The organism is Colwellia asteriadis (assembly GCF_039523295.1).
GTDB classification, from domain to species: domain Bacteria; phylum Pseudomonadota; class Gammaproteobacteria; order Enterobacterales; family Alteromonadaceae; genus Colwellia; species Colwellia asteriadis.
The window spans coordinates 115,344-230,686 of the sequence record NZ_BAAAFA010000005.1 but is presented as its reverse complement, the minus strand read 5'-3'; the positions used below and the strand labels follow the sequence as shown (position 1 = coordinate 230,686).

General features: G+C 37.9%; 99 protein-coding genes, 5 tRNA genes, 2 other RNA genes and 5 pseudogenes (1 of these 111 only partly in view). 75 read left to right on the top strand and 36 right to left on the bottom strand.

Going from position 1 to position 115,343, the window contains the following annotated elements; translation table 11 throughout:
- Positions 1 to 201, top strand: partial view of a sensor histidine kinase gene (locus tag ABD005_RS09005; RefSeq protein ID WP_343817064.1) — the 3' end only. It extends 1,107 nt beyond the left edge of the window; 201 of the gene's 1,308 nt are visible here — the last part of the coding sequence; its start codon lies off the left edge, out of view; the stop codon is at positions 199 to 201.
- 297 nt (positions 202 to 498) lie between these two features.
- Entirely contained in the window at positions 499 to 2,037 is a 1,539-nt protein-coding gene (locus ABD005_RS09000; protein WP_343817062.1) for a methyl-accepting chemotaxis protein, read from the top strand.
- Between the two features lie 217 nt (positions 2,038 to 2,254).
- On the opposite strand, the gene ABD005_RS08995 is transcribed toward ABD005_RS09000, so the two are convergent.
- The 4 genes from ABD005_RS08995 to ABD005_RS08980 form a co-directional block, all read right to left on the bottom strand.
- Positions 2,255 to 2,677: a hypothetical protein gene (locus tag ABD005_RS08995; protein ID WP_215978965.1), complete on the bottom strand. Its 423-nt coding sequence runs from the start codon at positions 2,675 to 2,677 to the stop codon at positions 2,255 to 2,257.
- 433 nt (positions 2,678 to 3,110) lie between these two features.
- The gene (locus tag ABD005_RS08990) at positions 3,111 to 3,599 is read right to left on the bottom strand and encodes a CreA family protein (RefSeq protein ID WP_343817060.1); all 489 of its coding nucleotides are present in this window, start codon (positions 3,597 to 3,599) and stop codon (positions 3,111 to 3,113) included.
- 128 nt (positions 3,600 to 3,727) lie between these two features.
- Positions 3,728 to 4,180, bottom strand: a complete 453-nt coding sequence (locus tag ABD005_RS08985) for a hypothetical protein (RefSeq protein ID WP_343817058.1) — start codon at positions 4,178 to 4,180, stop codon at positions 3,728 to 3,730.
- Positions 4,181 to 4,298: 118 nt separating this feature from the next.
- Positions 4,299 to 5,138: a LysR family transcriptional regulator gene (locus ABD005_RS08980; RefSeq protein ID WP_343817056.1), complete on the bottom strand. Its 840-nt coding sequence runs from the start codon at positions 5,136 to 5,138 to the stop codon at positions 4,299 to 4,301.
- A 181-nt stretch (positions 5,139 to 5,319) separates the two neighbouring features.
- On the opposite strand from ABD005_RS08980, the gene maoP reads away from it, so the two are divergent.
- The 3 genes from maoP to ABD005_RS08965 all read left to right on the top strand — a co-directional run bounded on the left by maoP (position 5,320) and on the right by ABD005_RS08965 (position 8,921).
- Entirely contained in the window at positions 5,320 to 5,682 is a 363-nt protein-coding gene (gene maoP / locus ABD005_RS08975) for a DUF413 domain-containing protein (protein ID WP_215978969.1), read from the top strand.
- A gap of 217 nt (positions 5,683 to 5,899) precedes the next feature.
- On the top strand, positions 5,900 to 6,946 hold the full coding sequence (gene gshB, locus ABD005_RS08970) for a glutathione synthase (protein WP_215978970.1): 1,047 nt from the start codon (positions 5,900 to 5,902) through the stop codon (positions 6,944 to 6,946).
- Complete coding sequence (locus tag ABD005_RS08965) at positions 6,930 to 8,921, top strand: flavohemoglobin expression-modulating QEGLA motif protein (protein WP_215978971.1); 1,992 nt, start codon at positions 6,930 to 6,932, stop codon at positions 8,919 to 8,921. Before gshB ends, ABD005_RS08965 begins: the two co-directional genes overlap by 17 nt.
- 126 nt (positions 8,922 to 9,047) lie before the next feature.
- Here ABD005_RS08965 and ABD005_RS08960 read toward each other — a convergent pair whose 3' ends face one another.
- Positions 9,048 to 10,454, bottom strand: coding sequence for a YdgA family protein (locus ABD005_RS08960; protein WP_343817052.1), 1,407 nt, complete (start codon positions 10,452 to 10,454; stop codon positions 9,048 to 9,050).
- Positions 10,455 to 10,727: 273 nt separating this feature from the next.
- Here ABD005_RS08960 and adhP point away from each other — a divergent pair, with 273 nt between their 5' ends.
- The 3 genes from adhP to ABD005_RS08945 all read left to right on the top strand — a co-directional run bounded on the left by adhP (position 10,728) and on the right by ABD005_RS08945 (position 12,775).
- Positions 10,728 to 11,738: an alcohol dehydrogenase AdhP gene (gene adhP / locus ABD005_RS08955; protein WP_343817188.1), complete on the top strand. Its 1,011-nt coding sequence runs from the start codon at positions 10,728 to 10,730 to the stop codon at positions 11,736 to 11,738.
- Positions 11,739 to 11,876: 138 nt separating this feature from the next.
- On the top strand, positions 11,877 to 12,116 hold the full coding sequence (locus ABD005_RS08950) for an RNA recognition motif domain-containing protein (protein ID WP_215978973.1): 240 nt from the start codon (positions 11,877 to 11,879) through the stop codon (positions 12,114 to 12,116).
- A gap of 167 nt (positions 12,117 to 12,283) precedes the next feature.
- On the top strand, positions 12,284 to 12,775 hold the full coding sequence (locus tag ABD005_RS08945) for a GNAT family N-acetyltransferase (protein WP_343817050.1): 492 nt from the start codon (positions 12,284 to 12,286) through the stop codon (positions 12,773 to 12,775).
- 191 nt (positions 12,776 to 12,966) lie between these two features.
- Here ABD005_RS08945 and ABD005_RS08940 read toward each other — a convergent pair whose 3' ends face one another.
- The 4 genes from ABD005_RS08940 to smpB all read right to left on the bottom strand — a co-directional run bounded on the left by ABD005_RS08940 (position 12,967) and on the right by smpB (position 15,676).
- Positions 12,967 to 13,662, bottom strand: a complete 696-nt coding sequence (locus ABD005_RS08940; RefSeq protein WP_343817048.1) for a cysteine hydrolase family protein — start codon at positions 13,660 to 13,662, stop codon at positions 12,967 to 12,969.
- 49 nt (positions 13,663 to 13,711) lie between these two features.
- Positions 13,712 to 14,305, bottom strand: coding sequence for a Crp/Fnr family transcriptional regulator (locus ABD005_RS08935; protein ID WP_215978976.1), 594 nt, complete (start codon positions 14,303 to 14,305; stop codon positions 13,712 to 13,714).
- A gap of 408 nt (positions 14,306 to 14,713) precedes the next feature.
- Positions 14,714 to 15,063, bottom strand: a transfer-messenger RNA (tmRNA) gene (gene ssrA, locus ABD005_RS08930).
- A gap of 130 nt (positions 15,064 to 15,193) precedes the next feature.
- Positions 15,194 to 15,676, bottom strand: coding sequence for an SsrA-binding protein SmpB (smpB, locus tag ABD005_RS08925; protein ID WP_215978977.1), 483 nt, complete (start codon positions 15,674 to 15,676; stop codon positions 15,194 to 15,196).
- A gap of 186 nt (positions 15,677 to 15,862) precedes the next feature.
- Between smpB and ABD005_RS08920 the strand changes: the two genes are divergently transcribed.
- On the top strand, positions 15,863 to 16,300 hold the full coding sequence (locus ABD005_RS08920; protein WP_215978978.1) for a type II toxin-antitoxin system RatA family toxin: 438 nt from the start codon (positions 15,863 to 15,865) through the stop codon (positions 16,298 to 16,300).
- Positions 16,301 to 16,371: 71 nt separating this feature from the next.
- Complete coding sequence (locus tag ABD005_RS08915) at positions 16,372 to 16,761, top strand: RnfH family protein (RefSeq protein WP_425544893.1); 390 nt, start codon at positions 16,372 to 16,374, stop codon at positions 16,759 to 16,761.
- Between the two features lie 81 nt (positions 16,762 to 16,842).
- Here the strand turns inward: ABD005_RS08915 and ABD005_RS08910 are convergent, their stop codons facing one another.
- The 3 genes from ABD005_RS08910 to nadK form a co-directional block, all read right to left on the bottom strand.
- Entirely contained in the window at positions 16,843 to 17,223 is a 381-nt protein-coding gene (locus ABD005_RS08910) for an outer membrane protein assembly factor BamE (RefSeq protein WP_343817043.1), read from the bottom strand.
- 194 nt (positions 17,224 to 17,417) lie between these two features.
- Entirely contained in the window at positions 17,418 to 19,106 is a 1,689-nt protein-coding gene (recN, locus tag ABD005_RS08905; RefSeq protein ID WP_343817041.1) for a DNA repair protein RecN, read from the bottom strand.
- Between the two features lie 170 nt (positions 19,107 to 19,276).
- Positions 19,277 to 20,158, bottom strand: a complete 882-nt coding sequence (nadK, locus tag ABD005_RS08900) for an NAD(+) kinase (protein ID WP_343817039.1) — start codon at positions 20,156 to 20,158, stop codon at positions 19,277 to 19,279.
- Positions 20,159 to 20,324: 166 nt separating this feature from the next.
- Here nadK and grpE point away from each other — a divergent pair, with 166 nt between their 5' ends.
- The 3 genes from grpE (at position 20,325) to dnaJ (ending at position 24,501) form a co-directional block, all read left to right on the top strand.
- Entirely contained in the window at positions 20,325 to 20,960 is a 636-nt protein-coding gene (gene grpE, locus ABD005_RS08895) for a nucleotide exchange factor GrpE (protein WP_215978983.1), read from the top strand.
- A 269-nt stretch (positions 20,961 to 21,229) separates the two neighbouring features.
- Complete coding sequence (gene dnaK / locus ABD005_RS08890) at positions 21,230 to 23,149, top strand: molecular chaperone DnaK (RefSeq protein WP_215978984.1); 1,920 nt, start codon at positions 21,230 to 21,232, stop codon at positions 23,147 to 23,149.
- A 215-nt stretch (positions 23,150 to 23,364) separates the two neighbouring features.
- The gene (dnaJ, locus tag ABD005_RS08885; protein WP_215978985.1) at positions 23,365 to 24,501 is read left to right on the top strand and encodes a molecular chaperone DnaJ; all 1,137 of its coding nucleotides are present in this window, start codon (positions 23,365 to 23,367) and stop codon (positions 24,499 to 24,501) included.
- Between the two features lie 140 nt (positions 24,502 to 24,641).
- On the opposite strand, the gene ABD005_RS08880 is transcribed toward dnaJ, so the two are convergent.
- The gene (locus ABD005_RS08880; RefSeq protein WP_343817036.1) at positions 24,642 to 25,109 is read right to left on the bottom strand and encodes an Lrp/AsnC family transcriptional regulator; all 468 of its coding nucleotides are present in this window, start codon (positions 25,107 to 25,109) and stop codon (positions 24,642 to 24,644) included.
- 430 nt (positions 25,110 to 25,539) lie between these two features.
- Here ABD005_RS08880 and ABD005_RS08875 point away from each other — a divergent pair, with 430 nt between their 5' ends.
- The 9 genes from ABD005_RS08875 to ABD005_RS08835 all read left to right on the top strand — a co-directional run bounded on the left by ABD005_RS08875 (position 25,540) and on the right by ABD005_RS08835 (position 33,629).
- Entirely contained in the window at positions 25,540 to 28,332 is a 2,793-nt protein-coding gene (locus ABD005_RS08875) for a monovalent cation/H+ antiporter subunit A (protein ID WP_215978987.1), read from the top strand.
- Positions 28,332 to 28,679, top strand: coding sequence for a Na+/H+ antiporter subunit C (locus ABD005_RS08870; RefSeq protein WP_215978988.1), 348 nt, complete (start codon positions 28,332 to 28,334; stop codon positions 28,677 to 28,679). The genes ABD005_RS08875 and ABD005_RS08870 overlap by 1 nt, the downstream gene beginning before the upstream one ends.
- Positions 28,676 to 30,193 carry a monovalent cation/H+ antiporter subunit D gene (locus tag ABD005_RS08865; RefSeq protein WP_343817032.1) on the top strand — a complete coding sequence of 506 codons (1,518 nt, stop codon included), beginning with the start codon at positions 28,676 to 28,678 and terminating at the stop codon, positions 30,191 to 30,193. Before ABD005_RS08870 ends, ABD005_RS08865 begins: the two co-directional genes overlap by 4 nt.
- Positions 30,193 to 30,729 carry a Na+/H+ antiporter subunit E gene (locus ABD005_RS08860; RefSeq protein WP_343817030.1) on the top strand — a complete coding sequence of 179 codons (537 nt, stop codon included), beginning with the start codon at positions 30,193 to 30,195 and terminating at the stop codon, positions 30,727 to 30,729. Before ABD005_RS08865 ends, ABD005_RS08860 begins: the two co-directional genes overlap by 1 nt.
- Entirely contained in the window at positions 30,723 to 30,992 is a 270-nt protein-coding gene (locus tag ABD005_RS08855) for a K+/H+ antiporter subunit F (protein ID WP_215978991.1), read from the top strand. Before ABD005_RS08860 ends, ABD005_RS08855 begins: the two co-directional genes overlap by 7 nt.
- A 10-nt stretch (positions 30,993 to 31,002) precedes the next feature.
- A complete protein-coding gene (locus ABD005_RS08850) occupies positions 31,003 to 31,335 on the top strand; it encodes a Na+/H+ antiporter subunit G (protein WP_215978992.1) in 333 nt (110 codons plus the stop codon).
- A gap of 94 nt (positions 31,336 to 31,429) precedes the next feature.
- Entirely contained in the window at positions 31,430 to 31,987 is a 558-nt protein-coding gene (locus tag ABD005_RS08845) for an elongation factor P hydroxylase (RefSeq protein ID WP_343817027.1), read from the top strand.
- Positions 31,988 to 32,081: 94 nt separating this feature from the next.
- The gene (locus ABD005_RS08840) at positions 32,082 to 33,242 is read left to right on the top strand and encodes an ATP-NAD kinase family protein (RefSeq protein WP_343817025.1); all 1,161 of its coding nucleotides are present in this window, start codon (positions 32,082 to 32,084) and stop codon (positions 33,240 to 33,242) included.
- A 63-nt stretch (positions 33,243 to 33,305) separates the two neighbouring features.
- Complete coding sequence (locus ABD005_RS08835; protein ID WP_343817023.1) at positions 33,306 to 33,629, top strand: YfcL family protein; 324 nt, start codon at positions 33,306 to 33,308, stop codon at positions 33,627 to 33,629.
- A gap of 3 nt (positions 33,630 to 33,632) precedes the next feature.
- On the opposite strand, the gene ABD005_RS08830 is transcribed toward ABD005_RS08835, so the two are convergent.
- On the bottom strand, positions 33,633 to 34,784 hold the full coding sequence (locus ABD005_RS08830) for an ABC transporter substrate-binding protein (protein ID WP_343817021.1): 1,152 nt from the start codon (positions 34,782 to 34,784) through the stop codon (positions 33,633 to 33,635).
- A 132-nt stretch (positions 34,785 to 34,916) separates the two neighbouring features.
- Complete coding sequence (gene mnmC, locus ABD005_RS08825; protein ID WP_343817019.1) at positions 34,917 to 37,025, bottom strand: bifunctional tRNA (5-methylaminomethyl-2-thiouridine)(34)-methyltransferase MnmC2/FAD-dependent 5-carboxymethylaminomethyl-2-thiouridine(34) oxidoreductase MnmC1; 2,109 nt, start codon at positions 37,023 to 37,025, stop codon at positions 34,917 to 34,919.
- Positions 37,026 to 37,286: 261 nt separating this feature from the next.
- Between mnmC and fabB the strand changes: the two genes are divergently transcribed.
- The 10 genes from fabB to purF all read left to right on the top strand — a co-directional run bounded on the left by fabB (position 37,287) and on the right by purF (position 51,984).
- Positions 37,287 to 38,501, top strand: coding sequence for a beta-ketoacyl-ACP synthase I (fabB, locus tag ABD005_RS08820; protein ID WP_215978998.1), 1,215 nt, complete (start codon positions 37,287 to 37,289; stop codon positions 38,499 to 38,501).
- Positions 38,502 to 38,676: 175 nt separating this feature from the next.
- The gene (locus ABD005_RS08815) at positions 38,677 to 39,804 is read left to right on the top strand and encodes a 4-phosphoerythronate dehydrogenase (protein ID WP_343817017.1); all 1,128 of its coding nucleotides are present in this window, start codon (positions 38,677 to 38,679) and stop codon (positions 39,802 to 39,804) included.
- Between the two features lie 13 nt (positions 39,805 to 39,817).
- Positions 39,818 to 40,837: an aspartate-semialdehyde dehydrogenase gene (locus tag ABD005_RS08810; RefSeq protein WP_215979000.1), complete on the top strand. Its 1,020-nt coding sequence runs from the start codon at positions 39,818 to 39,820 to the stop codon at positions 40,835 to 40,837.
- Positions 40,838 to 41,289: 452 nt separating this feature from the next.
- On the top strand, positions 41,290 to 45,567 hold the full coding sequence (locus ABD005_RS08805) for a FimV/HubP family polar landmark protein (RefSeq protein WP_343817013.1): 4,278 nt from the start codon (positions 41,290 to 41,292) through the stop codon (positions 45,565 to 45,567).
- 121 nt (positions 45,568 to 45,688) lie between these two features.
- Positions 45,689 to 46,468: a tRNA pseudouridine(38-40) synthase TruA gene (truA, locus tag ABD005_RS08800; protein ID WP_343817186.1), complete on the top strand. Its 780-nt coding sequence runs from the start codon at positions 45,689 to 45,691 to the stop codon at positions 46,466 to 46,468.
- A 251-nt stretch (positions 46,469 to 46,719) separates the two neighbouring features.
- Positions 46,720 to 47,580, top strand: a complete 861-nt coding sequence (accD, locus tag ABD005_RS08795; RefSeq protein WP_215980528.1) for an acetyl-CoA carboxylase, carboxyltransferase subunit beta — start codon at positions 46,720 to 46,722, stop codon at positions 47,578 to 47,580.
- Positions 47,581 to 47,821: 241 nt separating this feature from the next.
- Positions 47,822 to 49,150 (top strand): bifunctional tetrahydrofolate synthase/dihydrofolate synthase, encoded by a 1,329-nt coding sequence (folC, locus tag ABD005_RS08790; protein ID WP_343817010.1) that lies wholly within the window; start codon positions 47,822 to 47,824, stop codon positions 49,148 to 49,150.
- A 27-nt stretch (positions 49,151 to 49,177) separates the two neighbouring features.
- Positions 49,178 to 49,834, top strand: a complete 657-nt coding sequence (locus ABD005_RS08785) for an SPOR domain-containing protein (protein WP_343817008.1) — start codon at positions 49,178 to 49,180, stop codon at positions 49,832 to 49,834.
- A 91-nt stretch (positions 49,835 to 49,925) separates the two neighbouring features.
- Entirely contained in the window at positions 49,926 to 50,408 is a 483-nt protein-coding gene (locus ABD005_RS08780; RefSeq protein ID WP_215980525.1) for a CvpA family protein, read from the top strand.
- A 58-nt stretch (positions 50,409 to 50,466) separates the two neighbouring features.
- Positions 50,467 to 51,984 (top strand): amidophosphoribosyltransferase, encoded by a 1,518-nt coding sequence (gene purF / locus ABD005_RS08775; RefSeq protein WP_215980524.1) that lies wholly within the window; start codon positions 50,467 to 50,469, stop codon positions 51,982 to 51,984.
- A 127-nt stretch (positions 51,985 to 52,111) separates the two neighbouring features.
- On the opposite strand, the gene ABD005_RS08770 is transcribed toward purF, so the two are convergent.
- Both ABD005_RS08770 and ABD005_RS08765 read right to left on the bottom strand, forming a co-directional pair.
- The gene (locus ABD005_RS08770; RefSeq protein ID WP_215980523.1) at positions 52,112 to 52,711 is read right to left on the bottom strand and encodes a Yip1 family protein; all 600 of its coding nucleotides are present in this window, start codon (positions 52,709 to 52,711) and stop codon (positions 52,112 to 52,114) included.
- Positions 52,712 to 52,893: 182 nt separating this feature from the next.
- Positions 52,894 to 53,199, bottom strand: coding sequence for a hypothetical protein (locus ABD005_RS08765; RefSeq protein WP_252738922.1), 306 nt, complete (start codon positions 53,197 to 53,199; stop codon positions 52,894 to 52,896).
- Between the two features lie 129 nt (positions 53,200 to 53,328).
- Between ABD005_RS08765 and miaE the strand changes: the two genes are divergently transcribed.
- On the top strand, positions 53,329 to 54,090 hold the full coding sequence (miaE, locus tag ABD005_RS08760) for a tRNA isopentenyl-2-thiomethyl-A-37 hydroxylase MiaE (protein ID WP_343817004.1): 762 nt from the start codon (positions 53,329 to 53,331) through the stop codon (positions 54,088 to 54,090).
- A 186-nt stretch (positions 54,091 to 54,276) separates the two neighbouring features.
- On the opposite strand, the gene ABD005_RS08755 is transcribed toward miaE, so the two are convergent.
- Together ABD005_RS08755 and ABD005_RS08750 are read right to left on the bottom strand one after the other, a co-directional pair.
- The gene (locus tag ABD005_RS08755) at positions 54,277 to 55,023 is read right to left on the bottom strand and encodes a UDP-2,3-diacylglucosamine diphosphatase (RefSeq protein ID WP_343817002.1); all 747 of its coding nucleotides are present in this window, start codon (positions 55,021 to 55,023) and stop codon (positions 54,277 to 54,279) included.
- A 14-nt stretch (positions 55,024 to 55,037) separates the two neighbouring features.
- Positions 55,038 to 55,529 (bottom strand): peptidylprolyl isomerase, encoded by a 492-nt coding sequence (locus tag ABD005_RS08750; RefSeq protein WP_343817001.1) that lies wholly within the window; start codon positions 55,527 to 55,529, stop codon positions 55,038 to 55,040.
- A gap of 161 nt (positions 55,530 to 55,690) precedes the next feature.
- Between ABD005_RS08750 and cysS the strand changes: the two genes are divergently transcribed.
- Positions 55,691 to 57,094 carry a cysteine--tRNA ligase gene (gene cysS / locus ABD005_RS08745; protein ID WP_215980519.1) on the top strand — a complete coding sequence of 468 codons (1,404 nt, stop codon included), beginning with the start codon at positions 55,691 to 55,693 and terminating at the stop codon, positions 57,092 to 57,094.
- An 81-nt stretch (positions 57,095 to 57,175) separates the two neighbouring features.
- Here cysS and folD read toward each other — a convergent pair whose 3' ends face one another.
- Entirely contained in the window at positions 57,176 to 58,030 is an 855-nt protein-coding gene (gene folD / locus ABD005_RS08740) for a bifunctional methylenetetrahydrofolate dehydrogenase/methenyltetrahydrofolate cyclohydrolase FolD (RefSeq protein WP_215980518.1), read from the bottom strand.
- A 322-nt stretch (positions 58,031 to 58,352) separates the two neighbouring features.
- Between folD and ABD005_RS08735 the strand changes: the two genes are divergently transcribed.
- The 11 genes from ABD005_RS08735 to ABD005_RS08685 all read left to right on the top strand — a co-directional run bounded on the left by ABD005_RS08735 (position 58,353) and on the right by ABD005_RS08685 (position 67,764).
- Positions 58,353 to 58,429 (top strand) — tRNA-Pro (locus tag ABD005_RS08735).
- Positions 58,430 to 58,475: 46 nt separating this feature from the next.
- Positions 58,476 to 58,552: transfer RNA gene (locus ABD005_RS08730), tRNA-Arg, on the top strand.
- Positions 58,553 to 58,586: 34 nt separating this feature from the next.
- Positions 58,587 to 58,662 (top strand) — tRNA-His (locus ABD005_RS08725).
- 30 nt (positions 58,663 to 58,692) lie between these two features.
- Positions 58,693 to 58,769, top strand: a tRNA-Pro gene (locus ABD005_RS08720).
- A gap of 35 nt (positions 58,770 to 58,804) precedes the next feature.
- A tRNA-Pro gene (locus ABD005_RS08715) sits at positions 58,805 to 58,881 on the top strand.
- Between the two features lie 267 nt (positions 58,882 to 59,148).
- Complete coding sequence (tig, locus tag ABD005_RS08710) at positions 59,149 to 60,456, top strand: trigger factor (RefSeq protein WP_215980517.1); 1,308 nt, start codon at positions 59,149 to 59,151, stop codon at positions 60,454 to 60,456.
- Positions 60,457 to 60,567: 111 nt separating this feature from the next.
- Positions 60,568 to 61,218, top strand: coding sequence for an ATP-dependent Clp endopeptidase proteolytic subunit ClpP (gene clpP / locus ABD005_RS08705; protein WP_289847621.1), 651 nt, complete (start codon positions 60,568 to 60,570; stop codon positions 61,216 to 61,218).
- 70 nt (positions 61,219 to 61,288) lie between these two features.
- Positions 61,289 to 62,563: an ATP-dependent protease ATP-binding subunit ClpX gene (gene clpX, locus ABD005_RS08700; protein WP_215980516.1), complete on the top strand. Its 1,275-nt coding sequence runs from the start codon at positions 61,289 to 61,291 to the stop codon at positions 62,561 to 62,563.
- Between the two features lie 175 nt (positions 62,564 to 62,738).
- Positions 62,739 to 65,087, top strand: coding sequence for an endopeptidase La (gene lon / locus ABD005_RS08695; RefSeq protein WP_215980515.1), 2,349 nt, complete (start codon positions 62,739 to 62,741; stop codon positions 65,085 to 65,087).
- A gap of 301 nt (positions 65,088 to 65,388) precedes the next feature.
- Positions 65,389 to 65,661 (top strand): nucleoid-associated protein HU-beta, encoded by a 273-nt coding sequence (hupB, locus tag ABD005_RS08690; protein WP_215980514.1) that lies wholly within the window; start codon positions 65,389 to 65,391, stop codon positions 65,659 to 65,661.
- 195 nt (positions 65,662 to 65,856) lie between these two features.
- On the top strand, positions 65,857 to 67,764 hold the full coding sequence (locus ABD005_RS08685; protein WP_343816996.1) for a SurA N-terminal domain-containing protein: 1,908 nt from the start codon (positions 65,857 to 65,859) through the stop codon (positions 67,762 to 67,764).
- Between the two features lie 121 nt (positions 67,765 to 67,885).
- Here the strand turns inward: ABD005_RS08685 and ABD005_RS08680 are convergent, their stop codons facing one another.
- From ABD005_RS08680 to pspF, 6 genes are read right to left on the bottom strand one after another with little or no spacing between them, the layout of a single operon-like run.
- Complete coding sequence (locus tag ABD005_RS08680) at positions 67,886 to 68,668, bottom strand: peptide ABC transporter ATP-binding protein (protein ID WP_215980512.1); 783 nt, start codon at positions 68,666 to 68,668, stop codon at positions 67,886 to 67,888.
- Between the two features lies 1 nt (position 68,669).
- Complete coding sequence (locus ABD005_RS08675) at positions 68,670 to 69,674, bottom strand: peptide ABC transporter ATP-binding protein (protein WP_343816994.1); 1,005 nt, start codon at positions 69,672 to 69,674, stop codon at positions 68,670 to 68,672.
- The gene (locus ABD005_RS08670; protein ID WP_215980510.1) at positions 69,674 to 70,567 is read right to left on the bottom strand and encodes an ABC transporter permease subunit; all 894 of its coding nucleotides are present in this window, start codon (positions 70,565 to 70,567) and stop codon (positions 69,674 to 69,676) included. The genes ABD005_RS08675 and ABD005_RS08670 overlap by 1 nt, the downstream gene beginning before the upstream one ends.
- Entirely contained in the window at positions 70,557 to 71,585 is a 1,029-nt protein-coding gene (locus ABD005_RS08665; RefSeq protein WP_343816991.1) for an ABC transporter permease, read from the bottom strand. The genes ABD005_RS08670 and ABD005_RS08665 overlap by 11 nt, the downstream gene beginning before the upstream one ends.
- Before the next feature lies 1 nt (position 71,586).
- Entirely contained in the window at positions 71,587 to 73,263 is a 1,677-nt protein-coding gene (locus ABD005_RS08660) for an ABC transporter substrate-binding protein (RefSeq protein ID WP_343816989.1), read from the bottom strand.
- The gene (pspF, locus tag ABD005_RS08655; protein ID WP_343816987.1) at positions 73,253 to 74,365 is read right to left on the bottom strand and encodes a phage shock protein operon transcriptional activator; all 1,113 of its coding nucleotides are present in this window, start codon (positions 74,363 to 74,365) and stop codon (positions 73,253 to 73,255) included. Before pspF ends, ABD005_RS08660 begins: the two co-directional genes overlap by 11 nt.
- Positions 74,366 to 74,648: 283 nt before the next feature.
- Between pspF and pspA the strand changes: the two genes are divergently transcribed.
- The 10 genes and pseudogenes from pspA (at position 74,649) to maiA (ending at position 84,341) form a co-directional block, all read left to right on the top strand.
- Positions 74,649 to 75,311: a phage shock protein PspA gene (pspA, locus tag ABD005_RS08650; protein WP_215980506.1), complete on the top strand. Its 663-nt coding sequence runs from the start codon at positions 74,649 to 74,651 to the stop codon at positions 75,309 to 75,311.
- A gap of 113 nt (positions 75,312 to 75,424) precedes the next feature.
- Positions 75,425 to 75,652: an envelope stress response membrane protein PspB gene (pspB, locus tag ABD005_RS08645; protein WP_215980505.1), complete on the top strand. Its 228-nt coding sequence runs from the start codon at positions 75,425 to 75,427 to the stop codon at positions 75,650 to 75,652.
- A complete protein-coding gene (gene pspC, locus ABD005_RS08640; protein ID WP_343816984.1) occupies positions 75,649 to 76,092 on the top strand; it encodes an envelope stress response membrane protein PspC in 444 nt (147 codons plus the stop codon). Before pspB ends, pspC begins: the two co-directional genes overlap by 4 nt.
- A 327-nt stretch (positions 76,093 to 76,419) precedes the next feature.
- A complete protein-coding gene (locus ABD005_RS08635) occupies positions 76,420 to 77,916 on the top strand; it encodes a YcjX family GTP-binding protein (protein ID WP_343816982.1) in 1,497 nt (498 codons plus the stop codon).
- A 38-nt stretch (positions 77,917 to 77,954) separates the two neighbouring features.
- A complete protein-coding gene (locus tag ABD005_RS08630) occupies positions 77,955 to 79,043 on the top strand; it encodes a YcjF family protein (protein ID WP_343816980.1) in 1,089 nt (362 codons plus the stop codon).
- Between the two features lie 439 nt (positions 79,044 to 79,482).
- Positions 79,483 to 80,292: pseudogene (gene phhA / locus ABD005_RS08625) on the top strand (phenylalanine 4-monooxygenase); the annotation flags it as partial.
- Between the two features lie 82 nt (positions 80,293 to 80,374).
- On the top strand, positions 80,375 to 80,722 hold the full coding sequence (locus tag ABD005_RS08620; RefSeq protein WP_215980500.1) for a 4a-hydroxytetrahydrobiopterin dehydratase: 348 nt from the start codon (positions 80,375 to 80,377) through the stop codon (positions 80,720 to 80,722).
- Between the two features lie 144 nt (positions 80,723 to 80,866).
- A complete protein-coding gene (gene tyrR, locus ABD005_RS08615) occupies positions 80,867 to 82,417 on the top strand; it encodes a transcriptional regulator TyrR (protein WP_215980499.1) in 1,551 nt (516 codons plus the stop codon).
- A 148-nt stretch (positions 82,418 to 82,565) separates the two neighbouring features.
- Positions 82,566 to 83,555: a fumarylacetoacetate hydrolase family protein gene (locus ABD005_RS08610; RefSeq protein ID WP_343816977.1), complete on the top strand. Its 990-nt coding sequence runs from the start codon at positions 82,566 to 82,568 to the stop codon at positions 83,553 to 83,555.
- A 147-nt stretch (positions 83,556 to 83,702) separates the two neighbouring features.
- Positions 83,703 to 84,341, top strand: a complete 639-nt coding sequence (gene maiA / locus ABD005_RS08605; RefSeq protein ID WP_343816976.1) for a maleylacetoacetate isomerase — start codon at positions 83,703 to 83,705, stop codon at positions 84,339 to 84,341.
- A 5-nt stretch (positions 84,342 to 84,346) separates the two neighbouring features.
- Here maiA and ABD005_RS08600 read toward each other — a convergent pair.
- Positions 84,347 to 84,610, bottom strand: a pseudogene (locus ABD005_RS08600) (hypothetical protein).
- A gap of 264 nt (positions 84,611 to 84,874) precedes the next feature.
- Between ABD005_RS08600 and ABD005_RS08595 the strand changes: the two are divergent.
- The 4 genes and pseudogenes from ABD005_RS08595 to ABD005_RS18190 all read left to right on the top strand — a co-directional run bounded on the left by ABD005_RS08595 (position 84,875) and on the right by ABD005_RS18190 (position 87,210).
- The gene (locus tag ABD005_RS08595; RefSeq protein WP_343816974.1) at positions 84,875 to 85,828 is read left to right on the top strand and encodes a DUF3014 domain-containing protein; all 954 of its coding nucleotides are present in this window, start codon (positions 84,875 to 84,877) and stop codon (positions 85,826 to 85,828) included.
- Between the two features lie 230 nt (positions 85,829 to 86,058).
- An RNA gene (gene ffs, locus ABD005_RS08590) (signal recognition particle sRNA small type) lies at positions 86,059 to 86,155 on the top strand.
- A 191-nt stretch (positions 86,156 to 86,346) separates the two neighbouring features.
- Positions 86,347 to 86,855, top strand: a pseudogene (locus tag ABD005_RS08585) (IS3 family transposase); the annotation flags it as partial.
- Between the two features lie 187 nt (positions 86,856 to 87,042).
- A complete protein-coding gene (locus ABD005_RS18190; RefSeq protein WP_425544890.1) occupies positions 87,043 to 87,210 on the top strand; it encodes an IS3 family transposase in 168 nt (55 codons plus the stop codon).
- A gap of 122 nt (positions 87,211 to 87,332) precedes the next feature.
- Here the strand turns inward: ABD005_RS18190 and ABD005_RS08580 are convergent, their stop codons facing one another.
- Both ABD005_RS08580 and priC read right to left on the bottom strand, forming a co-directional pair.
- The gene (locus ABD005_RS08580; RefSeq protein ID WP_215980741.1) at positions 87,333 to 87,605 is read right to left on the bottom strand and encodes a late competence development ComFB family protein; all 273 of its coding nucleotides are present in this window, start codon (positions 87,603 to 87,605) and stop codon (positions 87,333 to 87,335) included.
- A gap of 121 nt (positions 87,606 to 87,726) precedes the next feature.
- Positions 87,727 to 88,395 carry a primosomal replication protein PriC gene (gene priC, locus ABD005_RS08575; protein WP_343816972.1) on the bottom strand — a complete coding sequence of 223 codons (669 nt, stop codon included), beginning with the start codon at positions 88,393 to 88,395 and terminating at the stop codon, positions 87,727 to 87,729.
- Positions 88,396 to 88,935: 540 nt separating this feature from the next.
- Between priC and ABD005_RS08570 the strand changes: the two genes are divergently transcribed.
- The 10 genes and pseudogenes from ABD005_RS08570 (at position 88,936) to ABD005_RS08525 (ending at position 102,323) form a co-directional block, all read left to right on the top strand.
- Positions 88,936 to 91,806 carry a TonB-dependent receptor domain-containing protein gene (locus ABD005_RS08570; RefSeq protein ID WP_343816970.1) on the top strand — a complete coding sequence of 957 codons (2,871 nt, stop codon included), beginning with the start codon at positions 88,936 to 88,938 and terminating at the stop codon, positions 91,804 to 91,806.
- Positions 91,807 to 91,945: 139 nt separating this feature from the next.
- Positions 91,946 to 92,790, top strand: a pseudogene (locus ABD005_RS08565) (transposase domain-containing protein); the annotation flags it as partial.
- Positions 92,791 to 93,354: 564 nt separating this feature from the next.
- Complete coding sequence (locus ABD005_RS08560; RefSeq protein WP_343816968.1) at positions 93,355 to 96,171, top strand: TonB-dependent receptor plug domain-containing protein; 2,817 nt, start codon at positions 93,355 to 93,357, stop codon at positions 96,169 to 96,171.
- 459 nt (positions 96,172 to 96,630) lie between these two features.
- On the top strand, positions 96,631 to 97,410 hold the full coding sequence (locus ABD005_RS08555; protein WP_343816966.1) for a DUF3450 domain-containing protein: 780 nt from the start codon (positions 96,631 to 96,633) through the stop codon (positions 97,408 to 97,410).
- On the top strand, positions 97,410 to 98,759 hold the full coding sequence (locus ABD005_RS08550; RefSeq protein ID WP_343816964.1) for a MotA/TolQ/ExbB proton channel family protein: 1,350 nt from the start codon (positions 97,410 to 97,412) through the stop codon (positions 98,757 to 98,759). The genes ABD005_RS08555 and ABD005_RS08550 overlap by 1 nt, the downstream gene beginning before the upstream one ends.
- A complete protein-coding gene (locus tag ABD005_RS08545) occupies positions 98,759 to 99,283 on the top strand; it encodes a MotA/TolQ/ExbB proton channel family protein (protein WP_215980649.1) in 525 nt (174 codons plus the stop codon). The genes ABD005_RS08550 and ABD005_RS08545 overlap by 1 nt, the downstream gene beginning before the upstream one ends.
- Before the next feature lie 12 nt (positions 99,284 to 99,295).
- Complete coding sequence (locus ABD005_RS08540; RefSeq protein WP_215980648.1) at positions 99,296 to 99,697, top strand: ExbD/TolR family protein; 402 nt, start codon at positions 99,296 to 99,298, stop codon at positions 99,695 to 99,697.
- A 4-nt stretch (positions 99,698 to 99,701) separates the two neighbouring features.
- Positions 99,702 to 100,316, top strand: coding sequence for an energy transducer TonB (locus ABD005_RS08535; protein WP_215980647.1), 615 nt, complete (start codon positions 99,702 to 99,704; stop codon positions 100,314 to 100,316).
- The gene (locus ABD005_RS08530; RefSeq protein WP_215980646.1) at positions 100,316 to 101,599 is read left to right on the top strand and encodes a tetratricopeptide repeat protein; all 1,284 of its coding nucleotides are present in this window, start codon (positions 100,316 to 100,318) and stop codon (positions 101,597 to 101,599) included. Before ABD005_RS08535 ends, ABD005_RS08530 begins: the two co-directional genes overlap by 1 nt.
- 235 nt (positions 101,600 to 101,834) lie before the next feature.
- Entirely contained in the window at positions 101,835 to 102,323 is a 489-nt protein-coding gene (locus tag ABD005_RS08525) for an HvfA family oxazolone/thioamide-modified RiPP metallophore (protein ID WP_343816960.1), read from the top strand.
- A 93-nt stretch (positions 102,324 to 102,416) separates the two neighbouring features.
- Here the strand turns inward: ABD005_RS08525 and ABD005_RS08520 are convergent, their stop codons facing one another.
- Entirely contained in the window at positions 102,417 to 102,959 is a 543-nt protein-coding gene (locus tag ABD005_RS08520; RefSeq protein ID WP_343816958.1) for a hypothetical protein, read from the bottom strand.
- Between the two features lie 251 nt (positions 102,960 to 103,210).
- Here ABD005_RS08520 and ABD005_RS08515 point away from each other — a divergent pair.
- The 5 genes and pseudogenes from ABD005_RS08515 to recR all read left to right on the top strand — a co-directional run.
- A pseudogene (locus ABD005_RS08515) lies at positions 103,211 to 103,660 on the top strand (YehS family protein); the annotation flags it as partial.
- A 378-nt stretch (positions 103,661 to 104,038) separates the two neighbouring features.
- Positions 104,039 to 104,584 carry an adenine phosphoribosyltransferase gene (gene apt, locus ABD005_RS08510; protein WP_343816956.1) on the top strand — a complete coding sequence of 182 codons (546 nt, stop codon included), beginning with the start codon at positions 104,039 to 104,041 and terminating at the stop codon, positions 104,582 to 104,584.
- Between the two features lie 64 nt (positions 104,585 to 104,648).
- Positions 104,649 to 107,012 carry a DNA polymerase III subunit gamma/tau gene (gene dnaX / locus ABD005_RS08505; protein ID WP_343816954.1) on the top strand — a complete coding sequence of 788 codons (2,364 nt, stop codon included), beginning with the start codon at positions 104,649 to 104,651 and terminating at the stop codon, positions 107,010 to 107,012.
- 97 nt (positions 107,013 to 107,109) lie between these two features.
- Positions 107,110 to 107,433, top strand: coding sequence for a YbaB/EbfC family nucleoid-associated protein (locus tag ABD005_RS08500; protein WP_215980640.1), 324 nt, complete (start codon positions 107,110 to 107,112; stop codon positions 107,431 to 107,433).
- A gap of 97 nt (positions 107,434 to 107,530) precedes the next feature.
- Positions 107,531 to 108,136 (top strand): recombination mediator RecR, encoded by a 606-nt coding sequence (gene recR / locus ABD005_RS08495; protein WP_215980639.1) that lies wholly within the window; start codon positions 107,531 to 107,533, stop codon positions 108,134 to 108,136.
- A gap of 53 nt (positions 108,137 to 108,189) precedes the next feature.
- Here the strand turns inward: recR and ABD005_RS08490 are convergent, their stop codons facing one another.
- The 3 genes from ABD005_RS08490 to ABD005_RS08480 form a co-directional block, all read right to left on the bottom strand.
- Entirely contained in the window at positions 108,190 to 108,492 is a 303-nt protein-coding gene (locus tag ABD005_RS08490) for a translation initiation factor (RefSeq protein ID WP_252738932.1), read from the bottom strand.
- A gap of 250 nt (positions 108,493 to 108,742) precedes the next feature.
- Positions 108,743 to 109,669 carry an electron transfer flavoprotein subunit alpha/FixB family protein gene (locus ABD005_RS08485; protein WP_343816949.1) on the bottom strand — a complete coding sequence of 309 codons (927 nt, stop codon included), beginning with the start codon at positions 109,667 to 109,669 and terminating at the stop codon, positions 108,743 to 108,745.
- On the bottom strand, positions 109,666 to 110,418 hold the full coding sequence (locus ABD005_RS08480; protein WP_343816947.1) for an electron transfer flavoprotein subunit beta/FixA family protein: 753 nt from the start codon (positions 110,416 to 110,418) through the stop codon (positions 109,666 to 109,668). The genes ABD005_RS08485 and ABD005_RS08480 overlap by 4 nt, the downstream gene beginning before the upstream one ends.
- Positions 110,419 to 110,678: 260 nt before the next feature.
- Between ABD005_RS08480 and ABD005_RS08475 the strand changes: the two genes are divergently transcribed.
- Positions 110,679 to 112,340, top strand: coding sequence for an electron transfer flavoprotein-ubiquinone oxidoreductase (locus ABD005_RS08475; protein ID WP_343816945.1), 1,662 nt, complete (start codon positions 110,679 to 110,681; stop codon positions 112,338 to 112,340).
- 81 nt (positions 112,341 to 112,421) lie between these two features.
- Here ABD005_RS08475 and ABD005_RS08470 read toward each other — a convergent pair whose 3' ends face one another.
- The 3 genes from ABD005_RS08470 to ABD005_RS08460 all read right to left on the bottom strand — a co-directional run bounded on the left by ABD005_RS08470 (position 112,422) and on the right by ABD005_RS08460 (position 115,334).
- A complete protein-coding gene (locus ABD005_RS08470) occupies positions 112,422 to 113,210 on the bottom strand; it encodes a DUF2884 family protein (RefSeq protein WP_343816944.1) in 789 nt (262 codons plus the stop codon).
- Between the two features lie 13 nt (positions 113,211 to 113,223).
- Complete coding sequence (locus ABD005_RS08465) at positions 113,224 to 114,921, bottom strand: flagellar assembly protein A (protein WP_343816942.1); 1,698 nt, start codon at positions 114,919 to 114,921, stop codon at positions 113,224 to 113,226.
- An 86-nt stretch (positions 114,922 to 115,007) separates the two neighbouring features.
- Positions 115,008 to 115,334, bottom strand: coding sequence for a hypothetical protein (locus tag ABD005_RS08460; protein WP_343816940.1), 327 nt, complete (start codon positions 115,332 to 115,334; stop codon positions 115,008 to 115,010).
- Between the last annotated feature and the right edge of the window lie 9 nt (positions 115,335 to 115,343).

Below are 115,343 nucleotides of genomic sequence, written 5' to 3'. Positions count from 1 at the left end.
TCAGGTATCGCACCAGAGCAACGTGAGCAAATACTTAAACCTTTTATTCGTGGTGAAAATAGTAAAAAGGTTAAAGGTTATGGCATGGGCTTAGCTATTGTTAAGCGTATTGTGCAGTGGCATCAAGGACATATTTATATCGATAACTCTGAGTTACTTCGCGGCGCACAATTTACAATTACTTTACCAAAGTATAAATAACCCGAATTCAAGTTAAATCGTATATCATCAAGCGTTCTCAAGAATGTAGTTTAACTTTTTATTTATTATACCGAAGATTCACCGTCAATAATGGCAATACTTAATGTAGATAAAGCTTAATAAATATTCACCAACATATTGATTTGAATGCTTTTTAACCATAAATCCCTCACCCTACGTTTGGTTACATAAATGGCATTGATTTATTATGACTTATCATGCTTAATTCGGACATATTCTTATAGCTAATACTTATCAAGTATTGAGCATGATATACCGCACTAAAGGCAATTATTTATGCACCCTACCTTAGAAAATGAAAAAACGTTTTCAGCTGAAGAACAACTTGTTTCAACGACCGACTTACAAGGTCGCCTTACGTATGCTAATCAGGAATTTTGTGATGTTTCGGGGTTCTCATTGGAAGAGCTTGTAGGGCAGCACCATAATATTGTACGTCACCCTAGTATGCCAAAAGCCGCATTTGCTGACTTATGGGATAAATTAAATCGGGGTGAGTCGTGGCGTGGTATGGTGAAAAATCGTTGTAAAGATGGTGGTTACTACTGGGTCGATGCCTATGTAACCCCGCTATATGAAAATAATCAAGTTATCGGTTTTCAATCGGTTAGAAGTAAACCGACTCAAGATCAAAAAAATAAAGCTCAGGAACTTTATGACGCACTAAACCAAGGTAAAGCAGTAAGCGATTTAAAATCTAATACTGCGTTAAAGCGTGTTGCTGCATTGCTTATTGTATTGTTATCCTTGCTTGTAAGTGCTTATTTTACAACTTTTATAGCATCGGTATTTATTTTATCAGTAACGTTATTTATGTTATTCATATTGTTTTTTGAAGAGCTGATTGTGTTTCCTGCAGCTGTGCATAAAACTCAGCAACAGTTTGACAGCCCTTCTCGTTTTATTTATTCGGGTAAAGGGCTAACCAATATTTTCAATTATCCATTAGCGCTATATCAAGCGAGAATTAATACCATTTTAGGGCGAAGCCAAGACTCAGGTCGAGGGTTAGTTGAACTAGCAGTCGAGTTAGAGCAGCTATCAAGCGATATGCTTAGTGGTATTCAAGAAGAGAATGCTCACTTAGCACAATTTGCTACAGCAATAACCCAAATGAGTGCAACAATTAACGAAGTGAGTGAGAATACCACGCGCACTCATGAGCAGGTTGTTAATATTCAAGAAGAATGCGAACAAAACATTGGGGTGATTGATAGCAGTCAGAATAAAATTTCGCGTTTAGCAAGTGATGTTGAAAATGCGGCCAATAATGCTATTGATTTAGTTAAAGATGTATCAAAAATTTCAACTATTATGTCAGAAATTCAAGGGATTGCCGATCAAACTAACTTACTAGCACTTAATGCTGCCATAGAGGCCGCTAGGGCTGGAAGTCAAGGCCGAGGTTTTGCTGTTGTCGCAGATGAAGTGAGAACACTAGCAAGTAGAACACAGGGCGCAGCGGTTCATATACAAAGCTCAGTTTCAACATTGCAGGCTACACTCAATAACTGGAGTGAAGTTATGATGTTAAGTAAGGCTAATGCAGAGGAATGCACAGAAGACACTAAAAAAATCAAGCAAGTTATGACAAATATTATTACTAATGTTACTTTAGTTGGGGATATGACCGCACAAATCGCTACCGCAACAGAAGAGCAAAGCGTCGTAGCTGAGCAGATAAATCAAAGTATTGTCACTATCGATCATATCTCTAATGATAATGCTCGCTTAGCAGAACAAGTTAATACCAAGGGGATTGAAGTTAATACAAATGCCGCTTTAATAGATGCTTTGAGTACAACGTTCAAATAAAAAAGTGCAATACCAATGGCACTAACTAATCTGAAGTTCAACGTAATAAAACATCTACAGTAGCTGTTTTATTACGTGTAAGTTAGTTTCACTTGTAGCAGTGAGGTTACCTTTACTGTAATAAAACTAGGTTAAGAGCCCATAAATAAAAAAAGCCGCATTATGAAGAATGCGGCCAAAGCAATGTAAGGGAATTACAAATTGCGCTTAAAACCTTTTACAATGTTGAATACTGTTTTACGAACTGGCTGATAGTTTGACCGTTACAACGCATTTGTTTAACGTCAAAGTTTGTTGTGTTTGCTACTGAATCAATACCTGTTGCTACTGCTTGAGCACACACTTTTGAAGCACTGTTTGCGTTAGCTGGCACAACTACAATTTTTGTTGCTGCTTTTGGTGCTTGGTAAGCCTTTGAAAATTGTTGAATGCTCTTACCGTTACACTTCATTGCTACCATGTTTTTTTGACCAGATTGGCTTGCATAGCTTACTGCAGCGTTATAACCACTTTTTGCCGCTACCACACAAATTTGGCTTTCAATTGAGTTATCAACAGAAACAAACTTAACACTTGACGTTGACGCTTGTGCTGCGCCAGTGAATAAAACTACGCTTAAAGCTGCTACTAAATTCTTCATATAAACCTCTATATTATGTCATCAACAAGTTAAAAAATGTTCCTGCTCAAGGAATAGAGTAATTATACTAATTTATTTTTACGTGTAAAGTTATTTTTGTAATTAAATTACATTTATGTTCTTTTTTTACTTTTTTATTGGTTTTGTTTTGTTTTTAATGCGTAAAAATCGCATAAAAACCTGTTTTAATCACTTTTTTTAATAAATATAAGAATAAAAAGGTTTTTTATGCAATATTATTACAATGATAATAATTACTATTTGTGTTTTTTAGTGTTGTAAAGAATTTACTTAAACACAGGGAGATAAGTATAAAGCCAAGAGAGGGGTTGCTTGAACTGAAGTATAGTAGGCAAAATATTGCCTTAAAAGCACAGTGTAATGGAAGAGCCGTTCAAGCTTAGATTATAGATACTTAGGGTTAATTAAAAAACTAAGTATCAGTACTTGGTAAGGCTGCTTTTGGTTTATAAGCCTTTGTTCCCCATAGCGGCACTGTTGATAAGCTATGTTTAAAGCTGCCTGAGGTTTCTTTTGTTGAATAAGATAAATACATCAGCGTTTGGTTATCAGCATCAAAGATACGACGTACTTTCATACTTTTGAAAAATATACTTTTTGATTTTTTAAAAACAACTTCGCCAGATTTGCTTTTGTCTATTGCTGCAATCATTTGTGGCGTGATTTCGCCCGTTTGACGACAAGAAATAGAACTGTCGCTAGGATCGGCTAAGCTTAAATTTGCTTCTACGCTGGCTACATGGCAAGTAACGCCGGTAACGGTCGGGTCAACTAAAGTATTTAATTTAATATCTTTCATGGTAAACATACCTAAAGAAACATCACCTACTTCATTATCAGAGCAGGCCGTTAAAGCACTAGTTGTGGCGAGTGCAAATAATAGTTGTCGTGTTTTTTTCATATTGTTGTCTCGTTAAGTTAACGTAAGTATATATAAAGATAGCTAAGATCGTCGTTTCTAAAGTGGCTGGTTGTGGCTGATTGTGGTTAGTTGTAGCTAGTTATAACCTAGCAATAACCTATGCTACGTTAATCCATAACCGCGCGAATAACAAAATAGCTCGGCCATAAGTCGTGTACCTCGCTTTTCCATTGTGGCTCTATTTCACCATTAGGACCTTGTAAAAGCCAGTATTTTGCCCATTTTCGTACCAGCTTACCTGACTTACTTAACTTCAGAGGAGAAAAGCTACGCTGATAATAGTTACCTTGATACTCAACCACATCACGGTTTTTAACTTTTGGGTATAACGCATCTAATGCCGCGGTGATTATTTCTACTTGAGATAGCGCTAACAGTCCTTCTTTTTTTAATTGGCTGACTATTGCAGCTTTTTTTAGGCAGGCTTCCATATATAAATCCCTATGCGGGGTATATACCATACCGGTTAAGCCATAAATAGATGCTAACTCTCGCTCTGCAGTTTTTTTTAATAGGGGTAATTGTGCTGTAATATTATCTAAATCAGCTTGTGTGTACATTCATGATCCTTTATTGGCGTAATAAAGTAAGAAGATCGAACAGCTATAGTAACACTATTGTGACTTATTCAAGTGACTTATCTGAGTAAGTGCTAGGGCAAAGTAATACTTAGTTAATCTAAGCATTACTTTTAAGAAAGCTTCCATAGTTGTTAAGTAACTCATTTTGCGGGCTTGTTGATGATTGATTTTTAGTCACCATATAAATCGGGCGCTTGGTTAGCAGTGGCGTTTCGACTTTATATAAGGTTTTATTAGTAATTAAAGTACTAACAAGCGCTAAGGGTAAATAAGCAAAACCACCGCGCGAGAGTAAAACCTCTAAAGCGATCATTGCCGCTGAAGTTCGTAAAGATGGCTGCAATTTATGATGCAATGCATGCTCTTTTAAAAAGGTAAGCCCCCAATCTACTAAAATATAATGGTCTATAACATCCAGATGGTTTTCACTGGTGCTTACTAACGCTAATTCAAAGTGCCCAATTAAAGTATTGGTAAAGTCTTCATCTTTTATCGGGTCAGTTAAAAGCCCTACGTCTAAAGTTTTTTCACCAAGTTTACGTTGAATAACTTCGCGTACAGATATTTCAGTACCTAATGAAACTTCACTGAAAAAATCAATCGTTTCTTGTATGCGCGAACTAAAAAAAGCATCCCAAACATTGGGTGTCGCAGCAATAGTAAATTGTGTTTTTTGTTTTTTGGCGGTGGTGATGGCTTGCTTTGACTGTTCAAGCTGCTCAATCATTAAATGGGCATGAGCAAGTAGCGTTTCACCTGACGGAGTTAAGCGTAAATTATTTTTATCACGGATAAAAAGCTGAGTACCATAGAATTCTTCAAGCTGTTTTATTCGAGCACTTACCGCCGCTTGAGTAATATATAAGTTTTCAGCAGCGTGACCAAAGTGCTTTGTTTTAGCAACCTGTATAAAGGTTTTAAATACGCGAATATCCATAAAATACTATCTAATAAATACATTAATTATTACAGCCCTTAATGTATGAAAATATTGTCGTTACGACAATTTTTTTTTGTTTTATTCGGTAATTTAATTGGTATACATTCTAGCGAATTGAAAAACCTTAACGCGATGAATCAATCAATACGCTTATTTACGTTAAATTGGAGTACATCTTATGCAAACAAAGATAAGAAAAGGTCAACGTGCTTTTTATGGCGATAGTGTTTTCCCTCACGGCATAGCACGCAGTGGTTACTTTAATAAACGAGAAGCTGAAGAGCTTGAGCTCTACGGTGATACCTTTGAAGGTTTATTAAGTGGTCGTTTGCTTAGTGAAAACAGAGAAGAAAAACGCTTTATTGCTAATATAGGTGTAGAACATACTGACTTATATCCTGTGCGCTTATGGCAAAAATATTTAAATGCTCTCGCTCATATTAAACGCCGCCATGGCTTTATGATCAGCGAGGCAAGAAGTCGCGGTAGTGTTGTTACACCTGATGTTGAGGTGGAGCCTGATATCGTAATGAACGACTAATAGAATTGCTACACTTAAAGTAAACGAGAGACAAGTTAGCTGTTATACAGCTAACTTGTCTCTGATTGATTTTTTTTGTTGTTACGATAAAAATTTATTAAGAGCTTTTTGCGTTTATTGTCGGTACTCTCGCCAAAAATTACCCTCAGCGTGTAAAACTCACACTTTTCGTGAGTTGCTACAACAAACGCTAAATAGCATTTAATAGAGTTTACTTATGAAAATTTGTTTTATCATGTATCCGTGGGATAGAGTTGAGCCCGAAACCGACTCAACATTACGCCTAATACACGAGTGTGTTAAACGTGGTCACACTGTTGCTTTATCTACCGTGAATAACTTAACCATTCGCGATAGTGTTGCGAGTGCGTTTTGTGATGTATTCAAACGCAATGAAAAAGTTTCTGATAACATTCCAAATTTTTATAAAAAAGCAGAGTTTCGCCGCTCACAATTACCACTCGCGGGCTTTGATGCCATTATTATGCGCGCTAACCCACCGCTAGATACCTTAGCGTTAAACTTTTTAGACTCTATTCGTGGTGATACTTTCATTATGAATGACTTAGATGGCTTACGTATCGCCAATAACAAAGTATATACCGCATCATTTCAAGATACCGAAAGCGAGTTTATTCCCGCAACGCATGTCTCAAAAAACCGTGAATATTTAGAGCGAATTTTTGAAGAGTCAACCAGCGATCGTATGATTTTAAAACCGCTTGATGGCTATGGCGGTCGCGGCGTTATTGTGCTTGAGAAAAACGCTCGTCAAAGCTTTAGCTCATTACTTGATTTTTATATTGGCGGTGATGAAAGCGGCAAAGGGACTAACTACGTCATTCTTCAAGACTTTTTACAAGGAGCAGAAGAGGGCGATGTGCGCATTTTAATGTTAAATGGCGAGCCTATTGGTGCGATGAAACGTATTCCTGCCGATAATGATATTCGCTCTAACGTACATGCTGGCGGACGCGTTGTTAAGCATAAATTAACAGAGCAAGAAAAAAGGCTGTGTAAATACATTGGCCCTAAATTAGTGCGCGATGGTTTATATTTTACCGGTATTGATGTCATTGGCGGTAAATTGTTAGAAGTGAATGTATTAAGCCCAGGAGGGATTATGCGTATAAATAAGCTTAACCGTGTGCGCTTGCAAGAAAAGGTTATCGACTTTGTAGAGAGCGTTGTTCATGCAAAAGAGTTATCACGCAGCCGTAAAAATGAATTTAGACAGGTGATTGAAAATGCTAACGCTGTCTGAGCAAGAGTGTATAGCGCTGATTGAACAACAACAGTGTTTTCAAGCTGAAGTTGAGGGTGGCGCTTTTATTATCAAAATAGATGAATATTCGCCAGTTATTTGTGCGGCTGTTCATAATGGTCATCGCTTACGTGCTGAATTAAAGCAAAGCTTTTTATTGACCAAAGCCGAGTCGTTATATGAAGAAGACCCATATACCGATGAGCTTATTTCGTCGTTTCCTGTGGTATTAATGGGTAATGACTCTCGTTTTGAGTATGACTTAAGCCGCGCTAAAGCCCTGTCAACTAACCATAAAATTGCAAGCAAAAAGCCAGTATGGAAAAAAGCACTCACAGCAAAGCAACGCGCAAAAAGTCAGGCGAAGCACCAAGCCTTTTACAATGTACTTGAAGCGCTAGTTGCTAGTATTGAAAAGCAGTTTAAAAATGCAATAGTGTTTGATGTGCATGCTTACAACTACAAACAGTTAGCAACTACAGCACCAACGTTTGATATTGGCTCAGCACAAATAGATATGGAGCGTTGGGGCGGCATTGTTAAACACTTTCAAAAGCAATTAGCAAAAATTGAGTTACCTAATATTGCTTGTTCGGCCACAGTTGATGAAGTCAATCAAGGACATGGCTACTTAATTACCCATATTAATGCGCACTTTGATAATACGTTGGTATTACCTATTGAAGTGAAAAAAGTGTTTATGGATGAAGATACTGGTGAGTTGTACTCGCTGGTATTAGAAGAGTTACGAGCGAGCTTTAAAAATGCCTTAAGTGAAACAACCGCCTTTTTTATGCGCCGTTACGGTAAACGTAAGTCAGTTGGCAAGGCTGATATATTGTCATCATCGTTATCGCCAGCGCTTATTTCCCTTGATAAAAGCTTATATAACTTATCGCAAAATGTTGATACGTTAAGTTTTATTAACCCCGTTAATATTGCTAGTGAGCGTAAAAAGTTTTTTAATCAAAACGCACAATATACGCCAGAGTTTACTTATAAACAGCTAAATATTAATCCTTATGAATTTAGGGAAAAACTTTATAAGTTACCAATAAATCAGATTGCGGATGCTGATATTCAGCAACTCTACCGACATGTTATTGACAATTTAGCGGCAAAAATTGACTTGTTAACGACAATTGGCACGGAAGACTTTCTTTATAACTCATTAAAGTATTATGGTAAGCCTGACCAGCAAGATATTGCTAATGCTAAGTTTATTCTACACGCGCCTGATATTTCAACAGAAGTGCCTGAAAAATTTGATGCTGATTATGCGGTTGATTACTTCACTGAAATAGCACAAGAATGGCAGTTAAAATGTCGAGTAGAAAAGTCGAGTCGCCTTGTGGCTAAAGCCATGGTAAATAACAAGCGTAGTTTGTTATCAATTAACAAAGAGGCAACGTTTACTAAGGCCGAGCTACATGCTTATGCGTACCATGAATTAGGTATTCATATGCATACCACCATTAATGCTAAAAAACAGCCATTAAAGGTGTTTTCACTAGGGCTGGTGGGTAATACTCACACGCAAGAAGGCTTAGCTATTTTTAGTGAATATTGCTCAGGCAGTTTAACGTTGTCACGGTTAAAAATGTTAGCTTTGCGAGTAATGGCCGTTAATTATATGGTAACGCAGGGAGATTTCACCAAAACTTACCTGACACTTATTAATGAGCACGGCATGGCAAAAGAAGCGGCATTCACTTTAACTACACGTGTATATCGTGGTGGTGGATTTACCAAAGACCATTTATACCTAAAAGGGTTTCGCGATATATTTTTATTGAGTAAAACGGCCAAGCTTGAAGACTTACTTGTAGGTAAAACAGGTTTGTTAGACTTTGCTATTATCAGTGAAATGATTGAACGAGGTTTAATTATCAAACCAATCCCACTGTTTGAGTTTAAGGTGAAAGAAACAGAAGAAAGTCGTATTTTAGATTATTTAGTGCGCTCTATTTTATAAAGATTTCTTGTTAGTAGATGTAATTTATATATAAAAATTAGCGATAAAAAAAGCCGAGTTAAGTAGCACTTAACTCGGCTTTTATATTTTAGGTTAAACACGCTAGCCTAATTTAACGTTAGTACCTTAAAAAGGTAATGGAATAGGCTTATCGTTAAGGATTAGTGCTTTGTCTTTTAACGTTAACGTTGAGTTGTAGTTTGTTTCAGTAGCGGTTAAAAAACCCTGTTGAGCAAACATTGACAGCATTGCCGGTACTTGTTGATTAGCAAGATCTGTAATTTCAGCTTCTGTCATACCTGCAGTGCCAGGATCTTTAGCAAGTTGCATTTGCATCATGTTTGTTGCTATCCACTCAATTGCTGCTTTATCACCATTAATATTAGCGTCAACTAACGCATGGGTTAACCAAAAACTAGGATCAGCTAATTGTGCAGGTAAGCTGGTAATATTAACTAAGCTGGTATTAAAGTGACTGCTAAACTTACCTTGTGGTAAGGTGCCACGCAAACTCGTAATATTTACTTCAGGGTTGGCTTTAACCAGTAGCAATAAATTGTTGTTTAAAAACTCAATCAGTTTTGTTGGGTCTGCTACGCCATTAGCGCTAGCAATAGCCTTACTTTCGGCCTGGTAAGCTTGAATAAACTCTCCGCTAAGGTTGTTCATTTCAAACTCTAATGCAATATCTTGTGCAGCAAAATCATCAACAGCCAAGTTATTAACGCCGTAAGCTAACTTCATGTCCATTAATTGTTCTTTTGGCTCTAGTACCGTAGCTACAGTCATGTAAAGATCAGATAAAGTGACTTTTTTTGCTTCATCTTTAATATTGACATCAATGTTAGCAAAATTCATTTTAGTGCTTGAGTCATAAATACCATTAGCTAAAACTTCTTCAATTGATGTTTCAAGTAACATATCTAAGGTTAAATCATTCAAGGTAACATCAACCTCACCAGAGGCTAAGGTAAAGTCACGCATAATCGCAGAGTACTCTAAGCCTTGCCCGTCATAGCTACCTTCACCTTGATAACCACTAAATGTTACTGATATATCTTCATCAGATTTTTTGGCACTAAAAGCAGTTATAGTATCAGCGTATGTATGACCGCCGAATAAACCCATACTCGACTCGATTTGATAAAAGGCTTGCTCTAATGGCCACTCAAGCGCTTCTCTTAATGCTTCACCGTCAACCTTTGCAGACCAGCCAACCCAACCTAAACCACTATGCTCACCAAAACGAAATGGGCCGTGAGTCGCACTGTATTCTGTTTCAAGCGTAAGTTCTTCCATCTCAACATAAGAGCCCTGGGTAAAGGTTCCTGGGGTTATTCCTACAACTAATACCGCACTGGTAGAGAACCAGTTTGACTCAATATCTTTAATACTCATGGTATAACCGGGTACATCGTTTACCGTTTTTACAATTTCATGAAGTGAATCATTTAATTGACCACCGACAAACTTAGGAGCAATAAGCCCACCTAGTACCAGTGCAGACAAAGATATTGTTACTATTTTATTCATGTTTTAAAAGTCCATATAATTGACAATAATTAACAGCAGTACGTGATAGTACGGCTACTGTAATCCCTAGTTCGAGTAATTGTTACATATTCATATAGAAAAGTATATTGGCTAACATCTTGATGATAAGTCGTTTTATATTAAACATTAGTGGTAACTCTACCTTTGTTGATCTACCTCATAGCAATGAAGACTAAAAGTTCTTAAACTCATAAAAGTAGTTAAATTCTCTAATTTGCGTTTAATACAATGACTAATATAAGGAAGTTAATGATGAAGGCAGCGGTAAATAACCAGTTTAAAGGTAAGTTAACCATTCAAGATATTGAAAAGCCCATTATTGGCGTTAAAGATATTTTGGTGAAAATTCATGCTTGTGGTGTTTGTCATACTGATTTACATGCTTGTCATGGTGATTGGCCCGTTAAACCTAAAATGCCGTTAGTGCCTGGACATGAAGGCGTTGGTGAAATTGTTGAAGTAGGGGAGCAAATCAAACATTTGAACATAGGTGACCGTGTTGGTATTCCATGGCTTTATAGTAGCTGTGGGCACTGTGATTACTGTTTAACCGGTGATGAAAACTTATGTTTATCGCAGCAAAATGCAGGCTACTCGGTTGATGGTAGTTATGCTGAATACTGTAGAGCCGATGGTGAATATGCGGTGAAAATTCCTGACAATATTAGCTACGTCGATGCAGCGCCGCTTTTCTGTGCTGGAGTTACCACCTATAAAGCGCTTAAAGTCTCTAGCGCAAAACCGGGTGATTGGGTTGCTATTTTTGGAATAGGTGGCTTAGGGCACTTAGCTGTTCAATATGCTGTGGCAATGGGGCTTAACGTCGTTGCGGTTGATACCGGTGAAGATAAACTTAACTTAGCGAAAAAATTAGGTGCTGAGGTTTGTTTAGATTTTAAAACAACAGATGTTGTTACTGAGGTACTGTCGGCTACAGGTGGCGTACATGCAAGTATTTGTACCGCGGTAAGTAAGAGTGGCTTTGAACAAAGCTATAAAGTTGTTCGTCGTGGCGGAAAATGTGTATTGGTAGGGTTACCACCTGAAGAAATGCCATTGCCTATTTTTGATACCGTATTAAATGGCGTTAGCGTTGTTGGCTCTATTGTAGGTACCCGAAAAGATCTTATTGAATGTTTAGACTTTGCTGCTCGTGGAAAAATTAAAGCAATAACCATCGAGAAAAAACTCGAAGATATTAATGAGATTTTTGACGATATGATCAACGGAGACATTACTGGCCGTGTTGTAATGAAAATATAAGCCTCGCTTAAGTTAAACTATCGTTAGCAGGTAGCTAAGCTTTAGCTACCTGCTTTTAATAAATAACGCGGAATAGCTTGGTTAAATAGACTTTAGTTGCGATAATTGACGCAATTATTGACAACTTACTGGTTAACTATGAAACTTTTAGTTCGTAACTTATCTCGCTCAACAACAGAGCAAGAAATTCGTATCCTTTTTTCAGCGCATGGACGTGTTACTGAATGTACTTTAGTGCTTGATAAAGAAACAGGATTATCTAAAGGTTTTGCTTTTGTTGAAATGCCTAATGATAAAGAGGCAAATGTTGCATTAACAGCAATACACCACTTACGTGTTGCTAAAAATAGAGTACGTGTGAAAATTGCCGACAGTTAACAAGTTCGTTGTAAAAAGCTCAAACACCTCAATAAGCCAAACCTCGTGTTTGGCTTTTTATTACCTAAATGAAAATAAACTTTATTCTGGTTTATCGAGTTAAATCATTATATGTTCACTATTTGTTATTTTCCCCCTGTGTCAGGATAATTGATTAGAGAAGAGTAATGATCCGAACCGTATGTGAACACGATACCCAAGCAATCACCAATATTTATAACCACTATATTCTTAACTCTGTTGCAACCTTTGAAACCAATGTCATTACATCGGCAGATATGGCTCAACGTATTGAACAGGTACAAAACGCAGGGTTTCCATGGTTTGTTGCCCACAATGCACAAGGCGACGTTATAGGCTATGCCTATGCCAATACTTGGAAAGCACGATTAGCTTATCGGTTTACCGTTGAGATCACTGTTTATGTAGATCAGAGTTGCGCTCAGAAAGGTACTGGCAGTAAGCTATATTCAGCTTTATTTGCTCAATTACGAGAAAGTGATATTCGCACAGTTATTGGCTGCATTACGCTTCCTAATATTGCCAGTGAACGTTTACATGAAAAGTTTGCGATGGAAAAAGTAGGGCACTTTAAAGACGTTGGCTTTAAGTTTGATCAATGGCTTGATGTTGGCTTTTGGCAGGGCACGTTGAAATAAGGGGTTACTTTCAGTATTCAGCTAAGAGTTATATTGGCTAGCACTGTAGACCTATAACGCCGGGTTAAGCGGACAAAAACAGTTGGCTATACTTCGTGGAGCACGAAGTATAGCCAACTGTTTTTTTATCCTTACTTATTTTCTGATTAGATATTTGTTAACCTAACCTAATTTTTGCTGGCTAGCATGGTTTACTCTACAGCCTTTCCTAAGCTACTATCAAAGGTTTTTATAAATTGAGTGCTTTTCACGCCATGACCAAAATGATGAAGTATTTCATTTTCAAAGTAGCTTTGCTGTGATTGAGTAAAAGCACCTGTAGCATCTGTGACTACAAAAGTACGATAGCCTTTGTCATGGGCATCCCTTAGTGTTGACTCTACGCATACATGAGTTGCAAACCCTGCCAGAAAGATGGTATCTATACCATTATTACGTAAGAAACTGTCTAAGTTACTACCAGCAAATCCTGAAACGCCCGTTCTTTCAGTAATAACGTGTTCATTTGCCGTAGGCATAAAGTCGCGATGAATAGACTGCATATCACCCTTCCATGTTTTAGCATTAGGTATAGCCGCTCTAATACCAAATTCCGCATCACCAAAAACTCTATACTGAGTATCTGGTTTTAGCGTTACATGAATTACGGTTATTCCTTCTTTTCTGGCAGTAGCCAAAAGAGTTTTCGAGTGTTCGATGGCGGACTTAAAAGAGGTTTCATCTTTAACAAGGAGGTGACGCAGAGTTCCATCATCAGCAACCCACTCATTTTGATACTCAATCATTACTAATGCCGACTTTGATTTTTCAACAGCTGCTGCATATAAATTCGATGATAGAATAACTAATGTAACAACTAATATTTTACTAAAAAATTTATTTCTCATAAGTATAACTCCTCACTTTTGTAAATGGAGGAGTATTATAGGTAGTGAGCTAAATTAGCTCCTTAACATTTGATAAGTCAGTTTTTCTTCGAATACGCGATAAAGTTACATCCGTCATCCCGAGGTAAGAGGCTAAATGGTGGAGTGGAACTCGCTCGTGTAGGTCAGGAAAATCTGTGAAGAACCGCTCATAACGGCCTTTTGCATCTAACTGAAGAAACATGATCTCGCGTCGAATTTTATCTTCAAGAAGGTTCTCAGCCAGGCGGTTGTAAAAGTTTCTCCCACTAGGAGATTTGTTCAGAATCGTAGCTAGCTGTTCATAATTACAGCTATAGACTTCAACATTAGTCAGCGCTTCAACGAAAAATAATGAAGGCTCTTGGATAGCAGAACGAGCTATTGGGGCAAGAATTTGGTTTTCGCTAAAAAAACCTTTATTGGATTCTTTACCACTGGAATCCAAGTAGTACAGCCTGAAAATTCCCTGGCGAATCGCCATCAGCTCATTCCAATGCTGTCCTGGAGATAACACTACAGTACCTGAGCAAATGTAAGCTTGCCGAAATAACGGAGTTACTTTAGGGATGGAAGCAGGTATTACCCCATTCTCAAGCAGGATCCTAGAAAGACTTTCAGTCATAATTGGCGTAATCCTTCTGTTTTCGCATACGGAGTAGCTCCCGATACATGTTTAATCTCTTAGCGCTTGAACACAGTCGGCTAACATTTAACAGCATATTATGGTGACTTCTCTGTAATGCCCGTCCCATAGATTCAATTTGTAAAGGCTTAATATTCCATATTTTCAATAATTTAGAAAGTTTAAAATATTATGAAATAATTAGGGGAGGGTATTACTGAGGATTATTAGTAAGTTCTATATAAAACAAAAAGGTATAAGTTGTTACTTTTCAGAGGGTAATTGTTTTCAAAGTTACTTAAAATATGAATACTGAAAATTATTATTAACGCTACAGGTCTTAAAACTTTTAATTGCTTTATTTTAGGCGAAAAAAAAGACGCTAAAAAGCGTCTTTAATTTATAGTTTGGTGGAGCTGGCGGGATTTGAACCCGCGTCCAAAAAACCTACATCCTCGGTACTACATGCTTAGTCGATTATTTATTTAACCAATTAGACGCCAATCGACAGGCTTCGTCATGGTGAGCTCGATACTATTTCGCGGTTCAGCCTCAAGCAAGCTTCCCTCGCTAACCTATTTGGGGTGACCATCAATCCTCTAACCAATAGGTGAGATTTCAAGGTGATGGCTAGCCTAAGCGGCTAGTGCGAACGTTTCGTCGTTTGCAATTATAGTTTTGCGGCTTTTTACCAGGCCAACCGCCCCTGGGCATGCACCTTGGGTTTCGTGAATCTTGTCGAATCCTGAATCAGCCCCAAAGTTTTACAATATTGATATTTTTTACTCTAGTGGTTGTGAGTACACATCTACTAAGTAATCATCAGTTATCAATACGTTGATTATACTGCTATTAGGTTATAAACGCCAAGCTAAATAATAAGTTTATTTAATCTTGTTTGTTTTTCATCATTCGACCTTGTTCAACTTTCCATTCACGGTCTTTAATGTCAGCACGTTTATCGTGGTCTTTTTTACCTTTACCAAGATAAAACTCAAGCTTAACCCAGCACTTTTTCCAATACATTGCAGTGGCAATAAGTGAGTAACCATTACGCTCTACTGCGCCAATAAGTTTATCAAGCTCGCGGCGGTTAAGTAATAATTTACGGGGTCTTACTGGATCACAAACAACGTGTGTTGAAGATGAAATAAGTGGGCTAATTTCCGCACCCACTAAAAATGCTTCACGACCTTGAATGTGAACATAACAGTCTGAGATGTTAACCTTGCCAGAGCGAATACTTTTAATTTCCCAGCCCTGCAGACTCATACCGCCTTCAAATTTATCTGATAAGGTGTAGTTATGTCTCGCTTTTTTATTTAAAGCGATAGTATTACTGTTTGATGATTTCGATTTCTTTTTTGCCATTATATTTTTGCCATTAGAGTTTCTATATTTTTGCCAAAATGACTAGCAAACGGCGGTGATTATACGCATAAACAACAGTTTTTACATGACAAATTATCATTTATCATAAAAATGATGAGATTAATGCGCTTATCGCTGACTTTTGGTATTATGCGTGGGTTGCGAGGGGCTAAATTCGGAGATGTAATGCCAACCATAAGTCGTAGTGCGTTAGTGATGCACAATGTTGATCAGATGTATGAACTAATTAATGATATTCATGCTTACCCTTCGTTTCTTCCTGACTGTGATGATAGTAAGGTTATTGCACAAGATAGTAACACAGTTACTGCGGCACTTTTGGTGTCTAAAGGTGGGTTGAGTAAGTGGTTTACAACAAAAAACACACTAATATCTAATGAAAAAATAAAGCTGTCGTTAGTTGATGGTCCTTTTAAAAAATTGGAAGGTTACTGGCTTTTAACACCACTTTCAGATGAAGCGTGTAAAATAAGCTTAGAGTTAGAATATGAGTTCTCGAATAAATTAGTGTCGTTAGCTTTTGGTAAAGTATTTAGTCACTTTAGTAACAGCTTAGTGCAGGTTTTTATTCAGCGAGCAAAACAAATTTACGGGGCGCAATAGCTATTATGACAGCTAATGAAGAAACCACTGAGGTGGCACAAGGATCTGAGGTTAATCAATCAGAAAGTCAAATATCAGAAGACAACACATTAAACAATACATCAGACAATAATACATCAGAAATACAAGTTGAATTAGTTTATGGTTTAGCACATAAGCAAAAATTGATGGCGATTAATGTTGCTGTTGGTACGACCGTTGAAGAAGCGATTCTAGCGTCAGGTATGTTAGCACTTTTTAAGGACATTGACTTATCAGTTAATAAAGTTGGTATTTGGAATAGGGCAGTTAAATTGTCAGATGAGGTGCAAGACTTAGATCGTATTGAAATTTATCGCCCACTTATTGCTGATCCTAAAGAAGTGAGAAAGCGCAGAGCTGAAAAAGCAGTGTTAGAAGGACGGGCTGATAAAACCACCGGTGGGCGAGTCAATCCGTTACGAGCAGAAAATAAAGACTAACGCTTGGTTTTCTCTCTAAATCAATAATAAAAAAACGGCTACTAAAGCCGTTTTTTTATGTAATGAATAGTTATAAGTTTATTACTGTTCAGTTACGGTTGCTGCATCATTTACTGGGGCATTAAAAGGAACGTAAAAGTTTTCCGACAACTCAAAGTCACCACTAGCGGCCGTTAGTTTGTCGTCAACAAAGTTGAGAATAAATTTCTTCTGAATATCAAAGTCTCTATCACGACCTGACTTTAGCTTATAAACATAATGCCATGTGTCGTTATTAAAAGCGTCGACTACAACAGGGCTGCCTAAAATAAATTTAACTTGTTCTTTAGTCATACCTACTTGTAGTTTTTCAATAGTCTTTTGTTCAAGGTAGTTTCCTTGCGGGATATCATAGCGAAAAACCCAGCTAGAACACGCAGAAAGAGATAATGCAGCAATAAGAACGGTAATACGGAACAACATGAAATTTAATTATCCTAGTAAGTGTGAGCAGGCATGATAACCAAGCACAGCGTTAGATTCAAAGCTATTTTCTTACGAATACGAAAAAACTGAGAAAAAAGTCGTAAAGCAACACATTTTTTTTACTTAAAGTGAGCGCTAAGTTATTAACTCGTAATAACTTTATTTGCTCTTTAATGTGCTGCTTACGTTTGTTAGCCCGCTAATAGTTCTTTGGCATTTGCTAAGCTGTGTTGAGATATTTTATCACCAGCAAGCAAGCGAGCAATTTCTTGGACACGGCTTTGCTTACTAAGTTCCGTTACACTTGTTTCTGTATGTTCACCATCAGTTAATTTACTTACAAATAATTGTTGGTGGCCCTTACAAGCAACTTGAGGTAAGTGGGTTACACAAATAACCTGAGTGTTTTTTGCTAGTTGTTGTAATTTTTTGCCAACCATTGCTGCGGTTGGACCACTAATACCAACATCAACCTCATCAAAAATAAGGGTAGGAGTTACTACTTTGTCAGCCAAAATAACTTGCATAGCTAAGCTAATACGCGAGAGCTCTCCGCCAGAAGCAACTTTATGCATAGCTTCAAGTGCTTGGCCAGGGTTAATACTAACTTGAAAGTTAATTTCATCAACTCCGTTAATACTGATTAATTCTTTGTTCGCGCCTTTAGTCGTTTTTTGGTTGCTAACTGCAATATTAAATTGTCCGTGGGGCATATTTAATTCTTGCATACTATGACTAATGAGTTCACTTAAGCTCGTTGCGGCTTGTTGTCTTGAATGGGAAAGCGCAGATGCAGCATCAAAGTAAAAGCCTTTAACCTTTTCTAATTCTTCAATAACGGTGTCTATACGCGACTCATCGTTTGAAATATTAGTGAGCTCTTGTTTTAATTCTTGATGAAAACCTACAAGCGCATCAGGTGATAATTGGTGTTTTTTAGCTAGTTGTAAAGCGCTAGAGTAACGCTCTTCAATCATATTGTAACTTTCAGGGTCTAGCTCAACTTGTTGATAATAATGTTTTAACTCATCATTAGCTTCATCTAGTTGTATTAATGATTCATTGAGTAAAGCGGCAACACTCTCGAGTTGGTTATCAACACGAGCGAGTGCGCTTATATTGTCATTACAATGTCTTAAGGTATCAATAATATTAAAGTTTTCATTTTCAGACAGGCTTTGTAAAGTGCTTAGCGTAGTATCAAGTAAGTCTTGTGCATTGCTATGTCTTTTATAGTCGGCCTCAAGGGTAGTAAATTCATTTTCTTGTAGGTTAAATTCATCAAGCTCAGTTACTTGGTATTGTAATAGCTGCTGTTTAGCCTCTCGTTGTTGCTTGTTTTGTTGCAACAATTCTAGCTCTTTCGTTAACTTTTTATATTGCTGAGCATAATGTTTTACATCATCAAGTAATACTTGGTGTTTGGCATAACCATCAAGTAATTGACATTGATGGCTGGCTTTGACAATAAGTTGGTGATCATGCTGACCGTGTATATTAATTAATAATTGACCAACTTCTTTAAGTTGCGCTAATGGTACTTGGCTGCCATTAATATAGGCTTTAGAGCGACCTTCTGCTGAAATAACGCGTCTTAATATGCAGTGGCTTTCTCCCTCTAAATCAAGATCGTGAGTTTGTAACCATTGCTGTGCAATAGTATTGTCTTTAGTGTCGAAGTTAGCGGTTAATTCGGCTTTTTTACAATGGGGTCTAACTACATTAGTCGTGGCTCTATCACCTAAACATAAGCCTAATGCATCAATGGCAATAGACTTACCCGCGCCAGTTTCCCCAGTAATTGTTGTCATGCCTGCTTGCCAGTCAATCTCAAGAGAGCGGACAATCGCAAAATTTTGTATATTAAGTTGCAGTAACATAGCTTGCCTCAGGCTTTAGCCCAAAAGTAAAAAAACAGTTACTGTTAATTTATACAGTAACTGTTTTTTGTTCAAGTAATATTTGCAATTATTTGATGATATTTTGAACGTGCTTTATTAACACATTGAATTTATTTCTATTTAATAAAAGTAAGCGTTATTGTTGAGGTTTAGTAAAGTTTATTACCCCAGCTTAATTTACTACGCAATACATTGAAGTAATCATGACTTAATGGGTGAATAAGCCGAATACTACATTCACTCTTTTTGATAATAACTTCATCGCCAGGCATTACCGCTAAAATAACATGACCATCGCAACTTACTTGTAAATTGTCATGGTTATCGTTTGAGAGTAATAACTTAATTTCACTGTTACCATCAACCACAATAGGGCGACTTGTTAAGGTATGCGGAAACATTGGCACTAGTGAAAGTGCATTTAAGTTAGGCGTTAAAATAGGGCCGCCAGCTGACATAGAGTAAGCGGTTGAACCAGTAGGGGTTGATACAATTAGCCCGTCAGAGCGCTGACTAAACATAAATGAGCCATCAATATGCACTTCAAATTCAATCATGCTTGCTACTTTACCCGCATGAAGTACTGCTTCATTAACCGCGCTATTTGAGCTTTTTAACTTACCGTGACGATATACTTCTGCTTCTATAATAAAGCGTTGCTCAGAGCGTGATTTTCCTGCCAGTATTTCTTCTAATGGTGCAATAATATCGCTAGGGGAAAGATCGGTTAAAAACCCTAAATTACCGCGGTTAACACCAATAACACCAATGTCAAAACAAGAAAGTACGCGTGCGGCACCTAGCATATAACCATCACCACCAACAACAATGGCAAGATTTGCTTGCTCGCCAATATCGGTTAAGGTGCCTGTTTTTGCCTCGTGAAGGTCAAGGTGTTGGGCAACTGATTGCTCAATAATAACGTGATAATTTTTTTCGGTTAAATAGTGGTATAGCTTGACTATAGTCGCGCTGGCACCATCATGTTTTGGTTTACCAATAAGGCCAATTGTTTTATAAAGTTGAGCCATTGTTAGGTCTGCTTTTTATATCCATAATAGTGGCAGTTTCGCTGGATTTTATCTCATTGTAAAGTTCACATTTTTATAATTTGTTGATAATTGATGCTTGAAAGATTTTTCATAGTCCCCATAATGACAGCAATAGTTAAAAATGACGCTTAAAATTGAGGTTTTCATGACAACTGAGTCAACGACAAATAAAAACGAACAAACGCTTAGCCCTGAGCAATTAGCTGATGAAATAGTACAGCAGGCAGAAGAGCAAGTTGAAGAGCAACACGAGCATGCACATGAAGTACTTAGTGCAGAGCAAGAAAAAATTAATGAATTAGAATTAGCATTAGTGGCAGCGCAATCTACCGTTTCTGATCAAAAAGACTCTGTGATTCGTGCTAAAGCTGAAGTCGATAACGTACGTCGCCGCGCAGCTCAAGATGTAGAAAAAGCGCGCAAGTTTGCATTAGAGAAATTTGCCGGTGAAATGTTAGTTACGGTTGATAACCTTGAACGTGCTTTACAAAATATTGATAAAGAAGACGATAGTAAAGCAGCCGTGATTGAAGGTGTTGAGCTAACGCTACAAGGTTTAACATCATCTTTAGAGAAGTTTGGTGTTAAAGCGGTTGATCCACAAGACCAACCATTCAATCCTGAATTTCATCAAGCAATGTCTATGCAAGAAGTACCTGGTGTTGCGCCAAACACAGTTATTGCCGTGATGCAAAAAGGTTACGAGCTAAATGGTCGATTAATTCGCCCAGCAATGGTAATGGTATCTAAAGCTGCACCGAGTGTTGATGAGTCAGCATAAGTTATTACTACCGCCTTATTAGGTATTAAAAACCAGACGTTCAGTCTGGTTTTTTTGTTTATGGCGGGTGTAAATGATAATGCTTACCAGTGCAAGGTTAACAAATAATAGAGGCAAGGTAAGTCGTAAAAATTATTTTTAAAATAAAATGAAATTTTTATAAATTTTCTATTGAAAAGCATTTTCCCACCCCCATTAACTATTTCAACAATTGATTAATTAATATTATTCTCTTTTGAGAGTAAACGTAATAGATAGGAGCTTCCCTCATGGGTAAAATCATTGGTATTGACTTAGGTACAACTAACTCTTGTGTTGCTGTATTAGACGGCGACAAAGTTCGTGTTATTGAAAATGCAGAAGGTGACCGTACCACTCCTTCAATTATTGCTTACACTGAAGATGGCGAAACATTAGTAGGTCAACCTGCTAAGCGTCAATCTGTAACTAACCCAAAAAATACATTATTCGCAATTAAACGTTTAATTGGTCGTCGTTTTGATGACGAAGAAGTACAACGTGATATTAAAATTATGCCATTTGGTATTGTTAAAGCAGACAACGGTGATGCATGGGTTACTGCACGTGACAAAAACGTAGCGCCACCACAAGTATCTGCTGAAGTTTTAGCGAAAATGAAAAAAACAGCTGAAGACTACTTAGGTGAAACGGTATCAGAAGCGGTAATTACTGTTCCTGCTTACTTTAACGATTCACAACGTCAAGCAACTAAAGATGCTGGTCGTATTGCTGGTCTTGATGTTAAACGTATTATCAACGAGCCTACAGCCGCAGCACTTGCTTACGGTATGGACAAAAAAGAAGGCGATAAAGTTGTTGCCGTATACGATTTAGGTGGTGGTACTTTCGATATTTCAATCATTGAGATTGATGAAGTTGAAGGCGAGCATACCTTTGAAGTATTAGCGACTAACGGTGACACTCACTTAGGTGGTGAAGATTTCGATAACCGTTTAATCAACTATTTAGTAGCTGAATTCAAAAAAGACCAAGGCATGGATTTAACAACTGATCCATTAGCGATGCAACGTTTGAAAGAAGCGGCAGAAAAAGCAAAATGTGAACTTTCTTCTGCACAACAAACTGATGTTAACTTACCTTACATCACTGCAGATGCTTCTGGTCCTAAGCATATGAACATTAAAGTAACTCGCGCTAAGTTAGAGTCTTTAGTAGAAGATATGGTTAAAGCAACGTTAGAGCCACTTAAGCAAGCGCTTAAAGATGCAGACTTATCAGTAAGTGACGTAAACGACGTTATTTTAGTTGGTGGTCAGTCACGTATGCCTATGGTACAAAAAGCGGTTACTGAGTTTTTTGGTAAAGAGCCACGTAAAGATGTTAACCCTGATGAAGCCGTAGCCGCAGGTGCCGCGATTCAAGCAGGTGTACTTTCTGGTGATGTTACAGACGTACTTCTTTTAGATGTAACGCCATTATCATTAGGTATTGAAACTATGGGTGGTGTGATGACTAAAGTTATCGATAAAAACACAACTATCCCAACTAAACAGTCTCAAACGTTCTCAACGGCAGATGATAACCAATCAGCAGTTACTGTACACGTAGTACAAGGTGAGCGTAAGCAAGCATCAGCTAACAAATCTCTTGGTCAGTTTAACCTTGAAGGTATTGATCCAGCACCACGTGGTACACCACAAATTGAAGTAACATTCGATATTGATGCTGATGGTATTCTTCACGTTACTGCGAAAGATAAAAATACGGGTAAAGAGCAAAAAATTACCATTAAAGCGTCTTCTGGTTTATCAGATGATGAAGTAGAACAAATGGTACGTGATGCTGAAGCGAATGCTGATGAAGATGCTAAGTTTGAAGAGTTAGTACAAGCTCGTAACCAAGCTGACGGTATGGTTCATGCTACTCGTAAGCAAGTTGAAGAAGCTGGAGATGAGTTACCAAGTGAAGATAAAGAAAAAATTGAAGCTGCACTAACAGAGCTTGAAACAGCAATCAAAGGTGACGATAAAGAAGCTATTGATGCAAAATCTCAAGCATTAATGGAAGCGTCAGCTAAATTAATGGAAATTGCTCAAGCAAAACAACAAGCACAAGGTGCTCCTGAAGGTGCAGCTCAAGAAAGCGATGCCGCTCCAGCTGATGATGTTGTTGACGCTGAGTTTGAAGAAGTTAAAGACGACAAGTAGTTATTACTACTTTGGCGGACAAGCGCAATGCATGGGTGTACACACTTATGCTTTGCGTTATAGTTAACCCGCTGAAAACGTTAAACTAACGTTGTCAAAATTTAAAGCGTCGATATTTTCGGCGCTTCTTACGTTATAACGTAGCGTAAATGTTAAGTTGTAACGTAAATAAATAATTAATTCGCGCGAGCGTAGAACAAAGAAAAGAAGTCATTATGTCAAAACGTGATTATTATGAAGTATTAGGGGTTAGCAAAGACGCCTCGGAAAGAGATATTAAAAAAGCCTATAAGCGCTTAGCGATGCAATTTCATCCTGATCGTACTAAAGGTGATAAATCTAAAGAAGAGCAGTTTAAAGAAGTTAAAGAAGCTTACGAAATTCTGAATGACGATCAAAAACGTGCGGCCTATGATCAATATGGTCATGCTGCTTTCGAGCAAGGTGGTCATGGTGGTGGCGGCGGAGGTTTTGGCGGCGGTGGCTTTGGTCAAGACTTCGGTGATATCTTTGGCGATATTTTTGGTGGCGGCGGTGGTCGTGGACGCCAACGTCAGCAACGAGGCTCAGACTTACGTTATAACGTAGAACTTAGCCTAGAAGATGCAGTTAAAGGCAAAAGCCTTGAGATTAAAGTACCTACGTATGTTGCTTGTGAGCCTTGTGATGGCTCAGGCGCTAAGCCAGGCACATCAGCAAAAACTTGTTCAACTTGTCATGGACATGGTCAAGTACAAATGCGCCAAGGGTTATTTGCGGTTCAACAAACGTGTCCTACGTGTAATGGTCAAGGCAAGGTAATTTCTGATCCTTGTACTTCATGTCGTGGTCAAGGGCGTGTTGAGAAAACGAAAACCTTATCTGTTAAAATTCCTGCGGGCGTTGATACCGGTGATAGAATTCGTTTATCAGGTGAAGGTGAAGCAGGTGAGCATGGCGCACCAGCAGGCGACTTATATGTACAAGTGAATGTACGCGATCATGAAATATTTGTTCGTGATGAAAACCATTTGTATTGTGAGGTTCCTATTAGTTTTACTACCGCAGCATTAGGTGGCGAAATTGAAGTGCCGACCTTAGGCGGTAAAGTTAAGCTTAAAGTGCCTAAAGAAACACAAACTAGTAAGATGTTCCGTTTACGTGGTAAAGGTGTTAAATCAGTACGTAGTTCATCTACTGGTGATTTAATGTGTAAGGTTGTAATTGAAACACCAGTGAATTTATCGGGTGATCAATCTGACTTACTACGTCAACTAGAAGAAAAAATGGGTAAAAGTAGTAAAAAACACAGCCCTAAAGAAACCGGTTTTTTTGACGGTGTGAAGAAGTTTTTTGACGACTTAAAAAGCTAATTCAACTTAAGTTATTATTGGTGACTTTATTCGTTACCCATTAAAAAATCCCGTATGAATAATGCGGGATTTTTTTTTGACTAAAACTTAGGGAGTATAAAAGTAGTTAAAGATAACGCTGTTGTATATTACCCATCATATTACTCGTCAAAGTTAGGTAAAATACCACTGCGACTATGTTCGAATACTAATGATGTTTCAACAGTAGTGACTTCATCTCGGGAGGTAATGTTTTTGAAAACAAATTGACGTAAATGCTCACTATCTTTCACTGACATATGAATATAGTAGTCGTAACCACCACCCATATGATAAAGACTTAATATTTCAGGGTACTGTAAAAGGTCGTCTCTAAACTGGTTTACAATTTCTTCGGAGTAGGGCTGTAGCCTAATAGCTGCAATGGCTTCTATATTTCCGCCAATGTTGTTTAAGTTAACATCAATAAATGCGCCTTTAATTACATTACTTTGCTTTAAGCGTTTTACACGCTCTAGGCAGGTTGAGGGGGCAATACCTATTTGTGCCGCAAGTTCTTTATTGGTGATATCTGCGTCGTTATATAAAATAGTTAATACTTGCAAGTCGATATTATCTAGCTTCTTCATTGGTCACCTGTAAATGAATACTTCTTAATTAAGCTAAATACTACACTTTATATAGGTAGTACGACTAGTGTTATAAGGGTATTATTTGAATTTTTAACATAAAAGCTCGGTAAATCCGAATTATGTGAGATTTTTTAAGATAAATGTACAACTAAATAGTGCTTTAATTTTACTTTGTTTAATTGGTATTCAATAATAATTAAAAGAGTATTTTCCTACTAGCATAATTAAAATTTTGTGGAAAAAATCGTCTATTGTTAAGTGTGTACAAAATCGAACAAACTAGAATTACAAACTATAGACAACTTAAAGACTAATACAGTAAAATCGTTGCCAATATTGCGTGTCTTACGCTATTAAATATATGAATCATCACATTAAATATGGTGTACAGTCGTAATTATACGACATTATAAAAAAGGTTTACTCTATGACTTTGCTTTGGATACCCTTGCTATCCTTACTTGGCAGTATTATTTCTTCAATGACGGGTAAATTAACGCGTAATCAATCTACTGCGCTGTCGATGTTAATGCCAATCATCGCATTATGCTTTACGATTAGCTTAGCTCCTGCAGTATTTTCAGGCGATGTTATTCGTGAAACTATATCGTGGATCCCTTTACTTGGGGTTGATATAGCCTTTCGGTTAGATGGCTTAGCGCTACTCTTTGTCTTTATGATTTTAGGGATTGGTATTCTCGTTATTTTTTATACGCGTTATTACCTAAGTAGCAAAGATTCTATGCCTAAACTGTATAGCTACCTCATGTTATTTATGACAGCGATGCTAGGCATTGTAATGTCAAATAATGTTATTCAGCTCTGGTTCTTCTGGGAGTTGACCAGTATTAGTTCGTTCTTGTTAATTAGCTATTGGTGGCATAAGTCAGAAGCGCGCAAAGGAGCTTTAATGGCGTTAACGATCACTGGTGGCGGTGGTTTAGCATTGCTGGCAGGTTTGCTGTTATTAGGAAACATTGTTGGTAGCTATAATTTAGACGTTATTTTAGCAAGTCGAGAGATTATTCAAGCCCATGACTGGTACGAAGTAGCGTTAATTTTGGTATTACTTGGTGCGTTTACTAAGTCAGCACAATTCCCTTTCCATTTTTGGTTACCACATGCCATGGCCGCACCAACACCTGTTAGTGCTTACTTACATTCAGCTACAATGGTTAAAGCGGGGATATTTTTACTTGCGCGTTTCTATCCCGCATTAGCGGGTACTGATATTTGGTTTATTCTGGTGAGTATTACCGGTTTAACAACTTTATTAGTTGGTGCTTATGTGGCTTTATTTAAGCATGATTTAAAAGGGTTGCTGGCCTATTCAACGATCAGCCACTTAGGCCTCATTACGTTATTATTCGGCTTGAATACTGAGCTTGCAACAGTGGCGGCTATTTTTCATATTATTAATCACGCGACCTTTAAAGCCTCCTTATTTATGGCAACAGGTATTATTGACCATGAAACAGGTACGCGTGATATGCGAAAACTTAACGGTATGTGGCGATTTATGCCTTATACCGCAACCTTGGCGATGGTTGCTGCGGCTGCCATGGCAGGGGTACCGTTGTTAAATGGCTTTTTATCTAAAGAAATGTTTTTTGCAGAAACATTACATCAACAATTATTAGGCTCTATGTCATGGCTTATCCCTGTGCTTGCTACTGTTGCAGGGGCATTGGCGGTGGCTTATTCAGCGCGCTTTATTCATGATGTTTTCTTCAATGGTGACCCCATTGGCCTACCAAGGCAGCCAAGCGAGCCACCTCGTTATATGCGAGTACCTATCGAAATATTAGTTGCGTTATGTTTATTAGTAGGAATATTCCCTAATTTTGTCGTTGATGATATTTTAACGGCGGCTTCTTTTGCGGTACTAGGCGGCTATGTGCCAGAGTTTAAGGTCGCGTTATGGCATGGCTTTAATTTACCATTGCTCATGAGTGGTATAGCGGTTACAGGTGGTTTACTAATATATACACAACGTCGTTACCTTTATCAATTTCAGGCTTCATTACCGCCATTGAATGCTAAAAAAGCTTTCGATAATAGTATTTACGTTATGATTAAATGGTGTCAGCGTAAAATTAGTACCATTGAGAATGGCTCTTTACAGCGCTATTTAATGTTGATGTTTTTAGTGGTACTACTCGCTGCTGGTTGGCCATTATTTGAAATGAGTCAATTAGCTGGCAAAAAACAACTAACGCCTATTGATGTTCATAATGCTGTTGGTGCAGCGCTATTAATTATTGGTGCCGTTTGTACGGTAATTTGGTCTAGAAAGCGTGTAGTGTCACTATTAATGCTTTCTGTTGTTGGCCTAATGGTATCGGTCGCCTTTACTCGATTTTCTGCGCCAGATTTAGCGTTAACACAATTAACAGTTGAAGTTGTAACTATTATTCTTCTGATGTTGGCACTATTTTTCTTACCACAACACTCACCAAGAGAGTCAAGCTCAATGCGTGTATTACGCGACTTAGGGATCTCATCCGCTTTAGGTGTGGTAGTTGCGAGTGCTTGTTATGCATTAATTACTCGCCCATTAGAGTCTATTTCAGATTTTTTCTTGGACAATGCTAAAACAGGTGGTGGTGGTACTAACGTTGTTAACGTTATTTTAGTCGACTTCCGTGGCTTTGATACCTTAGGTGAAATTTGTGTACTGGGTATTGCCGCTTTAGGTATTGCTAAGTTATTAGTGAACTTACCTTTATTTATGCCTGGTAGTGACAGTGAAGGCAGACCTTGGGCAAAAGAGCGTTACCCCATTTTGTTAGCAAGTATCTCTCAATCATTACTACCGCTGGCATTATTAGTATCGTTTTATATATTTTTACGCGGGCACAACCTTCCAGGTGGTGGCTTTATTGCTGGTTTAGTGACCGCTATTGCGTTTATTTTGCAATATATCGCGCACGGCTCAAACTGGATTGCTGAGCGCTTAACCATTAATTACCGAAAAATTATAGCATCGGGTATTGCTATAGCTCTATTTACAGGGGTTGGTAGTTGGTTCTTTGGACGATCTTTTATGACCACGTGGTTTGACTATTTTGATATTCCATTTATTGGTGAAATTGAGCTTGCGAGTGCATTGGTATTTGACTTAGGTGTTTATATTACGGTTGTTGGTGCAACATTAATGATTTTAGCAAGTTTAGGTAAGTTAACGGCTAACGCGCCTAAAGAAGAGGTAAATATTTAATGGAATTACTCTACGCAGCTTGTGTTGGGGTTTTAGTTTCTTGTGGTGTATTTTTAATTTTACGCTCTAGAACTTTCCCTGTGGTTTTAGGTTTAACGATGCTTTCGTATGCGGTTAACTTATTTTTATTTTCTTCAGGGCGCTTAAGTCTTAATAGTGCTGCGGTATTGGGATATAGCAAAGATTATGCTGATCCATTACCGCAAGCTTTTGTACTAACAGCAATAGTTATTGGCTTTGCAATGACCGCTTTTGTCGTAATTCTAGCAATTAGAGGGCGCGCTGATTTAGGTAACGACCATGTTAATGGTCAAGTTCCAGATAACAAGGTTAAGGGTAAAGTATGATTGAGCATTTAACATCCTTACCTGTTTTATTACCTATGTTAGCGGGTGTGCTTTTATTAATGCCACCTTGTGGAAAAAATAAAAGTATCAGAAGAATTGCTTCTGTTGTTTTCAGTGCTATTACTTTTTTGTTTTCAGTCGCACTTTTATTAAAAGTTCAAGCTGATGGTACACAAGTTTATGCTATTGGTGATTGGAGCGCCCCGTTTGGTATTGTATTAGTTGCAGACCCTTTATCTACGTTGCTAGTTTGTTTAACAACCTTACTGAGTGTGGTTTGTGTTTTATATGCCAGCGCTGGAGATGACGAAAAAGGCAGCTTCTTTCATCCATTAGTACACTTTTTAATTTTAGGTGTGAACGGCGCATTTTTAACGGGTGATGCCTTTAACCTTTTTGTGTTTTTTGAGGTATTACTTATTGCTTCATATGCACTGTTAATGCATGGCGGTGATAAGAAAAACACACGGGCAGCACTACAATACGTTATTATGAACCTTGTTGGCTCTGCCGTTTTCTTAATTGCCTTGGGTGTGCTTTATGGCGTACTAGGCACATTAAATATGGCGGATATGGCCCAAAAAGTAACATTATTACAAGGTGATGATGTTTACCTTGCTAAAATTGGTGGCTTATTATTATTGGTAGTTTTTGCCTTGAAAGGGGCTTTATTACCGTTACATTTGTGGTTACCTAACACCTACGCTACAGCCATGCCTATTGTGGCAGCACTCTTTGCTATTATGACCAAGGTAGGTGTTTACTCAATGATGCGTGTTTACACCTTGATTTTTGGTGATGAAGCCGGTGAATTATCACACATGGCGCAAAACTGGTTATGGTGGTTAGCATTAGCAACCATTGCGATGGGAGCTATTGGGGTTTTAGCGAGCCAAGATTTAAGAAAGTTAGTTGCTAATTTAGTGATTGTGTCTGTAGGTACTTTAGTCGCCTTAGTAGCGGTACAAACAGTAGAAGCTAGCTCTGCAGCTATTTATTATTTAGTTCATTCAACTTTAGTTACCGCAGCACTCTTTATATTGGCTGACTTAATTGCACGCCAACGAGGTAAAGTTGCCGATCGCATTACCGCGGGGACTCCGGTCTCTCAACCGATGTTATTAGGAGCTTGTTTTATTATTGCCAGTGTTGCTGTCATTGGTATGCCGCCATTGTCAGGTTTTATAGCTAAAGTATGGTTATTAAAAGAAACCTTAGATGCAGAATATGCCATGGTGTTTTGGCCACTTTATTTACTGGCAAGTTTAGCGGTATTAGTTGGGGTGTCTAAAGCGGGTAGTACGGTTTTTTGGAACCACCAAGGTAAAGCGACTGAAAGTGCTCGACAAGAGCGGGTTCATCCTGCGCAATTAGTTGCTTTATTGATTCTGATTTCAGGTGCGCCGCTGATGAGTGTTTTTGCTGGGCCATTGAGTGAATACGCGATTGATGCTGCGACTCAATTACACGACTTTGAAGGCAATATTAATGTTATTCTTGTAGGAGAGCAGTAATGCGACTAGATACTCGATTTAAATGGCTCCCAACTCCTATATTAAGTCTCTTATTATTTTTTGTATGGTTGTTGTTAAATAACAGCGTGTCGGCAGGGCATCTTGTATTGGCAACAATTTTAGCGTTAGTTATTCCTTGGATTACAAGCCCATTTCGTACCAAGCAACCTTTAGTAATAAAGCCTTGGTTGGCGTTTCGTCATTTACTGTTGGTTCTATATGATATTATTACCGCGAATGTTCAGGTGGCTATTTTAATTTTAGGGCCTAATAAAAAGCTAACTCCAGGCTTTGTCAAAGTGCCATTAGATTTAACACACAGTATGCCTATTACCATTTTAGCGAGTACAGTGTCATTAACTCCAGGTACAGTAAGCGCTGAAGTTTACCCTTGGCGAGAATGTTTTACGGAAGGAAAAAAACCAGAGCAAAGGTTCTTACTAATACATGTCTTAAACCTTAAAGATGAACAAGCGCTAATTGATACAATTAAGCAGCGCTACGAAGCGCCTCTTAAGGAGATATTCCAATGCTAGATACCGTCATTTTAATCGTTTTTGCCATGATCGGCTTATCGTTATTATTAAACTTGTGGCGATTATTAATTGGTCCTTCGGTACCCGATAGAATACTTGCACTTGATACTATGTACATTAATAGTATCGCATTAATTATTTTATATGGAATGAGCATGGGCACAGGGCTTTATTTTGAAGCGGCATTGCTTATTGCTATGTTAGGTTTTGTTAGCACGGTTGCAGTATGTAAATACTTGCTACGTGGCGATATTATAGAATAGGGCAAAAATCATGACAGAATGGATAATTTCGATATTATTATTAATAGGTGGCTCTTTTGTACTGGTTGGCTCTATTGGTTTAGTAAAAATGCCTGATTTTTTTATGCGCCTTCATGGTCCTACTAAAGCAACTACCTTAGGCATGGCTTCATTATTAACCGCAGCCATGGTTTTTTTTAGTACCGCTCAATCAGGGCTTAGCGTAAAAGAAATACTGATTTCGATATTTCTTTTATTAACGGCTCCAATTAGTGGTTATATGCTAATTAAGTCGGCAATTCATCACAAACTTGACAGTATAGAGCGTACTCAAGGCAAAGATAATATTGAAGATGACGTTTAAGTTAAGTGACGAGAAGTAACTTTTATAATAATGGCGCTGTATCAAGCGCCATTTTTAGTTACAATAGTACGATAATTTTTATGTTTCTAGCGTTATGGCACATCACTACCAAGATTTAATTCAGCTTTTCGATAAAACCTTCAGTAATACACACAATACGCGCTTAATTAAGGGCGCAGATGAGCCTATTTACTTACCAGCAAGTAAAGAGTGTAGCTACCATCAAATTGTGTTTGCTCGAGGCTATTATGCAAGTGCTTTTCATGAAATAGCGCATTGGTGCCATGCCGGTGCTAAAAGGCGCTTATTAGAAGATTACGGTTATTGGTATGTGCCTGATGGCAGAAATGAGCAACAACAGGCAAAGTTTGAGCAAGCCGAGGTTATTCCACAAGCGATAGAGTGGGCGTTTAATGTTGCGGCTAAGCGAAAGTTTCATGTCTCGGCTGACAACTTGAGTGGCTTTCAAGCTGATACCGAGCGCTTTAAACTACGAGTGCACCAACAAGTATGTCACTTTGTTGAACACGGCTTTCCAAAGCGGGCTCAGCAATTTATTGAAGTTTTATCAACATTCTATCATAGCACTTTGCCATTAACGGTTGAGCTATTTCAAGTTGATAGCACTTGCCATGAAATTGAGTATGAATAGCTTTAGACTAATTAGCGTTACGCAAATCGCGTAACAAATAAATTGCGTTTGAAAGCTACCTTAACTAACACAGAACACTAAACGGAAAATAACTATGTCATCATTTAAGCTTGGTTTTATTATTAATCCTATTGCAGGTATTGGTGGTAGTGTTGCCTTAAAGGGAAGTGATGGTATGGCGATGCATGCATTAGCGTTAGGTGCTAAACCAAAGGCCAATGAGCGTGCAGCACTGGCACTTGAAGTGTTACAGCCTTACAAAGAGCAGTTATCTATTTATACAGCATCAGGCGAAATGGGCGAGCATTGTGCGCAACAACTTGGTTTTAACGTTAATGTTGTTTACCAAACTCAACAAGTACAAACCCACAGTGATGATACCGAGCTTGCTGTACGTGCACTCATCAGTGAAAAAGTTGACGTTATTTTATTCGCAGGGGGCGACGGTACCGCCCGTAATATTGCTAATGTGGTTGCAAGTGAAGAGCACTTTCAAGTACCAGTACTCGGTATTCCAGCAGGTTGTAAAATACATTCGGGGGTGTATGCAATAACCCCAAAAGCTGCAGGGCGAGTAATTGAATTGATGGTAACTAAAGAGTTGGTAACGCTAACTACTGGCGATGTTATGGATATAGATGAAAGTTTATTTCGTGACGGTATTGTTAAAGCAAAACGCTATAGTGAAATGCAAATTCCTAGTGAGTTACGTTATGTGCAAGCCGTTAAGTCAGGCGGTAAAGAAAGTGACGAGTTAGTGCTGCAAGATATTGCTGCGAATGTGATTGAGGAAATGGCTGAATATGATGAAACTCAATTTATTATTGGCTCAGGCTCAACAACCGCATTTTTAATGGCAGAGCTAGGCTTAGAGAATACTTTGCTTGGGGTTGATATTGTTTATCAACAAGCGCTGCTATGTAGTGATGCGACGGAAACTGAAATAATAGAGAGTATTGAGCAACACTCAGGGGTAACTAAATTAGTTATTACTTTAATTGGTGGACAAGGGCATATATTTGGTCGCGGTAACCAACAGCTAAGTCCTCGCGTACTTCGTGCTATTATCGCTCAAGAGGGCGGTAAAAATAATATAGTTATTATTGCCACTAAAACTAAATTAGCCGAGCTTGCCAATAGGCCGCTTATTAGTGATACCGGTGATAATGGCTTAGATCAAATATTATCAGGGTTTATGCCAGTTACCACAGGCTATAAAGACCAAGTGCTTTATCAGGTTGCTACGCCACAATAAGTATTTTAAAGACATAACTAAAAATTATTTAAAGATAACTCATTTAATGGAAACTGTGAAAAGATGACAACAACCATAAGTTCTGACTTAACCAATGCACCAGTAAGCTCAAAAGAGATAGCAACTGTTGCAGATATTTACGCCTATTTTGATGGGTTATTTGATCAGGATGTCGATGCTGACATACTCTTTGCCAGTGGTTATTTACGTGGTTTTATTGCTTTAGTTGCCACAAGTTTTGGCGATGAGCAGCAAGTAATTACCACGGATTTGGTTGGTGAAGTTACACTAAAATTAAAAGCAGCTAAGTCAGAATTAAGCCCGCAAGATGGTGTGATAGTGAATAACTTTTGGCTAGCATTACAGGGCTTTTTTGTTAAGCTTTAAGCCTTATTTACTTTTCTTTTTAAGGGAGCCTTGGATATTAATTGTTGAGGAAGCTTCTAACATTTCTAATAAATTAAAAGTATTAACGGCTCCCTCTCTTGAGTAAAGGCTTGCTAGCTTTTTAAAATCGATATGTTTTAAATCATCCAGAACAAGTAAATCATAATACTTATTTACGTTACCGCTATTTATTAATGCAAGGTTAAAACTGTTATGAGTAGAATTGGCTAAGGGGTGGTGTGGTATACCATTTTTTACATCGTAAATCGCAATAATCGCAATAGCGCCCATTAAAAAGTGTCCACCAACACTTGCCGATAATTTTTTTTGATTAATACTCTCAATGGCGTTACTCATCCAGTCAAAACCGCCAATTAAAATATCTTTACCTGCTTCTAAACCTAACTCTTCTATGGCTTTTATTACACCTAAAGCCATATGATCTGAAGCAGACCAAATAACATTGATATTAGGGTAACGCTGTAATAGTTTAAGTGTTTTATGGTAAGCATCTTCTGCGGACCATCCTGCATGCACAATTTGAGTTAATTCAGCATTGTGCTCTTTAATCGCAGCAAGAAGTCCATTATTGCGTAGTGTTGATTCAGAGCCAAAGTGACCGCTAATGCCTGCAACAAGAGGTTTTTTTTTCGCGACTTTAGCTTGTTCAAGTAAGTTTGACGCGAGTATGTAGCCGGCATTTTCATTATCAAAGTAAATCTCTCCTAGCCAACCCTTATAAAGCTCACCAGGTGAACCAATCTGCGCTTGTTCTTCGGGTGATAAGGTTTGCTCTAAGGTTATAATTTTAACGTTTTGTTGCTTAAGAAAGTCCATGGTTTGTTTAGCATTACCCGGATAATTAATCAGAATAATATAATCGGGGCTATGTTCTATATTTTTGAAGTAGCTTTTAAGAGCTTCAAATTGAAAGAACCTTGTGCCATCACCATAAATAATATCAAGATTAATGTTTAGAGCTTTAGCTGCTTGCTGTGTAATGATTTCGGTTTTATGCCAGAAAGGATCGGCTTTAATTGATGGGTTTACCATAACTACATTGACGCTCTTTTGTATTCCATCTTGAGCCATTACATAGTGAGTCATGATTAGTGACACTAATGTCATTAATACAAATACTCGTAACGTTTTCAAGAGATGCTCTATAAAAGAATGTGTTGAGTTGGTAATCACCATAAAGCTCGTAAACCTCAAATTAACGATAATTATTATTGCTTTGTACATACTATATAAAATATTCACTCAATAAAGCATAGTACACTTGAGCTAGATTTTTCGCTTAATCATATCCCTAATAATAAAACGGTTCGGGCTTAAGTTAAATAGCATTTCAGTGTTGACAGGAAAGGGGGTATTACAAATATCTGCGGTTAAGATTTCGGCTGCCAATGGGGCAGAGCATAAACCACGCGCTCCAAAACCTGTCATTAGATAAAGGTTATCAATACAGGGAGCTGGCGCTTGGTAAGGCCAGTTCTTGTCTTTAGCTAAGTGCGGATACTGAGTTATATGCTCACTGATGTTAGGCATGGCACCAACTAAAGGTAGGTGATCTTGTGACATGCAGCGCAAACGCGCTTTACTCATACTAATATCTTCACTTTGCCAATTAATGGCTTGGGTTAGCTCAGGTAAACATTTTTTAAGCATTGTTATATTGTATCGGTCATCTTCGCTTGTTGGGGTATCTGATGTGTTGTTTTTTTGAAACGTTGCGCCAATACAGTGCTGATTATTATGTGCGGGTGTTAGGTAGCCCTTATGACAAATAACCGTTTTTAATGGGCCAATAACCGAGTTGGTTTTCATGCTAGTAACTTGACCACGCGTTGCACTTAACGGTAAAGAGCTCAGCTGCTCTATATTAATATTTTCAGCACCACCACAAAGAACCACTACGCTGGCGTCAAAGTTCTCTTTATCGCTAATTAAACGCCAACTTTTATTATGAGAATTTTGAACTAATTTATTGATTTTTGTTTGGCACTTAATGCGTAAACGGTTGGTTTTTTCGGCAGCATTAAAAAGTTGTTTCACAAGCTCTGGTGGTGAAATCCAGCCAGCATGTGGCATAAATAAACCACCATGATCTAATTTTATGCCAGCATGCTCACTTGCTTGATGCGCATTAACACCATGAATAAGAGAGGCTGGCCAGGCATTAATTTCTTCGAAGGCTTGTTGGCGTTTAACTAGGCTGTCTTTATAAGACACTTCTAAAATACCGCACCAGTCGTGAGCAAAATGAAAACCTTGCTTTAATAAGTCTTGATAAAGGTTTTTTGCGTGTAAAAAAGCATGCTGATAAAATAAACTAATGTCGTCACTTTGTTGATGAAACAGTGGATAAAGAGCGCCAATGGCGTTACTTGAAGCGCCTTGAGCAACACTCATATCTTTACAGTAAAGTGTAACCTTAACGCCTTGTTTGGTTAAGGCGTAACTTAAACATGCTGACGCAATACCCCCACCAATAATACTGACATGTTGAGGCTTGGTGATGGTCGGTCTGAGCTGATAACCTTTGCGAGTTATTGGGTTTTGTTGAAATATAGCCCGCTGTGCATCAGCCTTTTTGCCATTTAATATTAATTTTTCAGTGCGGTAGCCAATACGTTGTAGCTCTCGTTTAACAAAGCCTGCTACGGTAAAAGTGGTTAGGCTTGCTTGCGCTTTTGATAAACGAGCAATTTGATTAAATAGTTCACTGCCCCACATCTCAGGATTTTTTGCTGGCGAAAAGCCATCTAAATACCAAATATCAATCAAACCTTTTTGTTTACCGCGGCTATGGTTTATATGTGGTTCGAATGCCGTCAATGCTGCAGTGGCATCATCAAATAGTAAGGTTAGCTTGATATTATTATCGAGAAAACTCTCAGGTAACGCTATTGATAAATTGTTGGGGAAGTTATCGGGATCACCTTGAGGATATAATGCTATTAGTAGATCGCTATAATTGGCTAGTTGCGGCAGTATTGCTAAAGACTTTACTAGTTGTGCTTTTGATAACGGGTATTTTTCAACACTAATAAAGTGTAGTGGAGGGAGTTTTTTTTCGGTTGATTTTTGTGCTCTCTCATAAGCTTGCAGGGTTAAAATAAAGTTCAATCCTGTCCCAAAACCTGTTTCAGCTATAGTGACGGTGTCACTTGCTTGTAATAATCGCTCGGTAATATTATTACCATCAATAAAAATTTCTTTACTTTGTTGATAGCCACTTTGGGTATCAAAATAAATGTCATTAAAACGTTGTGAATAAGGACTACCATCTGGGCGATAATGTAAATGATCATCACTATTGTTAATAGGCTCTTTATCCAAAGAGGTTGCTTTGGCTGGTTTTTTATTTGGATGCTGATTAGGTGATGACATTTTCGATACAAATTTCCGTAATACAACTAGTTATCTGAATGACATTTTACGTGAAAACTTGATAAGGATCAGTGTTATTTTACTTCTGCTTGCTGGCATTAACTAAAATAGCGTAGCTATCTAGAGCATAATGACATATTATAGTGTACAAGTGTACGCTGGTTCTGGAGTTGAAATAGATTAGCTTTGATAGGTAATACCAGTTTGGCCGCTATTATCAGTATAATGGCGAAGATTTTATAATTAAAGATGGTTAATTAAATGAAACGTGTCGTAATTACAGGTTTAGGTATTGTATCAAGTATTGGTAACAATGCAGAAGAAGTGCTAGCTTCATTAAAAGCGGGTAAGTCAGGTATTACTCATTCAGAAAGCTTTGCTGAACAAGGGCTAAAAAGCCATGTTTGGGGCAAGCCTGCACTTGAAACAAAAGATCATATTGACCGTAAAGCTATTCGCTTTATGGGAGATGCTGCAGGTTATGCGTATATCGCGATGGACCAGGCAATCAAAGACGCTAAATTAACTGAAGAGCAAGTATCTAATGTTCGCACCGGTATTGTTGCTGGTAGTGGCGGTGCTTCATCTGCAAATATTGTTGAGTCTACCGATACTTTACGTAATCGTGGTATTCGCCGTGTTGGCCCTTATGCTGTACCTAAAACGATGGGTAGTACCGTATCAGCTTGTTTAGCGACCCCGTTTAAAATTAAAGGTGTTAACTATTCTATTAGCTCAGCTTGTGCAACCAGTGCTCACTGTATTGGTAATGCAATGGAGCTTATTCAACTAGGTAAGCAAGATGTTGTTTTTGCTGGCGGTGGTGAAGAAGTTCATTGGTCATTAGCGATGATGTTTGACGGTATGGGCGCACTATCAGCGGGTCGTAATGATACACCAGAGTTAGCTTCACGTACTTATGATGCAGACCGTGACGGTTTTGTTATTTCTGGCGGTGGCGGTATGGTTGTGGTTGAAGAGCTAGAGCATGCATTAGCTCGTGGCGCACATATTTATGCTGAATTAGTAGGTTACGGTGCTACGTCTGACGGCTATGATATGGTTGCTCCAAGTGGTGAAGGTGCAGTACGTTGTATGCAACAAGCAATGCAAGGCGTTGAAGGTAAAGTAGACTACTTAAATACCCATGGTACCTCGACACCAGTAGGTGATGTGAAAGAGCTTGGTGCTATTCAAGAGTTATTTGGTGCCGACTCTCCAGCCATTAGTGCAACTAAAGCCATGACAGGTCATGCATTAGGTGCTGCGGGTGTTCATGAAGCAATTTACTCTTTATTAATGATGGAAAACAACTTTGTTGCGCCATCAATTAATGTTGATAACTTAGATGAACAAGCGCAAGGCTTAGATATTGTTACTGAAAAACGTGACGCAGAGCTTAACTTGATCATGTCAAATAGCTTTGGCTTTGGTGGCACTAACGCTACTTTAGTAATGAAAAAATTTAACGGTTAATTATTATAATTAAGCCGCAGTTAAAAGCCCGATAGAAACACTTTCTATCGGGCTTTTTTGTGCAAAAAATTACGACTTGTTTTGTTAAAGATAAAGCTAGCCTACTAGTTGTTATAAAGCTATCACCGTATAATAGAAATACATTTCCTGATTTCCTTGGTAAGCGTTATTTATAATGAAAATCTATTTTGATGAAAATATGCCTTTTGCTCACGAGTTTTTTTCTGGTTTTGGTGAGTTAGTCCCTTTTTCTGGCAGAGAAATTACAGCAGAGCAGGTGGCAGATGCTGATGTATTATTAGTACGCTCTATCACTCAAGTTAATGCGCAATTACTAGCGAACAACAACAAGTTATCGTTTGTTGGTAGTGCTACTATTGGTACCGACCACATTGATTTACCCTATTTAGCAGGTCGTGATATTAACTTTCATTCAGCGCCTGGTTGTAATGCGGTTTCAGTAGCTGAGTATGTATTAAGTAGCTTGGTTGTACTTAGTGAGCGTTATTTACTGGATTTAAGCTCATTAACGGTTGGGATTGTTGGTGGCGGCAATACTGGAACACGTTTAAGTGAAAAGTTAGCGGCTTTAGGTATTCGTTATAAAATTTGCGATCCGTTACTTGAGCAAAAACCTCAAGACTTACGTGAATTCTCTTCGTTAACAGAAGTATTAGACTGCGATGTTATTTCACTGCACGTGCCGAAAGTTACTACGGGTGATCACCCAACGTATCATTTACTCAATAGTGAAAACTTAGCTAATTTACGTGATGAGCAAATATTAATTAGTGCATGTCGTGGTGATGTTATTGATAATCAAGCGTTACTGGCTTTAAAGCAATTAGGGCATGGGTTAAAACTGGTGCTTGATGTTTGGGAGGGGGAGCCAAAGGTGCTTGAGCCTTTAATTCCTTATACCGAATTAGCAACGGCACACATTGCTGGTTATAGCTTAGAAGGAAAAGCTCGTGGCAGTGAAATGCTCTATCAGGCATTATGTCAGCACCTTAATTTAAAAGTGACACATAAGCTAACGGACTTTTTACCGAGCGCAAGTATTACTTTTGTTGAATTAAAGCAAGATTTTAGTCAAATATTACTAAACCAGCTGGTAAAAATGGTTTACGATGTAAGGCGAGACGATGCAATATTTCGTCAACAATTATCCGTTGAAGGTTTTGATAGTATCAGAAAGAGCTACCCCGTTCGTCGAGAATTTTCCGCAGTAACGGTATCTTCATCACCTAATGCTTATAGTGATGTGCCACATCATTTAGGCTTTAATAAAATGTCCAACTAAAAGAGAGAGGATCATGGCACAAAAATTTGATGTATGCATACTTGGCGCAACAGGGCTAGTTGGCAAAACTATTATGGAAATTTTAGAGCAACGCGACTTTCCTATTAATAAACTGTACCCATTAGCAAGCGCTCGCTCAGCCGGTGAATTTATTGAATTTAATGGTGAAAGTATTGAAGTGCTAGATGCAGATCATTTTGATTTTAGTTTAGCGCAAATTGGCTTTTTCTCTGCTGGCGGCTCAACGTCTGCTAAGTTTGCACCTATTGCTGGCGAAGCGGGTTGTATTGTTATTGATAATACCTCTGAATTTCGCTACGAAGCTGATATTCCATTAGTTGTGCCAGAAGTTAACCCAGAAGCACTTGCTGAATACCGTAATCGCAACATTATTGCTAACCCTAATTGTTCAACTATTCAAATGATGGTTGCATTAAAGCCAATTTATGATGCCGTAGGTATTAGCCGCGTTAATGTAAGCACATACCAGTCAGTATCTGGTGGCGGTAAAGAGTGTATCGACGAATTAGCTAAGCAAACATCTGACTTACTTTGTGGTAAGCCAGTTGAAAGTAAAAACTTTTCTCGTCAAATCGCATTTAATGTTATTCCACAAATTGATGTGTTTTTAGAAAATGGCTACACCAAAGAAGAAATGAAAATGGTGTGGGAAACGAAGAAAATTTTGAATGACGAAAACGTACTGGTAAATCCTACTGCAGTAAGAGTACCTGTATTCTTTGGTCACGGTGAAGCGTTACACATTGAAACTAACTCACCAATTTCAGCTGAAGAAGTTAAAGATTTACTAGCGCAAGCACCTGGTATTGTTGTTTGTCGTAACGATGAAGACTTCCCAACACAAATTGGTAATGCAAGCGGCAAAGATGAAACTTTTGTTGGTCGTATTCGTGAAGATATTAGCCATAACTGTGGCATTAATATGTGGATTGTTGCTGATAACGTACGTAAAGGCGCAGCAACTAACAGTGTGCAAATCGCAGAGCTATTAGTAAAAGATCATTTAAGTTAATTTATTTTATATTAGCCGATTAAAGAAAAGCTAAAACTCGTCGTTAACTATAGATAATATGGCTAACAACGAGTTTTTTTATGCCTGTTATTCTGGTGTAATGGTTTATACCCGTAGAGTTTAATGCTAAATAACCTAACTTGGTATCATCAGTTCACTTAATGTAAAGTAGTGATGAAAGAGTGTTGAGATAAATCATACTGATTTTATTCAGTTAAAAATCATTCAGAGGCGAATAACACGAGACATCTTCATTGAATTTGGTATTATTTATGAACATTTTGCGAGTTAGCTGCCTATAATGCCTGTTGGAACAATTTTTGCTTATTTAGCATAAGCAAATTAACCAAGCTAATTCAGCGATTATTTACGTAAAGGGTTATTCAAAACGGCATTTTTTTGACAAATGCAGTGGAATGTAACGTAATTATAATAAAAATTAGGATATCTTAATGCAAAAATTATTGCGCCTGTGCCTATGGCAGGTAGTCATTTTTGGCATACTTTCAATGCACTTTCCTGTTAATGCCGAAGACGATCGTGGCATTCGTATGCGTGGACCTAAAAGCAGTGATGTTTTTCCTTATGATCGTTACGGACCAATTAACTCACGAGATACCTTATGGAACATCGCTTTAACGATTAGACCTGATAATCGTTTAAGTGTTTATCAAGTGATGGAAGCACTCCATCAAGCTAACCCGAAAGCTTTTGTCGACAGCAATATTAACCATTTAGTTGAAGGACAATATTTAAAAATACCATCATTCGATCGCATGATGGCCGTAAATACAGAACAAGCACGCGCAAAAGTTGAGTCAGATGAAAAATCATGGGCTAAAAAACAGCCTAAAGTAGCTAAAGAGCCAGTTGTTGTGGCCCCGAGTGTTAAAAAAGAAGATCTAGATACTGTTAAAGTTGAGATTAATGATCAGCTACAACAAATTGATAGTGAACAACAAAAGCGCTTAGCCACCATTCAAAATGATGTCTTAGATTCTATAGATGGTTTACAAGCTATTCTCAAAGAAAATGAAGCGTTACGTCAGCGTTTAACTACTTTCAACGACAAACTTGTTGTCATGCAAAACGAGGTTGCCAAAAGTAAAGAAATTAAGTTGCAAATGGACGATATGATCCAATTGCAACAAGCATTACTTGCTAAAGCTGAGGCTAGAGAGCAGCAACTACTACTTGAAAAGCAGCAAGCTGAGCTCGCCGAAGAAGATTTTACTTCAAGTATCTGGTTCCTATTATTAATGGGCACAGTGCCGGCGATGTTATTGCTGGGTTTATTGGCTTTTCTTTTTAAGCGTCGTCAAAAAGCATCCGATGAAGTTTTTTTTAATGAGTTAGATAAAGAAAAAGCACCGAAAGAAGCACCTGAAAATAAAAAAGAAACGACTGACGATGAACTGTCACTTGTTGGCGATTTAGATCTAGACGATGAATTATCCCTTGATGATGAGCTTGATATTGAAGATGAATTATCACTCGATGATGATTTAGGCTTAGATTTAGATGATAGTTTATCGCTTGATGATCAATTACTGGATGATGACTTATCGGTTGACTTATTAGAAGACGATGGGGAAAAGTTGCTTGACGATGATGTAATTCATTTAGATGACGACGATGATGATGCCTTAGATGATCTTGAAGATATTTTACTCGATGATGATAGTGATAGTGATGGTGAAGCTTTAGAAGGCGGAGAGTTAGGTCAAGGTGATTTAGATGATTTACTTTCAGGCTTAGGGAGTGATGACGAATCAACCGAAGCTGAAGACTTGCCTGACGGTGAGTTAAATCAAAATGATTTAGATGACTTGCTTAATGGTTTAGGTGATGACGACGATACGGAAACTAACACCGAAGAAATTAATATTGATGAAGAGCTTGCACAAGCGTCAGCGGATGTCACAGAGCCTGATGATATTGACACATTACTTGAGTCTGTTGATGAAGAGCCAGCGCCTGCAGCAGATGTCACTGACCCTGATGATATTGACGCATTACTTGATTCAGTGGCAGAAGAGCCAGCGCCAGCAGCAGATGTAACCGACCCAGATGATATTGACGCATTACTCGATTCGGTGGCAGAAGAGCCAGCGCCAGCAGCGGATGTCACTGACCCTGATGATATTGACGCATTACTTGATTCAGTGGCAGAAGAGCCAGCGCCAGCAGCGGATGTCACTGACCCTGATGATATTGACGCATTACTTGATTCGGTGGCAGAAGAGCCAGCGCCAGCAGCAGATGTAACCGACCCAGATGATATTGACGCATTACTTGATTCAGTGGCAGAAGAGCCAGCGCCAGCAGCAGATGTCACTGACCCAGATGATATTGACGCATTACTTGATTCGGTTGCTGAAGAGCCAGCGCCAGCAGCAGATGTAACCGATCCAGATGATATTGATGCACTGTTAGACTCAGTAAATGACAAAGCAGAAGCGGCAGCAACAGAGCCAGAAGAGGTTGCCCCAGAAAAAACTGCTCCAGAAGAAGCTGCGCCAGCAGCGGATGTCACAGACCCAGATGATATTTATGCACTGTTAGACTCAGTAAATGACAAAGCAGAAGCGGCAGCAACAGAGCCAGAAGAGGTTGCCCCAGAAAAAACTGCTCCAGAAGAAGCTGCGCCAGCAGCGGATGTCACAGACCCAGATGATATTGATGCGCTGTTAGACTCAGTAAATGACAAAGCAGAAGCGGCAGCAACAGAGCCAGAAGAGGTTGCCCCAGAAAAAACTGCTCCAGAAGAAGCTGCGCCAGCAGCGGATGTCACAGACCCAGATGATATTGATGCGCTGTTAGACTCAGTAAATGACAAAGCAGAAGCGGCAGCAACCGAGCCAGAAGAGCTTGCCCCAGAAGAAGCTGCGCCAGCAGCGGATGTCACTGATCCAGATGATATTGACGCATTACTTGATTCAGTGGCAGAAGAGCCAGCGCCAGCAGCAGATGTAACCGACCCTGATGATATTGACGCATTATTAGATTCAGTGGCAGAAGAGCCAGCACCAGCAGCAGATGTAACCGACCCAGATGATATTGACGCATTACTTGATTCAGTGGCAGAAGAACCAGCGCCAGCAGCGGATGTCACTGACCCTGATGATATTGATGCGCTGTTAGACTCAGTAAATGACAAAGCAGAAGCGGCAGCAACCGAGCCAGAAGAGCTTGCCCCAGAAGAAGCTGCGCCAGCAGCGGATGTCACTGATCCAGATGATATTGACGCATTACTTGATTCAGTGGCAGAAGAGCCAGCGCCAGCAGCAGATGTAACCGACCCTGATGATATTGACGCATTATTAGATTCAGTGGCAGAAGAGCCAGCACCAGCAGCAGATGTAACCGACCCAGATGATATTGACGCATTACTTGATTCAGTGGCAGAAGAACCAGCGCCAGCAGCGGATGTCACTGACCCTGGTGATATTGACGCATTGCTTGATTCTATGGATATCGATATAGAACCAGCTCCAGAAGCAGATGTAAGTAATAATGAACAGGCTTCTGAGACTGATAAATCTGTAGATTTAGAGAGTGATAACAGTGAATCTGATGAGTCTATTAGTGCTGCTAAAATAGAGCAGTTTACAGAAGAATATGTAGCCCCATTTTTAAATGCAGACTTTGGGGATTTATCAACAGAAAAAACGAACGAAGATCCTGGTAAACCATTAAGTGATATTAATGACTTATCAAGCGAAGAAGCAGAGTCAGATAATAATGAGCAGCAAATAGCCCAGTTTACTGAAGAGTACGTAACGCCATTTTTGAATGCTGATTTTAGCGATCATACTGATGAAAAATCAACAGAAGTAGTACCTGAACGTAGCAGTGAAAATAAAGCTGAAACCATTGAAAATAAAGCTGAAACCATTGAAGATGATGATTTGGATATTGATGCGTTGCTCGATGAAAACAGCGTAGAGCAAGAAGATGTATTGGCAGATATTGGTGACTCTTTAACGGGTATTACAGATAATGAAATCGACTCAGCAGTTAATCATGACTTTGATGAGGAAATGCTTAATAATCTTTTATCTGAAAATATTGATGAGCAAGGCTCACCTGCGGATGACAACGTTGAAAATGAATCAGGCTCTGATTTTACCGATAAAGACGTATTAGCCAGTTTACTGACGGAAGATAACGAAAGCAAATCAACGAGTGACTCTTCAACAACAGAAATCGAAGATATAAAAGAACTGGATAACGTTGATTTTGATGAGTTGCTTGCCAATATTGAAGAAGAAAACCATAGTCAAGTAGAGGTTAATACCGAAGACGAAGACATTGGTGATAGTTTACTTGATGGTATTATTAGCAATGAAAGTAGTACATCAAACGAGAATCAAAATGCAATCGTTTCTGGTAATGTGCCTTCAGAAAGTGACTCTTTAACAAAAGAGTCAGCTGAATATGTTTCAGTTGACACTTTATTGTCTCAAAGCATGACGGCAGAAGAGAATAATGAGCCTTATGAAAAAACTAATATTGATGTCGGTTTAGGTGAGTATTCACTTTACGATGAAGATAATAAAGGCGTTGATGTTGACAGTGATAATAGTATGTCAGCCAAGCTTGAATTAGCTAAAGTCTATTTGGAAATGGATGATGCTGATAGCGCGCAAGTTATTTTAGAAGAAGTAATAAGTAAAGGTAATAACGAAGAACAGCTTACGGCTAAAACATTACTTGAAGGCTTATAATATTAACCATGAAACGGCGCTAGCGATTACGACTTTTACTATCAGTCATAGCTTAACGCCTTAAAATAATAGATAATGCGCATCAAAATTAAGGTCCTGTAGAGTTTAGGTGGAAAGTTTGATGCGTTATGCGCTTGGTGTTCAATATGACGGTAAGCATTATTGTGGTTGGCAACGACAAAATAATGTCATAACAGTGCAAGAGAAGCTTGAAAAAGCACTATCTAAAATAGCTAATGAAAAAATTGAAGTTGTTTGTGCTGGACGTACTGATACCGGTGTTAATGCGACTAATCAAGTTGTTCACTTTGATACTAATGCCACACGTAAAGATGTTGCATGGACTTTAGGGGCTAATACTCATTTACCGCCTGATATTGCAATCAGCTGGGCGCGTGAGGTTGATGATGAGTTTCACGCTAGGTTTAGCGCTACAGCAAGGCGATACCGTTATATTATCTATAATCACCCATTACGTTCTGCTATTTTAAGCCACGGTATTAGTCATTGGCATCATGAGTTAGATGCCGAACTAATGCATGATGCCGCTCAATATTTAATTGGGCGACATGATTTTACTTCATTTCGTACCGTACATTGTCAGTCACATTCACCTGTTCGTACAATTGAACATTGTCGGGTCTTTAGGCAGGGTAAATATATTATTGTTGATATCAAAGCGAATGCTTTTTTACATCATATGGTCAGAAATGTGGTTGGAAGTTTATTTCGAGTAGGGCAAAAGCAAGAAAGCATTGCTTGGATACAAGAGGTGCTTTTAGCTAAAAACCGTTGTTTGGCTGGTGTTACAGCACCACCAGAAGGGTTATATTTTGTCGATGTGGATTACCCTTCACAATTTAAAATACCTAAACAACCACTAGGGCCATTATTTTTATAGGTGCTTTAATGCTTGTGTTTTTATAATATTTTCATTTAAACAACACAGCAGACCAGTTTTTTATATAATATATACCTAAATCTATGGTCTAATATGCGGTTTAAGATCTCCGTAACCACTGTGCTATATTTTACCTAACAATTTATGTTAATTTTAGTGGTAAATAAGTAGTAATTAAGATTTTTTTTCAATGCTGTTTTTGATACTAGTGTCACTAAACATCATTCGTTGCAATAGGCAAAAATAATATTATGAGCTGGATAGAAAAAATTCTCCCAAAAGCAAACTCAACACAAAAACGAAATATTCCTGAAGGGGTATGGAGTAAGTGTTCATCTTGTAATGCGGTGCTTTATAAAGTTGAACTTGAACGACAAATATCGGTGTGTCCTAAATGTGATCACCATATGCGTATTAGTGCACGTAAACGTATTGATAGCTTTTTAGATAGAGATAATCGTTTAGAGCTTGGTGAAGAATTTGAAGCGCAAGATATTTTAAAGTTCAAAGATTCGAAGCGCTACAAAGATCGTTTAAGCGCAGCGAGAAAATCAACGGGTGAAAAAGACGCCTTAGTCGTTATGAAGGGTGAGTTACACGGTACGCCAGTTGTTGTTGCCGCGTTTGAGTTTGCTTTTTTAGGCGGTTCAATGGCATCAGTTGTTGGAGCTCGCTTTGTTAAAGGTGTTGAGTACTGCTTAGAGCATAACATTCCATTTATTTGTTTTTCAGCAAGTGGTGGAGCGCGTATGCAAGAAGCGTTATTTTCACTAATGCAAATGGCTAAAACCAGTGCCGCTTTAGCTAAAATGAGTGAGAAAGGCTTACCCTACGTTTCAGTCTTAACGGATCCTACAATGGGCGGCGTTTCTGCAAGTTTAGCTATGTTAGGTGATATCAATGTAGCTGAGCCTAAAGCACTTATTGGTTTTGCTGGTCCGCGCGTAATTGAACAAACAGTGCGTGAAAAATTACCAGAAGGCTTCCAACGTAGTGAATTTTTATTGCAAAAAGGCGCTATTGATATGATTATCGACCGCCGTGAAATGCGTGAAAAACTAGCGCGTTTATTAGCTAAGTTTATGGGGCAAACTAGTCCATTCCCTCACTAAAATTGCACTAAATAAACTCATAGGCATGTCTTGTATTTATAAGGTGGAGTAACAATATATCATTATATTGGCTCCGCCTTTTTTATATGCCTAACTCACTTAAACTTGTTTTGTGCGTCAATAACTAGTTTATTGTAAGTAATGCAAGGCCATTATAGTTAAAAAATAACAGCTTGATATAAATATATTATTCCGAGTTCAAGCTAATTATAGGTTGTTTTATTAAGTTGAGAAAATACTCATGTCATCATGTCACCTTACCCCCTATCTACAATTTACGCGTTTAGATGAATGGCTTTCTTATTTAGAGAACTTGCATACCAAAGAAATAGACTTAGGTTTAACTCGTATTAAACAAGTTGCTGACATTCTTGCTATCGACTTGAGTTTTGCTACGGTGATAACTGTTGCGGGAACCAATGGTAAAGGCACAACCTGTGCTTTTATGGAAAATGCACTCTTAGGTGATACAACTCATGGTAAAGCAAATAGTGTAGCAGTTTATTCATCGCCTCATATTGAGCACTTTAATGAGCGTTTACGTATTAATAAACGCGACGTTAACGATGCTGCGTTAATTAAAGCATTTATACAAATTGAGCAAGCTCGCGGTACTATATCGTTAAGTTATTATGAATATACAACCTTAGCTGCGTTGCTGGTATTAATGGTTGAAAAACCAAACTATATTATTTTAGAAGTGGGGTTAGGGGGGCGTTTAGATGCAACTAATATTATTGATGCCAATGTTGCTGTTATAACCACCATTGATTTAGATCATCAAAGCTTTTTAGGTAACGACCGAGAAACCATTGGTTTTGAGAAAGCAGGTATTATGCGAGCTAATCAAAACATCGTTATTGGTGACACGAATGCACCTAAGTCGGTTATTGCACATGCTAACTCGTTGGGTGACAACGGTAGAGTTTATCTGCGTAATGATAATTTTTGTATTTATGAAGAAACTTCAACAGAAGCGACTTCCTCTTGGACTTGGCAGTATCAAAGCACATCATTTACCAAGCTTAACTCACCTTTTATACCGCGTGATAATGTTGCCACCGCTTTAATGGTTTTATTGAGTTTAGGTATTAAGCTAAGTACGGCATTTATTAATCAAATAATAGAAAAAACAAAAGTAGCTGGTAGAACAGAAGTTTTTAAACAAAGTAATGGCTGTGATATTGTTTTAGATGTGGGTCACAACCCACAAGCAACACGGTATTTAGCTGGCTATCTTCAAAAAATGAAGCTAACCAAGCCTAACTCTAATCGTAAGGTTTATGCTGTAGTCGCTATGTTGGGCGATAAAGATATTAGTAATAGCCTTTTAGGGCTTAAAGATGAAATTGATTATTGGTACACTAGCGAGCTTAATGTGCCTCGTGCAGCACCGATAAGTTTAATGACAGAAAAACTAAACGCTTTTACTAATAACATCAATTGCTTTGACAATATTGGTGAGGCATTTAGAATAGCTAATGAGCAAGCTAATACTGATGATTTGATTTTAGTATTTGGCTCATTTTATACGGTTGCTGCTATTAGGCAACAATTGCTTATCAATTAGTTTACGGCATCATTGTTGGAGTATATCTTGTCTACACCTTTTAAAAATCGCCTTGTTGGTACTGTTATTGTTGCGGCAGTACTTGTTATTTTTTTACCCGACATATTAGATGGCAAAAAAAAATCTTATCAAGATGACTTTGAAGCGATCCCGCAAGCGCCCGCTTTTTCAGGTGAGAAAACAAGTAAAAGCTTTCCAAATGAAAAGATAACTTATAAACCAGATATTCAAGAAACTGATGAAGTCGCACTTGATGATATTGATAACCAACAAGTACATGCGACAGATGAGGATGTGGTTGTTCTTGAACAATCACAAGCAGGTAACAAGCTGCAAGTGACTCCTGCAAAAATTGAACAGCCAATTACTACCGTTCCGCCTAATGAAAATACTAATGGGTCTGAAGAGCCGAAACGCTTACCTGAAAAAGTGATAGCCAAAGAAGCGTGGGTTATTCATTTAGGTAGCTTCAAGCATAAGAAAAATGTTGAACAGCTATTAAATAAATTAAAAGCAAATGGTTATACGGTATTTACACAACCGATACAAACCAAGCAGGGAACATTAACTAAAGTATTTATTGGTCCTGAACTGATAAAATCCTCTTTAGACAAAAAGTTAATAAGCTTAAAAGAATTAACAGGCGCACAAGGCAAAGTTGCTCGTTTCATCCCTAATAAATAAAATCAAAATTAGAAAAAAGCTAGTTTTTTTTACCGTTATTCTGGTAGAATGCGCGCCTCTAATTTAGAGAACTCAATGAGACACTCAAGTTATGGTTTGGATAGATTACGCCATTTTGGCAATTATAGGCGCATCAACATTAATTAGTTTGGTACGCGGCTTTGTAAAAGAAGCTCTTTCTTTAGTTGTTTGGATTGGTGCCTTTTTTATCGCCAGTAACTTCTATGCTAATCTAGCAAACTTATTTACCAATATCACCGACGAATTCCTACGCAATGCAGCTGCGGCTGCTATTCTGTTTATTACTACTTTAGTGCTTGGCGCACTGGTTAATTATATAATTGGTCAGCTGGTCAGTAAAACAGGGTTGTCAGGCACAGACCGTATGTTAGGTTTGGTCTTTGGTGCTTTACGTGGTGTGTTAATTGTTAGTGCCGTGCTGTTTTTTATGGATGCTTTTACAAGCGCCGAAACAACAGATTGGTGGAAAGCGTCAGAATTAATTCAAGAATTTAAATTGGTTATTGAATGGTTCTTTGAGTATCTAAAACAATCATCAAGTCTTTTAACTTAGTTATACATTACGGTAACTAGAGTTTGATTATAGCTAAGCATTAAGCGGAGAAAATTTCATGTGTGGTATCGTTGGTATTGTTGGTAAAACCCCTGTTAGTCAGTATTTATACGATGGATTAACAGTGCTCCAACATCGTGGGCAAGATGCGGCAGGTATTGTGACTATTCACAATAATACGTTTAGACTTCGTAAAGCAAACGGCTTAGTGAAAGATGTTTTTCATACACGCCATATGTTACGACTTCAAGGTAATATAGGTATTGGTCATATTAGATACCCAACTGCAGGAACATCTAGCTCATCTGAGGCACAACCTTTTTATGCGAATGCGCCGTTTGGCCTATCTTTGGCACACAATGGTAACTTAACTAATGCTGAAGAGTTGAGAAAGTGGTTATTCACTACGGCTCGCAGACATGTTAATACCACATCAGACTCTGAAGTATTATTAAATATTTTAGCTCACGAGCTTCAACAAAGTGAAAATTTAGATTTAACGCCAGAAGATATCTTCTCTGCGGTTGCTAATGTTCATAAGCGTGTTAGAGGTGCTTATGCAAGCGTTGCGTTAATTGTTGGCCACGGTATGATCGCATTCCGTGACCCTAACGGCATCCGCCCACTTGTGTTTGGTAAACGTGAGAATGAGCACGGTGTTGAATATATGGTCGCTTCAGAGTCAGTAGCACTTGATGCCTGTGATTTTGAATTTGTCCGTGATGTTGCACCGGGCGAAACAATTTTCTTCACTGAAGATGGTAAAATCCATAGCCAGCAATGTGCTGAAAACCCTGTCTATACGCCATGTATTTTTGAGTTTGTTTATTTTGCTCGCCCAGATTCAACGATGGATAAAATGTCTGTTTATGCTTCTCGTGTTGAAATGGGGACTAAACTAGGCGAAAAAATTGCAAAAGAATGGGAAGACATTGATATTGATGTTGTTATCCCAATCCCAGAAACATCGTGTGATATTGCTTTGCAAATTGCTCATAAGCTTGAGTTACCATACCGTCAAGGCTTTGTTAAAAATAGATATATTGGTCGAACTTTTATTATGCCAGGCCAAGAGCAGCGGAAAAAATCTGTTCGCCAAAAACTCAATGCTATTGGTGCTGAATTTAAAGGTAAAAATGTACTACTCGTTGATGACTCTATTGTTCGCGGTACTACATCAGAGCAAATTATAGACATGGCTCGTGCAGCGGGCGCTAAGAAAGTTTATTTTGCTTCTGCGGCACCTGAAGTACGTTTCCCTAACGTTTACGGCATTGATATGCCAAGTGCCAATGAGTTAATTGCCCATGGTCGCGAGTTAGATGATATTTGTAGCTTAATTGGTGCTGACAAATTAATTTACCAATCTATTGATGACTTAATTAGTGCGGTCCGCTTAGGTAACCCTGATATTAAGACCTTTGATACCTCAGTATTTGATGGTAATTATGTGACTAATGATATCAACCAAGCTTATTTAGAAAGGCTTGATGCTTTACGTAATAATACGACCAAAGAAAGCTCGGACAAAAATGCAGACTCAATACTTGATATGCATAACGAAGGCGCTGAATAAGTACCAAGTAATCATTACTTTCAAATAGCGGTTCAAATAGCAGTAATAAAGTTATTATTGAACGCATAATAAAAAGCTCAACGATGTGCATCGTTGAGCTTTTTTAGTTGTTGGGTGTCAACATTAGTTACGCAATAAATTCTGGTCCAAATCCCATAGTCCACATCATAGCGGTTGCCGCCATAAGGGTAACTAATAATACTAAGCCGCAGGTAACCACCGAGCTTGAATAAATAAACCCTTTATCTTCTGGTATATTCATCATTATAGGAACGCCTGAATACAGTAAATATACAGAATAAGCGACAGCAATCATTCCTGCTAAGGCCACAAACCATAGCACAGGAAACAACGCGGTAACACCAACCATTAATAATGGCGTTGCTGTATAGGCTGCTAACTCAAGTGCTTGTACAAAGTCAGGTTTAGCATCAAAGGTTTTTGCCATCCATTGAATCAAATAAGCAAGAGCAAAAACGCCAACAATCAAAGCAATATACATACTTATTGCCATTAACTGAGCACTTTCGGTACTTATTTTTATGGGATCACCTGCACCTATAGTCCAACCTATATGGGCGGTTGCATAATAACTACAAATGGTGGGGATAAGCGCCACAGTTAAAATATGTATTAGGCTATAGCTTAAACTCTCATGACGTTTTTCAATGGTTTGCCATTCTTCTTTAGGGTGGGCGTAAAGCCCCCAAATATGATTTAGTATCATTATAATTCCTCTCGCACGTTAAGTTAGGGAAGTATTTTTATTATTCCTACATCTTAGGTATGAGGGATTTACGGCTATCCGTCAAGCTTTGCTTGTTTTTTGAACGATAAAGCTCTATTGATAATTGTTTTAATACTTTTATGCGATAAAGAATGGACTTAACTATGTTGTGAGAGGTGAGATCAACTTACTTTAATACGAACAATACTCATTATTTCAATATTAAAACCAGCAACTACTTCGTTGTCAGGGTAATAAGTAATATTAACGCGTTGACCTTTTAAACTTTGATAGTTTTTTTTACGTTTATATTTAAAAGGTACATCAATATTGTCTAGCATTAATGTATTAATGATCCAGTCACCACTTTCGCGTTGTACATGAGACAGTACTTTTATGTTTTCAGTGTGCACAAGTTTAGCGTGTTTATTTAGCATCTTTTTTGCTTCACTGGCGCTGGGAGAGTTTTCATAAAAGTTAGCAGGCATAAATTAAAGGCTTTTGTTAAAGGTTTTAAAGGGAAGTTTGATGTAAACACTATAAAGTAAATATTTTACTAGTATCTCAATAAATGGGCTTTTAAAATAGCCCCATTATTGATTAACCCAAAATCGTTTATGACAAATACTGAAAAACTATTGGCACCTATTTTAAGCTTTTTACAATGCCAAACTCCTGAGGCATGGATTGATGAAGCTAAGAAACCTGAAAATCTTCCCATCATATTACGAGATCACTTAGCTTGTGAGTTGAAAGCAGGGCAAACAGCCATGCATTTAATACGCAAATACGCAGTAGATAAAGAAAGCGGAAAAATTTTAGCTGACTGGTTTAAACCCTATGAGGGTTACCTTTATCGTAAAGAGGGAGATTTACACTCTTTAGCGAATCAAGAGGCAATGTCAAAATCGGTTTTTCCTAAAAGTAATTCAGACTACGGGCAAGATTTGATTGATAAAATGGTTATGCTCATTAAAGAAGAGCTGCATCATTTCTATCAAGTATTAGAAATCATGGAAGGCAGAGACATTGCATTTGAAAATACAACGGCAGGTCGATACGCTAAAGGTATGATGACGCATGTCACTACCCATGAGCCAGAGACATTAATCGATAAACTAATTTGTGGCGCCTATATTGAAGCACGTTCATGTGAACGTTTTGCTAAATTAGCACCACACTTAGATGATGATTTGCATAAATTTTACATTTCACTATTACGCTCAGAAGCTAGGCATTACCAAGATTATTTGGCCTTAGCAGAACAAATAGCAGGTAAAGATATTAGTGAGCGTATTGCACACTTTGGTAAAGTTGAAGCCGAGCTAATATTAAGTGACGATGAAGATTTTAAGTTTCATTCGGGCGTACCAGTTTAATCGCTTAGTTACTATATAGCTGCCATGTAGCTGCTATATAGTTGGTGTATGGTAGTGGTGTCATTAAAGTTAAATAATCACGTTAGAGTGTCAATTTACTAGTGTCGCAATTTACTGAAGCGTGATTTTAATGTAATAGTAACCCGTTCTAAGTGGTTGAGTGGCTACGTGAGGTGAACGGCTACTTTAAGTAAATGCTTGGTTAAGTAAAATCATCTCTTGAGGAGTGACTCTAAGCCAAGCGCCTTGCTCGTACCAGTCACCAAGAACAATGCGCTTAGCTTCATTGTTATTAACCGTAATATTATGTACTGCTGGGCGGTGTGTATGACCGTGAATAAGTAACTGACTTTTGTATTCTTGTAAACAATGAATAACTTCAGTGTCGGTAACATCCATGATTTCTTGCGATTTCATCGCGGTTGCTGCTGCGCTTTTTTTACGATAGTCAGCTGCAATTTTTTTACGTAACTTTAACGGCAAACTTTTAATAATACCTTGCCACCACCAAGTACGAGATTTTTTTCTAAACTTTTGATAAGCAATATCACGAGTGCATAAAGTATCACCATGCATAATAACGGTTGGCTCACCATATAAGTCAATAAGTGTTACTTCAGGTAGTAATACCATATGGGACATTTTTGCAAAACGAGCACCGAGTAAAAAATCTCTATTTCCATGAATATAATAAATCTCTGTACCTGTTCGACTTAATGTTGCTAACGCTTGTGCGATATCGGCAACAAATTCACTATCATCATCATCGCCAACCCAGGCTTCAAATAAATCACCTAGAATATAGAGTTTCTCAGCTTGAATTGCATCGGTTGCTAAAAAGCGAAAAAAACAGGCGCTGATATCAGGCCTGTTTTCGCTTAAGTGTAAATCAGCAATGAAGTAGGTTAGTGCTGGTTTATTACTTAACGTCATTGTTATATAGAAACCTATTCTACAAGTGCAGATTCAATAATGATTTCATCTTTTGGTACATCACCGTGACCAAACATGTTGCCAGTTTCTACTAATGCCATTTTATCAACAACATCCATACCTTCAACAACTTCGCCAAATACACAGTAGCCCCAACCTTGTACCGATTCACTGGTAAAGTCTAAAAAGTTATTGTCAGTTAGGTTAATAAAAAACTGGGCTGATGCTGAATGTGGCTCTTGTGTACGTGCCATCGCTAATGTACCACGAGCATTGCTTAAGCCATTGTTTGCTTCGTTTTTAATGCTAGCACGTGTTTCTTTTTCTTCTAAGCCAGGAGCAAAACCGCCACCTTGTGCCATAAAACCTTTAATTACACGGTGAAAAATAGTGCCATTGTAATGGCCTTCTTCAACATATTGTTGAAAGTTTGCTGCCGTTACAGGGGCTTTATCAAAGTTTAATTCAATTTTAATATCACCAAGGGTAGTTTTAAATACGATCATAATGTCTCTGCTCTTTATCAAATGTTATAAATTAACTAATTGTGATAATTGTACGCTAACTTGCTATAAAGTGCATTAGTCTTGATGACCCTTTAGTTTTGTTAGGGTACAATCAACGCTTATTTATTTTTTACCTCATTATATAGGACTCATAAAACCTTATGTTGCAGATATACAACACCTTAACTCGCCAAAAAGAAACTTTTACACCAATTAACCCCGGTAAAGTAGGCTTGTATGTTTGTGGTTGTACCGTTTATGACTTATGCCACATTGGCCATGGTAGAACTTATATTAGCTTTGACAATATTGCTCGCTATTTACGTTTTTCGGGTTATGACGTCAATTACGTACGTAATATCACTGATGTTGAAGATAAAATTATTAATCGTGCTAACGAAAATAATGAAACACCAGAGCAACTTACCGAACGTACTATTGCGGCAATGCACCAAGACTTCGATGCATTAAATATGGCTCGTCCAGATTTAGAGCCAAGAGTGACCACGCATATGGACGAAATCATCTCTATGATTGAAACCTTAGTGGCTAAAAAACATGCTTATGTTGCTGGTGGTGACGCAACAGGTAAGGGGGATGTGTTATTTGATGTATCTAGTTATGCTGATTATGGCAAATTAAGCGGCCAAAACTTAGAGCAGTTACAATCAGGATCACGTGTTGAAATTGATAATAGTAAAAACAACCCATTAGACTTTGTTTTATGGAAGTCGGCCAAGCCAGGTGAGCCAAGCTGGTCATCGCCATGGGGAGAAGGACGACCAGGTTGGCATATTGAGTGTTCAGCCATGAATGCCAAAGAACTCGGTCATCATTTTGATATTCATGGCGGCGGCTCTGATTTAACCTTTCCTCATCATGAAAATGAAATCGCACAAAGTTGTTGTGCATTAGAAACACCGTACGTTAATTACTGGATACATACGGGTATGGTACAAGTCGACCAAGAAAAAATGTCTAAATCATTAGGCAACTTTTTCACTATTCGAGATGTACTTGCTCAATATGATGCTGAAACTGTACGTTTCTTCTTAACCACGGGGCATTACCGTAGCCAGCTTAATTATTCAACTGAGAACTTAACGCAAGCCAGAGCTGCTGTAGAGCGTATTTATACTGCATTACGTGATATTGATGTACCAGCTGATTTTGTTTTAGATAAAAGCTCATCGTACGTTCAACAGTTTTGCCAAGTAATGGATGATGACTTTAATACGCCACAAGCACTAGCGATATTTTTTGAAATAGCGAAAGAGCTTAATGTTGCTAAGGCTGAAAACAACAGTGAACTTGCCCAGCAATTAGCGGGCACTATCGTAACTTTAGGCGGTTTGCTTGGTTTATTTCAATTAGATCCCGCAAGTTTTTTACAAGGCGACAGCGATACGGATGAAGTGGCAACTATTGAAGCATTAATTGCTCAGCGCAATAAAGCGCGCGCTGAAAAAGACTGGGCATTGGCTGATGATGCACGTGATAAGTTAAATGAAATGAAAATTATACTTGAAGACAGCGCAGGTAAAACAACATGGCGTAAAGCATAACTGCTTTTAAGAGCTGATAACAAAAAAGGAGAGTACGTTAAGTACTCTCCTTTTTTATTTTTAATCAACTAAAAGGATTATTTATTTATCCGATTGTTGACAAGCAATTAGTGTGTTTTCTATCAGGCTAGCAACCGTCATTGGACCAACGCCGCCTGGAACAGGAGTAATGTACGCAGCTTTTTCTTTGGCAATATCAAAGTCTACGTCGCCAACAAGTTTACCGTTATCTAAGCGGTTAATACCTACATCAATGACTAAAGCACCTTCTTTAATCCACTCTCCAGGAATGAATGCAGGTCGACCAACCGCTACCACAATAAGATCAGCATTACGCACTTTTGTTTCTAGGTCTTTCGTAAAACGGTGAGTAGTTGTTACTGTACAGCCAGCAAGCAACAACTCTAATGTCATTGGGCGACCAACAATATTAGATGCGCCAATAACTAGCGCATCTAAACCTTTTGTTTCAACGCCGGTTGAGGCGATTAATGTCATAATACCTTTAGGTGTACAAGGTCGTAGCCCTGGTTGGCGTAATACTAGCTTACCCACATTAGACGGATGGAAGCCATCAACATCTTTAAGTGGGTTAATGTGCTCAATAATTAAGTCTGAGTTTAAGCCAGCAGGTAAAGGTAGCTGCACTAAAATACCATCAATAGTCTCATCATTGTTGAGTTCACTAACTAAAGCCAATAACTCTTGCTCTGATGCGGTTACCGGTAAGTCATATGAGCGCGATACAAAACCGACTTCTTCACAGGCTTTACGTTTACTACCTACATATACTTGTGAAGCAGGATCACTGCCAACTAATATAACGGCCAATCCAGGCGCTCTTTGGCCATTCTCAAGCCTTTTAGTAACTTCTACTTTTACTGAATCTCTAAGTTGTTTGGCAATAGCTTTGCCATCGATCAATGATGCTGTCATAAGTCTTATGGTGACCTTGAAGGTTAAAATAAAAAACAGGCGTATTTTGCCATAAAGCAAAGATTTATTGTAGTTCTACTTTTCATTTGACAACAACATATATCGTTAATAATTTATTTATTGATTTTTACCGCTTATAAAGGCTTTATTAATTATCATTAATATCCCGAATAGGTACTAGTAAGCAGAGTAGAGGCTAACAATAGAGCGACTTGCTTTAAAAACAAACGAATGAACAATATTTTATAAAAAAGGTTTGACGGAAGGTAATCAACTCGGTAATATCCGCATCCGTTGAAGGCGAGCAAGCTTTTAACATTGTCGGTGATTAGCGCAGCTTGGTAGCGCACTTGGTTTGGGTCCAAGGGGTCGCAAGTTCGAATCTTGCATCACCGACCACTTTTCTCTAATGCTTATTAAAGAAAAGTGTTCTGTAGGTTAATGTGCGCCCTTAGCTCAGCTGGATAGAGCAACGCCCTTCTAAGGCGTGGGTCGTAGGTTCGAATCCTACAGGGCGTGCCATTTATTCTTACAGAGTATCTGGAAAATTGTTATGGTGGCTATAGCTCAGTTGGTAGAGCCCCGGATTGTGATTCCGGTTGTCGAGGGTTCAAGTCCCTTTAGCCACCCCATCTTTTTATTTTTATAAAAAGAGAATATATCGGTGATTAGCGCAGCTTGGTAGCGCACTTGGTTTGGGTCCAAGGGGTCGCAAGTTCGAATCTTGCATCACCGACCACTTCTTAAAGTGATATTCAATAGTAAACCCTGTATCGGTGATTAGCGCAGCTTGGTAGCGCACTTGGTTTGGGTCCAAGGGGTCGCAAGTTCGAATCTTGCATCACCGACCACTTCTTAATATTCTTTTAGTACTTCATGTTAGCCATTTTTTGGTCGTTTATCGAACCATTAACCTACTCATTCTGTTAGTAGTTCCACTTATAAATTCGTTTAAAACATAACACTTGCCTCTCACGCTAAGCCTCGCTATAATTCCGCGTCATAATTTTAGTAACCGTACATCTTTTTATTAAGCATTTGATAAGTTCTCTTTATCGGTATTTAGTATGAATAGATGTCTATAAAAGCGTTAAACGCTAAGTTTTTGAGGTATTTAAATGCAAGTTTCAGTTGAGACTACACAAGGTTTGGAACGTCGTCTGACTATTTCTGTTCCTGCCGAAAAAGTAGATGTAGAAGTTAAGAACCGTCTTCGTCAGATTAGTAAAACACAGCGTATTAACGGCTTCCGTCCAGGTAAAGTGCCACCGTCAGTTATTCAAAAACGTTACGGTAAATCTGTACGTCAAGAAGTTGCTGGTGAAATTATGCAACGTAACTTTGTTGATGCAATTGTTGCAGAAAAAATCAACCCAGCTGGTCGTCCTTCATTCGTTGCTAAAAGCAATGAAGATGGTAAAGCGTTAGAGTTTGAAGCAACATTTGAAGTTTACCCTGAAGTTGAATTAAAAGATTTAGAAAAAATTGCCATCGAACGTCCTCAAGTTGAAGTGACTGATGCTGATTTAGATGAAATGTTTGTTACGTTACAAAAGCAACATCAAACATGGAAAGAAAATAAGCGTAAAACGAAAAAAGGCGATAAATTAACGCTTGATTTCGTTGGCCGTGTTGACGGTGAAGAGTTTGAAGGCGGTAAAGCTGAAGGTTTCGAACTAGAGTTAGGCGCTGGTCGCATGATCCCTGGTTTTGAAACTGAAATTACGGGTATGAAAGTTGGTGATGAGCAAACAATTAAAGTTACTTTCCCAGATGACTACCACGCTGAAAACCTAAAAGGTAAAGAAGCTGAGTTCGATATCGTTATTCATAAAACTGAAGGCCCAGTATTACCAGAAGTTGATGATGAGTTTGCTAAGCTTTTCGGTGTAGAAGAAGGTGGTGTAGAAGCACTTCGCACTGAAGTTAAAAAGAATATGGAGCGTGAATTAACACAAGCGGTTAAAGCGAATGTTAAAAATCAAGTAATTGACGGCTTATTAGCGGCTAATGAAGTTGATATTCCTAAAGCGTTAGTAGCTCAAGAAGTAGACGTATTACGTCAACAAGCAATGCAACGCTTCCAAGGCCAAATGGATCCTAAAAACTTACCACAACTTCCAGCTGAAATGTTCACAGAGCAAGCAGAACGTCGTGTTAAAATTGGTTTACTTTTAGGTGAAGTAATTAAAGTTAACGAATTAAAAGTTAATGACAGCAAAGTAGATGAGTTAATTGCAACTGCTGCTTCAGCGTATGAAGATCCTAAAGAAGTTGTTGAATACTACGCAAACAACAAAGAACTAATGCAACAAATGCAAAACGTTGCTTTAGAAGAGCAAGCGGTAGAGTTTTTAGTTGAAAAAGCAAAGGTTAAAGAGAAAAAAGCAAGCTTTAGCGACATAATGAACCCTGAAGCTAAGTAATACTACATTTTTCAGTAGTTTTACATTGACAATAGGCTAAGCAATCGCTTAATTTAATGGCTTGTATGGCAACATACAGGCCATTTTTATTTTTAGAGGGAAGGTATACATTTGTTTAATTCTCAATTTAATTCTCAAAGTGCTCCACAAAACGGCGCAAACATCACTGAAAGTGCTTTAGTTCCTATGGTTGTTGAACAAACAGCTAAAGGTGAACGTTCTTATGATATTTATTCTCGACTACTTAAAGAGCGTGTAATCTTTCTTTGTGGTCAAGTTGAAGATCATATGGCTAATTTGATTATTGCCCAGTTATTATTCTTAGAATCAGAAAGCCCAGACAAAGATATATATCTTTATATCAACTCTCCAGGGGGCTCAGTAACTGCGGGTATGGCAATATACGATACCATGAAGTTTATTAAGCCTAATATCAGCACAGTATGTATTGGTCAGGCAGCAAGTATGGGCGCATTTTTACTTTCTGGCGGCGAAAAGGGTAAACGTTATTGCTTACCTAATGCGAGAGTTATGATTCATCAACCGCTAGGTGGTTTTCAAGGTCAAGCATCTGATTTTGAGATTCATGCTAAAGAAATACTTTTCATTAAAGAGAAGTTAAATCGATTAATGGCTGAACATACGGGACAGTCTCTTGAGAAAGTATCTCAAGATACAGACCGTGATAACTTCTTAAGTGCAGAAGCTGCAGTTGAATATGGTATAGTTGACTCCATATTAGAACAACGTAACGATAAATAAAATTTCAGTGTATACTTAAAAGTAAATAATAAATGGATTTTACTTATTTTTAAATGTTTAGAGGTAGGGCATGACCGATATTAAAAAAGGTAGCGAGAGCGGCAAACTATTATATTGCTCATTTTGTGGTAAAAGCCAACACGAAGTGCGTAAATTAATCGCTGGCCCTTCAGTATTTATTTGTGATGAGTGTGTTGAGCTGTGTAATGACATTATTCGCGAAGAAATTACTGAAATTTCGCCAAAAGAAAACCAAGAAGCTTTGCCTTCTCCTGTAGAAATTCGCCAAAGTTTAGATGACTATGTTATTGGTCAAGATCACGCTAAAAAAGTATTAGCGGTAGCCGTTTATAATCACTATAAGCGTTTACGTAATGGTGACTCTCATAATGGCGTTGAACTAGGTAAAAGTAATATTTTACTTATTGGGCCTACAGGTAGTGGTAAAACACTACTGGCACAAACGTTAGCGCGTTTACTCGATGTGCCGTTTACCATGGCTGATGCAACCACATTAACTGAAGCTGGCTATGTGGGCGAAGATGTTGAAAACATCATCCAAAAACTCCTGCAAAAATGTGATTATGATGTTGAAAAAGCACAACGTGGTATCGTTTACATTGATGAAATTGATAAAATTTCACGTAAATCTGATAACCCGTCAATTACTCGCGATGTGTCTGGTGAAGGTGTTCAACAAGCATTATTAAAACTTATTGAAGGTACTGTTGCCTCTGTTCCACCTCAAGGTGGTCGTAAGCATCCACAGCAAGAGTTTTTACAAGTAGATACTTCTAAAATACTCTTTATTTGTGGTGGCGCTTTCGCTGGTCTTGATAAAGTTGTTGAGCAACGCTCACACACAGGTACAGGTATTGGTTTTGGTGCGGAAGTTCGAGGTAAAGCACAGGAGAAGTCATTAACTACACGTCTTGAAGAAGTAGAGCCTGAAGATTTAGTTAAATATGGTTTGATTCCTGAGTTTATCGGTCGTTTGCCTGTTGTTGCAACATTGCGTGAACTAGACGAAGACGCGTTAATTCAAATTTTACAAGAGCCAAAAAATGCTTTAACAAAACAGTTTACCGCATTATTTGATATGGAAAATGTTGAGTTAGAGTTTAGAACTGATGCTTTGCACGCTATTGCACGTAAAGCGATGGACAGAAAAACCGGAGCTCGTGGTTTACGCTCAATTGTTGAGGCCGTTTTACTTGATACCATGTATGAACTACCAACCATGGAAAATGTTAGTAAAATTGTCGTTGATGAAACAGCAATCAAAGGTGAAACTAAACCAATTGTTATTTATGAAGCGCAACAAGAAAAAGCAGCTTCAGAATAAAAGCGTATGTAGTGTTTATGAGCACTGCATTATTAATAAAAAGAGCCTTTAGGCTCTTTTTTTGTTTTTATAAGCGGGTTTATGATGTTTTTTCAATTATCTTGTTGAAAGTATTCATACATACCCCATATAGTTTTTATAGTTTTTAATTTTTACCTTCCTATAAGAGTAGCCAATGAGCAAAGAATTATCTGATGTAGTTGAGATACCCGTTTTAGCCTTAAGAGATGTTGTTGTTTATCCACAAATGGTTATCCCGTTATTTGTTGGCCGAGAAAAGTCTATTCGTTGTTTAGATTTAGCGATGGAAAACGACAAGCAAGTATTTCTTGTTGCTCAAAAAGATGCGGCTATCGATGACCCACAAGCTGAAGACGTTTATCAAACAGGTACAGTTGCCACCATTTTACAAATGCTAAAACTACCTGATGGCACTGTTAAAGTGCTAGTTGAAGGCGTGCAGCGTGCTAAAGTGATTGATTTTGTTGAAACAGTAGAATACTTCAGTGCTAATGTTGAATATGTAACTAGTATCAGTCAGGAAACTGATGATATTGAAGTATTAATACGCTCAGCAATTTCTCAGTTTGAAGGTTACGTAAAGCTTAATAAAAAAATACCACCAGAAGTGCTAACGTCTGTTTCAGGTATTGATGATGCAGAGCAGCTTGCTGATACCATGGCGGCACATATGCCATTAAAGCTAGCAGAAAAGCAGAAGGTACTAGAAATCACTGATGTTAATGTGCGTTTAGAGCATTTAATGACATTAATGGAAAGTGAAATAGATTTACTGCAAGTTGAGAAAAAAATCCGTACGCGTGTTAAAAAGCAAATGGAAAAAAGTCAGCGTGAGTATTACTTAAATGAGCAAATGAAAGCTATTCAAAAAGAGCTCAATGACGGTGATGAAACCCCTGATGAACTAGATCAAATGGCTAAGCGTATTGAAGAAGCGCAAATGCCAAAAGAAGCAAAAGATAAAACTTTAGCGGAGCTACAAAAGCTTAAAATGATGTCACCGATGTCAGCAGAAGCAACTGTTGTTCGTAGTTATATTGATTGCATGATTAATGTGCCATGGAAAAAGCGTAGCAAATTAAAGCGTAATTTAGCACTGGCACAAGAAATACTAGATAAAGACCACTACGGTTTAGATAAAGTTAAAGAACGTATCTTAGAGTACTTAGCCGTTCAACAACGTGTTAGCCAACTCAAAGGGCCTATTTTATGCTTAGTGGGACCTCCTGGCGTGGGTAAAACCTCTTTAGGGCAATCTATAGCAAAATCTACAGGCCGTAAGTATGTACGTATGGCATTAGGTGGTGTTAGAGATGAAGCTGAAATACGTGGGCATCGACGTACCTATATTGGCTCTTTACCGGGCAAGTTAATTCAAAAAATATCAAAAGTAGGAGTTAAGAACCCATTATTCTTACTTGATGAAATTGATAAAATGGCCTCAGATATGCGTGGCGATCCGGCTTCAGCGCTATTAGAAGTCTTAGATCCAGAGCAGAATACCAGCTTCAATGATCACTATTTAGAAGTGGACTATGACTTGTCTGATGTAATGTTTGTTGCTACATCAAACAGCATGGATATTCCCGGACCATTACTTGATCGTATGGAAGTTATTCGCCTTTCAGGTTACACCGAAGATGAAAAGCTTAATATTGCTAAAAACCATTTAGTGAATAAACAGATAGAACGTAATGGCTTAAAACCTAAAGAAATTACCATTGATGATAGCGCCTTAATAGGTATCATTCGCTATTACACTCGTGAAGCGGGTGTGCGTAGTCTAGAGCGTGAAATCTCAAAATTATGCCGAAAAGCGGTGAAGCAAATATTACTCGATAAGAAAGTTAAAACAGTCACAATCAATCAAGATAACTTAAATGAGTTTTTAGGTGTACAACGTTTTGATTATGGTAAAGCAGACGATGAGAACCGTGTTGGTTTAGTTACAGGGTTAGCTTGGACGCAAGTAGGCGGTGAACTATTGACTATTGAAACAGCCTCTGTACCAGGTAAAGGTAAATTAACTTATACCGGCTCTTTAGGTGATGTAATGCAAGAGTCTATTCAAGCAGCGATGACTGTGGTTAGAAGTCGAACAGAAAAGCTGCGAATTAATAATGACTTTTATGAAAAGCGTGATATTCATGTGCATGTTCCTGAAGGTGCAACACCAAAAGATGGGCCTAGTGCTGGTATTGGCATGTGTACCGCTTTAGTTTCTAGCTTAACAGGTAACCCTGTGAAAGCAGATGTTGCGATGACAGGTGAAATAACATTACGTGGTGAAGTATTGGCTATTGGTGGTTTAAAAGAGAAGCTTTTAGCTGCTCACCGCGGTGGCATTAAAACCGTTATTATTCCGCATGAGAATGAGCGAGACTTACAAGAAATACCAGAAAATGTAAAAAATGAATTGTCTATTCATCCTGTTAAGTGGATTGATGAGGTTTTAGCATTGGCGCTTGAAAATGATATTGAAAAATTCAAAATAGGTAAGTAACTTGCTTAATGCTTAGCCTTTTTTGTTGATTTTTTTCAAAAAAGGCTAAAAAAGTAAAAAAAATCATAAAAAAATGCAATTATTGCTTTTCAAACGCTGAAACTATGGTAAGTTAACTACGCTTATGACGCTAGACCCCTTATACACTCTATAATGTGGTAATAAAAAGAGGGATATCTGGAAGAGTAACTTTTTTCTAAACTCGACGCTTGATGTTGCCAGACAAACAATATATTTGTTTTCTGCAACCATTTTACTAAAAGGATAGCGTTGTATAATAACAATTGAAGGGGTATACACTGTGAATAAATCTCAACTAATCGAGAAAATTGCTGCTGGTGCAGACATCTCTAAAGCTGCAGCTGGTCGTGCATTAGATTCGTTTATCGGCGCTGTTACTGAAGAATTACAAAGTGGCGAGCAAGTTGCTTTAGTTGGTTTTGGTACTTTCTCTGTACGTGATCGTGCAGCACGTACTGGACGTAACCCTCAAACGGGTGCAACGATTGAAATCGCTGCGGCTAAAATCCCATCTTTTAAAGCGGGTAAAGCCTTAAAAGACGCTTGTAACTAATCTTATAAAATTTTTTATAAAGCAAGCTTTGATAAAAAAACCACCTATTTGGTGGTTTTTTTTGTTTTGAGTAAAATAAAATAGCGAATTATTTGTATTTAATTGAGGTTGTGCTTCAAGCTAAGCCAGCTATCTGATAAAATCGCGAGAACTAAAATTAAGCCTAGTCTTTTGAGGCGTAAGTAAGAGAGAAAAATGTTAGAAGATATTCGTGAAAAATCGCAGGGATTGACTGCCAAAATTATTCTTGGTTTGATTATCTTAACCTTTGCTGTCGCAGGTGTTGGTAGCTATACCAACTCAGTAGATACATCTGTTGCTACAGTGAATGGTGAAGCTATCACTCAACAAGACTTCAATAAAGCTTATCAAGCGCAACGTAACCGTATGGCACAACAGTTTGGTGAAATGTTTGAAACATTATCAAATGATGAAAGTTATATGGCGAACTTTCGCCAAGGTGTTGTAGATAACTTGATTAATGAAAAATTAATTGATCAAAGTAGCCAGTCATTGGCTATTCGTGTGTCGGATGAACGCCTGAAAGAAACAATTCGTCAAATGCCTGAATTTCAGGTGGATGGTGTTTTTGATAATAATCGCTACTTAGCTATTATCAATCAAGCGGGTTTTTATCAGTCTTCAAGTTTTAGAGATTACCTACGTACTGAAATGACTCGCCGTCAATTAAGTCAAGCATTAGTTGGAACAGAGTTTAACTTACCGTACCAAGAAAAAATGCAGCAAGCATTACAGTCTCAAACTCGTGATATTCGCTTCGCACAAGTTGCAGCAGAGCAATTTAAAGCCGGTATTGAAGTATCAGATGAAGAAGTAAAAACATACTTTTTAAATAATCAATCTCGCTTTGAAAATAAAGAGCAAGTTAAAGTAGATTACATTACTTTAAATGTTGAAGATATTGCGAAAACTATTACGATTTCTGATGAAGAATTAAAGGCTTATTATCAAGACCATATTGCAATGTTTACACAAAGTGAACAGCGTCGAATTTCACATATTCTAATTGAGTTTGGTGATGATGAAGCATTAGCTGAAATTAAAGCACAAGATATCGTTAACCGTTTAAACCAAGGTGAAGATTTCTCAGATTTAGCCAAAGCATTATCTACAGATACTTTTAGTGCTGAAAATGGCGGCGATCTTGAATGGTTAGAGTTAGGTGTCATGGGAGACGTCTTTGATGAAGCAGCTTTAGCACTAAGTAACGTTAATGACATTAGCTCATTAGTTAAGTCAGATTTCGGCTTTCATATCATCAAGCTCACAGATCTTAAAGAGGAAGTTGTACAAGACTTTGATGATGTTCAAGAAGAGCTAAGCGCAAAAGTTAGTCATGATAAAGCACAAGATAGGTTTTTTGACTTACAACAAGAAATGTCGCGTATTAGCTTTGAATACCCTGATAGCTTAGAAGATGCCGCTCATGCTGTGAATGCTGTAGTTCGTACTTCATCTTGGTTATCTCGTACGGGTAATGTTGCACCTTTTGATCAGGAAAAAGTCATTAATGAAGCTTTTTCTGATGTAGTATTAAAAGAGAACCTAAACTCAGATATTATCGAAGTAAACGATAATATGGCTATTGTTTTACGTTTAAATACTTACCAAGAAGCGAATGTTAAGCCAATTGCTGAGGTTGAAGATGAAATTAAAGCAATACTTGTGGCTCAAAAAGCAACGGATAAAGCACAAAGCACTGTTGATGCATTACTAGCTAGTCTACAACAAGGTAATGATATTAGTGAGGAGTTAACGACGTTAAATACAGAGTTTGTTGAACAAGCCAATGTAGCTCGCTATAGCCCTCAAATAGACCAAAGCATTACACGTGCAGCGTTCGTATTACCTCACCCAACAGATAGCGTAATATCTGCTTCTACGGTTGCATTAAGTAACGGTGACTTAGCGTTAGTACAAGTGAATAGTGTTCAAGTTAATGAAGCACCGGTAAGTCCTAACTTAGCGCAAGAGCAAACGTCGCAATTAGCACAGTCAGCATACCAAAGTTATGTTAACTCGTTAAAAGTTGATGCTAAAATAACACGTAAAGCGGTTGCTGAGCCAAGCTCTGTATACTAATGAGTTAACGAAGTGTGCTTAGCACTTTGATTAATTATAAAAAAAGCTACTTAGGTAGCTTTTTTTATATCTTTTTTCTAAGGCAAATATGCTGAAATAAATATTAAGTCATCGCTTTAAGCTATTTATGTGTCAATTGGAAATTTTGACTCATCATTAATTTCTTGGTCACTTTATGCTTAGGGTGCTTAATCACGTCAATGGTTTTACCTGCCTCGACTACTTTACCTTTTGACATTACCATAACGTCATCACTGAAGTGGCGTACTGTACCTAAATTGTGAGAAATTAAAATATAAGCGAGTCCCATTTGCTGTTGAAGATCGAGCAGCAGGTTTATCATTTGAGAGCGGAGTGATGGATCTAATGATGCTAACGCTTCATCTAAAATAATAACTTGGGGCTGTAAGATAATTGCTCTAGCAAGCGATATACGCTGTTTTTGTCCACCGGAAAACATATGAGGATAAAAGTTCATATGGTCACCTAGTAAGCCCACTTTTTGTAAAGTAGTCCTTATAAGTTGTTTGCGTTGTGCTTCATCAAACTGAGTGTTTATTTTAAGTGGTTCATCAAGCAGCTCTTCCACAGTTAAACTTGGGTTGAGTGTTGTTCCAGAGTCTTGAAATATCATACGAATGTATTGACATCGTTGCTTAAAACTTTGTTCCTTTAATCGCTGACCATTTAAATAAATGCTACCACTACTTGGTGTTTCTGCGCCAACCAGTATTTTAGCTAAGGTTGACTTACCAGAGCCAGCTTCACCGACTATTGCTAAGGTTTTTTTACTTTCTATAGTAAATGAAATCGGTGAAAGGGCGGTAAATTGTTGTTTGTGATACCAGTAGCCTTTTAGCTTAAATGATTTACTAATGTCTTTAACATCTAATAGCGTCGTCATATTAGTAATTATCTTTTCTAAGTGAAGTGGTTAAAGGAAAGTGGCAGCTCACCTTATGTCCATGAAAGTTGTTTACCTTTGGCGCTGTTACACATGCTTGTTGCGCTCGAGGACAACGAGGGCCTAAGCGACAGCCTATAGGTAAATGATTTAAAATAGGAATACTGCCAGGTAGTGTCATTAAACGTGATTTAGCGGGTAGTTGTAAGTTTGCATTAGGGCTGCTATCAACTAGCGCACGTGTATAAGGGTGCATAGGCTTAGCAAATATTTGCTCGGTTGTACCGGCTTCAACAAACTGTCCGCTGTACATGACCGTGATGGTATTAGTCCAGTGAGTAATGTTTTCTAGATCATGGCTAATTAATAAGATAGACATGTTTTTAAGTTGATTTAAACTGGCAAGTAGCCTAAATATTTGTCCTTCATTGGTACTTTCCATTGCAGCGGTGGGCTCGTCAGCAATCAGTAATATAGGCTTTCTGGCAAGTGCCATAGCTATCATTACGCGTTGGCAAATGGCTTCAGTTAATTGGTGCGGGTAACTCTTAATACAGATATTATGTTTCTTAATGCCAACTTTATGTAAAAGCTTAATAACGGCTTCTTTACGCTGTTTTCTTTTTTGCCAAAAAAAACCTTTAAACTGTTTAGTGTCAAGTACTTCATTAAGCTGCTCACCTATTGACGTTGTGGGATCTAAACAACTCATCGGCTCTTGAAATATCATCGCGATATCTCGACATAATATTTGTTTTCTTTCTTCGATTGAAAGGCGTAATAAGTCAATGCCGCGCCAATGAAATCGGTCAGCATTGACATGCCATTTATCTTCTAAGACACCAATAATCGCTTGTGCCAGTAATGATTTTCCTGAGCCTGATTCACCAACAACCCCTCTAACTTCCCCTTCTTTAATTGAAAGGCTGACTCGGTCAACAGCTAATATATTACCGTTGGGAGTTTTCAGCTCTATTGATAAATTTCTAATATCAAGTAGGTTCATTAATTCTCTCTTCGCACTTTAAGCGCATGACGAATACCTTCGCCAACTAAGTTGGTGGCAACCACTGCAAATAGTATTGCCAAGCCGGGCAAATAAACTGTCCATGGTGCAATATAAAAACGCTCTACGCCATTAGCTAGAATAGCGCCCCACTCAGGTAAAGGGATTTGTGCTCCCAAGCCAAGAAAGCCCAAAGTCGCAATATCAAGAATAGCAGCAGATTGCGCCAGAGTTGCTTGGCTCATTATACGTTCAACAATATTTGGAAATACTGAGTAATAAAGCACTCTAAATGGGCTTGCGCCATCAAGTCTTGAAGCCAGTACATAATCTTTTCTAAACTCTTCTTTGACTGCATAGCGAGTAATATGAATAAATTGCGGAATAAGCACAATAACGATTGCCCAAACTGTATTGGCGATACCAGGTCCTAAAATAGCGACAATAATAATCGCTAGCAATAGTGAGGGAATAGATAAAACCACATCAAGAAAATGGTTTAAAAAACTTGATTTAAGACCTTTTGTTAAGGCTGATAGTGAGCCAATAACTACGCCAACCACTAATGAAATAAGTACAACGACAAAGCTTAAACCAAAAGTAAGTGAAGTACCGTACATTAAGCGAGATAGCATATCGCGCCCTAACTCGTCAGTGCCCAGTAGATAACTTACATTACCGTTATCGTGCCAAGCAGGAGGTAGCAATATCATTTCTAAATTGCCCTCTACAGGCGAGTAGGGCGCTAAAAGAGGAGAAAATATAGCTAAAAAAACAAGAAAAATGAAACAACCAAAGCCTAGCATGGCAACAGGAGTTCTTCTAAATATTATCCATAGCTGAATAAATGGTGAGGGGAATACCTCCTCAGTATAGGTTTTTTCACGAGCCATATTTATTACCTCGTGCTAATGGGTTAAGTGCGGCATAAATAAAGTCAGTTAAAATGTGAACAATAAAAATAAAGCAAGACAATACTAGTAATCCACTTTGAATGGCGGTGTAATCACGTTGATAAATACTTTCAATTAACCAGCGACCAATTCCGGGCCAGCTAAAAATAACCTCTGTTACCATGGCAATGGTTATTAAATTAGCAAACTGTAACCCGACATGACGGATGATCTTTATTAAGGCATTACGGGTTGCGTGACGAAAAATAATTTGTGAAAAGCTAAGCCCTTTTGATTTGGCTGCTCTAATGTAACTTGTTGCCAACACCTCTATCATTGCAGCACGTGATAAGCGTACAAAAATGGTTGTTGGGGCTACGGCAATAACGCAAGCGGGTAAAATAATATGAGCTAATGCGTTGTTAAGTGCTTGCCATTTGTAAGGGCTGTCGCTGAGGAGAATATCAATAAATTGAAAGCCAGTAACAAACTCTATTTCAAATAGTAAGCTTATTCTACCTGCGGAAGGTAGCCAGCCTAGCCCTATTGAAAAGAATAAAATAGCAAGCAAACCAAGCCAAAAAACAGGAATAGAATAACCTAACATTGAAACGGCTAATATCACGTTGTCAGTCGTTTTATTATGCTTGATTGCAGCGATAAAACCCAAAGGGATACCAATAGCCATGGCAATCAGCAAAGCAACAATACTTAACTCCATAGTTGCGGGTAAGAGTTTTATTATTTCATGACTAATTGGTGATTGGCTTGCCATTGATAGCCCTAAATCACCTTGTAAAACATGCCTGAGGTAAGCTAAATATTGCTCAATAATATTATTGTCGTGTTGATAGTAATGATTAAGCTGTGTTAACTCACTGGAGCTGGCATTTAATTGACCCGAAAGGTTAATAATATTATCGCCAGGGAATAAAAAGCTTAAGCTAAAAGACAACATGGTTAGCATTAGCATAGTAAATATAAACAGGCTGATTCGGCGAAGTGTAAATATTAGCATGTTAATTCGATTGCTCTACAGGTAACGACTTAGTCGCTTTTACTTTACCATTAATTGTCTTAAGCGGTATGTTTTTGTTTACAGAATAAAAATTAATACCACCAAAGTGAGGAAGAATTTCTCCAATAATATTCGCTCCTCGCGCTTGATAGCGTCTGGAGTGGGCAATAGGTAATAATGGCATCTCTTCATTAACAATTAACATAGCTTCTTTGTAGTAAGCTTTTCTTTTAGTAACATTCGTGGTTTGTAGTGCTTTTTGAATGAGCTCATCATAAGCTGCGTTACACCAAAAGGTACGGTTGTTTCCAGTATTGGTTGCAGAACAACTTAAAATAGGTGTAAAAAAGTTATCGGGATCGGGGTGATCAGCTGACCAACCTAATAGAAAAGTTTGATGTTCAGACATTGCTAAACGACGTAAGAATGTAGCCCACTCATAGCTAATAATATTAACGTTAACATTGAGCTTTTTGAGATCTGCTTGAATAAGTTTTGCCATAGTCACAGCGTTAGGATTATAAGAACGCTGAACAGGCATTGCCCATATATCCATATCAAAACCATCAGGGTAGCCTGCTAAGTCAAGTAAAGCCTTTGCTTTTGCTAAATCATACTCAGGTGAGGGAATAGCTTCATTAAAAGCCCAAGAACTTTCCGGTAAAATAGATTTAGCTAAGGTAGCTTCAGAGCTATAGACAGTATCAATAAGTGCTTGTCGGTTAATTGCTAAACTAACCGCTTGACGTACAAGCTTATTGTCAAACGGTGGTTTTTTAGTGTTAAAGCCAAAGTAACCAATATTAAGTGCTGTCATTGACTCTAACTGTAGATCTTTACGATCTCTAATTTTTTGATGTGCTATAGGGTAACTACTGACATCGCACTCGCGAGCAAGTAGTTTAGTGAGTCTACTGGTCTTACTTGGTGTTATGTCATAAACCAACTGTTCTATTTGCGCTTTACCTTGCCAATAACCCTCATGGCGATAATAACGGATAAGTGAGCCAACACGATATTCCTTTAACTTAAAAGGCCCGGTACCAACAGGTAGGGTATCAATTTCATGTGGTTTATTTAATTTACTTAATTGTTGCCCATATTCGGCTGACAGTATTACGGCAAAGTCAGTGGCTAAGTTAGCAAGAAAAGAGCTATCACTACGCCTTAAATTGAATCGGACGGTATGGTCATTTATTTTTTCAATACTCTCAACAAGTGAATTAAATTCAACACTTTGAAAAAAAGGGTAGTTGCCACCTGAAACATAATGATAAGGGTGTGTTGTCTCTAATATTCGATTAAAACTGAAAATTACATCATCAGCATTCAATAAGCGTGTTGGTGTGAAGTTATCGGTTTGATGAAAGGTTACATCCTTGCGTAAATAAAAGGTTATTTTTTTACCGTCACGGGTCATATGCCATGATTTTGCTAAAGCAGGGGATATAGTGTTGTCTTCACCATGATAAGCTATTAAGCGATCGTAGAGCTGGTGCGATGTTGCATCAATAGTAGTACCAGAGGTAATTAACTGAGGGTTAAATGTTTCTGGAGAGCCTTCAGAGCAATAAATAATGCTGCGCTCATCTAACGATATTTTATCTGAGTCACTACAACCACTGAGCAGTGTTATAATTAGCCCGAAAAAAAAACAAGGGGTTGATTTAGTTTTCATCAGTAATACTACCATCAAGTAAATTATACTTTTTTAGATAACCTCTTAATTGATGATAGGTTAACTCAAGCGCATCAGCAGTTTTTTTCTGATTAAATTGACAATGTGCCAATGCGGATTGAATTATTTCTATTTCATATTGTTGAGAAAGTGACTTCAGTGATTGCGGAAATTGATTACTTGATACAGTTGATGATTTATGTGCTAACAGTGCATGGTCTTGATTACTTTCAATAGTACTGTCTTTAGTTATTACTTGCTCTTTTACCGGCGAACTAGTGGTAACCCTATCATTAGTTTTCACTTGTTGGCTCGGTCTAAAGGGAGAATCAAAAGGATCTATAATTAACTCATGTACAGGTAAATGAGGATTATTAGAGCGGTAAACACTACGTTCCACTACATTTTTAAGTTCACGAATGTTACCAGGCCAATGATAGTCAAGTAAGCTACGTTTGGCTTTTTCAGTAAAGCCACTGAATAATTCAAATTCTAATTCTCGCGCCATATTTACGGCAAAATGCTCAGCGAGCATTAAAATATCTTCAAGGCGCTCTCGTAAAGGAGGCAGGGTAATAACATCAAAGGCTAATCTATCGAGTAAGTCGGCTCTAAATTGCCCAGATTCGGCTAATGAGGGTAAGTCTTCATTAGTTGCAGCAATTAACCTAACATCGGTTGTTATTGGGCGTGAACCGCCAACGCGTTCAAACTCTCCATATTCAACAACACGTAATAGCTTTTCTTGAATAAGTCCTGAGGTATTCGCTATTTCATCGAGAAATAAAGTACCTTTGTCTGCACGCTCAAACCGACCTTCATGGCGCTTAGTAGCACCCGTAAAAGCGCCACTGTCGTAACCAAACAGCTCAGTTTCAAGTAAATTCTCATTTAATGCGGCACAATTTAGCTTTAAGTAACTTTGTTCCCAACGCTTTGATAAATAATGTAAACGCGCAGCAACCAGCTCTTTACCTGTACCACGCTCACCAATAATGAGCACAGGTTTACTTAATGGTGCTATTTGCGAAATTTGTTCTAATACTTCAAGAAAGCTATTAGACTGCCCGAGAAGATTATCTTGCTGTTTAAAACGTGACATAGCGGCACTTAAATTTGGTTTATTTCACTAATAAGTAGTGTATTTTATTAATCACTATCATTAAAGTATTTTTTTGATTAAGTTAAAAAGAACGATAAATCAACGTGTTATATTTATTAATAAAGTTGGCGCAAAAAGTGAATAACTCATTGCTGTAACCTTAGTGAGTTACTTTGTTAATAGGTTATCTTACTAAGTGGTACAAAATATTAATTACGATAAAGCCGATTCGCCTTTTCTTATGATAAGCCGGCGATATTAAAGCATAAAAGAGGATGTAGTTATGGGTATTTTTTCAAGATTCACCGATATTATTAATTCTAATATTAATAATTTATTAGATAAAGCAGAAGATCCAAAGAAGATGGTGCGTTTAATCATTCAAGAAATGGAAGATACCTTAGTTGAAGTACGCTCAAGCTCAGCCAAAACTATTGCGGATAAAAAAGAGTTAGCGCGCCAAGTAACTCACTTTGAAAAAGAAGCGACACAATGGCAAGACAAGGCAGAGCTTGCATTAAGTAAAGATCGTGAAGATTTAGCGCGTGCTGCTTTAATGGAAAAGAAAAAATGTAGTGAAAGTGCTACAGCACTTATTGACGAATTAGCGCATGTTGATGAGCATATTGCTAAATTACAAAATGAAGTGGTGCAATTACAAGAAAAGCTAAACGATGCTAAATCGCGCCAAAAAGCGATGTTAATTCGTGAAAATACCGCGAGCTCTCGTTTAAAGGTTAAAGAAAACATTCACAGTACGCGTGTTAATGATGCACTAAACCGATTTGATCATTATGAACGTAAAATTGATGGTATTGAGGCACAAGTCGACTCATACGATGTTGGCAGTAAATCATTAGCGAGTGAAATTGCTGAGTTAGAGACCGATGCTAAAGTTGATGACGAATTAGCACAATTAAAAGAAAAAATGAAAAAATCTAAGTAAATTACCGCCAATTAATGCTGATTTAACGACGCCTTTAGGGAATTTGAGTAAATTTATCATTATATGAGTTGCTTAAACTAAAGGTGAAATAGCAAAATGAAGGAGATGTTATTGTGGAAGAATTAATTGTCGCGCCGGTAATTATATTTTTAGTTATTGTTGCCCCTATTTGGTTAATTTTACATTACCGAAGTAAAAAGCAAGTAAGCCAAGGGCTAAGTCAAGAAGAGTATATTCAGTTATCCGAATTGTCAGAAATGGCCGATCAGATGAGTGATAGAATTCAAACCCTTGAAGCTATTTTAGATGCGGAGACACCTAATTGGAGGTCTAAACTATGAGTAAAAAACGCTCAGAATTATACCGTAATCCAAGTAAAGGGAAAATAGCCGGTGTGTGTGCAGGAATTGCAGACTACTTTGGTTGGGAAATTTGGTTAGTACGTATTTTAGTTGTTTCAGGCGTTCTTTTTGGTATGCCGTTTTTGATTTTCATCTATATTGCGGGCTGGTTTATATTAGATAAAGCGCCAAACAACCCACATAAAATGGAACAAGGTGGCTTTGAAAGTAGCCGATATCAGCAACGCAGTAATAACGATGATATTAGTCATGAAACTATTAAAGTGAAAGGGCGAGTATGGCAATCAGGAGAGCCACCTCAACAGGCTTTTTATGATATTAGTCGTAAGTTTAAACAGCTTGAACGTAAATTACAGGTTATGGAGCAGTACGTAACTTCACCTGAATTTACGGTATCTCGTGAAATTAATAAGCTTTAGTTTTTATTTATTGTCATTATAGATGTAATACAAGTTGGGTTAATGCAGTCAAACGCTAATTTATTGATATATTAAGGTTACCTTCCTCAAGAAAGTAACCTTTTTTAAGAGCATAGCCTTTTATATACAAAGCAATACATCAACAACCCCCTGCTAAGATATAATTGAGATGCAACTTATGTATTTACAGAAAAATTCAATTAACGTATTGTTTCAGTTATTATTTTAAATCTTAATATTGTTTAATTGGTCGATTAAATTAACTAGGTAGCCATAATGGTTAGTTGATTTATTGATGTTTTATTCAATTTAACTAAGTGCTTAGCTATGACCTCCTCAAATAAATCATCAAAACATCGTGGGTTGTTTAATCCTAAACGCATAGATAAGTTAAAAAACAAAACGGCAGAGTTACTAAATCGTTCTATCGACCAACATATTAACCTTGCAGTAACGGGCTTAAGTCGTAGTGGGAAAACTGCTTTTATTACTTCGTTAGTTAATCAGCTTATTAACGAAGGGCAGGGCAGTCAGCTCAGTTTTTTTGATCCTGTACAGCAAGGCAACTTTATTGCGGCTAAGCGTATTCCACAAAAGCACTTTCGTGTTCCTCGGTTTGATTATGATAGTAGTATTAGCTCACTCACAGCGTTGCCAGCACACTGGCCAGAGCCAACGCATGGTATTAGTGAATTAAGACTTGCCATAAGGTATCAGCCAAAAGCGTCACTATTAAAGTATGTAAAAGATATGGCGACTTTAACGGTAGATATAACCGACTACCCAGGTGAGTGGTTACTTGATTTACCTATGCTTAAGCAAACGTACCAACAGTGGTCCGAGTTTACCTGTGAGTTATTATCTTCTAAGCCACGGTTAGACAGTAGCCAAAAGTTTTTAGATAAAGTCGCCGAAATTGACCCCTTTGCCCCTGCAAATGAAGAAGTATTAGCCGAATTATCAAAAGAATATACTCAATTACTGCACACATTTAGGTATGAATTAGGTTTGTCTGTTATTCAACCTGGACGTTTTATTTTGCCTGGGGAGCTAGCTGGAGCGCCAATTTTAGAGTTTTTTCCTTTCCCTGCTTTAGCCGAACTTGATGGTAATGACTACCAAAATGCTAGTGACGATAGTGTTATCGGTATGCTCAGAGCCCGTTACTTAGAATATAAAGAGCATGTGGTACGGAAATTCTACCGCCAACACTTTGTTAAGTTCGATCGGCAAATTGTTTTAGCTGATTGTTTAACACCACTGAATAACGGTAAAGAGAGCTTTCAAGACTTAGAACAAGCAATTAGTATGATTCTCGAAAGTTATAGTTACGGAAAATCAGGGCTATTCTCGCGGATTTTTTCACCCAAAATAGATAAACTACTTTTTGCCGCTACTAAAGCTGATCATGTTACCCCAGAGCAACATGCACCTATGGTTTCCTTATTTAACGAGTTAATTCATCAGAGTAAAAATAAACTAAACTTTGAAGCGGTTGAAGTTCAAACCCTCGCAATAGCTTCGGTTAGAACAACACAAGTTGGTAGTACTACTCATCAAGGAAAAACAGTTCCGGTATTACAAGGCACTGTTTTAGATAACAATAACAATAGAGATAAAAAATCACAGCCACCAACAGGGAAGAATATTATGGTTTTTCCTGGCTCTGTACCTGAGAAGCTTCCACAAGAAAGTTATTGGCAACAAAATAAATTTAACTTTTTTAACTTTTCGCCTATTGGGGGAACAAGCAAAAATGAAAGCTTACCCCATATTCGAATGGATCAAGTATTACAGTTTTTATTAGCGGATAAAATGCTCTAGCAATAGAGAAATTAAAAGCTAACAATAAGGTAAGCAGTATGACAAGCACTAAAAAAGAAGATGTTCACCAACAGCAAGTGTTATTTGATGAGCCAGAAATTACGGCGGCGGCAGACGAATCAATTAACGAGCAAATCATTTTTCAAGATAATGAATCTTTTGTGTTATCTGACAATAATACGAATGCTTACGATACTCGCACCGAGTTAACTAATGCAACACCACTATTAAGTGATGATGCAACGCTCCATAGCACTAAAAAAAATAGTAAGTCGTGGCTTTGGCGAGTAATAGCAGGGTTATTTGTTACGATTGTAGTCATTGAAGCAAGCCTGTTTTTTATTTCTGGTTTTTCAAGCTCGCCTATTATGACCAGTTTTTATGCGGCACTTTTAGCGTGTTTGTCTGTGGTTGGTATCAGAAGCTTGTGGCGAGAATTGTTAGGGTTAAAGCACTTTAATGCACAGCAAAAAGTACAAAAGCAAGCTGCATACTTATTGGCACATGAAGGCGCTTCAAGCAAAGAAGCTGAAGCTTTTTGTCAAAACATTACTGAAAGTTTACCTTGCGATATTGCTTTTAGTAATGAACAAGAAAAAAAGGCATGGCTAAACGCGGTCGATGCAAACCATAATACACAAGAGCTATTGCAGGTATATTCACGTGTGGTACTTAGTAAAGTTGATGAAAAAGCCTTAAATGAAGTAACTAAGTTTTCAACTGAGGCGGTTGTGTTGGTTGCTCTAAGTCCTATTGCAATTATAGATATGTTAATCATGCTATCGCGTAATTTACGTATGATAAATAAAGTTGCCGGCCTTTATGGACTAAAGCTTGGCTATTGGAGTCGTATTAAGTTAATTAAACAGGTTTTTGTTAATATGGCTTATGCAGGAGCAAGCGAAATTATCAGTGACTTGGGGAGTGATTTACTTGGCGCTGAGTTACTCGGGAAATTATCAACGCGTTTTGCGCAAGGTTTAGGTGCAGGTATGCTGACAGCACGCTTAGGTGTTAAAACAATGCAGCTTTGTCGTCCAATTCCTTTTGATGATAAACCTAAACTATCGAGTGTACGTAAAAAACTGGTTAGCCAAATTAAAACCTTAATCTCTCCTAAAAAATAAATAACTTAACTGTTTGAGTTTATTTAAATAATCGATGCTTGCGTAAATTAAATGTTTTTTACTATTTTTTATAAACTTAAACCATTGCGCTAGCATCACTTTCCTTCCTTTTTAAATACCATTGAATGATAAGTTTTTGAGCATTAGTCCCACTTTAATACTGACGTAACCACAAGTGTAATTATCTCTGTAACTTTTTTTTTACAAGTATTCGTTTTGTTTGTTTTTTGACCGTGTGACGTTGCATTCTTTTATTTCACGCCTTGGCATACTATGAATACAGTCTCGTTTGCGTGATCAAACGTAGAAGTTCTCTAACGCTAATATCTTTAATCGGTAAATATTAACGTGAGAGCAATAACACTAAATATAACAAAAATAATAAATAACCTGATCTTAGGTTAAATAACGATTATAAGAATTCAATTATAGAAAGGTTAATACAATGGCAAAAGGAACAAATTATGTATCTCGCGTTCCAGATGAAGCAGGGAACATTCAATGGTCAGATGAAGAAAATAGCATTTGGCAAGAGTTAATCACAAGACAGTTAGCTTGTATTGAAGGTAAAGCATGTGATGAATATCACGAAGGGCTTGCTAAGTTAAATTTACCGCTAGAGCGTATTCCGCAGCTAGAAGAGGTTAGCCAAGTTATTAGAAAAGAAACTGGATGGGAGTGCTACCCTGTACCAGCATTGATTGGTTTTGGTGAGTTTTTCCGATTGCTTTCAGAGAAAAAATTTCCTGTCGCGACCTTTATTCGTAATCGCGAAGAAATGGATTACTTACAAGAGCCTGATATTTTTCATGAAATTTTTGGTCATTGCCCATTATTAACCAATCCTTCTTTTGCTAACTATACTGAAGCGTATGGAAAAATGGGCTTGAATGCGAGTAAAGAGCAACGTGTTTTTTTAGCAAGGCTATATTGGTTTACCATTGAGTTTGGTTTACTTGATACACCTAAAGGCTTGCGTATTTATGGTGGCGGTGTACTTTCTTCACCAGGCGAAACTGACTACGCTATGACTAACCAAGAGGTAGAGCGTAAAGCGTTTGATATTCTTGATGTTTTAAGAACACCATACCGCATTGACATTATGCAGCCTGTTTATTACATGCTCTCAAAGGTTTCTGATTTAGATAATATTAGAAAGTTTGAAGTAGATGAAATTATGGAATTGGTTGCTAAGGCACAAATGTTAGGGTTACACCCAGCAAAATTTCCTGAGAAACAAGCGAGCTAGAAGCTTACTTACATAACAAATAACAAATAACAAATAACAAATAAAATTGATTGATAAAATACATAATAGTTGAGGAAAAAAGATGAGTACAACAGACACACTAGCAAAACAAGTATGTGAAGCTTGCCATGTAGATGCGCCGAAAGTAACAGATGAAGAATTAAAAGTACTAATTGGTCAAATCCCTGATTGGGTACCTCAAGTGCGTGATAATGTGATGATGTTAGAGCGAGAGTATAAATTTAAAAATTATAAACTAGCGTGGGCATTTGCGAATCAAGTTTCTGAGTTAGCTGAGGCTGAATTTCATCATCCCTCTATTTTATTAGAGTGGGGAAAGGTTACTGTAACATGGTGGACACACTCTATTGGTGGTTTACATAAAAATGACTTTATTTGTGCAGCTAAAACAGATCAGTTAACACAATAATATCGTAAATAACAAAACCATCAGTAGCACTAATTTGAGAATAAAACCTTATCAAAATGTAATTGGATACAGGTTGTGCTTTATTCTTGTAAAAATTAGTTTACAATAGCCCTTTTACTCTTCAATTGTGTATAAGGGCTAGCAATGCGCTTGGAAATTACTTGTCATGACCGTGTTGGCATGGGTCAAAAAGTATTAGGTATTTTTGTTGAACACGGTATTAACGTTCGAGGTATTGAATTAAAACAGCCTGGACGTATTTATATTAATATTCCTGATTTAGAATTCTCCGATTTACAAACATTTATGCCGCAATTACGCTTAATTGAAGGGGTAGGTGACGTAAAAACAGCTCCTTACATGCCGTCTGAGCGTGAAAGAAACGAGCTATCTACATTAATTAGAACTTTTCCAGACCCGTTTATCTCTATTGACTCTAAAGGCAATATTCGACTGGCCAACACTATCGCCTCTAATATCCTTGGTTTGAGCGAAGATAACTTAGTAGGGCAACATATTAGTTTATGGCTTAAGGGCTTCAATATTACTCGCTGGCTAGATAGTGGTGATGTGCTAGCACAAACACGCCGTTTGAAATTTAATGGCGATGACTTCGTTGCTGATATTATGCCAATCCATGTAACCGATGAAAGCAACAAACAGGTGCTTGCTGGCGCAGTACTTATCTTAAAGTCTGAAGCACGTTTAGGTCAGCAAATTAGTGCTTTTAAACAGCCAAATGATAATACGTTTAATGGTATACAAGCTGCTTCGAGTGCAATGCGTAAAGTTATACGAGAAGCTAAACGCATGTCTTCACTTGATTCTTCTATTTTAATTATGGGAGAAACCGGTACCGGTAAAGAAGTACTTGCTAAAGCTTGTCATGGCGCAAGTGAAAGATCTGAGCATGCATTTATGACGTTAAATTGTGGCGCGCTACCTGATGACGTTGCTGAATCTGAACTATTTGGTGTTGGCGAAAAAGATAAAGAAAACAGTAAACGAGGCATTTTTGAATTAGCCGATGGTGGTACTGTTTTTCTAGATGAAATAGGTGAAATGTCACCTAAATTACAAAGTAAATTATTGCGTGTTATTCAAAATGGTAGCTTTAGACGCGTAGATTCTGAATTAGAAGTGACAGTCAACGTTAAAATTATTAGCTCTACCAATAAAGATTTATTGCACTTAGTCTCCATTGGCGAGTTTAGAGAAGACTTATATTATCGATTAAATGTATTTGGTCTTTCATTGCCACCATTAAGAGAGCGCCGTAGCGATATCTTGCCATTAGCTGAATGTTTTATTAATAAGGCCGCGCAGCAAATAGGGCGTACACATCTGTCATTAAGTGCTGAATGTCGAGATTTTGTTGAGCATTACCCGTGGCCAGGTAATATTCGCCAATTAGAAAATGTACTAACACGCGCAGCTTCATTACTTGAAGGTAATGAAATTGAGATCAGTCATTTACAGTTGCCTGCCTATACACGCGAACATGGATATTTAGAGCAAGAGTTTGAAGGAACACTTGATGCGGCCGTCAAAAGCTTTGAGGCTGACTTGTTACGCAAGCTATATCCTGCTTACCCAAGCACGCGACAACTTGCGAAAAAACTTGGCTTAAGTCATACCGCTATTGCGAATAAATTACGTGAATACGATATTAATAAAAAGACGGTAAAAATATAACGTTACGTGTTTTTTTGTGTAATCCTAGCCGTAAAGAAATTGTTCCGTAGAATAATCACTAAGCTGCTAGGATAATTTGGTAGTTATTAAAAAAATTCGTACCATACTTTCATCTGATATTTCCTGTTATAACGAACAAGGTTTGATAATGAAATTAGCAACACTTAAAAATAATACCCGTGATGGTCAACTTGTTGTAGTTAACCGTACATTAACCCAAGCTGTCGTAGTAAATGATATAGCATCAACGTTACAAGCTGCGCTTGATAACTGGGTTGATATCGCACCTCAATTAGAAAATGTTTACCAAGCACTAAACAATGGTGAATTAACTAATACCTTAGCGTTTGAACAAGCTGAATGTGAGTCGCCTTTACCTCGAGCATATCAATGGGCTGATGGTAGCGCGTATGTAAATCATGTTGAGTTAGTACGTAAAGCGCGTAATGCTGAAATGCCTGAAACATTCTGGACAGATCCACTAATGTATCAAGGTGGCTCAGATGCCTTTATTGGTCCTCGTGATGATATTAATGTTGCTAGCGAAGACTTCGGTATTGATTTTGAGTCAGAAGTTGCGGTTATTACTGACGATGTTCCTATGGGGGCATCACCCGAGCAAGCTGCAAGTCACATTAAACTATTAATGTTAGTGAATGATGTATCATTACGTAACCTTATTCCTGGTGAACTAGCAAAAGGCTTTGGCTTTTTTGCTTCAAAACCATCAAGCGCTTTTTCACCAGTAGCAGTAACACCTGATGAACTAGGTCAAGCATGGGATGGTAAAAAGCTACACTTACCACTTATTACCCATTTAAATAGTGATTTATTTGGTAAGCCAAATTGTGGTGTTGATATGACTTTTGACTTCCCAACCATTGTTGCTCATGCGGCACAAACACGCCCTTTATCAGCAGGCTGTGTTATTGGCTCAGGGACTATTTCAAACTACGATCGTTCTGTTGGCTCAAGCTGTTTGGCTGAAATTCGTATGTTAGAAATTATTGCCGATGGTAAGCCAAGTACGCCATTTATGAGTTTTGGTGATAGTGTAAGAATTGAAATGCTTGATGAAGATGGTTTAAGTATTTTCGGTGCTATTGACCAAAAAGTAGTTGAGTATAAAGCGAGTTAATTTATTCACTCACCAGTCATGCTTTTTAATCTATTAAATTAAAAAACGCTATGCTAATTAAGTCCTCCTTGATATCTCAGGCTGGATTTAATTAGCATTTTTTTATAAATAAAAGTAATAAACGTTATAAAATTAAAAGGAAATACAATGAAACTGTATGGTTATTGGCGTTCAACCGCAGCATATAGAGTACGTATTGCTCTATTTTTAAAAGAGATAGAGTTTGACTCAATCTCGGTTCATTTAGTTAATAATGGCGGTGAGCAACATTTACCCGATTATAGTCAACTTAACCCAACACATTTAGTGCCGACGCTGGTTGATGGTGACTTTCATTTAAATCAATCATTAGCAATTATCGACTACTTAGAAAGTAGCTACAAAGGCGCGTCGCTTTACCCGAGTTGTTTAAAAGCTCGCGCTAAAGTACAAGCACTGGCATTAGATATTGCTTGTGAAATACATCCTTTAAATAACTTGCGAGTTCAGCAGTATCTAGCCAATCAACTTGCGGTAGATAACATAGCCAAACAGCAATGGGTTGAACATTGGATGAGTAAGGGCTTTGCCGCTATAGAGGTACAAATACAACAGAGTGCAGGGGCTTTTTGCTTTGCAGACCAGGTAACTGTTGCGGACATTTGTTTAGTGGCTCAAGTTTATAATGCTCACCGTTTTAACGTAGATATGAGTGCTTTTCCAACGATTAATCGTATTGTTGCACACTGTAATACGTTACCTGCATTTATTCAGGCATTGCCTGAAAACCAACCTGATGCACAATAATAAATTTAGAGGCTTAGTGTAGGGGCTGTTGATCTTTCGAGATTCTTTTTGCAGCTTTTTGTTGGGTATTTATACAAGGCAGAGCCTTTGTCGTGTGGTTATTCAGGACAATAAGCTCCTGCATTGTCTAATAAGCTACATCCATGTAGCGTCACATAAAAAGGTGATAACGCAGTAAAAATGACCAACAAACGCTGTCCGAAGGATTCGGCTAAAAGCGTTTTATTCTTTGTTGAACAGTCTTTGCTTAGAATGACTAGGCAACACACTGTCCGCCGCGATTAAAACGCTTTTATCTCGAACAAAATTTAACCGCGAAAGATCAACAGCCCTTAAATGTATGTATTTGTGTTTCTTACATTTACATACAAAATTATCTTATGAAAGTCGTATAAATAATCGTAAAGAACAGTTATTCTTACTTGCAAGTTATTAAAAAACGCGCTGCAATGGGGATTGCTCTATAATCATTAAAGAGCATATAGCGTTAATTTCTCAGTGAACATATAAATTAAGCGACAATAAAGGTAACTATGGATAATTCAGACGTTTCATCTCAAAAAATAACAAAACAAGAAGCTCCAGAGCAAGGGGCAACCTCGTCTAAAAATAACATCATCATTGCAGCTATTGTGATTGTTATCGCAATACTATTCTTTTTACTGTTTGCTGGTGATGAGTCGGCGATTGAGCCAGTCAACAAGCCTGAGCCTGTCAGTCAAATTAAAGAAAAAGCCACCGCACCTGAAGCTGTGATTGAAGACGTTGTAGACGCGATTGATACGGTAAATCAAAACACTCCACTTGAAGAAAGCGCAACATTACCTGAGCCTACTGCAATAGAGCCTGTTGAAGTGATAGAAACCCCATTACCCATACTCGATGAAAGTGATGTATGGATAAAAACTAAATTACCAGAGCTCACTTGGAGAACAGAATTACTGCAATTAGTGATTGATGACGACATGATCCGTCGATTTGTTGTTTTTACCGATAACTTTGCACAAGGCGCTATTGCTTATGAACATAGCCCGTTTGTTTTGCCTGCAGAAAAATTTGATGCTGAGCAAACATCAAGTGAACAAAGTGCAGATAAACCTACATGGCAATGGAATGAAGCCACAAGCAAACGCTTTGATACCTATATTGATTTATTACGTTCAATGGACAGTACTACACTAGTTGATTCATATTTTGAAGCTAAGCCATTGATTGACAAAGCGTATAGTGAGCTAGGTTATGAAGATGACTTTACGTTAACATTACAAGACGCTATTACTCGCGTACTGGATATGGAACTGCCTAAAGCTGATATGACATTAACGCGACCAAGCGTTATGTATAAATATCAATCGTCAGAGCTTGAAAACTTACCTGATAGCGATAAATTATTATTACGCCTAGGTAAAGAGAATTTGTTAGTGATTAAATCAGTGTTATTAGAAATCAACGAAAAGCTCGCTAAAGAAAAGAATGGGCTGAAATAAAAAAGTTGAGCTTGGGGTAGTAAACATACCTCAAGCGACAATGTTATTTAATCTGGTTGTAAACCAATAAATAACGACTTAAACACAACTCAAGATTAAAAAAAGAGCACTTAGTCGTGATTTTAAAACAAGTGCTTGCATCAAGCTTAGTGATTAGCGATAATCCTCACGCTTTACTTACTAAGAGCTAATTAAATGGTTTTGGTAACGTAATTCATCTATGGTGACCCTTTCGGTCCCCTCGCAATGATACTCTGTGAACTCGGCCAGGTCCGGAAGGAAGCAACCGCAGCAGACGACTCATGTGCCGAGGTGTGGCTGTTTGGGTTGCCACCTAATACTTTGGAGTCAATGACTTACATCTAAATAAGCGTAACTGCTACATTAGGTGCTACAATGAAGTCAGCTCAAAATCCCTCATTTATATATTCGCAATGGTATTTACTACTACCGGAATAACTCTGTTTGGCAATCATTAAGAACACGCTGTAAAAAAGAAGCCTTTAGAAAAATGAAGTAAAGAAGGCGTTGACGTTGGTCGAGACAAAGTAACCCGCTTAATGGAACCCCTGGGCTTAAAGGTCAAACAGCGAATTGCTTATAAAGTCACAACGATGCGTAAGCACAGCCATAGCGTTGCGGATAACATTGTTGATCAGCAGTTTAATCCTAAACAAGCCAATCAAGTTTGGGCTGGTGATGTAACGTATCTTCGCACGGGGCAAGGCTGGATGTACCTGGCGATAGTGATGGTTTTATACTCTCGCCGCATCATTGGCTGGTCAATTCATAAACGTATAACCGTTGATTTAGTTGAGCGATGCAGATGGCACTGAATCTCAGGCAACCAACTAAAGCGCTAATATTTCACAGTGATAGAGGCTCACAGTATACGAGTCATCGTTTTCAACAACAGTTAAAGAATAACAATATTATTGCTTCTATGAGTGGCCGTGGCGCGTGTTGGGATAATGCTGTTGTTGAACGGTTCTTTGGTAGTTTGAAAAAAGAATGGCTATTAAATATTTAACCTGAACTCGGTTGAAGATATATTTAACAAATTGAAATATCAGTAAAAATTACTTTTCTGAATCGCTAGCTTGATAGTTTTTCTTCTTTTCATATGATAAGCAAGGAAAATTTCGCGTCAATAGCTGGCCTATTGCAAGTCAATTTAATGAAGAAGTTAGGAAAAGTAGCCGCTAGAGAAAAATTTGTTAAGCCGAACTCAGGTTATTTACCATTTAACACGTAGTGATATGAAAGAAGATGTTGAGGTTTATATCAGATATTACAATCAGATCAGGCTGCATACATCAAATAGCGACTGCTCTCCAATTGAGTTTGATCAGTCCACAATAAATGTGTCTTATGTAGCTTGACCAGAACACTAAGCTAAGGAGAGTCAAAACAGAATAAATATTTGATATGGTGTAAATGCTTTAGAGAAGAGTATAGAAGCCATTAACAAATACAATATTAATGGCTTTCATTGGATAATTAATTAGAAGTCATTGCTCTTATTGTCTGCCATAAACTCAATTGCTTTTGAAATCGCTGACTTAACTCTGCTTTCCATTTCAAAACGCTCAGATGGCGGTAGATAAAAAGCCATATCAACCTCGTGTCGTATATAGCGAGTTGGTAACTGGTTTAATACAACGCAAGTTAAATCAGCAATAAAGTCATCATCATATTTTTCATCAAACTTGGCAGTAGCAAATTGTTGCATAACTAATTTTTCATAGTAGTTATGAATATCATCAGAAATTTTCATAGTAAGCCTTAAGATTAAATTATTGATTTATTATTGAGAGTAACCTGAGTGTAGACAAAATGCTAATAGAACGCTGTTTATCAGGCTAAAAATAACTATTACTTGTTGCGATTTAAATAAATTACCGCTTCTCAGCAAACTCAATGTCACGTTCAATAATTGATATTGCATGGCGACAACGGCCTAAGCGTTGATGCAACGCGAGCACCTCTTTAGAAAGCTGCTCACTGTTTACTTGTTTCGCTACACTGCGCTGTTGTTCGCGCTCAGTTATCATATTGAGTAACCTGCGTTCAAATTCGTGATGTTCGTTAAGTTTTTCGTATAAAAGGTGACTACTACTTAACACCTTACTTGTTACATCATGATATTTATTATTTTCATTTTTTTGTTTAGCGTATTTTATTTTGACTTTTTTCACCGCATCAAAATTTATTTGTGCGGCTTGGTGCATAGCAGCGTTTGCTTGTATGGCATTATACAGGGCCGAGATTTGTTGTTCTATTTGTTGCAATGTTGTTATAGCTAAGCTACTTCGATTATTACTTTGAGTGCTAGAGCTATTTAAGCGGATGAAATCATTAATTCTTTCTTCAACTTCTTTGACATAATGTAAAAACTGATCACTGCGACAGTGGAATAAGTGCTCTGAGAATAGATTGTTATTTTCAATAAGTTTATGAGATGTCGAGTGTGTATTTTGTTGATCAATAGCTTTTGCTTGCTGATTAATTTGTTCTAGCAAGTATTTAAGTCTATTTGTTGCGTTAACGCTGTTAAGTTGAGTCATGAATTAATCTTTGGAACCAAATGATGCAAATAGAATGAATAAAGGTATCACTTATTTTTAACTGCGAATAAATAAGTAACCCCATATCTACAAAGCTTTTCGTAGATATTGTACCACAGCAACTTAACCAATTTGTTAAGGTTTTAGATAATTCTAGATATAAATATTTACAAAAATTAAATATATAATTACTTTATTTCTTAAAATTGTCACTATTTAGGTACAGTTGTTAGCCTCCTAAAATAATTTTATTAGAGTTTAATTTAATGGTGACTTTAATAAACTCCTTTTTTTTTAATGGTTTACGTTTGTTTTTTTTGGGTTTTTTATTGAGCTTTTCATAGGTGTATATTTTGTTAAGGAATTTTCATTTGTGTAACAATTGGTGTTGACGTTTTTTATTGAATACGTTTACTATGCTAGTGACAGATCGGGTCGATGACCAGTTCAACGTAAAGACAAAGCAGTATAGCTTTGCTTTACATCTTAAAGATTAAAACAAAAATATAACCAAATCACACTGTGATCCAGGGAGTAAACATGTATAACAATTCTAAAGTTGCTAAGGCTATCCGTTTAGCAATGATGGTTGGTGCAGGCGCTGCGGCAACTATCTCAGTTCCAACCTTCGCTGCAGAAGAAGTTGCAGAAGAAAAAGTAGAGCGTATTCAAATAACCGGCTCTAAAATTAAGCGTATTGGTGAGTTATCACCAACTCCAGTAACAGTTATTTCTGGTGACGCTTTTGTCAAAGCAGGCATTACAAACGTAGCTGATTTATTGAGTGAACTACCTGCAGCAGCAGTAGGAATTTCACCTGAAACATCAAATAATAATATTTATGCTAATGGTTTAAATACAACAGATCTTCGTGGATTAGGTAGTTCTAAAACGTTAGTACTTGTTAATGGGCGACGTTTTGTTGCAGGTAGTCCAGGTAGCTCTTCAGTAGATTTAAATAATATACCGACAGCTATGGTAGATCGAATGGAGATTACTACAGGTGGTGCCTCTGCAATCTATGGCTCTGATGCTGTAGCTGGTGTGGTAAACATTATTACTAAAAAGTCATTTGACGGTATTGAAGTTGATGCTTCAGGTTCAATTCCAACCGAAGATGGCGGTGAAGAGTCATATTTGTCACTTACATTTGGTGACGAAGGTGAAAAGAGTAGCTTCATTGCAAATATATCATATGCAAAACAAGAGCAACTTGCAGGACATCAACGTGATTTCTTAGTTAATGGTCCAATTGCTTATGATACACCTGATAATGTTGATAATGAAGATGGTATTCCTCGTAGATCAGTTTGGAAAAAAGGTAATACAAAACTAGGATATTATTCTCCTACGGGCGATTTTTTCATGGCTGATGGCCACTATATATTTGCTGATGATGGCACTATTCGCCCATTTGAGCAAAATGATACACTGCCAGCAAGTTTAACTCCGGGTAGTCGTAATACTAATTACTTTGCCGGTGAAGGCGATGGTTATCACTTTTTAGATAATAAGTATGTTCGTACACCATTAGAACGTCTGAATGTTACAACGCAATATAATTATAACATTAATGATGACCATACTATGAGTTTTGAGTTCCTATACTCAGATACCTCTGCATATGGCGAGTCGTCACCTATTTTTAAAGCTACCAGCCTTCGAGCTGACAATGCTTTCTTTAGCGACGAAACACAACAATTTTTTGCAGACCGTGATGTATCTTCATTTACCGCATACAATACTACCGATGTTTTAGGACATCGTAAATACGAGCAAGACAGAAGCACCGTACGTGCAGCCTTAAGCTTTGAAGGGATAATTAGTGATGATTGGTCTTATGATGCCTATATTCAAAAAGGACAAGTTTCACAAATAACAACTTGGCATGGCGAAATGCTTACGCAAAACTATGAAAACGCTATCGATGCAGTTAATTGGAATGGTGAAATAGTTTGTGCTGATCGTAACGATGCAGGTGAAGTTATTGGTGCCAAATCAGGTTGTTCACCTATAAACCTTTGGGGGAAAAACTTAGCCTCCCAAGAAGCGCTTGATTATGTAGGTACAACAGCTATGCGTGATGCAACCATTGACCAAATGTCAGCGGCCGTAACAGTGTCAGGTGATTTGTTCGAACTACCTGCCGGTACTGTGGCTAGTGCATTTTCATTAGAATATCGTGAAGAGGAGTCAACTACTCGCCCTGATTCAGGTATTCAAGGTGGAATAATCTTTGGTAACCAAAGTGCGTCATCAGCTGGTAAATTTGACGTTATCGAAGCAGCAGTTGAAGTATCTGTACCATTAATCACAGATTCAGTTATTGCTGATGATATATTTCTTGAATTAGCATATCGCTATATGGATTATTCATCAACGGGTAATGATTACGCTTACAAAGTAGGCTTAACTTATATCTTGAATGACGAGTTTACTATGCGCGGTAATGTTTCTCGCTCAGTACGTGCACCAAATATTACTGAATTATACTCTCCAGGTTCGCAAACATTTGCTTCTTTTTCTGATCCATGTGGACAAGGTGCAATTGATAACGCATCAGCTGAGAAAAAAGGCAATGTTGAACGTAACTGTCGCGCTGATGGAATTCCTGTAAACTGGGAACCATCAGATGATTGGAAACGTACAAACAACTCAGGTTTTGTTTCAGGAAATGCAGAATTAACCAATGAAGTGGCTGACGATTATACTATTGGTTTTGTGTATAACCCGAGCTTTATCGAAGGTTTAGGTTTAACTGTTGATTATTGGTCGTTTGAATTTGATAACGAAATTAGTTACCCAGATGATAGAACTATAGCTAAAAAATGTTACGAATCTGAATCGCTTGATAACTTATATTGTACGTTAATTGAACGTACAGCTGGTACGTATGAAATAGACAACTTCTTGGTTCGTCCGATTAACTCGGCATCAAGTAAAATGAGTGGTCTTGATTTGGAGGTAAACTATGCTGTTGAAACTTCATTTGGTAATTTTTCACCTCGACTAATTGCAACATACAATGAGAGCCGTGAAGGCAATGATACAGGCTTCGAAGAAGACTTTTATATAGAAGATGGTGAGCAGCGTTTCCCTAAATGGAAAGCAAGCTTTATCACTAACTACGCTTATGAAGACCTTTCGTTAACTTTAAAGATTAATTACCGTGCAAGCACTGTTGAAGACAATGAGTGGGATGCAGAGCAAAATAACTATAACGATATTCACTCGTATACAACGTTTGACTTAACAGGTCGTTATCAAGTTACTGATGCGTTAGAAGTGCGAGCAGGTATATTAAATATGTTTGATCGCACCCCGCCAGCGAACCCATTCTCTTATGATGAAGGCGAGTTCTATGACTTGTTCGGTCAGCGTATTACTTTAGGTGTTAACTACAAGTTTTAATATCTGAACTGTAAAGATACTTAACTTTAAGTTAATAACAATAAACCCCACCTAACAGTTTAATATCGTTCAAGAAATACTTGAACGATATTACAACTATAAGATAATCCCCTCTGATATTTTCAAAGGGGATTTTTTTGTGCTTAATAATGAACTAGAGCTTGTCTATGAATCAGTTGAGGAAAGTGGTGCTTATGAGTCTGTCATTCAAGCGATTGAACCCGAGTGAATAGAAGAGTCTTTGTTAGCTACAGGAAAAGCAAGCATCCGAAGCCGGAGATTGCCAGCCCAGCAAGCTATTTGGCTTGTTATCTCGATGGGACTTATACGAAATAAGTCGATAAAAGAGGTTTGTAGCTCTATGGATATTGCTCTACAGCCTAGTGTCAGTAACGAATGGTCTAGAGTTGCTCCAAGTGTCCTAACAGATTGCCGTCGTCGTTTATCTGATTCACCTATGTCATACCTTTTTAAGGCAACATTGGAAGCATGGAAGGATAAAGTGCTTGGAGCTCAAAGTGATATTGGCCTTCATGTTTTGGCCGTAGATGGTACAACATTTCGCTGCCAAGATCCCCTGAAAAATGGCGTGCTAGGCTTATTGCTTACCACGAGCATCAAGGAGAGATAAAAGGGTTTATCACTTTATTAATAGATCCAGATAAATACCCGTTAGAATCAATATTGAATATCTATTGACGATTCTGGGGGATTGAAGAAGGTTATGGAGAGTTAAAGCAAACACTACTTCAAAATAAAATCACACTTCGAAGTCGATTTATTGATGGTGTAAAGCAAGAGTTATGGGGCGTGTTAATTGAGTATAACCTCATACGATTGGAGATGGCAGCTATTGCAGAAGAAGCAAAAGTTAAACCGACGAGAGTTAGTTTTACAGCAGCTATTAGCTTGATTGATACTCAACTTCGATGGCTTGCTTTACCCCCTGACGGTAAACTTCTAACAAAGTTGAAACAAATGAGAGCAGATATCCGTTGCGATACAAGAAATGATCCTTATCCGAGCGACATTAAACTCAACGTATTGGCTTTTTTTATGTTGAAAAATAAGCTACTTTTTAATAACGGCAAGGTTATCTTTCATTAACCTTTTAATAACATCTGTTCTAAGTCAGCGAGTGTATTCAGTGCGAATTATCCTTATTATTTAATCTATTAACCTCTAATAACTTGATGATTTAGGAATAATGTACAATTATCTATACGATTAAGCATTATAGTCTTAGGTTTTAGCAAGTGTATTTTTTTATATTACGGCTAAAATAAATGTGTCTTTTTATTTTTTTTTTGTTATTAATCAGATGGTTGCGATTTATTTTTTGTTACTCAATGTAGCGGAATGTTAATAAGTGTAAAATTGACCATTGAAAGACTTAAAATAGTATTGACGCTTTAAATAAATAGCGCTTACTATCTTTAATGACAGATCAGGTCGAAAGACTTATCAGAGAGAATAAACAAGACAACATAGTCTTGATTCTTTAAACATAACTAACAACCAATCACTTAGGTGATTCAGGGAGTATACATGTATAACAATTCTAAAGTTGCTAAAGCTATTCGCCTAGCTATGATGTTTGGCGCAACCTCAGCTGCTGCAATCGCTACACCAGCTGCTATCGCAGAAGAAGGCGCGGAAAGTGTAGAGAGAATTCAAGTAACAGGTTCGCGTATTAAGCGTTCTGAGTTTGAGTCAGCTAGCCCAATTTCTGTTTTTAATGAAAAAGAAATTATGGCCTCAGGTGTTGCTAGTGTTGATGAGTTTTTGAAAGATATTCCAGCTTTTACTGGTTTTCAAATGGGGGCATCAACAAACAACGGTAACAATGGTCAGAAAAAAGTAGATTTACGTGGTTTAGACTTCAACCGTACTTTAGTATTAATTAATGGTCGCAGACAAATTGGCGATGTAAATGATGATGGTGCTGTTGATATCAACGCTGTTCCTATTGCCATGGTTAAACGTATCGAAGTGTTAAAAGATGGTGCCTCTACTATTTATGGTGCTGATGCAATCGCTGGTGTAGTTAATATTATCTTGAAGGATGATGTTGAAGGTGTTGAGATAACGGCTAACTGGGGTGCGGGTACTGACGATGGTCAAGCTGAAAATAGAGGTTTTTCTGTAGTTGCCGGTGCTTCTTCAGACCGTGGTAACTTTACGGTTGGTATCGAGTACAATGAACAACAAGAAATGAAACAAGATGAAAAATCTTGGGCTCAAGAAGCATTATTTCCACAGTTACAACCTGATGGTACTTTTTTAGCGGTTGGCTCTGCATCATCTAACAGCCGAAAAATAACAACAGGCGCTGCAATCCCAGGTGTAGGTAATACATTCATCGTTGATGGTCCTACAGGTGAGGTACGACCATTCAATAAAGATTTTAATGGTAATACCGTTGATGATACTTATAACTATGCACCAGTAAATGCACTAGTTACACCAAATGAGCGCTTTCAGTTCGCAGCCAATGGTAAATATGAGTATATAGATGACCATGAGCTATACATGGAAACACTTTATACACGCAGAACATCGCACCAACGCTTAGCACCTGATGCGTCATTCAATACACCAGGTATTGATCAAAAAATTCCAGCAAGCAACCCATACAACCCATTTGGTGATAACGCGAACAATCCATACGGCGTTTCTGGCCAAGCAGTTACCCTAAACAGACGTTTTACTGAGTCAGGCGGCCGTATTTACCAACAATCAGCTGATACGTTCAGAATGTTAGTTGGTGGTCAAGGCTATATTAATGACTCAATTGGTTATGATGTTTCTTTTACTTACGCTGAAAATGAAGTTATTGAAGAAACTAAAAACCTTCACCGTATTGATAGATGGCAAAAAATGGTTGACCCAGCATTATGTGCTGCTGAAGCAGAATGTTTAGCAGCGGTTGGCTCTGATGGTTTCAATCCATTTGCGGATTACGGTAGTATCACAGATGCTGAGTTGGGCTACTTAATGGCAAACTCCCTTAAGAATTTATCTTGGGGTCGAATGATGTTATTCCAAGCTGGATTAAATGGTGAACTTGAATCTGTTGATTTTGGTTCAGGTGCCTTAGGTTGGGCGGCTGGCTTTGAACACAGATATGAGCAAGGTCGTTTTTCACCTGATGAGTTTATGGCAGAAGGCTTAACAACTTCAGGAGCATCACCAGCTCAAACAGGTGACTTTACTGTTGATGAAGTTTATTTCGAAGTCAACATGCCTGTAACAGATAGCCTAATTGTTGATGCATCTGCTCGTTACTCTGATTACAGTACGGTAGGTGATACTACTAACTTTAAAATAGGTGTTGACTATCAAGCACTTGATTGGGCAAAAGTTCGCGGTGGGTTTGCAACAGGTTTCCGTGCACCTAATATTTCTGAGTTAAACCAAGTTGAAGTAGCTAACAACCCAGTTGTTGAACCATGGTGTGAATTTTTAGATCGTCGTTCAGATGTAACAGACACTATGCGAGCTAACTGTATTGCACAAGGCGCTGATCCAACGGATGATTCAGAATTAGGTTTTGCGTATCAAGCATCGGTTTCAGAAAGAGCACCAGCTCAAGGTACATTAAAACCTGAAGAATCAGAAACCTTTACCTTAGGTGTAGTTTTAACTCCACTAGAGAACTTAAACATTAGTTTTGACTACTGGGATATCTCAATTGATAACTTAATCGGTATTCCAAGTTATAATGACTTATCATACGCGTGTTTAAATTCACCAAACCTTTCAGCGGATGCATGTTCTGTATTTAGGGATTGGGACGGTAATGCATCATCACCAGTTTTATTTGGCGCATACCCTGCTGATGCAGTTATGGAGTATGGTAACTTAGGTGAATTAAGCACTAATGGTTTAGATGTTGATGTTCAATATACTATGGACGTTGACTTTGGTTTTGGTAGCCAACTTGATTTAAGATGGTCAGCGACTAACACCTTCAGCAGAGAAGAAACTTTTGACTATACTGGTACAGTGGAAAAAGTAGGTACTGCTGCTAGCTCAGCTCTATACCCTGAGCTGAGAATGAATGCATCGGCTAACTTAAGCGCAGATGATTGGAACATTCAATGGGCAATGCGTTACATTGGTGAAACTGACGATGTATCACGCCCAGCAGAGCTGACTGATGACTCTGTGGCTGATTCAGTTTTATATCATGATTTAACGGGTAGTTATACATTTGGCGTAGTGAGCTTGACTGTAGGTATCTCTAACTTAACAGATGTAGACGCACCACGCTTCCATAGTGCATTTAACGCAAACACAGAGCCAGGCGTTTACGATGTTATTGGTCGTCGATTATTTGGTTCAGTTAGTGTGAAATTCTAGCAATAGTTTTATTATTAACTCTAAAAACCGATAGTATTTACTATCGGTTTTTTTTTCATTTAAAATTAAATTGTTGTTAGTATAAATATTACCCTATAAAAATTTTCTTAGTGTATTAAGGTATATTTATCGTAAATAAATTTGACATACTACGAAGATATTAGTAAAACAGACTACGGCAAAATTTATGTCTCTCATTGTATCAGAAATAGAATGAGTAATTTTGTTAGCAAAACGATACGTTTTTGTATTTAAGAAGTACGTTAGCAGTAAAAGAATAACTTTATCTTTTAAAGTCTCACCTTGACAGCACCGCTGTCATTTGGGATTATTGCTAGGTTGTATTCATAAAAAGTTACATTTAAAAACGACAGACTTTTATATTTGCGGTAATTAACGTTTTAACAAATTATTTGTTTGAATAAATTATCAAAATTAAAATAGCAATGGTTGGGAACTATGTCCAAAGTAAGTAAGAAAAGCCTCATCGCTACAGCGATGGTTGGTGCACTAGCGTTAGCTGGTAGCAATATCGCCGCAGCAGATGCATTAACAGATCTTCATAAAGCTGAAGCTCAAAACTTTAAACAGTCAGCTAAATCACAAGCAAAAATCAATAGCATCTACGAACAAACGCAAGACCTTCTTGCTGAGTACCGTAACACTGTTGATGAAGCAGACGTACTTCGTGGTTATAACGACCATGTTCAGCGTATGGTTGATGGCCAAAAAGCTAATATCGTTTCTTTGCAAAAGCAAATTAACGGTATTGATAAAATCAAGCAAGGCGTTATACCGTTAATGTACAAAATGATTGACTCGTTAGATAAGTTCATCGAATTAGATGTTCCTATGAACATTGAACGTCGTAAAGAGCGTGTTGAAAATTTACGTGCAATTATGGATGACTCAAACGTATCTGTTTCTGAGCAATTCCGTTTAGTACTTGAAGCTTATGAAATTGAAGCTGGTTACGGTACTATATTTGATGCATACCAAGGCGAAATTGATTTAGGTGGTCGTACATTAACTGCTGATTTCGTACATATGGGACGTATTGCCCTAATTGCACAATCACTTGATGCAAAACATTCTTGGTTATGGAACAACGAAACACGTGCATGGGAAGAATTAGGTGATGAATACTTAAAACCTATCACAGACGCTATTCGTATGGCCCGTAAGCAACTACCTATGGACTTAACTAAATTACCAGTATTTGCAGCAGGAGCCAAATAATGAAAAAAGTTATTAATTTTGTATTGCTAGCTGCATCAATGACTGCTGGCATGGTTTCTACATCGCACGCTAATGAATTAGATGCGTTATTAAAGCAAGTAAAAGCAGATCGCGTATCAGAAGCTAAACTTGATAAAAAACGTGAAGCTGAGTTTTTATCAGAACGCGCCGACAAGCAATCGCTTTTAGCTACAGCTAAAAAAGATTTAGCTAACGAAAATGCACGTAACAAGCGTTTAACTAAAGAATATGCAGCAAATGATATTACAATAGCGCAAAAAATAGTTGAACTTGATAATGCTAAGGGTACTTTAGGTGAAATGTTCGGTGTTTCTCGTGCAGCAGCAGCTAATGCATTTGGTCAAATCACTACTTCAATTGTAAGTGCTGAGTTCCCAGATCGTGGCACTGAGCTTAACCGTATCGCTAACTCGAAAGCTATTCCAGCTTTAGAAGATCTTGAAGAGTTATGGTTTGCATTACAAACTGAAATGACAGAATCAGGTAAAATCTCTCAATTCAGCTCTAGTGTAACTAACTTAGACGGCTCTAAATCAACTGAAACCATTACACGTATTGGTGCGTTTAACTTAGTATCATCTAATGGTTACTTAACTTATAACGATGAAGTTGGCCAAGTTCAGCCGTTACCTAAACAGCCAGCTGGTTATATTTCTGAAACAGCATCAAATTTCTTTAATACCTCTTCAGGTTATACAGCTGTATACGTTGACCCTTCACGTGGTGGTATTTTATCACTTGAAACACGTAAGAAAACGCTTGAAGAATTCTTCCATGAAGGTAAAGAAGTTGGTTATGCAATCACAGTATTGTTAATCATTGGTTGTTTAATTGCTCTTGAGCGTTTAATTGTTCTTGGCGGCATGAGTGCTAAAATTAAAGCACAAGAGAAAAACCTTGATAAGCCTAATGAAAACAACCCTCTAGGTCGTTTACTTAAAGTATTCTACGACAACCAGTCGGCAGATGCTGAAACATTAGAGCTTAAACTTGATGAAGCTATTTTACGTGAAACACCTAAGGTTGACCGTGGTGTTAACTTAATCAAAATGTTCGCGGCTATTGCACCTCTAATGGGTCTACTAGGTACAGTTATCGGTATGATCATGACGTTCCAAACGATTACATTATTTGGTACAGGTGACCCGAAAATTATGGCTGGTAACATCTCTCTTGCACTTGTAACAACTGCATTAGGTCTAATTTGTGCATTACCACTTATCCTTATCCACTCAATTGTAGCTGGTAAGAGTAAGTCAGTTCTACAAAAACTAGATGAGCAAAGCGCTGGTTTAATCGCTGCTATCGCAGAGAAGGGGTCTAAATAATGTTATTCCTGATAGAGCTTTGGGAATCTGTCAGGGGTTTTATTGCGACAGGTGGTAACGTACTTTATGTTGTTGCCTTTGCACTCTTATTGATGTGGATTATGATGATAGAACGTTATTGGTTCTTAGCATCAGTCTACCCTAAGATGAGAGATGATATCATTTCTCGCTGGGATGCACGTCAAGATACTACATCTTGGTATGCACATCGAATTAGAGAGACTTGGATCTCCGAAGCAGACGAGTTACTTGAAAAGCGTATGATTACCATTAGAACCTTAGTGGCAATGTGTCCTCTTATCGGCTTACTGGGAACAGTAACAGGTATGATTGGCGTATTTGAAGTCATGGCTCAACAAGGTACAGGTAATCCGCGTCTAATGGCCGCTGGTATATCGCAAGCAACAATTCCGACAATGGCGGGTATGGTTGCAGCATTATCAGGCGTGTTCTTTAGTTCAAGATTAGACGCTAAAGTTAAACTAGCAAAGGCTAAACTGGTTGACAGTTTACCTCATCACTAGAGAGATATATTCATGGCACGTAAACGTATTCGTGAGGACGAAGAAGCAGCAATTGATATGACACCGATGCTAGATATCGTATTCATCATGCTGATCTTCTTCATTGTAACCACTTCATTTGTAAAAGAAGCTGGTATTGAAGTTAATAAACCGAAAGCGGCAAATCAGTCTAAGCAAAAAAATGCTAACATCTTTATTGCAATTAAAGATAGCGGCGAAATTTGGTTAGATAAAGGCCCAGTTGATATCGAACGTGTTGGAGCAAGGATTGAAAAATTACTTGCTGAACAACCAACCGATGTTGTTATTATCCAAGCTGATAAAGATGCAAAACACGGCATCGTTGTTAAAGTAATGGATGCAATTAAAGAGGCTGGCATAGACCGAATTTCTATCGCGGCTGCAAAGGGGTAGATATATGGTTCGCTTTTTAGTATCAATACTACTAGGCGCGGCAGTTACCTTTGGCTTATTTGCTTTTATGGCTTTCCTTGTTTCATCAGGTGATCGAAACAAGGAAGAGCAACAAGAGAATATAATAGTAGAAGTTAATACTACGCCGCCAAAGTCTGCAGCAGAGCAGCGTCGACGTGTACCGCCGCCGCCGCCTCCGCCGCCTAAAGCTCCACCTAAGCAGCAGGCTCCAGAGCCTGAAGCTAGTAACAATACCAGTGGCTTAAACTTTAATATGCCAGGTGTTCAACTTGCAGGTGCTTCAACAGGCTTATCAGCACCAGGTGCAGGTATGGGCCGTGATGGCGATGCAACACCAATTGTTCGAATTGAGCCTAAGTACCCAATTCAAGCAGCGCGTGATGGTAAAGAAGGTTATGTAATTCTTTCTTTTACCATTAACGAAATTGGTGGCGTTGAAGATGTTGAAGTAATTGAAGCTGAGCCGAAGCGTGTTTTCGATAAAGAAGCTAAACGCGCATTAAGAAAGTGGAAATATAAACCTAAAGTTGTTGATGGCAAAGCTATGAAACAACCTGGGCTAACTGTACAACTTGATTTCTCTATGGGAGGTGAGTAATGTTGAAAAAATTATCTACTTCTTTAGTGGTAGCAACATCTTTGCTTGTAGTGCAGGTTCCTTTTTCTGATTACGCTGTCGCCGCCGGTGTCGGTGCAGAAGAGAAGAAAAAGCGTCCTACGCATCTTGTTGGCCCAAATATTGGTAAAAAAGTACAAAAAGCTTTTGAACTATATGCAGGTAATGAAGAAGAAGGCATTGAGTCTGATCTTCAAGGTGCATTAGCTGTTCTGCTTGAAATTGATGCAAGTAAAACGTTTGATAAAGCCTATGTTTCACGATTTATTGCCGTTATGTATGCAACAATTGGCGACAATGAAGAAAACGCGATTAAATATCTTAAATTAGCGGTTGAACCCGATATTTTAAGTGAAGTTGATCACGGTGAAGCGTTAAAGCTTTTAGCTGACTTACAAATGCAGATAAAAGATTTTAAAAGTGCTTTAGCGAACTATTATGCTTGGATGGAATTTACTGGTAAAAGCGACGGCCCAACATTTGTTAAAATTGCTCAAGCTCATTATGAAATGAAGCAGCTTGACAAAATTATTGAGCCTGCTGATAAAGCTATTGCTGCATTTGGTGATAAACCTAACCAAAACCCTTATATTTTAAAAGTTACGTCGTATTACGAGCGTAAAAAATATAAAGATGCAGTTAAAACTTTAGAAACAGTAATTCAGCTTTTCCCTGAAAATAAGCAGTGGTGGACACAGCTCCCAATGTTCTATTTATTAATAGAAGATTATAAAAAAGGGGCTTACACGCTTGAAATGGCTTACAAGAAGGGGTTTTTAGATAAAGAATCGCAAATTAAGACCCTCGCTAGCTTATATAGCCAGTTAGAAGTGCCTTATAAAGCAGCTCTTTTACTAGAAAAGCATATTGCTTCAGGTTTAGTTAAGCGTGATGATCAAAATCTATCGTCTTTAGCTAATGCTTGGCATTCTGCACAACATATTGATAAAGCAGCAAAGTATTATGGTGAACTGGCTAAAATGACCAGTGAAGCAAAACACTATCGCAAGCAAGGTATGTTGTTAAAGCAGGATGAGCAATTTACTAAAGCAGTTTCCGCATTGAATAAAGCATTAGATCTTAATATTGATGATCAAGGGAAAATTCATATGAGCATTGCAGAATGTTATTATTACCTTGAAGATTATAAGAAAGCTTATACTGCTATTCAAAAAGCGATAAAAGATCCTAGCTCTCGTAAATATGCACAGGGTTGGAAAACTTATATAGTTGATGCAGCTAAACGAAAAAATGTTTCAATCTAGTTAAGTATTTATACTCTTAATCTAATTTAAAAAACCAGCTATTTTGCTGGTTTTTTTATGTCTACTTTTTGCTATTTCTCTTTAGCAATATTCATCGTAATATTTTCTTATGAAGTGCGCCAAAAAATATCCAAATAATAGTGAAATTTTTAGGCGAATATAGAGGTCTGTTTATATACTAAGACTATCTCACTACCGACAGAGAGATAAATACAGTAATTATTAAGGAATACGCATGAATATAATTAAAAAATCAACATTATTGCTTACTGCTTCGTTATTAGTAATGGCATGCTTTACGAGTATAACGGCACAAGCAGAGGTTAACCCCTTTTCATCTAAGGAGTTAGCTACTGTAGTTGCTAGTAATGATACAAGCAAGTGTGGCGAAGGTAAGTGTGGCGAAGGCAAAATGAAAGATGCTGCAAAAAAAGGAAAATGTGGTGAAGGTAAATGCGGCGAAGGCAAAATGAAAGATGCTGCAAAAAAAGGTAAATGCGGTGAAGGCAAAATGAAAGATGCTGCAAAAAAAGGTAAATGTGGTGAAGGTAAATGCGGCGAAGGCAAAATGAAAGATGCTGCAAAAAAAGGTAAATGTGGTGAAGGTAAGTGTGGCGAAGGCAAAATGAAAGATGCTGCAAAAAAAGGTAAATGTGGTGAAGGTAAATGCGGCGAAGGCAAAATGAAAGACGCCAGCAAAAAAGATAAAAAGTGTGGTGAATAATACCAAAGTATTTAATGGGTGAAATTTAATCAATAAAAAACGGGCTAAGCCCGTTTTTTTATTAATTAAATTTAGTTGAGTAGCTTCTATGCTCTAGCGATCAACATTACCAATGTAATAATAAACAGACCATTTAGACTTAAAGACGCCCGTACTTGGTACTAAGTGTGTTGAAATAGTTAGATCGTTAATTTCATTAACATACTCAGCCTTTAAACCATCATCGTGATTGCGTTTACTCTCTGTTAAACGCCAATCATCGCCTAAACACTGCTGAATAGTCTCTTTAGCGTTTTGATAGTATTTTTGTGCAGATTGCTGTTCAACTTCAATGGTGTTGCATGAATAGGTCGCATTATTCGCACCAAACGACCATATTTTACAGTTGTTACCAACTAAGTGATATTTAGCCTGCCAAATATTGCTTGCTCTTGATTTCACTTCACTTTGCTTTAATGTTTCAAAGTTAGTTTTATAAGCATTAGCTAGCATCGTTATTTTTTGACATGGGTTGGAGATAGGCGCTAACGTTTGCTCGGCAAGCGTATTTTGATTAACACAACCTGTAAGGAATGTGGCGGCAATTATTGTTGCATAACCAGCTAATCTTGAATGATTAAATGTTATAGAGTTCATATTTTTATTCATCGGTTCTATCCCGCTAACCTTATATAAGTGGTAAGCACGTATAGTACAAAAAATTCTTTTTATTTAATAGTTAAACCCTATTTGATAAGGACTTAATTCAATAACTTCTGTTTTTAACACGCCCTGTATACGAAGCTATGTAGCTGAAGGATTTAAAGACAGTAATTACATTGGAAAAGTGTGAGCTCATTAACAAAAAGTGTATAATATACACCTCACTTTTTTGTTTGGACAACCCCTTGACTAATAATGATATTTTACGACGCATCCGCTACACCTTTAATTTTAATGACAAAAAAATGGTGGAGCTTTTTGCGTTAGCTGAGCATACGGTTACCCGTGAGCACATTAGCCAATGGTTAAAGAAAGATAATGATAGCGATTTTGTTAGTTGTAGTGATACCGAATTGGCTATTTTTTTAAATGGTTTTATTAATGATAGGCGTGGTAAAAAGCCTGGTCCTCAAATAGCGCCAGAAAAGCGAGTTACTAATAATATTATTTTAACTAAACTAAAAATAGCGTTAAACCTTCAAGCAGAAGATATTATTGAGTTACTAAACACTGTCGACTTTAGGCTAAGTAAGCCTGAATTAAGCGCTTTTGCGCGTAAGGTTGACCATAAACATTATCGTGAATGTAAAGATCAGGTAATTCGTAACTTTTTAAATGCAATTGATAAAAAATATCATGTAGCGAGAACAGAAAAAATACAGCAAAAACCTGTAGAGGGTGGAAGCAAAGCTAGCCAAAAGGTTGAACATAAGAAGTTTACTAAGAAAAAGCCGAATGAGCCCTTTGTAGAGGGGGCTAGGCCTAATGCTAGTACCATTTATCAAAACCCTAAGGTGTCTACAAATCCAACAACTGAGCCCAATAAAAATAATCGAAAAATATTAAAGCTTAAGTAAGTTGATATAAAAATTAGCCAAAGCGTGAACGTCATAATACCGAGCATCTATTTGGTGTTTTGCTAGTACGGCCTTTACTATATAAAACTAAGTTATTTTACATTATGCTTAACTTATTATTTTTAAAAAACGATGATCCAATTTTAGAGAAAACCTATGAATGACTTACAACTTGCACAGTTAACTCAATCTATTTTAACCATTCCTGATTACCCTAAAAAGGGCATTTTATTTCGAGATGTGACGAGCTTACTTGAAGATGCGCAAGCTTTTGCGCTGACTATGCAGTTGTTAACTGATAAATATAAAGATCAAGGGTTTACAAAAGTTGTAGGTACTGAAGCTAGAGGCTTTTTATTTGGTGCACCTTTAGCATTAGCATTAGGTATAGGGTTTGTACCCGTTCGCAAACCAGGAAAATTACCACGAGAAACTTATTCTCAACCTTATCAACTTGAATATGGCGAAGATATTTTAGAGATTCATCAAAATGCACTAACGAGTGATGATAAGGTATTAATAATTGATGACTTATTAGCAACTGGCGGTACTATTGAAGCAACCACTAAACTGATACGACGCGTTGGCGCTAAAGTGACTCACGCAGGTTTTGTCATATCACTGCCTGATTTAGGTGGTGAAGATCGTTTAACTGCAATGGAACTTGAAATATTTTCACTGATTCAATACGCAGGTGAATAGTAAAATATTTAGAAAATCATTTGGTTAACCTCTTTACATTTATCGAGCATTCAAGAAGACAATTATGAGTTATCAAGTACTGGCGAGAAAATGGCGTCCTAAAAATTTTCAAGAGTTAATGGGACAAGAGCATGTTGTTACTGTGCTCGCAAATGCTTTATCTCAGCAGCGTTTGCACCACGCCTACCTTTTTACAGGCACACGTGGTGTGGGTAAAACCACTATTGCTCGTATTTTTGCGAAAAGCTTGAATTGTGATATTGGGGTAACAGACAAGCCTTGTGGAAAATGTGATGCTTGTGTAGATATCGATCAAGGTCGCTTTATTGATTTACTTGAAATTGATGCCGCGTCAAAAACGAAAGTTGATGATACTCGTGAAATATTAGATAACGTTCAGTACGCCCCAACGCGAGGACGCTATAAAGTTTATCTGATTGATGAAGTACATATGCTTTCTAGGCACAGTTTTAATGCGTTATTGAAAACATTAGAAGAGCCGCCGGAACATGTTAAATTTATTTTAGCGACCACAGATCCACAAAAACTGCCAATAACCGTATTATCTCGGTGTTTACAGTTTCATTTAAAAGCACTTAATGTTGCTCAAATAGAAACGAAATTAACAGAAATTTTAAAATATGAAGAAGTCGCTCATGAAGCTGGCAGTTTAACCTTATTGGCTAAAGCGGCACGCGGTAGTATGCGCGACTCTTTAAGTTTAACAGATCAAGCCATTGCGCAAGGGCAGGGCAATATAACCTTAGCCAATATTCAGCAAATGCTGGGTGATATTGACCAAAATTGGATATTTAATATTGTTATTCACTTGTTAAAGCAAGACAGCCAAGGGTTAATGGCGCTTTCTCAAGAAATTGCAGCTTATGCACCAAGTTATAACCGATTATTTGCTGAGTTAATTCAACTTTTTCACCAAATAGCGTTAATGCAAGTAGTCGAAAAAAGTTTTACCTTGTCTATAGAGCAGCATTCCCTATTGAAAAAATTCAGTCAAGCAATGTCAGCAGAAGATGTGCAGTTATATTATCAAATATGTGTTAACGGCCGCAAAGATTTACCTTATGCTGCTGATGAGCAGGCAGCTTTTGATATGACACTATTACGCTTGTTAGCATTTAAGCCAATGCAGCGTAATGAATTAAAAAATAATGTTATTCAAGATGCGGTTAGTGATAATAGTGCCAATAGTGAAGCTCACTTTAATGAAGCAATGCTGTCATCAACTACTTTATCTGAGACTCAAGCTAATGAGTTTGATAATGAAAACCTCAATAGCGGTGTTATTAACGACGCTACGCCACAAAATTATACGGCGATTACTGATGCTAAAACCAATGATGAGCTAGCGGCTAGAAATATTACTAACAACGTAAGTGAGTTAGGTAAAGATACCAGTGAAAATATAAACGAAGATATAAACGAAGATAAACACGAGGCGGCACAAACTCTTGCGGCCGAAATGCTAGCGATTGAAACACAAGCTCAACAGCAACAAAATGAAAGTAACACTACCAGTCATGCACCGAGAGCGCCTTTACAAGATACAGCTTTGCCTTTTGATGATTCAGTAGCAGGTGCGACAACTGAAGTTCCTAGTGCAAGCGACTCTTTATCTAATAGTACTTCTTATGAGTCAACTGTTGGCGAAAGACAGAGTGAAGATAACAGCGAATTTCATCAACCACAGCTTGACAATGAGTCAGTTGAGTTGCCAGCCTCAGCAACGAGCGAAGCAATAACTCCCCAAAACGTAACTCCTGCTATTTCGGACACGCTAGCTGACAGTCCAATAAGCTCAGTGTTAGCGACTCGAAATATGTTACGTAGTCGAAAAAAGCAGTTGGAGAGTCAGGAAAAAAAGTCTGATGGCGCGAAAGAGCGTCAGATAACAGACCCAAAGCAGAGTAATGCGACAGAAAGTAACTCTGCTGAAAATTCAGCGACTAAACCAAGTGTTGCTATTCCTGAGCCAGAAGCGCCATATCAACCTGAAAGTATAGATCCCGCCGTTGTGCGTAAAGCAAATCAAGTGGATAAATGGGCGCATATGATAGACTCAATGCAGCTTACTGCGCGTATTCGTCAATTAGCGATTCATGCAACCATTAGTGATGAATCAACGGATGATAGTTTAATTCTTTTATTAGATCAGGCAACAAGTCACTTAAATACCGAAGTAGCACAGCAGCAGCTTCAATCCTCTATTAGTGAATTTTTATCTCGGCCAATTACCGTTACGTTAACGATTGTTGAAAGCACTGTTGCTGATCCTTTTCAAATACAATCTCATATTAATGATAAACGCTATGATTATGCCAAAGCATTATTAAAAGAAGATCCTGTTGTTATTGCGTTACAAGATAATTTTCAAGCAACATTAGATGAAGAAACTATAAATGCGCATTAGCTTTTAAAAGCATGTGGCTTTGGGTTAAAATAAGAATATTACCAAGTAAGAGTTTTACAGTAAGCTCTATTATACATTTGAATTATTGGAGAAAAGTATGAAAGGCGGTATGGGAAATTTAATGAAGCAAGCTCAACAGATGCAAGCTAAAATGGCAAAAGCACAAGAAGAGTTAGCAAATATGGAAGTTGTTGGTGAAGCTGGCGCTGGCATGGTTAAAGTAACGATGACAGGTAGCCATAGTGTACGTCGTGTTGAGCTTGATGAAAGCTTAATGGACGATGACAAAGACATGATTGAAGATTTATTAGCTGCAGCGGTAAATGATGCTGTACGTCGTGTTGAAGAACAAAGTAAAGAAAAAATGGGCTCAGTAACTGGCGGTATGCAATTACCACCAGGGATGAAAATGCCTTTTTAAGCTTTAAAATATTAACAGTAGATACAGTGTTATAATTTCAGCTGCTAAGTGAAACCTTCAAGTTAGCAGCTTCCTCCCTTTATTTAGACAACTTACCATGAAATTTAGCCCATTAGTTCAAGAGTTAATTGATTCCTTAAAATGTTTACCTGGTGTTGGTGCTAAGTCGGCTCAACGTATGGCGTTTCATTTACTTGAACGTAATCGTCGTGGCGGTAGCAAGTTAGCACATTCACTAAGTAAAGCGATGGTTGATGTTGGTCATTGTCAACAATGTCGAAACTTTACTGAGCATGAGTTATGTGAAATATGTCAAAGCCCTAAACGTCAATTAGCAACCACGTTATGTGTTGTTGAAAGCCCTGGAGATGTTCTTGCTATTGAACAAACAGGAGAGTTTACTGGCAAGTATTTTGTGTTAATGGGGCATTTATCGCCAATTGATGGTATTGGACCTGATGACTTAGGCTTAGACATTTTAGCTAAGCATTTTGCCAGCGGTCAGTTTGCCGAAGTTATTCTTGCGACAAACCCTACCGTGGAAGGTGAGGCGACGGCTCATTATATTGCTGACTTGGCTCAGGAGTATCAAATTAACATGTCTCGTATTGCTCACGGTGTTCCTGTTGGTGGTGAGCTTGAGTATGTTGATGGTAATACTTTATCTCATGCATTTTCAGGGCGAAAATCCTACCAGATGTAATGTGATAGTGAGCGAATAAAATTTAGCTTAAGTAGCTGTTTAGCTTAACTAGATTAGCCACCTGTAAATTTTACTTTAAAACCAGCTTGTTCTAATACTGTTTTAATGGTGTCACGTTGATCGCCTTGTACTTCGATAGTTTCGCCGACAACTGAGCCGCCCGTACCACAGGTTTTTTTGAGTTTTTTCGCTAAAGCTTTCAGTGGCTCTGCAGCTAAACCTAGCCCGCTGATCACGACAACGCCTTTTCCTTTTCTACCTTTGGTTTCGCGTCGTACTCTAGCAAAGCCATCGCTTGGGGTTACGGTTTTTGTGGCTGCTTTTTTTACACGACCACCATCGGTTGAATAAACCAAGTCAGAATCGCTAGAGCTGCTTTTATTAACGGCTTCTGTCGTTGCTGAATCAGGAGTTTTACCAAAAGCGTTAGCAAGATCACTTAGACTAGAAAAACTGTTTTTCATAAAAATCTCTATCGTTTTATATACACGTTAATAAAAATAAACCGCATGGGCTAAATGCCGATGCGGTTTATTGTATCAATATAAAATAAACGATGAAATAGCGTTTAACGATTGCTTCAATAGGCTAACCGAAACACTCGCATTAAAGTTTACTTTCTAGCTCTGGTAGTGCGTCGAATAAATCAGCAACAATACCGTAATCAGCTACTTGGAAGATTGGTGCTTCAGGATCTTTGTTGATTGCGACAATCACTTTAGAGTCTTTCATACCCGCTAAATGTTGAATCGCACCGCTAATACCTACAGCGATATAAAGATCAGGGGCAACGATTTTACCCGTTTGTCCCACTTGCATATCATTGGCAACAAAGCCCGCATCTACCGCCGCACGAGACGCACCAATAGCTGCGCCTAGCTTGTCCGCGATACCTTCAAGTAGCTTGAAGTTTTCACCGTTTTGCATACCGCGACCACCAGAAATAACAACATTGGCTGCGCCTAAGTCAGGGCGTTCAGATACGGTTAACTCATCACTCACATGACTTGAGTTACCTGCATCGTTACTGTTACTTATTGCAACTGCTTCACATTGACCATCAGTCGCTACCGCATCAAAACCTGTTGTTCTTACGGTAATTACTTTCTTTTCATCTAAGCTTTGTACGGTTGCAATAGCATTACCCGCATAAATAGGGCGTACAAAGGTATCTGCACTTTCAACCGCAATGATGTCAGAAATTTGTGTTACATCTAATAGGGCAGCAACACGAGGCATAAAGTTTTTTCCTGTTGTTAGTGCTGTCGCTAATATGTGTTGGTAGTCACTCGCTAGTTCAGTAACTAATAAGCTAACGTTTTCAGCAAGCTGGTGCTCAAAAGCGGCATTATCAGCAACTAATACTTGTTTAATACCATTAACTTTTGTCGCGGCATCGACAACGCTTTGACATTGAAAACCTGCGACTAATAAGGTGATATCTCCACCAATAGCTTGTGCTGCGGCAACGGTTTTTAAGGTTTCGTTTTTTAATGTGCTGTTATCATGCTCAGCGTAAACTAATATACTCATGAGATCACCTTGGCTTCATTTTTTAATTTTTCTACTAATTCATCAATACTTTCTACCACAATACCTGCTTGTCTAGTTGCTGGTGGCGTTACGCTCAATAACTTAGTGCGCGCTGATAAATTAAGCCCGAATTCGCTTGCTGGTTTAACATCTAACGGTTTACGTTTCGCTTTCATAATATTAGGTAATGAGGCGTATCGAGGTTCATTTAAGCGTAAATCGGTTGTAACAATCGCGGGTAAATTTAAGGCAAGAGTTTGTAAGCCACCGTCTACTTCACGTGTTACATTGACTTTGTCGCCATCAACAACAACTTTTGATGCAAAAGTCCCTTGTGGCATACCAGTAAGTGCGGCTAGCATTTGCCCTGTTTGATTATTATCACTGTCAATCGCTTGCTTACCAAGAATAACTAATTGAGGTTGTTCTTCTTCAACAATCTTTTGTAATAATTTAGCGATATTGAGTGAGTCTAAACTTTCATCGGTGTCTATTTGAATTGCACGATCAGCACCTAATGCTAAACCTGTACGCAGTTGCTCTTGGCATGATTTGTCACCAATTGACACGACAATAACTTCGCTCGCTACTCCCGCTTCTTTTAAGCGAATAGCTTCTTCAACAGCAATTTCACAAAAAGGATTAATAGCCATTTTTGTATTGGCTAAGTCTACATTTGAGTTGTCCGGTTTTACTCGAACTTTAACGTTATAATCAATAACGCGTTTTATCGGAACTAATACTTTCATGATAGCCTCTGATCTGGTTGGTAATATTCAGTTATTAGCTAAAAGATACAGTCGGTTTACGTCAACGTCAACGTAATCTTGGTGAAAACTTTTAAACTAAGTTACAATTGTTATTTATAAGAACTATAGCTGCTTGCTTGAGTTTAGGTTATAAGATACTATCAAACAGTTGTTTTAATATCAAACAACTGTTTTAATATTTGTTTAATTCTTTTAAATTCAATTAAATAAGCGAAATTATAATAATACTAGGAGAGCTTATGGAACGCGAATCAATGGATTTTGATGTTGTTATTGTTGGTGCTGGACCAGCAGGATTATCAGCAGCATGTCGTTTAATGCAACTTGCACAAGCACAGCAGCAAGAATTGATGGTTTGTGTGGTTGAAAAGGGCTCTGAAGTGGGAGCACATATTCTTTCTGGCGCGGTTTTTGAACCCACAGCGCTCAATGAGCTTTTTCCTGATTGGGCACAAAATAATGCCCCACTTAACACTAAAGTGGTTAGCGACGATATTTACTATTTAAATGATGAAGAGTCAGGGGTGAAGCTGCCTAACTTTGCCGTACCTAAAACCATGCACAATCATGATAATTATATTGTCAGTATGGGTAATGTTTGTCGCTGGCTTGCTGAGCAGGCAGAGCAGTTAGGCGTAGAAATATTCCCAGGGTTTCCAGCACAGAGTGTTATCTATAATGATGATGGCAGTGTGGGTGGTATTATCACTGGTGATATGGGCTTAGATGCAAATGGCGAAGAAAAAGACTCATTTACACCTGGAATGGAGCTTAGAGCAAAATATACAATTTTTGCGGAAGGTTGTAGAGGACATTTAGGTAAAGAGTTAATCGAGAAGTTTAATTTAACGAAAGACAGCTCACCACAACATTACGGTTTAGGTTTTAAAGAAATATGGGATATTGACCCAAGCTTACATCAAGAGGGGCTTGTAGTTCATACTGCAGGCTGGCCATTAGATAAAAAAACCAATGGTGGTGGGTATTTATACCATGCTGAAAACAACCAAGTGTTTGTTGGCTTAATTGTTGACTTAAATTACAGCAATCCACACTTAAATCCTTTTGAAGAATTTCAACGCTTCAAACATCACCCTAAAATTAGCCAATACCTTATTGATGGGAAACGTGTGTCTTATGGTGCACGCGCAATGGCTAAAGGTGGCTTTAATTCATTGCCTAAAATGACCATGCCTGGTGCGCTATTAGTTGGCTGTGACGCAGGTACAATTAACTTTGCTAAAATCAAAGGTAATCATACCGCCATGAAATCTGGCATGTTAGCAGCTGAAGCGGTAATTAATGATTTACTAAGTAGCGAAGGTATTGCTGAAGTTGGTGGTAAAGACTTAACTGGTTTTTATGATTTATATAAAAGTTCATGGTTATATGACGAGTTGTATAGTACGCGTAATTTTGGTCCAGCCATGCATAAATTTGGCACTTTCTTGGGCGGTGCTTACAATACCTTAGATCAAAATGTATTTTCAGGTAAGTTACCGTTTAACTTTAAAGATGACTCTATTGATAGTGAGCAATTAACATTAGCTAAAAATGCTCCCGTTATTAACTATCCTAAACCCGATAATAAATTAAGTTTTGATAGACTTTCATCGGTATTTTTGTCGAATACTAACCACGAAGAAGAACAGCCTTGCCACTTAAAACTCAATGATGTGTCATTACCCATTACGGTGAATTTAAGTCAATATAATGAGCCAGCACAGCGTTACTGTCCCGCAGGTGTTTATGAGATAGTTGAAGCTGAGCAGGAAAGTAAATTAGTCATTAATGCTCAAAACTGTATTCATTGTAAAACATGTGACATTAAAGATCCGAGCCAAAATATTACTTGGGTAACACCAGAAGGGGGCGGCGGTCCTAACTACCCAAATATGTAGTTTTTGAGTATTGGGAAATTTCACGTAATGCTAATGAGTTAACGTTAGCAATTACGTTTAATGATTAACTTCTACAGCAAACTAATTCTTAGTTTCAATGATGTTGTAAAGCGCTAGTTCAGGTATTACATTATGTAAATCATGTTCTATTTGATCTAGTGCCGTTAATTGCAAACAAAATAACGAAGCTTTTTCGTCAAGCGCTTTAGCACGTTGTGTAACCTCAAGTTGTAAACCTTGCTCAATGCCCGTTAAGCGTTGATCAAAAGTGGCAATACGCTGCTCACCGTTGCCGGTTTCATCGTGACTACCTTCTGCTAAGAGAGATTGCCCAACAGCTTTGAGTATTGTACCAATTGAGTTTGAAATAATTTCTTCAATTTCTTGTTCAAACTCGCCTGCAAACATTTCATCAAAATCGTTAAAGTCTTGAGGGGCAATATAGTAATTATTAGCGCTTTGGTTAAAGCGGGCACGAATACGCCACTTTAGCTCATCAAATTTGGCTTGTACTTTTTGTTGTGAACTACTATTTTCGCCGGTTAAGCCACCAATAACTTCATTCGCTGCTTTTAAACCTATATCTACGCCTTCAATAGCTATAGAGACCATCTCGGGCAATTGTTGACGAATACCCGCAGAAAATTGTGCAAGTAATTGCTGTTGTTCACTTGATAAGGCTAACTCTCTACCTTGAATAAAAAGTTGGTGCTCGTTATTAATTTGAACTTGCGTTTTACTTTGTTCGACAATACGAATGTGATTAGGGTCAATAATAACGCCATAATTAAAGTTTATTGCACACTCTTGTGCAAAAGCATTATGGCTCAGAAGATATAATGCTGATGTGATAAATAAGGTTTTAGACATTGAATACAATCGGTTAATTACCAGGAGAATTGACGATAGGGTCAATCACTATTTTTCGCTCTTTACAAATCATTCTACTTGGACCATATTCACGACGAGATCTATCATTGAAATCCCCAACAATCATTTCTACGCCATGATAAAGTTTTTCAGTCGCTTCAATATAAACACTATCTTTATAGTCTTGTAGTTTTTGCTCTACCGCTGCTTTCTGCTCGAGTATTTCTCCCATGCGTTTAGCATGCACTTGATAGCTAGCAACAACCTTGGCTAATAAGTCAGGCTTAGCCTTATCTTTAGGGAGTGCTTTGAGTTTATTCACCGCATTAAGCAGCTCTGTAGTTTTATCGGATTCAATATGCATTAAATCATCAATATCATTAATTTCATCTTTTAATTTATTAATTTTACGTTCGAAATTAATGTGGGTATTGCTTCCCGCAGGAGCGCCTATCATGCCAGCTTGAACTGACTTACCTATTTTTGTGTAACCGCCAATCAGCTTACCGTCAGCTTTTTCTGCTTTGCCAATCCATAACTTACCATTAACGTCTAATAAGCTGTGCAATAATTGGTTTTCAATACGAACATCTTGAGTACAGGTTATTTGAGCATACTGACAATATTTTGCGTAAATATTCCCTTTGGCATTAACACTTACACTCATAGTAACGTCAGTGACCTTGGTTTGCTCTATATCATGCTTACGGCCAATAATACCGCCAGAAATAGTAATGTCGCCACCAGACTCAATCATTGCCGACTCAACAAAGCCGCCCACGGTAATATCGCCACTAGCAATCACTTTCATTCCTTCTGTGACATCACCTTCAATAATTACGCTGCCAGTAAAGTTAATGTTACCCGTGGCAACAGAAACATTTTTAATTTTATAAACTTCGTCAACTTCCATCCCATTAGGGATCATTTTTGGCAAGCCGACTTTATTTGATAATAATACATTTTCATTTTTAGGACTGATGACAGTACCTTCTCCAGGAATAAGTTCAACGTCATTACCTGGTGATGGATCTAAGGTTGTTGCTGTTACTGTATAGCCTTCTCGCCCTTCTGATAATGGAATTTTTTTAATTAAGGGGTCGCCAACTTTAACACAAATAATATCCCCTAAATCTCGCATGTCGACGCTACCATCTTCGCGTTTTTTTGGCCTAAGAATACGTGCTTGTGCACTTTCAACTAAAGGTTTTATTTGCGCATCGTTACCATTAATAGGCAGTTTACCTAAGGCGATTTGTGCAGACACTTGTGTGTTAGAAGGCTCTTTAGCGGCTAACTGAGCAAGTTTTACAAGGTTCTCTTTGCTAAAGCCTTTTTTTACTCCAGCTTCTTGGGCGGCAGTTAAAATAGCTTTAGCGGTTAAGTGAGTACCACCTTGTGCGGTTGTTATTTCTGCTGAAGCTGACATTTCATCACTTTCAATGTTAATAATAATAGAAGCGTCAATTCGCTCTAGTACTTGATAACGTATCTCACGGCCTGATTGGCTTTCTTGAAGTGGCTTTAATACATCATTAAGTTCAGCTATAGCGTTGGTAATACTCGCGGTATTAATACGTAAATTATTAAATTCAGATGCGTTGATAAGCTCATTAATTGTTGCAGTAGAGATAGTATCTCCACCTTTAATTGGCTCTAGTAGTAAGTCAACATTATTTTTATCGTTGCTGATTAAGTGTGCTTTGGTCATTCATGTTGCTCCGCCTAATCGTTAAGTACAGCTGAGCCAAATAACGGTTAGGCATTTATTATTCTAATTATTAGTTAATGACTTGATTAAATATAATGATTTTGGTGAATTTTAATAAAGCTTTTTGTATCTACTTTGGTGTAATCAATTTTGTATTCAATACCATCAAGGGCTTGTACAAAGAGTAGTGTTTTTTCTTCACCAAAAAGTTCAGCAGAAGAAATATCAACGATATCCTGATAAGCTTTTTTCGCGATGGATCGCTTCTCAGGTATGTCACCTTTATAAATTCCAATGCCGCGATGGCTGATAATGACAACAGGGTTATCACCATTAATTATCAATAAGTCAAATTTTTTCACTTTGTGAATGACGGTATTACGACCACTAGTTATAAAATTTTTCTCTATCAAAATATGCTC

What these genes read in the sequence shown, in the direction of transcription:
- ABD005_RS09000 (WP_343817062.1), top strand. Translation starts at nt 499, where the DNA reads ATGCACCCTACCTTAGAAAATGAAAAAACGTTTTCAGCTGAAGAACAA.
- ABD005_RS08855 (WP_215978991.1), top strand. Translation starts at nt 30,723, where the DNA reads ATGCTAGATACCGTCATTTTAATCGTTTTTGCCATGATCGGCTTATCG.
- ABD005_RS08870 (WP_215978988.1), top strand. Translation starts at nt 28,332, where the DNA reads ATGGAATTACTCTACGCAGCTTGTGTTGGGGTTTTAGTTTCTTGTGGT.
- dnaJ (WP_215978985.1), top strand. Translation starts at nt 23,365, where the DNA reads ATGTCAAAACGTGATTATTATGAAGTATTAGGGGTTAGCAAAGACGCC.
- ABD005_RS08965 (WP_215978971.1), top strand. Translation starts at nt 6,930, where the DNA reads ATGCTAACGCTGTCTGAGCAAGAGTGTATAGCGCTGATTGAACAACAA.
- mnmC (WP_343817019.1), bottom strand. Translation starts at nt 37,025, where the DNA reads ATGTCATCACCTAATCAGCATCCAAATAAAAAACCAGCCAAAGCAACC.
- truA (WP_343817186.1), top strand. Translation starts at nt 45,689, where the DNA reads ATGCGTTATGCGCTTGGTGTTCAATATGACGGTAAGCATTATTGTGGT.
- ABD005_RS08810 (WP_215979000.1), top strand. Translation starts at nt 39,818, where the DNA reads ATGGCACAAAAATTTGATGTATGCATACTTGGCGCAACAGGGCTAGTT.
- ABD005_RS08525 (WP_343816960.1), top strand. Translation starts at nt 101,835, where the DNA reads ATGAATATAATTAAAAAATCAACATTATTGCTTACTGCTTCGTTATTA.
- ABD005_RS08920 (WP_215978978.1), top strand. Translation starts at nt 15,863, where the DNA reads ATGCCAACCATAAGTCGTAGTGCGTTAGTGATGCACAATGTTGATCAG.
- ABD005_RS08675 (WP_343816994.1), bottom strand. Translation starts at nt 69,674, where the DNA reads ATGAACCTACTTGATATTAGAAATTTATCAATAGAGCTGAAAACTCCC.
- ABD005_RS08945 (WP_343817050.1), top strand. Translation starts at nt 12,284, where the DNA reads ATGATCCGAACCGTATGTGAACACGATACCCAAGCAATCACCAATATT.
- ABD005_RS08475 (WP_343816945.1), top strand. Translation starts at nt 110,679, where the DNA reads ATGGAACGCGAATCAATGGATTTTGATGTTGTTATTGTTGGTGCTGGA.
- ABD005_RS08980 (WP_343817056.1), bottom strand. Translation starts at nt 5,138, where the DNA reads ATGGATATTCGCGTATTTAAAACCTTTATACAGGTTGCTAAAACAAAG.
- ABD005_RS08570 (WP_343816970.1), top strand. Translation starts at nt 88,936, where the DNA reads ATGTATAACAATTCTAAAGTTGCTAAGGCTATCCGTTTAGCAATGATG.
- folD (WP_215980518.1), bottom strand. Translation starts at nt 58,030, where the DNA reads ATGACAGCATCATTGATCGATGGCAAAGCTATTGCCAAACAACTTAGA.
- ABD005_RS08985 (WP_343817058.1), bottom strand. Translation starts at nt 4,180, where the DNA reads ATGTACACACAAGCTGATTTAGATAATATTACAGCACAATTACCCCTA.
- ABD005_RS08635 (WP_343816982.1), top strand. Translation starts at nt 76,420, where the DNA reads ATGACCTCCTCAAATAAATCATCAAAACATCGTGGGTTGTTTAATCCT.
- ABD005_RS08485 (WP_343816949.1), bottom strand. Translation starts at nt 109,669, where the DNA reads ATGAGTATATTAGTTTACGCTGAGCATGATAACAGCACATTAAAAAAC.
- ABD005_RS08550 (WP_343816964.1), top strand. Translation starts at nt 97,410, where the DNA reads ATGAAAAAAGTTATTAATTTTGTATTGCTAGCTGCATCAATGACTGCT.
- maoP (WP_215978969.1), top strand. Translation starts at nt 5,320, where the DNA reads ATGCAAACAAAGATAAGAAAAGGTCAACGTGCTTTTTATGGCGATAGT.
- ABD005_RS08610 (WP_343816977.1), top strand. Translation starts at nt 82,566, where the DNA reads ATGAAATTAGCAACACTTAAAAATAATACCCGTGATGGTCAACTTGTT.
- ABD005_RS08620 (WP_215980500.1), top strand. Translation starts at nt 80,375, where the DNA reads ATGAGTACAACAGACACACTAGCAAAACAAGTATGTGAAGCTTGCCAT.
- maiA (WP_343816976.1), top strand. Translation starts at nt 83,703, where the DNA reads ATGAAACTGTATGGTTATTGGCGTTCAACCGCAGCATATAGAGTACGT.
- dnaX (WP_343816954.1), top strand. Translation starts at nt 104,649, where the DNA reads ATGAGTTATCAAGTACTGGCGAGAAAATGGCGTCCTAAAAATTTTCAA.
- nadK (WP_343817039.1), bottom strand. Translation starts at nt 20,158, where the DNA reads ATGGCTCAACTTTATAAAACAATTGGCCTTATTGGTAAACCAAAACAT.
- clpX (WP_215980516.1), top strand. Translation starts at nt 61,289, where the DNA reads ATGACCGATATTAAAAAAGGTAGCGAGAGCGGCAAACTATTATATTGC.
- ABD005_RS08865 (WP_343817032.1), top strand. Translation starts at nt 28,676, where the DNA reads ATGATTGAGCATTTAACATCCTTACCTGTTTTATTACCTATGTTAGCG.
- ABD005_RS08840 (WP_343817025.1), top strand. Translation starts at nt 32,082, where the DNA reads ATGTCATCATTTAAGCTTGGTTTTATTATTAATCCTATTGCAGGTATT.
- ABD005_RS08540 (WP_215980648.1), top strand. Translation starts at nt 99,296, where the DNA reads ATGGCACGTAAACGTATTCGTGAGGACGAAGAAGCAGCAATTGATATG.
- ABD005_RS08545 (WP_215980649.1), top strand. Translation starts at nt 98,759, where the DNA reads ATGTTATTCCTGATAGAGCTTTGGGAATCTGTCAGGGGTTTTATTGCG.
- ABD005_RS08465 (WP_343816942.1), bottom strand. Translation starts at nt 114,921, where the DNA reads ATGACCAAAGCACACTTAATCAGCAACGATAAAAATAATGTTGACTTA.
- ABD005_RS08520 (WP_343816958.1), bottom strand. Translation starts at nt 102,959, where the DNA reads ATGAACTCTATAACATTTAATCATTCAAGATTAGCTGGTTATGCAACA.
- ABD005_RS08990 (WP_343817060.1), bottom strand. Translation starts at nt 3,599, where the DNA reads ATGAAAAAAACACGACAACTATTATTTGCACTCGCCACAACTAGTGCT.
- cysS (WP_215980519.1), top strand. Translation starts at nt 55,691, where the DNA reads ATGTTGCAGATATACAACACCTTAACTCGCCAAAAAGAAACTTTTACA.
- tig (WP_215980517.1), top strand. Translation starts at nt 59,149, where the DNA reads ATGCAAGTTTCAGTTGAGACTACACAAGGTTTGGAACGTCGTCTGACT.
- ABD005_RS08780 (WP_215980525.1), top strand. Translation starts at nt 49,926, where the DNA reads ATGGTTTGGATAGATTACGCCATTTTGGCAATTATAGGCGCATCAACA.
- pspC (WP_343816984.1), top strand. Translation starts at nt 75,649, where the DNA reads ATGAGTAAAAAACGCTCAGAATTATACCGTAATCCAAGTAAAGGGAAA.
- tyrR (WP_215980499.1), top strand. Translation starts at nt 80,867, where the DNA reads ATGCGCTTGGAAATTACTTGTCATGACCGTGTTGGCATGGGTCAAAAA.
- ABD005_RS08535 (WP_215980647.1), top strand. Translation starts at nt 99,702, where the DNA reads ATGGTTCGCTTTTTAGTATCAATACTACTAGGCGCGGCAGTTACCTTT.
- adhP (WP_343817188.1), top strand. Translation starts at nt 10,728, where the DNA reads ATGAAGGCAGCGGTAAATAACCAGTTTAAAGGTAAGTTAACCATTCAA.
- ABD005_RS08950 (WP_215978973.1), top strand. Translation starts at nt 11,877, where the DNA reads ATGAAACTTTTAGTTCGTAACTTATCTCGCTCAACAACAGAGCAAGAA.
- lon (WP_215980515.1), top strand. Translation starts at nt 62,739, where the DNA reads ATGAGCAAAGAATTATCTGATGTAGTTGAGATACCCGTTTTAGCCTTA.
- priC (WP_343816972.1), bottom strand. Translation starts at nt 88,395, where the DNA reads ATGACTCAACTTAACAGCGTTAACGCAACAAATAGACTTAAATACTTG.
- ABD005_RS08835 (WP_343817023.1), top strand. Translation starts at nt 33,306, where the DNA reads ATGACAACAACCATAAGTTCTGACTTAACCAATGCACCAGTAAGCTCA.
- ABD005_RS08665 (WP_343816991.1), bottom strand. Translation starts at nt 71,585, where the DNA reads ATGCTAATATTTACACTTCGCCGAATCAGCCTGTTTATATTTACTATG.
- pspF (WP_343816987.1), bottom strand. Translation starts at nt 74,365, where the DNA reads ATGTCACGTTTTAAACAGCAAGATAATCTTCTCGGGCAGTCTAATAGC.
- ABD005_RS08560 (WP_343816968.1), top strand. Translation starts at nt 93,355, where the DNA reads ATGTATAACAATTCTAAAGTTGCTAAAGCTATTCGCCTAGCTATGATG.
- ABD005_RS08935 (WP_215978976.1), bottom strand. Translation starts at nt 14,305, where the DNA reads ATGACTGAAAGTCTTTCTAGGATCCTGCTTGAGAATGGGGTAATACCT.
- miaE (WP_343817004.1), top strand. Translation starts at nt 53,329, where the DNA reads ATGACAAATACTGAAAAACTATTGGCACCTATTTTAAGCTTTTTACAA.
- ABD005_RS08875 (WP_215978987.1), top strand. Translation starts at nt 25,540, where the DNA reads ATGACTTTGCTTTGGATACCCTTGCTATCCTTACTTGGCAGTATTATT.
- ABD005_RS08595 (WP_343816974.1), top strand. Translation starts at nt 84,875, where the DNA reads ATGGATAATTCAGACGTTTCATCTCAAAAAATAACAAAACAAGAAGCT.
- recR (WP_215980639.1), top strand. Translation starts at nt 107,531, where the DNA reads ATGAAATTTAGCCCATTAGTTCAAGAGTTAATTGATTCCTTAAAATGT.
- ABD005_RS08750 (WP_343817001.1), bottom strand. Translation starts at nt 55,529, where the DNA reads ATGATCGTATTTAAAACTACCCTTGGTGATATTAAAATTGAATTAAAC.
- ABD005_RS08680 (WP_215980512.1), bottom strand. Translation starts at nt 68,668, where the DNA reads ATGACGACGCTATTAGATGTTAAAGACATTAGTAAATCATTTAAGCTA.
- ABD005_RS08910 (WP_343817043.1), bottom strand. Translation starts at nt 17,223, where the DNA reads ATGTTGTTCCGTATTACCGTTCTTATTGCTGCATTATCTCTTTCTGCG.
- ABD005_RS08530 (WP_215980646.1), top strand. Translation starts at nt 100,316, where the DNA reads ATGTTGAAAAAATTATCTACTTCTTTAGTGGTAGCAACATCTTTGCTT.
- ABD005_RS08960 (WP_343817052.1), bottom strand. Translation starts at nt 10,454, where the DNA reads ATGAATAAAATAGTAACAATATCTTTGTCTGCACTGGTACTAGGTGGG.
- gshB (WP_215978970.1), top strand. Translation starts at nt 5,900, where the DNA reads ATGAAAATTTGTTTTATCATGTATCCGTGGGATAGAGTTGAGCCCGAA.
- ABD005_RS08770 (WP_215980523.1), bottom strand. Translation starts at nt 52,711, where the DNA reads ATGATACTAAATCATATTTGGGGGCTTTACGCCCACCCTAAAGAAGAA.
- ABD005_RS08995 (WP_215978965.1), bottom strand. Translation starts at nt 2,677, where the DNA reads ATGAAGAATTTAGTAGCAGCTTTAAGCGTAGTTTTATTCACTGGCGCA.
- ABD005_RS08660 (WP_343816989.1), bottom strand. Translation starts at nt 73,263, where the DNA reads ATGAAAACTAAATCAACCCCTTGTTTTTTTTTCGGGCTAATTATAACA.
- folC (WP_343817010.1), top strand. Translation starts at nt 47,822, where the DNA reads ATGTCATCATGTCACCTTACCCCCTATCTACAATTTACGCGTTTAGAT.
- ABD005_RS08555 (WP_343816966.1), top strand. Translation starts at nt 96,631, where the DNA reads ATGTCCAAAGTAAGTAAGAAAAGCCTCATCGCTACAGCGATGGTTGGT.
- ABD005_RS08805 (WP_343817013.1), top strand. Translation starts at nt 41,290, where the DNA reads ATGCAAAAATTATTGCGCCTGTGCCTATGGCAGGTAGTCATTTTTGGC.
- grpE (WP_215978983.1), top strand. Translation starts at nt 20,325, where the DNA reads ATGACAACTGAGTCAACGACAAATAAAAACGAACAAACGCTTAGCCCT.
- ABD005_RS08755 (WP_343817002.1), bottom strand. Translation starts at nt 55,023, where the DNA reads ATGACGTTAAGTAATAAACCAGCACTAACCTACTTCATTGCTGATTTA.
- pspA (WP_215980506.1), top strand. Translation starts at nt 74,649, where the DNA reads ATGGGTATTTTTTCAAGATTCACCGATATTATTAATTCTAATATTAAT.
- ABD005_RS08860 (WP_343817030.1), top strand. Translation starts at nt 30,193, where the DNA reads ATGCGACTAGATACTCGATTTAAATGGCTCCCAACTCCTATATTAAGT.
- ABD005_RS08500 (WP_215980640.1), top strand. Translation starts at nt 107,110, where the DNA reads ATGAAAGGCGGTATGGGAAATTTAATGAAGCAAGCTCAACAGATGCAA.
- ABD005_RS08670 (WP_215980510.1), bottom strand. Translation starts at nt 70,567, where the DNA reads ATGGCTCGTGAAAAAACCTATACTGAGGAGGTATTCCCCTCACCATTT.
- dnaK (WP_215978984.1), top strand. Translation starts at nt 21,230, where the DNA reads ATGGGTAAAATCATTGGTATTGACTTAGGTACAACTAACTCTTGTGTT.
- ABD005_RS08940 (WP_343817048.1), bottom strand. Translation starts at nt 13,662, where the DNA reads ATGAGAAATAAATTTTTTAGTAAAATATTAGTTGTTACATTAGTTATT.
- ABD005_RS08580 (WP_215980741.1), bottom strand. Translation starts at nt 87,605, where the DNA reads ATGAAAATTTCTGATGATATTCATAACTACTATGAAAAATTAGTTATG.
- apt (WP_343816956.1), top strand. Translation starts at nt 104,039, where the DNA reads ATGAATGACTTACAACTTGCACAGTTAACTCAATCTATTTTAACCATT.
- ABD005_RS08685 (WP_343816996.1), top strand. Translation starts at nt 65,857, where the DNA reads ATGTTAGAAGATATTCGTGAAAAATCGCAGGGATTGACTGCCAAAATT.
- ABD005_RS08630 (WP_343816980.1), top strand. Translation starts at nt 77,955, where the DNA reads ATGACAAGCACTAAAAAAGAAGATGTTCACCAACAGCAAGTGTTATTT.
- ABD005_RS08480 (WP_343816947.1), bottom strand. Translation starts at nt 110,418, where the DNA reads ATGAAAGTATTAGTTCCGATAAAACGCGTTATTGATTATAACGTTAAA.
- ABD005_RS08850 (WP_215978992.1), top strand. Translation starts at nt 31,003, where the DNA reads ATGACAGAATGGATAATTTCGATATTATTATTAATAGGTGGCTCTTTT.
- ABD005_RS08815 (WP_343817017.1), top strand. Translation starts at nt 38,677, where the DNA reads ATGAAAATCTATTTTGATGAAAATATGCCTTTTGCTCACGAGTTTTTT.
- purF (WP_215980524.1), top strand. Translation starts at nt 50,467, where the DNA reads ATGTGTGGTATCGTTGGTATTGTTGGTAAAACCCCTGTTAGTCAGTAT.
- accD (WP_215980528.1), top strand. Translation starts at nt 46,720, where the DNA reads ATGAGCTGGATAGAAAAAATTCTCCCAAAAGCAAACTCAACACAAAAA.
- ABD005_RS08845 (WP_343817027.1), top strand. Translation starts at nt 31,430, where the DNA reads ATGGCACATCACTACCAAGATTTAATTCAGCTTTTCGATAAAACCTTC.
- ABD005_RS08470 (WP_343816944.1), bottom strand. Translation starts at nt 113,210, where the DNA reads ATGTCTAAAACCTTATTTATCACATCAGCATTATATCTTCTGAGCCAT.
- recN (WP_343817041.1), bottom strand. Translation starts at nt 19,106, where the DNA reads ATGTTACTGCAACTTAATATACAAAATTTTGCGATTGTCCGCTCTCTT.
- fabB (WP_215978998.1), top strand. Translation starts at nt 37,287, where the DNA reads ATGAAACGTGTCGTAATTACAGGTTTAGGTATTGTATCAAGTATTGGT.
- ABD005_RS08880 (WP_343817036.1), bottom strand. Translation starts at nt 25,109, where the DNA reads ATGAAGAAGCTAGATAATATCGACTTGCAAGTATTAACTATTTTATAT.
- smpB (WP_215978977.1), bottom strand. Translation starts at nt 15,676, where the DNA reads ATGGCAAAAAAGAAATCGAAATCATCAAACAGTAATACTATCGCTTTA.
- ABD005_RS08765 (WP_252738922.1), bottom strand. Translation starts at nt 53,199, where the DNA reads ATGCCTGCTAACTTTTATGAAAACTCTCCCAGCGCCAGTGAAGCAAAA.